The 115343-nt window shown below is 59.4% G+C and carries 107 protein-coding genes and 3 tRNA genes (2 of these 110 cut by a window edge); 73 read left to right on the top strand and 37 right to left on the bottom strand.

All coding sequences use genetic code 11. From position 1 onward, the window contains the following. The 4 genes from RE428_RS15100 to RE428_RS15085 form a co-directional block, all read right to left on the bottom strand. On the bottom strand, positions 1-125 hold the 5' end (the start) of the coding sequence (locus tag RE428_RS15100) for an alpha-L-glutamate ligase-like protein (RefSeq protein WP_004582744.1). It extends 877 nt beyond the left edge of the window; the window shows 125 of its 1002 coding nt (coding positions 1-125); it begins with the start codon at positions 123-125; its stop codon lies beyond the left edge, outside the window. Continuing rightward, positions 122-1633, bottom strand: coding sequence for an inactive transglutaminase family protein (locus tag RE428_RS15095; protein ID WP_004582745.1), 1512 nt, complete (start codon positions 1631-1633; stop codon positions 122-124). The genes RE428_RS15100 and RE428_RS15095 overlap by 4 nt, the downstream gene beginning before the upstream one ends. Next, positions 1630-2445: an ATP-dependent zinc protease family protein gene (locus tag RE428_RS15090; RefSeq protein ID WP_004582746.1), complete on the bottom strand. Its 816-nt coding sequence runs from the start codon at positions 2443-2445 to the stop codon at positions 1630-1632. Before RE428_RS15090 ends, RE428_RS15095 begins: the two co-directional genes overlap by 4 nt. A 139-nt stretch (positions 2446-2584) precedes the next feature. Further along, on the bottom strand, positions 2585-2938 hold the full coding sequence (locus RE428_RS15085) for a hypothetical protein (RefSeq protein WP_004582747.1): 354 nt from the start codon (positions 2936-2938) through the stop codon (positions 2585-2587). 419 nt (positions 2939-3357) lie between these two features. Between RE428_RS15085 and RE428_RS15080 the strand changes: the two genes are divergently transcribed. Then, on the top strand, positions 3358-5022 hold the full coding sequence (locus tag RE428_RS15080; protein ID WP_227500301.1) for a DNA recombination protein RmuC: 1665 nt from the start codon (positions 3358-3360) through the stop codon (positions 5020-5022). Between the two features lie 442 nt (positions 5023-5464). Continuing rightward, complete coding sequence (locus tag RE428_RS15075; protein ID WP_040883690.1) at positions 5465-6298, top strand: tetratricopeptide repeat protein; 834 nt, start codon at positions 5465-5467, stop codon at positions 6296-6298. Here the strand turns inward: RE428_RS15075 and RE428_RS15070 are convergent. After that, on the bottom strand, positions 6283-7317 hold the full coding sequence (locus RE428_RS15070) for an AraC family transcriptional regulator (protein WP_004582750.1): 1035 nt from the start codon (positions 7315-7317) through the stop codon (positions 6283-6285). The two genes, RE428_RS15075 and RE428_RS15070, sit on opposite strands and share 16 nt — an antisense overlap. 274 nt (positions 7318-7591) lie before the next feature. On the opposite strand from RE428_RS15070, the gene RE428_RS15065 reads away from it, so the two are divergent. Next, entirely contained in the window at positions 7592-8734 is a 1143-nt protein-coding gene (locus RE428_RS15065; RefSeq protein ID WP_004582751.1) for a CaiB/BaiF CoA transferase family protein, read from the top strand. On the opposite strand, the gene RE428_RS15060 is transcribed toward RE428_RS15065, so the two are convergent. Continuing rightward, positions 8731-9765, bottom strand: coding sequence for an AraC family transcriptional regulator (locus RE428_RS15060; protein ID WP_004582752.1), 1035 nt, complete (start codon positions 9763-9765; stop codon positions 8731-8733). The two genes, RE428_RS15065 and RE428_RS15060, sit on opposite strands and share 4 nt — an antisense overlap. A gap of 446 nt (positions 9766-10211) precedes the next feature. Beyond that, positions 10212-11183 carry a GGDEF domain-containing response regulator gene (locus tag RE428_RS15055; protein ID WP_004582753.1) on the bottom strand — a complete coding sequence of 324 codons (972 nt, stop codon included), beginning with the start codon at positions 11181-11183 and terminating at the stop codon, positions 10212-10214. A gap of 263 nt (positions 11184-11446) precedes the next feature. Between RE428_RS15055 and RE428_RS15050 the strand changes: the two genes are divergently transcribed. Beyond that, on the top strand, positions 11447-11929 hold the full coding sequence (locus RE428_RS15050; protein WP_004582754.1) for a YajQ family cyclic di-GMP-binding protein: 483 nt from the start codon (positions 11447-11449) through the stop codon (positions 11927-11929). A 13-nt stretch (positions 11930-11942) separates the two neighbouring features. Further along, positions 11943-13346 (top strand): AmpG family muropeptide MFS transporter, encoded by a 1404-nt coding sequence (locus RE428_RS15045; RefSeq protein WP_421930572.1) that lies wholly within the window; start codon positions 11943-11945, stop codon positions 13344-13346. A 27-nt stretch (positions 13347-13373) separates the two neighbouring features. On the opposite strand, the gene RE428_RS15040 is transcribed toward RE428_RS15045, so the two are convergent. Both RE428_RS15040 and RE428_RS15035 read right to left on the bottom strand, forming a co-directional pair. After that, the gene (locus RE428_RS15040; RefSeq protein ID WP_004582756.1) at positions 13374-13715 is read right to left on the bottom strand and encodes an MGMT family protein; all 342 of its coding nucleotides are present in this window, start codon (positions 13713-13715) and stop codon (positions 13374-13376) included. Beyond that, positions 13696-14457, bottom strand: coding sequence for an SDR family oxidoreductase (locus RE428_RS15035; RefSeq protein ID WP_004582757.1), 762 nt, complete (start codon positions 14455-14457; stop codon positions 13696-13698). The genes RE428_RS15040 and RE428_RS15035 overlap by 20 nt, the downstream gene beginning before the upstream one ends. Positions 14458-14596: 139 nt before the next feature. Here RE428_RS15035 and RE428_RS15030 point away from each other — a divergent pair, with 139 nt between their 5' ends. From RE428_RS15030 to gspD, 6 genes are all read left to right on the top strand, one after another. After that, a complete protein-coding gene (locus RE428_RS15030; RefSeq protein ID WP_004582758.1) occupies positions 14597-15103 on the top strand; it encodes an FxsA family protein in 507 nt (168 codons plus the stop codon). Positions 15104-15287: 184 nt separating this feature from the next. Then, the gene (gene groES / locus RE428_RS15025; RefSeq protein WP_004582759.1) at positions 15288-15578 is read left to right on the top strand and encodes a co-chaperone GroES; all 291 of its coding nucleotides are present in this window, start codon (positions 15288-15290) and stop codon (positions 15576-15578) included. 71 nt (positions 15579-15649) lie between these two features. Beyond that, the gene (gene groL, locus RE428_RS15020; RefSeq protein WP_004582760.1) at positions 15650-17299 is read left to right on the top strand and encodes a chaperonin GroEL; all 1650 of its coding nucleotides are present in this window, start codon (positions 15650-15652) and stop codon (positions 17297-17299) included. A 154-nt stretch (positions 17300-17453) separates the two neighbouring features. Further along, positions 17454-18242, top strand: a complete 789-nt coding sequence (gene gspN, locus RE428_RS15015; RefSeq protein ID WP_040883693.1) for a type II secretion system protein N — start codon at positions 17454-17456, stop codon at positions 18240-18242. A 3-nt stretch (positions 18243-18245) separates the two neighbouring features. Continuing rightward, complete coding sequence (locus RE428_RS15010) at positions 18246-19085, top strand: type II secretion system protein N (protein ID WP_004582762.1); 840 nt, start codon at positions 18246-18248, stop codon at positions 19083-19085. A 157-nt stretch (positions 19086-19242) separates the two neighbouring features. Continuing rightward, the gene (gene gspD / locus RE428_RS15005) at positions 19243-21222 is read left to right on the top strand and encodes a type II secretion system secretin GspD (protein WP_004582763.1); all 1980 of its coding nucleotides are present in this window, start codon (positions 19243-19245) and stop codon (positions 21220-21222) included. Positions 21223-21433: 211 nt separating this feature from the next. Here the strand turns inward: gspD and RE428_RS15000 are convergent, their stop codons facing one another. The 6 genes from RE428_RS15000 to purE all read right to left on the bottom strand — a co-directional run bounded on the left by RE428_RS15000 (position 21434) and on the right by purE (position 28996). Further along, entirely contained in the window at positions 21434-23389 is a 1956-nt protein-coding gene (locus RE428_RS15000; RefSeq protein ID WP_004582764.1) for a M48 family metallopeptidase, read from the bottom strand. Between the two features lie 15 nt (positions 23390-23404). Beyond that, entirely contained in the window at positions 23405-23992 is a 588-nt protein-coding gene (locus RE428_RS14995) for a LemA family protein (protein ID WP_004582765.1), read from the bottom strand. Between the two features lie 74 nt (positions 23993-24066). Continuing rightward, positions 24067-26133 carry a putative bifunctional diguanylate cyclase/phosphodiesterase gene (locus RE428_RS14990; protein WP_004582766.1) on the bottom strand — a complete coding sequence of 689 codons (2067 nt, stop codon included), beginning with the start codon at positions 26131-26133 and terminating at the stop codon, positions 24067-24069. Between the two features lie 406 nt (positions 26134-26539). Next, entirely contained in the window at positions 26540-27124 is a 585-nt protein-coding gene (sodB, locus tag RE428_RS14985; RefSeq protein WP_004582767.1) for a superoxide dismutase [Fe], read from the bottom strand. A 224-nt stretch (positions 27125-27348) separates the two neighbouring features. Next, positions 27349-28464 (bottom strand): 5-(carboxyamino)imidazole ribonucleotide synthase, encoded by a 1116-nt coding sequence (locus RE428_RS14980; RefSeq protein ID WP_040883695.1) that lies wholly within the window; start codon positions 28462-28464, stop codon positions 27349-27351. A gap of 40 nt (positions 28465-28504) precedes the next feature. Then, positions 28505-28996: a 5-(carboxyamino)imidazole ribonucleotide mutase gene (purE, locus tag RE428_RS14975; protein WP_004582769.1), complete on the bottom strand. Its 492-nt coding sequence runs from the start codon at positions 28994-28996 to the stop codon at positions 28505-28507. 483 nt (positions 28997-29479) lie between these two features. Between purE and RE428_RS14970 the strand changes: the two genes are divergently transcribed. From RE428_RS14970 to RE428_RS14945, 6 genes are all read left to right on the top strand, one after another. Next, the gene (locus tag RE428_RS14970) at positions 29480-30391 is read left to right on the top strand and encodes a coiled-coil domain-containing protein (RefSeq protein ID WP_040883697.1); all 912 of its coding nucleotides are present in this window, start codon (positions 29480-29482) and stop codon (positions 30389-30391) included. Positions 30392-30614: 223 nt separating this feature from the next. Next, entirely contained in the window at positions 30615-31481 is an 867-nt protein-coding gene (locus RE428_RS14965; protein ID WP_004582771.1) for a DUF2846 domain-containing protein, read from the top strand. Positions 31482-31835: 354 nt separating this feature from the next. Then, a complete protein-coding gene (locus RE428_RS14960) occupies positions 31836-32363 on the top strand; it encodes a hypothetical protein (protein ID WP_004582772.1) in 528 nt (175 codons plus the stop codon). A gap of 178 nt (positions 32364-32541) precedes the next feature. After that, positions 32542-32617 (top strand) — tRNA-Val (locus RE428_RS14955). 42 nt (positions 32618-32659) lie between these two features. Next, a tRNA-Asp gene (locus tag RE428_RS14950) sits at positions 32660-32736 on the top strand. A 15-nt stretch (positions 32737-32751) separates the two neighbouring features. Next, positions 32752-32827, top strand: a tRNA-Val gene (locus RE428_RS14945). A gap of 239 nt (positions 32828-33066) precedes the next feature. On the opposite strand, the gene RE428_RS14940 is transcribed toward RE428_RS14945, so the two are convergent. Further along, positions 33067-34476 (bottom strand): 3-oxoacyl-ACP reductase, encoded by a 1410-nt coding sequence (locus tag RE428_RS14940; RefSeq protein WP_004582773.1) that lies wholly within the window; start codon positions 34474-34476, stop codon positions 33067-33069. A 287-nt stretch (positions 34477-34763) separates the two neighbouring features. On the opposite strand from RE428_RS14940, the gene RE428_RS14935 reads away from it, so the two are divergent. Beyond that, a complete protein-coding gene (locus RE428_RS14935; RefSeq protein ID WP_004582774.1) occupies positions 34764-36086 on the top strand; it encodes an acetyl-CoA C-acetyltransferase in 1323 nt (440 codons plus the stop codon). 52 nt (positions 36087-36138) lie between these two features. Here the strand turns inward: RE428_RS14935 and RE428_RS14930 are convergent, their stop codons facing one another. From RE428_RS14930 to RE428_RS14915, 4 genes are all read right to left on the bottom strand, one after another. Continuing rightward, entirely contained in the window at positions 36139-37614 is a 1476-nt protein-coding gene (locus RE428_RS14930; RefSeq protein WP_004582775.1) for an amidase, read from the bottom strand. A gap of 169 nt (positions 37615-37783) precedes the next feature. Beyond that, complete coding sequence (locus tag RE428_RS14925) at positions 37784-38788, bottom strand: hypothetical protein (RefSeq protein ID WP_004582776.1); 1005 nt, start codon at positions 38786-38788, stop codon at positions 37784-37786. 172 nt (positions 38789-38960) lie between these two features. Next, entirely contained in the window at positions 38961-40172 is a 1212-nt protein-coding gene (locus RE428_RS14920) for an acyl-CoA dehydrogenase family protein (RefSeq protein WP_004582777.1), read from the bottom strand. A 10-nt stretch (positions 40173-40182) separates the two neighbouring features. Further along, a complete protein-coding gene (locus RE428_RS14915; RefSeq protein ID WP_004582778.1) occupies positions 40183-41490 on the bottom strand; it encodes an acyl-CoA dehydrogenase family protein in 1308 nt (435 codons plus the stop codon). 265 nt (positions 41491-41755) lie between these two features. On the opposite strand from RE428_RS14915, the gene trhA reads away from it, so the two are divergent. The 3 genes from trhA to RE428_RS14900 all read left to right on the top strand — a co-directional run bounded on the left by trhA (position 41756) and on the right by RE428_RS14900 (position 48028). Next, positions 41756-42436, top strand: coding sequence for a PAQR family membrane homeostasis protein TrhA (gene trhA, locus RE428_RS14910; RefSeq protein ID WP_004582779.1), 681 nt, complete (start codon positions 41756-41758; stop codon positions 42434-42436). A 178-nt stretch (positions 42437-42614) separates the two neighbouring features. Next, entirely contained in the window at positions 42615-44348 is a 1734-nt protein-coding gene (locus RE428_RS14905) for an autotransporter assembly complex protein TamA (RefSeq protein WP_454544844.1), read from the top strand. Beyond that, positions 44345-48028: a translocation/assembly module TamB domain-containing protein gene (locus tag RE428_RS14900; RefSeq protein WP_004582781.1), complete on the top strand. Its 3684-nt coding sequence runs from the start codon at positions 44345-44347 to the stop codon at positions 48026-48028. The genes RE428_RS14905 and RE428_RS14900 overlap by 4 nt, the downstream gene beginning before the upstream one ends. On the opposite strand, the gene RE428_RS14895 is transcribed toward RE428_RS14900, so the two are convergent. Beyond that, positions 48025-48726 carry an SIMPL domain-containing protein gene (locus RE428_RS14895; protein ID WP_004582782.1) on the bottom strand — a complete coding sequence of 234 codons (702 nt, stop codon included), beginning with the start codon at positions 48724-48726 and terminating at the stop codon, positions 48025-48027. The two genes, RE428_RS14900 and RE428_RS14895, sit on opposite strands and share 4 nt — an antisense overlap. 134 nt (positions 48727-48860) lie before the next feature. On the opposite strand from RE428_RS14895, the gene RE428_RS14890 reads away from it, so the two are divergent. Then, entirely contained in the window at positions 48861-49064 is a 204-nt protein-coding gene (locus RE428_RS14890; RefSeq protein ID WP_004582783.1) for a hypothetical protein, read from the top strand. 83 nt (positions 49065-49147) lie between these two features. On the opposite strand, the gene RE428_RS14885 is transcribed toward RE428_RS14890, so the two are convergent. Beyond that, on the bottom strand, positions 49148-49864 hold the full coding sequence (locus tag RE428_RS14885) for a gamma-glutamyl-gamma-aminobutyrate hydrolase family protein (RefSeq protein WP_004582784.1): 717 nt from the start codon (positions 49862-49864) through the stop codon (positions 49148-49150). Next, positions 49840-50838 carry an amidoligase family protein gene (locus RE428_RS14880; protein ID WP_004582785.1) on the bottom strand — a complete coding sequence of 333 codons (999 nt, stop codon included), beginning with the start codon at positions 50836-50838 and terminating at the stop codon, positions 49840-49842. The genes RE428_RS14885 and RE428_RS14880 overlap by 25 nt, the downstream gene beginning before the upstream one ends. 309 nt (positions 50839-51147) lie before the next feature. On the opposite strand from RE428_RS14880, the gene RE428_RS14875 reads away from it, so the two are divergent. Further along, positions 51148-51609 carry a DUF6231 family protein gene (locus RE428_RS14875; RefSeq protein WP_004582786.1) on the top strand — a complete coding sequence of 154 codons (462 nt, stop codon included), beginning with the start codon at positions 51148-51150 and terminating at the stop codon, positions 51607-51609. Here RE428_RS14875 and RE428_RS14870 read toward each other — a convergent pair whose 3' ends face one another. Next, the gene (locus tag RE428_RS14870) at positions 51610-52329 is read right to left on the bottom strand and encodes a glutamine amidotransferase (protein WP_004582787.1); all 720 of its coding nucleotides are present in this window, start codon (positions 52327-52329) and stop codon (positions 51610-51612) included. Positions 52330-52534: 205 nt separating this feature from the next. Here RE428_RS14870 and RE428_RS14865 point away from each other — a divergent pair, with 205 nt between their 5' ends. The 3 genes from RE428_RS14865 to RE428_RS14855 all read left to right on the top strand — a co-directional run bounded on the left by RE428_RS14865 (position 52535) and on the right by RE428_RS14855 (position 54144). After that, positions 52535-52807, top strand: coding sequence for an acylphosphatase (locus RE428_RS14865; RefSeq protein ID WP_004582788.1), 273 nt, complete (start codon positions 52535-52537; stop codon positions 52805-52807). A gap of 133 nt (positions 52808-52940) precedes the next feature. Continuing rightward, entirely contained in the window at positions 52941-53549 is a 609-nt protein-coding gene (gene lexA, locus RE428_RS14860; protein ID WP_004582789.1) for a transcriptional repressor LexA, read from the top strand. Between the two features lie 40 nt (positions 53550-53589). Beyond that, positions 53590-54144 carry a cell division inhibitor SulA gene (locus tag RE428_RS14855; protein ID WP_004582790.1) on the top strand — a complete coding sequence of 185 codons (555 nt, stop codon included), beginning with the start codon at positions 53590-53592 and terminating at the stop codon, positions 54142-54144. Between the two features lie 283 nt (positions 54145-54427). On the opposite strand, the gene RE428_RS14850 is transcribed toward RE428_RS14855, so the two are convergent. Further along, entirely contained in the window at positions 54428-54688 is a 261-nt protein-coding gene (locus tag RE428_RS14850) for a hypothetical protein (protein ID WP_004582791.1), read from the bottom strand. 115 nt (positions 54689-54803) lie between these two features. Beyond that, positions 54804-55280 carry a DUF6586 family protein gene (locus RE428_RS14845; protein ID WP_004582792.1) on the bottom strand — a complete coding sequence of 159 codons (477 nt, stop codon included), beginning with the start codon at positions 55278-55280 and terminating at the stop codon, positions 54804-54806. A gap of 272 nt (positions 55281-55552) precedes the next feature. Here RE428_RS14845 and RE428_RS14840 point away from each other — a divergent pair, with 272 nt between their 5' ends. The 23 genes from RE428_RS14840 (at position 55553) to flhB (ending at position 78801) form a co-directional block, all read left to right on the top strand. Then, positions 55553-56911, top strand: coding sequence for a DUF1329 domain-containing protein (locus RE428_RS14840; RefSeq protein WP_004582793.1), 1359 nt, complete (start codon positions 55553-55555; stop codon positions 56909-56911). Between the two features lie 237 nt (positions 56912-57148). Next, a complete protein-coding gene (locus tag RE428_RS14835; RefSeq protein WP_004582794.1) occupies positions 57149-57472 on the top strand; it encodes a hypothetical protein in 324 nt (107 codons plus the stop codon). A 464-nt stretch (positions 57473-57936) separates the two neighbouring features. Then, complete coding sequence (locus tag RE428_RS14830; RefSeq protein WP_004582795.1) at positions 57937-59382, top strand: sigma-54 dependent transcriptional regulator; 1446 nt, start codon at positions 57937-57939, stop codon at positions 59380-59382. 257 nt (positions 59383-59639) lie between these two features. Beyond that, positions 59640-60881: a sensor histidine kinase gene (locus RE428_RS14825; RefSeq protein WP_004582796.1), complete on the top strand. Its 1242-nt coding sequence runs from the start codon at positions 59640-59642 to the stop codon at positions 60879-60881. 115 nt (positions 60882-60996) lie between these two features. Then, positions 60997-62442, top strand: a complete 1446-nt coding sequence (locus RE428_RS14820) for a sigma-54-dependent transcriptional regulator (RefSeq protein ID WP_040883727.1) — start codon at positions 60997-60999, stop codon at positions 62440-62442. A 339-nt stretch (positions 62443-62781) separates the two neighbouring features. Next, positions 62782-63150 carry a flagellar hook-basal body complex protein FliE gene (gene fliE / locus RE428_RS14815; protein WP_004582798.1) on the top strand — a complete coding sequence of 123 codons (369 nt, stop codon included), beginning with the start codon at positions 62782-62784 and terminating at the stop codon, positions 63148-63150. A 15-nt stretch (positions 63151-63165) separates the two neighbouring features. Further along, positions 63166-64875: a flagellar basal-body MS-ring/collar protein FliF gene (fliF, locus tag RE428_RS14810; RefSeq protein ID WP_004582799.1), complete on the top strand. Its 1710-nt coding sequence runs from the start codon at positions 63166-63168 to the stop codon at positions 64873-64875. Beyond that, positions 64868-65917 (top strand): flagellar motor switch protein FliG, encoded by a 1050-nt coding sequence (gene fliG, locus RE428_RS14805; protein WP_004582800.1) that lies wholly within the window; start codon positions 64868-64870, stop codon positions 65915-65917. Before fliF ends, fliG begins: the two co-directional genes overlap by 8 nt. Continuing rightward, positions 65917-66873 (top strand): flagellar assembly protein FliH, encoded by a 957-nt coding sequence (locus tag RE428_RS14800; protein ID WP_004582801.1) that lies wholly within the window; start codon positions 65917-65919, stop codon positions 66871-66873. The genes fliG and RE428_RS14800 overlap by 1 nt, the downstream gene beginning before the upstream one ends. Continuing rightward, positions 66809-68215: a flagellar protein export ATPase FliI gene (fliI, locus tag RE428_RS14795; protein WP_205624678.1), complete on the top strand. Its 1407-nt coding sequence runs from the start codon at positions 66809-66811 to the stop codon at positions 68213-68215. Before RE428_RS14800 ends, fliI begins: the two co-directional genes overlap by 65 nt. Then, positions 68212-68661 (top strand): flagellar export protein FliJ, encoded by a 450-nt coding sequence (gene fliJ, locus RE428_RS14790; RefSeq protein ID WP_004582803.1) that lies wholly within the window; start codon positions 68212-68214, stop codon positions 68659-68661. The genes fliI and fliJ overlap by 4 nt, the downstream gene beginning before the upstream one ends. A gap of 212 nt (positions 68662-68873) precedes the next feature. Beyond that, the gene (locus RE428_RS14785; protein ID WP_004582804.1) at positions 68874-69179 is read left to right on the top strand and encodes an STAS domain-containing protein; all 306 of its coding nucleotides are present in this window, start codon (positions 68874-68876) and stop codon (positions 69177-69179) included. A gap of 121 nt (positions 69180-69300) precedes the next feature. Next, entirely contained in the window at positions 69301-71043 is a 1743-nt protein-coding gene (locus RE428_RS14780) for a SpoIIE family protein phosphatase (RefSeq protein ID WP_004582805.1), read from the top strand. A gap of 95 nt (positions 71044-71138) precedes the next feature. Next, positions 71139-71486 (top strand): Hpt domain-containing protein, encoded by a 348-nt coding sequence (locus tag RE428_RS14775; protein ID WP_004582806.1) that lies wholly within the window; start codon positions 71139-71141, stop codon positions 71484-71486. A gap of 127 nt (positions 71487-71613) precedes the next feature. Next, complete coding sequence (locus RE428_RS14770; RefSeq protein WP_081614656.1) at positions 71614-72852, top strand: flagellar hook-length control protein FliK; 1239 nt, start codon at positions 71614-71616, stop codon at positions 72850-72852. A 210-nt stretch (positions 72853-73062) separates the two neighbouring features. Further along, entirely contained in the window at positions 73063-73563 is a 501-nt protein-coding gene (locus RE428_RS14765; protein ID WP_004582808.1) for a flagellar basal body-associated FliL family protein, read from the top strand. 135 nt (positions 73564-73698) lie between these two features. Further along, positions 73699-74697 (top strand): flagellar motor switch protein FliM, encoded by a 999-nt coding sequence (gene fliM / locus RE428_RS14760; protein ID WP_004582809.1) that lies wholly within the window; start codon positions 73699-73701, stop codon positions 74695-74697. Next, complete coding sequence (gene fliN / locus RE428_RS14755) at positions 74690-75190, top strand: flagellar motor switch protein FliN (protein ID WP_004582810.1); 501 nt, start codon at positions 74690-74692, stop codon at positions 75188-75190. Before fliM ends, fliN begins: the two co-directional genes overlap by 8 nt. A 147-nt stretch (positions 75191-75337) precedes the next feature. Beyond that, a complete protein-coding gene (gene fliO / locus RE428_RS14750) occupies positions 75338-75802 on the top strand; it encodes a flagellar biosynthetic protein FliO (protein ID WP_004582811.1) in 465 nt (154 codons plus the stop codon). Next, the gene (gene fliP, locus RE428_RS14745) at positions 75799-76560 is read left to right on the top strand and encodes a flagellar type III secretion system pore protein FliP (RefSeq protein WP_004582812.1); all 762 of its coding nucleotides are present in this window, start codon (positions 75799-75801) and stop codon (positions 76558-76560) included. Before fliO ends, fliP begins: the two co-directional genes overlap by 4 nt. 17 nt (positions 76561-76577) lie before the next feature. Then, on the top strand, positions 76578-76847 hold the full coding sequence (gene fliQ, locus RE428_RS14740) for a flagellar biosynthesis protein FliQ (protein ID WP_004582813.1): 270 nt from the start codon (positions 76578-76580) through the stop codon (positions 76845-76847). 2 nt (positions 76848-76849) lie between these two features. Next, positions 76850-77632 (top strand): flagellar biosynthetic protein FliR, encoded by a 783-nt coding sequence (fliR, locus tag RE428_RS14735; RefSeq protein ID WP_004582814.1) that lies wholly within the window; start codon positions 76850-76852, stop codon positions 77630-77632. Between the two features lie 32 nt (positions 77633-77664). Continuing rightward, positions 77665-78801, top strand: coding sequence for a flagellar biosynthesis protein FlhB (gene flhB / locus RE428_RS14730; RefSeq protein WP_004582815.1), 1137 nt, complete (start codon positions 77665-77667; stop codon positions 78799-78801). Positions 78802-78814: 13 nt separating this feature from the next. Here the strand turns inward: flhB and RE428_RS14725 are convergent, their stop codons facing one another. The 3 genes from RE428_RS14725 to upp all read right to left on the bottom strand — a co-directional run bounded on the left by RE428_RS14725 (position 78815) and on the right by upp (position 81664). Beyond that, the gene (locus RE428_RS14725; protein ID WP_004582816.1) at positions 78815-79666 is read right to left on the bottom strand and encodes a class I SAM-dependent methyltransferase; all 852 of its coding nucleotides are present in this window, start codon (positions 79664-79666) and stop codon (positions 78815-78817) included. An 88-nt stretch (positions 79667-79754) separates the two neighbouring features. Further along, on the bottom strand, positions 79755-81023 hold the full coding sequence (locus RE428_RS14720) for a uracil-xanthine permease family protein (RefSeq protein WP_004582817.1): 1269 nt from the start codon (positions 81021-81023) through the stop codon (positions 79755-79757). A 2-nt stretch (positions 81024-81025) separates the two neighbouring features. Further along, positions 81026-81664 carry a uracil phosphoribosyltransferase gene (gene upp / locus RE428_RS14715; protein WP_004582818.1) on the bottom strand — a complete coding sequence of 213 codons (639 nt, stop codon included), beginning with the start codon at positions 81662-81664 and terminating at the stop codon, positions 81026-81028. 382 nt (positions 81665-82046) lie between these two features. Between upp and flhA the strand changes: the two genes are divergently transcribed. From flhA to RE428_RS14645, 14 genes are all read left to right on the top strand, one after another. Further along, positions 82047-84146: a flagellar biosynthesis protein FlhA gene (gene flhA / locus RE428_RS14710; RefSeq protein WP_406564741.1), complete on the top strand. Its 2100-nt coding sequence runs from the start codon at positions 82047-82049 to the stop codon at positions 84144-84146. 57 nt (positions 84147-84203) lie between these two features. After that, the gene (gene flhF / locus RE428_RS14705) at positions 84204-85469 is read left to right on the top strand and encodes a flagellar biosynthesis GTPase FlhF (protein ID WP_004582820.1); all 1266 of its coding nucleotides are present in this window, start codon (positions 84204-84206) and stop codon (positions 85467-85469) included. 100 nt (positions 85470-85569) lie between these two features. Continuing rightward, entirely contained in the window at positions 85570-86382 is an 813-nt protein-coding gene (locus RE428_RS14700) for a MinD/ParA family protein (protein WP_040883703.1), read from the top strand. A gap of 89 nt (positions 86383-86471) precedes the next feature. Beyond that, positions 86472-87209, top strand: coding sequence for an RNA polymerase sigma factor FliA (locus RE428_RS14695; RefSeq protein ID WP_004582822.1), 738 nt, complete (start codon positions 86472-86474; stop codon positions 87207-87209). A 225-nt stretch (positions 87210-87434) separates the two neighbouring features. Then, entirely contained in the window at positions 87435-87821 is a 387-nt protein-coding gene (cheY, locus tag RE428_RS14690; protein ID WP_004582823.1) for a chemotaxis response regulator CheY, read from the top strand. 16 nt (positions 87822-87837) lie between these two features. Then, complete coding sequence (locus RE428_RS14685; RefSeq protein ID WP_004582824.1) at positions 87838-88623, top strand: protein phosphatase CheZ; 786 nt, start codon at positions 87838-87840, stop codon at positions 88621-88623. A 13-nt stretch (positions 88624-88636) separates the two neighbouring features. Then, positions 88637-90883, top strand: coding sequence for a chemotaxis protein CheA (locus RE428_RS14680; protein ID WP_004582825.1), 2247 nt, complete (start codon positions 88637-88639; stop codon positions 90881-90883). A gap of 42 nt (positions 90884-90925) precedes the next feature. Beyond that, positions 90926-92053, top strand: coding sequence for a protein-glutamate methylesterase/protein-glutamine glutaminase (locus tag RE428_RS14675; protein ID WP_004582826.1), 1128 nt, complete (start codon positions 90926-90928; stop codon positions 92051-92053). Beyond that, complete coding sequence (locus RE428_RS14670; RefSeq protein ID WP_004582827.1) at positions 92053-92793, top strand: flagellar motor protein; 741 nt, start codon at positions 92053-92055, stop codon at positions 92791-92793. Before RE428_RS14675 ends, RE428_RS14670 begins: the two co-directional genes overlap by 1 nt. Positions 92794-92810: 17 nt before the next feature. Further along, positions 92811-93593, top strand: coding sequence for a flagellar motor protein MotD (gene motD, locus RE428_RS14665; RefSeq protein WP_004582828.1), 783 nt, complete (start codon positions 92811-92813; stop codon positions 93591-93593). Between the two features lie 249 nt (positions 93594-93842). Further along, entirely contained in the window at positions 93843-94625 is a 783-nt protein-coding gene (locus RE428_RS14660; RefSeq protein WP_004582829.1) for a ParA family protein, read from the top strand. 49 nt (positions 94626-94674) lie between these two features. Then, positions 94675-95565: a chemotaxis protein CheW gene (locus RE428_RS14655; protein ID WP_004582830.1), complete on the top strand. Its 891-nt coding sequence runs from the start codon at positions 94675-94677 to the stop codon at positions 95563-95565. A 153-nt stretch (positions 95566-95718) separates the two neighbouring features. Further along, entirely contained in the window at positions 95719-96207 is a 489-nt protein-coding gene (locus tag RE428_RS14650) for a chemotaxis protein CheW (RefSeq protein ID WP_004582831.1), read from the top strand. Positions 96208-96284: 77 nt separating this feature from the next. Continuing rightward, entirely contained in the window at positions 96285-96686 is a 402-nt protein-coding gene (locus tag RE428_RS14645) for a DUF2802 domain-containing protein (protein ID WP_004582832.1), read from the top strand. Here the strand turns inward: RE428_RS14645 and RE428_RS14640 are convergent. Both RE428_RS14640 and fliK read right to left on the bottom strand, forming a co-directional pair. Then, positions 96674-97018: an EscU/YscU/HrcU family type III secretion system export apparatus switch protein gene (locus RE428_RS14640; RefSeq protein ID WP_004582833.1), complete on the bottom strand. Its 345-nt coding sequence runs from the start codon at positions 97016-97018 to the stop codon at positions 96674-96676. The two genes, RE428_RS14645 and RE428_RS14640, sit on opposite strands and share 13 nt — an antisense overlap. Further along, positions 97015-98346: a flagellar hook-length control protein FliK gene (gene fliK, locus RE428_RS14635; RefSeq protein WP_004582834.1), complete on the bottom strand. Its 1332-nt coding sequence runs from the start codon at positions 98344-98346 to the stop codon at positions 97015-97017. Before fliK ends, RE428_RS14640 begins: the two co-directional genes overlap by 4 nt. Before the next feature lie 252 nt (positions 98347-98598). Between fliK and ccmA the strand changes: the two genes are divergently transcribed. Genes ccmA through ccmI form a run of 9 tightly spaced genes read left to right on the top strand, consistent with a single transcriptional unit; the run spans position 98599 to position 105840 of the window. Beyond that, on the top strand, positions 98599-99246 hold the full coding sequence (gene ccmA / locus RE428_RS14630; RefSeq protein ID WP_040883705.1) for a cytochrome c biogenesis heme-transporting ATPase CcmA: 648 nt from the start codon (positions 98599-98601) through the stop codon (positions 99244-99246). A 5-nt stretch (positions 99247-99251) separates the two neighbouring features. After that, positions 99252-99971 (top strand): heme exporter protein CcmB, encoded by a 720-nt coding sequence (ccmB, locus tag RE428_RS14625; protein WP_406564742.1) that lies wholly within the window; start codon positions 99252-99254, stop codon positions 99969-99971. 15 nt (positions 99972-99986) lie between these two features. Then, entirely contained in the window at positions 99987-100721 is a 735-nt protein-coding gene (locus tag RE428_RS14620) for a heme ABC transporter permease (RefSeq protein ID WP_004582837.1), read from the top strand. A gap of 31 nt (positions 100722-100752) precedes the next feature. Beyond that, positions 100753-100968, top strand: coding sequence for a heme exporter protein CcmD (ccmD, locus tag RE428_RS14615; RefSeq protein WP_004582838.1), 216 nt, complete (start codon positions 100753-100755; stop codon positions 100966-100968). After that, positions 100968-101462 carry a cytochrome c maturation protein CcmE gene (gene ccmE, locus RE428_RS14610; RefSeq protein ID WP_004582839.1) on the top strand — a complete coding sequence of 165 codons (495 nt, stop codon included), beginning with the start codon at positions 100968-100970 and terminating at the stop codon, positions 101460-101462. The genes ccmD and ccmE overlap by 1 nt, the downstream gene beginning before the upstream one ends. A 20-nt stretch (positions 101463-101482) precedes the next feature. Continuing rightward, positions 101483-103483: a heme lyase CcmF/NrfE family subunit gene (locus tag RE428_RS14605; protein WP_004582840.1), complete on the top strand. Its 2001-nt coding sequence runs from the start codon at positions 101483-101485 to the stop codon at positions 103481-103483. Next, on the top strand, positions 103480-104016 hold the full coding sequence (locus tag RE428_RS14600; RefSeq protein ID WP_004582841.1) for a DsbE family thiol:disulfide interchange protein: 537 nt from the start codon (positions 103480-103482) through the stop codon (positions 104014-104016). The genes RE428_RS14605 and RE428_RS14600 overlap by 4 nt, the downstream gene beginning before the upstream one ends. Next, positions 104017-104514, top strand: coding sequence for a cytochrome c-type biogenesis protein (locus tag RE428_RS14595; protein WP_004582842.1), 498 nt, complete (start codon positions 104017-104019; stop codon positions 104512-104514). A 57-nt stretch (positions 104515-104571) separates the two neighbouring features. Continuing rightward, on the top strand, positions 104572-105840 hold the full coding sequence (gene ccmI, locus RE428_RS14590) for a c-type cytochrome biogenesis protein CcmI (RefSeq protein ID WP_004582843.1): 1269 nt from the start codon (positions 104572-104574) through the stop codon (positions 105838-105840). Between the two features lie 326 nt (positions 105841-106166). On the opposite strand, the gene RE428_RS14585 is transcribed toward ccmI, so the two are convergent. From RE428_RS14585 to RE428_RS14560, 6 genes are read right to left on the bottom strand one after another with little or no spacing between them, the layout of a single operon-like run. Then, a complete protein-coding gene (locus RE428_RS14585; protein ID WP_004582844.1) occupies positions 106167-107930 on the bottom strand; it encodes a BatD family protein in 1764 nt (587 codons plus the stop codon). Further along, positions 107924-109762, bottom strand: a complete 1839-nt coding sequence (locus RE428_RS14580; protein WP_004582845.1) for a VWA domain-containing protein — start codon at positions 109760-109762, stop codon at positions 107924-107926. Before RE428_RS14580 ends, RE428_RS14585 begins: the two co-directional genes overlap by 7 nt. Further along, complete coding sequence (locus RE428_RS14575; RefSeq protein WP_004582846.1) at positions 109755-110762, bottom strand: vWA domain-containing protein; 1008 nt, start codon at positions 110760-110762, stop codon at positions 109755-109757. Before RE428_RS14575 ends, RE428_RS14580 begins: the two co-directional genes overlap by 8 nt. Then, positions 110756-111247, bottom strand: a complete 492-nt coding sequence (locus RE428_RS14570) for a DUF4381 domain-containing protein (protein ID WP_004582847.1) — start codon at positions 111245-111247, stop codon at positions 110756-110758. The genes RE428_RS14575 and RE428_RS14570 overlap by 7 nt, the downstream gene beginning before the upstream one ends. A 47-nt stretch (positions 111248-111294) precedes the next feature. Continuing rightward, the gene (locus tag RE428_RS14565) at positions 111295-112251 is read right to left on the bottom strand and encodes a DUF58 domain-containing protein (protein WP_004582848.1); all 957 of its coding nucleotides are present in this window, start codon (positions 112249-112251) and stop codon (positions 111295-111297) included. A 4-nt stretch (positions 112252-112255) separates the two neighbouring features. Then, the gene (locus RE428_RS14560; protein ID WP_004582849.1) at positions 112256-113218 is read right to left on the bottom strand and encodes an AAA family ATPase; all 963 of its coding nucleotides are present in this window, start codon (positions 113216-113218) and stop codon (positions 112256-112258) included. A gap of 359 nt (positions 113219-113577) precedes the next feature. Between RE428_RS14560 and RE428_RS14555 the strand changes: the two genes are divergently transcribed. After that, positions 113578-115343: the start of an NAD-glutamate dehydrogenase gene (locus RE428_RS14555; RefSeq protein ID WP_004582850.1), read on the top strand. Its footprint extends 3115 nt past the window's final position; 1766 of the gene's 4881 nt are visible here — the first part of the coding sequence; its start codon is at positions 113578-113580; the stop codon falls past the right edge of the window.

Here is a 115343-nt window from a genome sequence, read left to right as displayed (position 1 = left end):
AGTTTGTTGTCTACGAGCGGATAGGCGCTGCGCTCGTTGTAACGCGCGATGTAGCTCACGTTGCGGCGATTCATGTTCAGCATGCCGCGCCGGTTGAGCGCTGCGGGCGAAATCCACCGGATCATTCGTACACCTTCATCGGATAGAACCGGCGCAGCTCGCTGAGTTTATAGCCGGTGTATTGACCCAGCAGCAGGATGATGGCGAGGATCACCAGGTGCAGTTCCGGGAAGTTGAAGGTGAGATGCCGGGCCAGGGGCGCATCCATCAGCAGGTACGCCAGCGTCGCGACCAGCAGACTGCCGGCACCCTGAACCACCACTTCGTGGGGGCCTTCCTCTTCCCACAGGATCGACATGCGCTCAATGGTCCAGGCAAGGATGACCATCGGGAAGAAGGTCACTGTCATGCCGGTGTTGAAGCCCATCTGGTAGCCGACGATGCTGATCGCCGTACTCATGAATATGACCAGTATGATCAGCGTCGATATTCGCGAAACCAACAACAGGTTAAGGCTGGACAGGTAGCCCCGCAGCAGCAGGCCGATGGTTACGACGCTGATAAAAGTGACCAGGCCGGGCAAGAGGGAGGTCTGGAGGAACGCGACGGCGATCAGCACCGGCATGAAGGTGCCCGAGGTGCGGATACCGATGACGATCCGCATGAAGGCCACCACCATCGCCCCCAATGGTAGCAAGAGAAGCATGCGGAACATGCTCTGCTCCTCGATCGGCAACTGGTAGAGGCTGAGGAAACCCAGGCCGCTGTCGATAGCCTCTGCACGGGCCAGCTGTAGGGCTGGCACCGTCTGACGCAACATGGCAAAGCTGACCACCGACTGGTTGCCGCCCATTACGTCCAGCAGTGACGTGGTGTCACGGTTCCACAGCAGTACATTCTCCGGCAGACCCTGTTCGCCGCTTTGGGGGTTGAAGGTTAGCCAGCTGTCCCCGTCATAGATTTGCAGGAACGGCCGCAATGGCTGACGACGGCGGGCGTCCTCGAGCATGATGCCTTCGGAGATGCGGGCGGGGATATCGGCGTGGTTCAGCAGGCGCGAGAGCACATCCACCGGGCGGTTACCCGACAGCAGGAGGGCGGTGTTCTGGTTCGGATCCGTGGAGCGGATCAGTTTGATCAGTTCACGGGTCATGCTCTCTGGCGTACTGGATTTGGCGGCGGCGAGTTCCAGCACTTCATTTGCGGCTGTGGCCTGGGGTTCCTCCCAGTAGATGGTTTCCGGCTGTGGCGGTTTCTTGGGCTGTGGCGGGCGTACATCCGGGTCAGGCACGAACTGGGCCTTGTAGTAGAGGGTCTGGGCGCCGCTGGCCTCTCGGATGGACCACTCGCCGCGACGGTCGCCTTCTTCCTCGATAATGGAAAAACCGTAGCCTGGCGAAGCCGCTTGCTCCGAAAGAACATGGAAGCCGGGCGGGTTGTCCGGCAGGTTGAGGCTCACCAGCACGGGTTCGCCGCTGGCCTGGAAGTCTATCCGCGCCTCCACCAGCCATACTGGACGCTCGTCGCCCGAAAGCCAGGGAATGCCCAGCTCGACATGTCGGAGGGTGGCCAGGCCCAGACCGGCAATAATCAGCAGCGCAACGGCGATATAGAAAGGATAGCGGGACTTCACTGACCGTCTCCTTTACCTGCCTTTGCGGCTGGTTTGCTGGATTTGAGCTTCTCCGGCAGGGAGGTGGCGTACTCCTTGCCGACATCGATCAGCATCACGTCCCGCAGGATGTTGCGGCCGACCAGAACGGTCTGGGAGAGGTTTTCCCGGTTGGACAGGGTGAATTCCGCCTTCTGCACGTGATCGCCGATAGCGAATTGCATCTCCACTACGGCACGACGCTCGCTGTCATCCGCCGACGCCTGGATGATGCGGGCGTTGCGGGAAAGGGGACGCTCCAGTGTCTCCAGTTCGTTCTTGGCGCCGGGGACGGGTACATCGAAGCGGACCCAGTCCTCGCCATTGCGTTCGAAGTAGGTGACATTGCGGGCGTCGAGCGATGAGGTTTCCGCACCGCTGTCGACGCGGGCCTCATAGGTCAGGCCTGGCTCCATAAAATGCACACGTTCCAGTTCGCCGACGATCAACATGCCGTTGAGTCGTTGCGATGGTGCGGACTTGGATGCAGGTTCGCTTACTTCGCGGCAGACCGGTTGCGGCCGTTCCGGACAGGAGGGCGGCGAGATCTGCTGGCGGATCGTTTCGATCAGCGCGCGGGTGTTTTCGTTGCTGTTACGCACCATGCCGCGATGATGGGCTTTCAGGTCCTCGCTCAATTGCTGGATTTCGCGGGTCTGTTCCGACTGGCCCTTTTCGAGGGTTTCGAGATTGTCCTTCTCGACCAGTGCAGAACCGGCACAGCCGGCGAGGGCGAAAGTGGTAACGACGAGCATGAAGAGATGGGGCAGCGTGCAACCTGCGCGCGTGGGCATGAGCGACCTCGGGTTTGTCTTGTGTGTCTATGGCCGGCTCCTGGGAGGGGCCGAAATCTGACGCAGGGGAGTATACATTAATACGACAGCGGTAGGATTTACCGATAGGTAACCCGTCTCCGGCTGCGAGACGTGCACCTCATTCTTCCGGGGGTGATCGCTGGGTTCGGATATAGTGATCGGCATCGATGATGTCGCCAGAGCGCAAGTGGGCCTGGACGGCAGGCGGGCAGTTGAGATAAAGCAACAGCAGTTCGCGCTGGATATCCTGATCCTGGATGCGTGACGCGTAGTGGATCAACTGGCGGATACTGGCATCGGAACGGTCTGGGAAAGTCTGCTCGTAGCGCAGTTCCACCAACGTCTGCAGGCGCTCAAGGTGATACCGGCCCGTGTGCGTCAGGTGTTCGGTGAGGCTCAATTCCCGGTTGCCGCTATCAGCGGGCTCGACGTCACCTTGTCCCGTCGTCCTTCGCCAGAGTGCTCTCAACATGGCTGTGTCTCGAATAATCCTTGCCAGGTCATTGGGACCCTGCATCAGCGCCGGACAATCGCGTCGACCCTCCCGGTCACTGACGTCTTGTTATATTTATCGTTTTTGCGCCCATATGACAGTGGTTAGCATTGGGTGCTCTTTGTCGTTGTAGCGTACTTTACGGACCGGTTCCATGGCTGGATGCGGGCAGGCGGCTTGCAGTTGCCTTTTTTGGGACCTGTGCGTCAGTCGGGCTGCGTGCAGTTTCACCAATCTCCCAGATCTATCAGCATTGCGAAGCGCTGTCATTTGGCCTTTAGTCTTATCCGGCTGGAAGCTGTTCCTTGGCCTCGAACACCGCTTTTCTGGATAATCCCCGGGAATTGCCGTTTACACCGTTGGCATACTTGTACCTTTGGCATAAGCAGGAGTTGAACGTGCCGTTGTCGTTTCCCAGAGAACTGCTTCCCGAATTCGTGACCGTCGGCTTGGTGGCTGCCATTATGACAGCGATCGTCGTGGCCCTGATATATCGTCGCCATACGGCTACACAGGTCGCGCAGGCCCAGGTCCGGTTGGACGAGATGAAGGCACGGGCCGAGGCAGCCGAAGCCCAGGGGCGGGAGGCATCGCAATCCATGGCGTTGCTCGAGCAGCAGCGCGAACAGTCTCGACTGGTGGGAAATCAGCTTCGTCAACAACTCGAAGCAACCGAGACTGCGAGGGAAGATTGGCGGCGCAGGACCGGCGAACTGGAGAACCGCGTCGCTTCGCTGGAGGCCGAGCGCAACGCCGCACAGCGTCACGAGAAAGCCCTGGAAGAGGATCTGGAAAACCTGCGTGGCCAGTACGAATCAGCCCAGCGCTCGCTATCCGAGGCCAGGGTGTCGATCCGGGAATACGAGGTCATCCGGGAGGAGGAGCGTCGCGCCACCCGCGAGAAGCTGGAACTGTTGGAGCGCAACCGGGATGCCCTGAAGCAGGAGTTCGAGAACCTGGCGAATCGCATCTTCGAGCAGAAGAACGAGCGTTTTTCCCAGCAGACCCGCACCAGTCTGGATACCCTGCTCAACCCCTTTCGAGAGCAGCTCACCGATTTCCGCAAGCGGGTGGAGGACGTCTATACCACCGAAACCCGGGACCGCCAGGCGCTGCGTAGCGAAATCGAATCCCTGCAGAAGCTCAACCGCCAGATTACCGAAGAGGCGGCCAACCTGACCAAGGCGCTCAAGGGTGACAAGAAGATTCAGGGTAACTGGGGCGAACTGATCCTCGAGCGGGTGCTGGAAAAATCAGGTCTGCGCAAGGGCGTCGAGTATGATACCCAGGGCAGCTATCGTGACGGCGATGGTCAGCTGTTCCGGCCGGATGTGGTGGTGCACCTGCCGGACGAGCGCAACCTGATCGTCGACTCGAAAGTCTCCTTGCTCGCGTATCAGCAATGGGTGACCGCCGAGGACGACATTGAGCGCCAGGAAGCGCTCAAGGCCCACGTGGACGCTGTACGCCAGCATATCCGCACCTTGAGCGAGAAAGACTACAGTCAGTTGCACGGCCTCCGGTCGCCGGATTTCGTGCTGCTGTTCATGCCTATCGAACCGGCGTTCGTGGCGGCCTTCCAGCAGGACGAGAATCTGTTTGGTGAGGCGTTCGATCGCAAGATTATCGTTGTCACACCGACAACGCTATTGGCCACCCTGCGAACCATCGAGAATATCTGGCGTTATGAGCGCCAGAGTCAGAATGCGCGGCGGATTGCCGACCGTGCCGGGGCGGTCTACGACAAACTCCGGGTCTTCGTGGAGTCCATGGAGCGTCTCGGCAGCCAGCTACAGACGGTTCATGGCACTTACGATTCAGCCATGAATACGCTGACCCGCGGCAAGGGCAACCTGATTTCCCAGGCCAACCGTTTCGTGGAACTGGGTGTGCGCGTCAAGAAGGAGCTGCCCAAGAGCGTGCGCGACCAGGCCGAGGTTGAGAGTATTGCCGCGGAGGAAGGTCTAGCTGCGGACGAAAGTCTGGCGACGGACGAAGACTTGCCTGTGGATCAAAGCCTGGCCAAGGACAAAGGCGATGCAGGTAACGATGCAGGCAGTTAGAAGTAAACCGGGGGACGCCGTCGACTGAAATTTGTCAGGCTCTATCGCGGTGAATGGAATTCAGGTCACAGAGAACGGGGTTCTCGCTGGCCTAGAATGTTCGCAACAATCACGACGTGTCGCGAATCCGGAGCTTCGACCATCCATGAGCTTGCCATCCATCGCCTGCCCTTCGCGCTTAATTCTTCCGTGCACTGTCAGTCCATGTTCGTTCAGGTATAGGTTCGTCGCCTGTGGCGACGGCGGTGATGACGATCAAAGCGACGATACCATCATCGTCGACTGAGACGTCGGCAAGTCCGCGCAGGACGCGTCGACCTGTCAGGTTGAATCCGTGAAGGGAATGGCAGACACTTTGACGAGTGGCATAATCAGAAGTTACTTGAACCGGCCCAGGACTTGTCGGCCATGACCAGTGACGTTCCCTGCGGAGAATAAAGGAATGAAAACCAGATGGATGGGTGTTGTAGTCGGTGGAGTGCTGTTCACCCAATTGGCGTATGGCTTGCCGCCGGAACATGAAACGCGCCGGCTGATGCTTGCGGTGGAAAAGGCAGTGGAGAGCCAGAACTGGGGCGAAGCGGGTGAGTACCTGAACCGCCTGCAGACACTGCAAACGCAGAAACCGGACGACTACGCCTACTATCGTGGCCGGGTCATGTACGAAGCCGGTCACCTCAACGAGGCCATGGCTGCGCTGGAAACCTACGCCACCCAGGCCGGGAGCGAGGGTGAGCACTATACCGATTCCCTTGAACTGATCACCGCCATCGAGCAGATGCGCAAGAAGCAGGGTGCCGTCACCCAGGCCGCAAAGGCGAAGGGCGAACCGGTGGCGACCATAGAGCCGGCCAGTGGCGATTCGATCCAGGAGCTGCAGCAGCTCTATTTGGCCAGCACGCCCCTGGAAGCCCTGGAGCGTCATGCCAATAGCCTGCTATCCCAGAATGCCTGGCGAGCCGGTACCGAAAAGATCGTGCGGGCTGAAGGGGAGCCTGATGTCCTGTATCGGGTGAGCACGGCGGCGGGGCAGTTGCAGCTGCAGGAAACCCGCAAGGTGGCCGACGGACGCTCTCAAGTCGTTTCCAACGGGTTACCGGTTTACGGCGTAAATCCGCTGCTCGACTGGGACTGCCTGCCTGGTGAGCGCACCTGCTTTATATATGACCCTCGGGATGGCTCGCGCTGGATCAAGCTGGGTGGCCAGGAATCCACCACCGAAGAGCTGGCCCGCACCCTGGGCGACTTGATCCGCCGACTTCAGTCGCCGTCCTGAATCCTGGGCGCCTCGCTCTCGCGCCAGGCACCGGGCGTCATGCCGGTCCACTTCTTGAAGGCGCGATGGAATGTAGACGGCTCGGTAAATCCCACCAGATGGGCGATATCGTTTATCGCCCGTTCCTTTTTCCCCAAGTGATAGATCGCCAAGTCCCGGCGTAGCAGGTCCTTGATTTCCTGGAACGACGTGTTTTCCTGCTTCAGGCGACGTCGCAGGGTTTGCGGGCTGACGTGGAGCTCCGATGCGATCCACTCGAAATCCGGCACAGGGCGGGAAAAGTCGCGACCGATCAGCCCGCGGATCCTGCCGGTATAGCTGTGGCCCTCGTCCGGACGGGCTAACAGGTCGGCGGGGGACGTCTTGAGGAACTGCTTCATCTCCGGCCGGTCGCGTATGACCGGCGCCGACAGGAAGCGGGCATCGAAGATCAGCTCGGTACGCTCGGCCTCGAACGTCAGCGGGCAATGGAAGATATGGCGGTACTCGTCACCGTGGGGCGGATAGGGATAGGCGAAGCGAGCCTCGTCCAGGGCAATCGCCTGGCCGATCAGCCAACTGCACAGGCGGTGCCAGATGACCAGGATGCTCTCCCGGAAGAAGTGCTTCGGGTCATGAATCTCGCCGTCGACTTCCAGTACCAGTGCGACCTGTTTCCGGTCCTTACCCCTGGGCTCGTGACGCATGCAGACTGGATGGTCGAACAGGTTGGAGAACTGGTGCGCACGTATCAGGACGCTTTCGAGCGTCGAGCATTCATTCAGCAAGGCGCACATGGTAGCAAAGGTCCCGGGCCTGCAGCGTCTCGGTCCCATGCCCATGAATTCGTCCGCCATATCCTGCCAGATGACCTGCATGAGCCGGCTGAACTGGGCGCTGCTCACCCTGGCGCCGGAGGCGCGAAGTAGTTCCGGTGAAATCGCGGCGCGACGCAGCATGGCCGAGGTGTCCAGCTGTTGTAGCTCGGCACCGCACAGGGCGGCCCTTACAAAGTGTCCGGAAACCGTCAGGTTTGCCATACATGGTCCCGTGTCTTGGAATACTGCGCCGGCGGATGATCCATTTTGTTCAGGACCGGCGGTCCCCTCAGTCCTCGCCTATCATAAGAGGGCGAACCCCGTTTGCAACTTCCGCGATGCGTCTTCGGCTTTCCGCCTCGCAGGCTCCTGGTGGGCATCGTCTGGCAGGGTGGAAGATGTGGCCTATCAGGTTGGCGCTTCAGGCCGTTGGCCTCGGGCCTGAATGCATGCAGGCTGATAGGCCGATCACTTCCAGTTTGAAGGAGGCAGGTTTATGGCAGGTCCGCTGGACGGTCTGCGGGTACTCGATTTCACCACATTACTTCCGGGACCCTACGCCACCATGATGTTAGCCGACATGGGAGCGGAGGTCCTGCGCGTTGAAGCGCCGGATCGTCTGGATCTAACCCGGGTCGTGCCGCCCCACGACGATGGCGTCAGTACGGCGCATGCCTATCTCAATCGTGGTAAGCAATCGCTGGCGCTCGATCTGAAGAAGCCGGAAAGCATCGACACGATCAAGCTCCTGGTGGCGGATTACGACATCGTGATCGAGCAGTTCCGTCCCGGTGTCATGCGGCGGCTCGGCATTGACTACGACGCCTTGAAGGCGGTGAATCCCTCGCTGATCTACTGTGCGATTACCGGCTACGGCCAGACCGGCCCTTACCGGGCTCGGGCGGGGCACGACATCAATTACCTGTCGCTGGCAGGCGTTAGCAGTCATTGTGGTCGCAGGGAGACGGGGCCGCCGCCCATGGGGATACAGGTGGCCGATGTGGCCGGTGGCTCCCATCATGCGGTGATGGGAATCCTGGCGGCAGTAGTTCATCGCCAGCGTACGGGGGAGGGCCAATTCGTGGATGTCAGCATGACCGATGCGGCTTTTGCCCTGAATGCGATGGCCGGTGCAGCCCACCTGGCGGGTGGCGAATTGCCGGGCCCCGAGCAGTCGTTGCTCAACGGCGGCAGCTTCTATGACTACTACGAGACTGCTGACGGGCGCTGGCTCTCGGTCGGCAGTCTGGAGCCCCAGTTCACGACCCGTCTGTGCCAGGTGTTGGGTCTGGAAGACATGACAAGCTTCGGATTGAGCCCGAAGCCGGAGCACCAGAAGCAACTGAAGCAGGCGCTGAAGAAGGCCATTGGTGATCGTTCGTTGGCGCAGTGGCAAACAGTCTTTGCCGAGCAGGATGCCTGCGTCGAACCGGTGCTCACGCTGGAAGAGGCTTCGACGCATCCCCAGATCCAGTCCCGGGAAATGGTGATCGATGTAGCGCGGGAGAACGGCGGGATGCAGCGTCAGATCGGCCATCCCATCAAGTTCAGTCAGACGCCCTGTGCAGCATCGCACACTGGTCGCAGGCTGGGGGCGGACAATGAAGCTGTCTTGGCTCGGTTAAAGGAAGGGCGTTAGGTGGCCTTGTACCGTTCCCGATACTCGCCGGGTGTCATCCCCGCGCGGTTCTTGAATCGACGGTGGAACGATGTGGTTTCGCTGAAACCCAGGCGAAACGCGATTTCCGGAATGGGTAGATCGGTGTTGCCCAAAAAATCCTCGGCCAGCGATTGCCTAACGGTATCCAGTAGCTTCTGGTAGCTGCTGCCTTCCAGGCTCAGTTTTCGCTGAAGGGTGCGGCTGGTCATGCCCAGTTGCTCGGCGACGATGTCCTGCCTGCTCACCCCTTGCAACAGTTGATGCCGGATGACGTTTTGCACCCGGGTGAGGAGGGCGGTATGGCTTTCCATACCCGCCATCTGGGTTTGGGCGTGAGCTTCCAGGGCCCGGCGCAGGTTTGGATCGGGCTGGCGCAGGGGGATATCCAGGAGCGATTTTGCCGCCACCACTCGATTGTCGGTTGCCTCGAAATATACGGGGCAGCCCCAGCGCGCCCGATAGGCCGGTTCATACTCGGTGCCTGGCGACCGGCGTTCGAGGTGGACCGCTAAAGGCGCCGTGTCGGGTTCATCGCCCAACCAACGGGCGTAGCTGATCCAGGAGGCGATAACGTTGTCGATCATCTGGGGCCGCACGACGGGATCGGTGTAGGCGCACTGCCAGACAAGGTGCATTTGGTCGTCCTGAACGAAGAACTGGGTGATGCCCATGTCGCCGACCAGCTTCTCGTAGGGAATGATGTACTGGATGGCTTCGCCCAGTGTGGCGCAGCTCATGGTGATATAGCCCAAGACACTGTAGGTGCCGGGTTGGACATAGTCGCCGGTTTCCAGGCCCAGGATCGGGTTGTGGGTGGCGTCGGCTAGCAGACGGATAAACTGCTGGAAACGTGCGCCTTCAATCCTTGCATCGTCGGCAAGCGCCACTGGATCGAGGCCGGCTTCGCTGAGCAGCGGTCGGGTGTCGATCGCGTTTTGTTCGGCAGCACGCACATACTGGCGCAAGGCAGCGACGGAAGCCGTGCCGAGCGGGGAAGTCGTTGTCGTCATGGGTATCGTTGTTGTTTAGGCTTTGTCGCATTAACGGCGTCATCGTATTAATAAAGATGTGGCGCACCTAAATCAATGCTCGCGAGGCGAATGCGGGCTGGACGGCGGCGACGGATCGGACTTTGACGAAACTGGTAAACAGGGGAATGGCCCGGCACAAAAGAAAAAGGCGGCCTGGATAAACCAGTCCGCCTGAAAAAATAAGGAAAGAACGAAAGTGCCTGAAAAATTCGTTAATCCGTAGGGATGTAAAACCCCCATACTGCGACGGAGGGACTGCTGACTCTCCAGACTGCAATCTTGGAGGACTACTCACTCCTCCGTCATGGGGGGATACTGCTTACATCCACGATTGAAATAGTAAGGTCGGCAGCCCCGGAAGTCTGTTTGTGATGTGTGTCCCAGTGTTACGGATTGTTTGGTGGCTGAGTGTTTCAGAAAAAGGACTACGCCTGCTCCAGCAAATCGGGAGCGGTTTCGGTAAAGAGGCGGGTCTCGTAGGCATCCATCAATCCCTGCACGGCGGCCTTCTCAACGTCCGCAACGGTGGGCGTGCCGGCCTGGACATCGGTACGGCACAGGGTCATGCCGGCTTCGACGGAGATATAGCCTGCTGTGGTCTTAAGAGCCTTGTGATTGATGCCGTCGTAGATGCGACGGAAGGCGCTGACGCTGCAGTTCTCGGGATTCTCGAAATGGGCGACGATAGCGTACTGGTTGTCACCGACCCGGCACAGGGTGTCCATCGGTCGGATCAGGTGGCTCAACCGGCGCCCGATACCGACCGCCAGTTCGCTCATCGTGCCGGTGCTGTGCTGGCGCTTGAGCGCCTGCCAATTGCGGATGCCCACCAACACGTAAGCAGAAGCGCCGCCGCGTGATTCGGCCTGGCGCAGGCTGCGCTCTAACCGTTCACGGGCGTAGGCATTGTTGCAAAGGCCTGTTTCCAGGTCGATGATATTGCGCGACTCCAGCTCACGGTTGTTTTCCATCAGCAGGGCGTTGGCCATCAGCAACGTATTCTGCCGGTCGGCCATGCGGTCTGCGGCAAAGATTCGTGGTAACAATTGCTTGCTCATGTCGGACTTGTAGATGAAGTCGTCCACGCCGCGGTCGAAGGCTTCAGCCAAAGCTTCGACGCTTTCCCGGGCAGTGAGCAGAATAACGTAACTGTAATGGTTGCCTTGTTCGTCCAGCTGGCGCACCCGATCGGTGAGTTCCAGTCCGTCCATTTCCGGCATCAGCCAGTCTGCAATCAGCACGCTGACCGGGCGGTCTTCCATCAGACCTAGCGCATCCGGCGCGTTATGAGCGATACGCACGTCCCGGTAACCGGCCTTCTTGAGGGTGCGGGCGACCACCATGCTGCTGAATTTGGCATCGTCGACAACAAGAATGGGGAGATCCAGGTTGGGCATGCTGATTGGCTACTCTCTGATTGACTGCGCTCAGGATCCGATCCAGGGTGCGGCTGCGGAGCCAACTTGATATTCTAGCGTCCAGCAGCGGGGCGAGTCCTTGCGCGCACTTGGCACCATCCAGTTTTTGGTACCGTCCATTTTATGCGCGGCCATTATAGCGCGAATCGTGCCGCATGCTGTCGTCATTTGTAAAACCTGCGGACCATCCTCGATACACGTCGCCAAGGCGTGATCGTGTCCGCATTTCCGGAGCCCGAGTCATGCCCTCATTCGATATAGTCTCTGAAATTGATATGCACGAAGTCACCAATGCCGTCGACCAGGCCAAGCGGGAGCTGGGTAATCGTTGGGATTTCAAGAACGTAGAGGCTGATATAGAGCAGGACGACAAGGGCATAACGCTGAGTGCCGAACAGGAGTTCCAGCTGGAGCAGTTGCTGGATATGCTGCGCATGGCCTTCGCCAAGCGCAATGTGGATACCCGGGCGCTGGAAGAAAGCGGCGATAGCAAGGCCGGCAAACTGGTCAAGCAGCACTTTACCCTGCGCCAGGGTATCGAAACGCCGGATGCCAAGAAAATTGTCAAACTGCTTAAGGACTCCAAAATGAAGGTCCAGGCCAGCATCCAGGGCGATAAGGTGCGGGTCACCGGCAAGAAGCGTGACGACCTACAGGCCGCCATCGCGCTGATCAAAGAATCGGACCTCGATATGCCGCTGCAATACAACAACTTCCGCGACTGACGGAGCCGCCGTAATCATTTCCCGGACCCGACGCGATCTCCTGCGGGAGACGATCTATACGTTTACCCGGTGGCAGGTTCTTGCCCTGTTGCTGCTTGGCTTTTCTGCTGGCCTGCCTTTCCTGCTCGTATTTTCCACCCTCAACGCTCGCCTGGCGGATGTTGGGGTGGAAACGGCGACGATCGGTTTTTTCAGTTGGCTGGGGATCACCTATTCGATCAAGGTGTTCTGGGCACCGGTGGTGGATCGCCTTCCGTTGCCTGTCCTCGATCGTCTTCTGGGTAAACGGCGCAGTTGGATGCTGTTGGCGCAAATCGGCATCGCCAGCGGACTCCTGTTGATGGCCAGGGTCGACGCTACGGCCGCGCCCACAATGATGGCTTTGTGCGGTTTGCTGGTGGCTTTTTCGTCGGCGACCCAGGATGTCGCGATCGATGCCTACCGTATCGAGATTGCCGAACCGCGCATCCAGGCGGCCTTGGCCGCGGCTTACATTTTTGGTTACAGGGTGGCTTTGCTGGTCGCGGGGGCTGGCGCATTGTATCTGGCAGAGTTCTGGTCCTGGCAGGTGTCCTATGACGTCATGGCTTTGCTGGTTGGCATCGGTATCGTCACCGTGTTGCTGGTGCGTGAGCCGCGAGCCAATCATTATGCAGCCGCCAAGGACCTGGCCGAGGCGGTAGAGCGTGAAACCCTAAAGCATGCACATCTCTCACCGCGCCTGGCGAGAATAGCGGGCTGGACATCAGCAGCGGTAGTGGGTCCCTTCGTCGACTTTTTCGGTCGCTATCGAGACCTTGCAATCGCGATACTGGTTCTGGTCGCGGTCTACCGCATTTGCGATATCGCGCTGGGTGTGATGGCCAATCCCTTCTATCTCAACTTCATGGGATTTTCCAAGACCGACGTCGCGGACGTGACGAAAATTTTCGGGTTCGCCATGACCATCCTGGGATCCGGGCTCGGTGGCGTCCTCGTCGTACGTTATGGCGTCAGGCCAATCCTGTTCCTGGGTGCGCTATTGGGGGCGTTGAGCAATTTGCTGTTCATGCTGATTGCCCAGTACCCACCGGACATCTATACGCTGGCCCTGGTGGTCAGTGCTGACAATCTCAGTGGCGGTATTGCCAATGTGGCGTTGATCGCCTGGCTATCGAGCATGACCAGTGCGGCGTTCACGGCGACCCAGTACGCCTTGTTCAGCTCGCTGATGACGCTACCCGGCAAATTTATCGGCGGGTTCTCGGGCATCGTCGTGGAGTCGTTCGGCTACGACTACTTCTTCCTCATTTCCGCCATTATGGGCATTCCAGCCATTTTGCTTGCCTGGTACATGCTGCGTCATGGCGACCGTCTCGATGCGCTGGCGCCTGCCAACGAAGAGGGCAGCGAGGGAAGTGCACGTCAGTCCTCCTAGCCAACTCCCCGAACGTCAGGCTGAAATTCAGGGTTCCCAACGAAACTGGCTCATCGGAACGCGGCCATTCTTGATGAGGACACCTTCCTCTGTGAGCCGGCGTTTCTGGTGAAGGAAACGATTGGAATCAGGGGGGAATGCAATGCGTCCGTCCTGTTTCAGGACACGATGCCAGGGCACGTCAGAACCTTCGGGAAGTTGGCTCATGGTCCGGCCGACAAACCGGGCCAGGCCCTGCAGTCCCGCCAGGCGGGCGATCTGGCTGTAGCTGGCCACACGCCCGGGCGGGATGGTGCAGACCACCTGCCAGATGATCTGCTCGCGGCTGATACTGCTGTCTTCGTTTTGCTCAGAGGCGGAGGGCACCATCCACCTCGATCATGCGACCGGACAGGTAATCGTTCTCGATAATAAAGGCGGCGGCAGAGGCAATTTCTTCCGGCTTGCCCATTCGTTTGAGCGGAATGCCGGCGGTCATTTTTTCCAGTGCCTCCGGCTTCATGGAGCCGGTCATCTCGGTTTCGATAAAGCCTGGAGCAATACCCATGGCGCGGATGCCATAGCGGGCCAGTTCTTTGGCCCACACGGGGACCAGCGCGGCAACCGCAGCCTTGGCGGACGAGTAGTTGCTCTGTCCCATGTTGCCGGCGCGGGAAATGCTGCTGATATTAATGATCACACCCTGGTTGCCGTGCTTGATCATCTGGGTGGCGGCTTCGCGCCCGCACAGGAAAACGCCGGTCAGGTTGACGTCGATCACCGCCTGCCACTCGGCGAGGCTCATGCGCTTTTCGATCTCACCGTTCTTTGCCTTGATCATCAGGCCGTCCCTCAGGATACCGGCATTGTTGACCAGTCCGTTCAATTGACCGAAATCGTCGTGGATGGCGGCGAAGGTGGACTCGACTTCGTCCTCGCGGGCGACATTGCACGTGTAGGCCTGAGCCTCACCGCCGGCGGCTTTGCAGGCCGCAACGGCTTCATCCAGCTTCTCCGGGACCAGGTCGATCAGAGCCAGCCGCGCGCCGCGAGCGGCCAGGTATTCCGCCATGGCCCGTCCGAGACCCTGACCCCCACCGGTGATCGCAATCACTGAATCTTGAAGTTTCATGTTATGCCCTAATTGTTTGTTGTGGATTGGTTGTAGTGAATTGTTTTTTTGCGCGTTGGAAAAATTTGGCGGGCAAAAGTATACCAGAGCGTCGATGGCCTTCATCGGCTGGAGTTATTTGCAATCGAGGAGCCGGATCATGGCTTACCTTTTTGTTGCCTTCATCGTTCTGCCCATCGTTGAGATGGTCATACTGATCAAGGTAGGTGGAATCATCGGCGCACTGAATACCATCGCCCTGGTATTGTTGACCGCCGTTATTGGTGCGGCGCTACTGCGACAACAGGGGTTGGCTACTTTGTTGCGTGCCAATCAGCGCATCAACAGCGGTGAGCTCCCGGCACGGGAGGTCGCTGAGGGTCTGATTCTCGCGGTGGGGGGCGCGTTGCTGCTCACACCCGGTTTCGTTACCGATACCTTTGGCTTCCTGTGCCTGTTGCCGTTCACGCGCCACTGGCTCGCCAGTCAGGCGCTCAAGCGTATGGTGGTAGCCGGCGCATCGCGCAGCGGTTTCCATTTCAGTTCCGGCGGCCAGAATCCGTTCGGCCAGAGACCCTTCAGCAACGACGATATCATCGAAGGTGAATACCGGCATGAGGAGGACAACAAGGCTTCCCGCGACCGGGATTCGCTGGAAAAAAAATGAAAAATTTTTTGTGCGGGGGTGTTGAAATGGCGAGGCACAACCCCACATAAGGATCACACGTTTGCTGTGGGTCACGAAGATCCTGATAAAACAGGCGCTTACGAACCCCCAGCGTTTTGAGCAAACCTCATTGCCAGAGACAATCTGACTTTTGTCGCAATCTGACTATTGGAGAAATAGAGCAATGAAAATTCGTCCGCTACACGATCGTGTTGTCGTACGCCGTAAGGAAGAGGAAGAGAAGACCGCTGGCGGCATCGTCCTGCCGGGTAACGCCAAGGAGAAGCCGTCCCAGGGCGAGGTTCTCGCTATCGGCAACGGTCGCATTCTCGATAATGGCGAAACCCGTGCGCTGGCGGTAAACGTCGGTGATACGGTGGTGTTTGGTCAGTACGCTGGAAACACTGTGAAGATCGACGGTGAAGACCTGCTTATCCTGAGCGAGAGCGAAATCTACGGTGTGCTGGAAAGCTAAAGCCCAGCCCCACGTTAACTCGCGTCATTCGAATACTGTTGAACGATTAAACGAATACAGGAAAGACTACTATGGCAGCTAAAGACGTTAAATTTGGCGACTCAGCCCGCAAGCGCATGGTTGCAGGCGTCAACATCCTGGCTGACGCCGTCAAGGTGACCCTGGGCCCGAAAGGCCGCAACGTGGTTCTGGACAAGTCCTTCGGCGCACCGACCGTGACCAAGGACGGTGTATCCGTGGCTAAGGAAATCGAACTGAAAGACAAGTTCGAGAACATGGGTGCGCAGATGGTCAAGGAAGTTGCTTCCCAGACCAACGACACCGCCGGTGACGGTACCACGACTGCAACCGTTCTTGCCCAGTCCATCGTCAATGAAGGTCTGAAGGCCGTTGCTGCAGGCATGAACCCGATGGACCTGAAGCGCGGTATCGACAAGGCCACCCAAGTGGCTGTGAAGGCGATCCGTGAAATGGCCAAGCCTTGTGACGACAGCCGCAACATTGCCCAGGTCGGCACCATTTCCGCCAACGGCGACGAGACAATCGGCAAGATCATCGCCGATGCCATGGAGCGCGTAGGTAAGGAAGGTGTCATCACCGTTGAGGAAGGCCGTGGCCTGGAAGACGAGCTGGATGTGGTCGAAGGTATGCAGTTCGACCGCGGTTACCTGTCTCCGTACTTCATCAACAATCAGGACAATATGTCCGCTGAACTTGACGACCCATACATCCTGCTGGTCGACAAGAAGATCTCCAACATCCGCGAACTGCTGCCGGTCCTCGAAAGCGTGGCCAAGGCTGGCAAGCCGCTGATGATCATCGCCGAAGATATCGAAGGCGAAGCGCTGGCGACTCTGGTCGTAAACAACATGCGCGGCATCGTCAAGGTTGCTGCCGTGAAGGCGCCGGGCTTCGGTGATCGTCGTAAGGAAATGCTGCAGGACATCGCTATCCTGTCCGGCGGTACCGTGATCTCCGAAGAAGTTGGCCTGACCCTGGAAAACACCACCCTGGATGACCTGGGTACAGCCAAGCGTGTCAATATCACCAAGGAAAACACCACCATCATCGATGGCGCTGGTGCCCAGGCTGATATCGAAGCGCGCGTCGAGCAGATCCGCAAGCAGATCGAAGACAGCTCCTCCGACTATGACAAGGAAAAGCTGCAAGAGCGCGTGGCCAAGCTGGCTGGCGGTGTTGCCGTCATCAAGGTTGGTGCCGGTTCTGAAGTGGAAATGAAAGAGAAGAAGGCCCGTGTCGAAGATGCGCTGCACTCCACCCGCGCTGCGGTTGAAGAAGGCATCGTCGCTGGCGGTGGCGTTACCCTGATCCGTGCCCTGGCGGCACTGGACAGCGTGGCAGCCGACAACGAAGAACAGAAGGCCGGCGTCAATATCCTGCGTCGTGCGATGGAAGCGCCTCTGCGCCAGATCGTCACCAACGCAGGTGGCGAAGCCTCTGTTGTGGTCGACAAGGTTCGTTCCGGTGACGGTAGCTACGGCTACAACGCCGCGACCGAAGGCTACGGCGACATGCTGGAAATGGGTATCCTGGACCCTGCCAAGGTCACCCGTTCAGCCCTGCAGGCAGCCGCTTCCGTTGCCGGCCTGATGATCACCACCGAAGCGATGGTGACTGATGAGCCGGAAGACGAGAAAGGCGGTGGCATGCCGGATATGGGCGGCATGGGTGGAATGGGTGGTATGGGCGGCATGATGTAAGCCGACCCCACCGGTCCACGACCGTTTTCGGTCAGAAAGGGCCCCACGCTCAGGCGTGGGGCCTTTTTTTTGGACTGCGTCATGCACTTGTAGTGGTGGTTTGTTAGACTCCGGATCACTTGCGTGACGACGCGTCAATCCATGCCTGACCTGTATGACTGAAACACCAGAATCTCCCTTCCTGCGACCCGGTAAAGTGGTGCTACTGACGCTACTCGGGCTCGTCGTCTATGTTGTCGCGCTGGTGTTCTGGATTCCTGCCGGTTGGGTCTGGCACATGGCCCGCGATTCGGTCCCGTTGCCACCAGGCATCGCTGTCGAACAGGTTTCCGGCCAGCTCTGGAATGGCGCCGTGCAGGCCCAGGTGCTCGGACACTCCTTACAGGTTGGCTGGCATATCGAAGGCCTGATGGACGATGGCGCCTATCTGCCTGTCGGCTTGCGACTGCAGACGCCCCAATCGAGTCTGAAGGGGAAGGTTCGCCTAACCGGGATAAACGCCATGGAACTCTCGGCCGATGGCCACATCAACATCTCAGAGTTCAGTCGAGAGATCCAGCGCAGTGGTGGCGCAATGATCGAGGGTGATGTCAATGTGGACGCCCTTTCCCTGGCGATGGCCGACGGCTCTCTGGCACGGTTGAATGGTCGTGCAAGCTGGCCTGGAGGGCGTGTGACCTGGCCGATGGGCGGGTCTACGCAGAGTGCGGTGTTGCCGCCGATGCGGGCGCGCGTCGACGAGAACCAGGGGCGCATCGATTTGGAGATCTCGAGCGCGAACAGTGCGGAGCCGGCGATAAGCGCCAATATCCAGCCGGATGGCATGATGCAGATCCAGCTGTTCAAGCGCATGCTGGATCTGGTTAACCAGCCCTGGTCGGGTAATGCTGCGCCCGGCGATGTGGTTTTCAGTGTTCGTCAGCGTGTCATGCCGGCGGGGTAGTTTATGGCTTCGGTTCGCTATGCAACGCCATTCGGCATGGTGCCGCGCTGGATTGCCAACCTGCTGCTGATCGGGTTGGTGGTTTATTTTGCCTGGCTCATGGGGCGTATCACCTGGATGGTGGTCTGGAACGATCCGGTGATGGTCGGCCCGCAGGCGACAGCCAGAGCGTCCACTGCTGGACAGGGCCAGACGACGCCGTTGGCCGCGTACGACCTGTTTGGTCGACCGGATGCGGGGGCACCGGTTGCCGAGGCGGTACGCCGGTCTGCTCCCGAAACCCATCTGCGTATGCGGCTGGAAGGGGTTTTGGAGGCAACACAGCCGGAGTTGTCCGGTGCTATAGTTTCGGGAACCGATGGATCCACAGCCTATTACCGCGTCGGCGATATCATGCCCGGCAATATTGAGCTGGCGGAAGTTGAATCACAACGCATTTTGATTCGCCGGAACGGCGAAATCGAGTCCCTGGCCTTTGAAGAGGGCGAGGGTGACGGTATGGTGTCGCAAGTCGAGGACGTGGACTACGCCTCTCCAGAAGCCTTTGTCGAGGACGCCCAGGCCGAGTTGGCGGCGCAGGGGGATGCTGCGCTCCAGCAATATGGCTTGCGCCCGGTCGAGCCCGGCTCGTCCCAGGGCTATGTCTACGACGGTTCGAACCCGATGCTGTCGGCCCTGAACCTGCAGGCTGGCGACGTGATTACCGCGATCAACGGCCAGTCGCTGGGCGATATCGAACAGGACCGGGAGTTACTGAACTCCTGGCGCGACCAGCCTCAGATCGAAGTGGAAGTGATGCGTGACGGCGCCAGCTTTACGGTCAACTACGCGCTCCCGCAGTAATGATAGAACAGTGACAACGCAGCGATACAACAGTGATAGAGCGGTAACAGAACCGCAGTAGAACGTCGTGGTAAAGCGGTGATAAAACGTGACATTACAAGAAAGGTGGGCGACAGTAGCCCATCTGCAAGATGCCTGTACAGGAAACCAGCACTGCATGACTAATCTGAAGACGCCATTTGTTCGGGCTCTGGTTCTGGCCTTGCTCCTTCCCTTGAGTATGGTCGTTCACAGTCAGGAAGGAACCTGGAAACTCAATCTCAAGGACGCTGACATTCGCGCGTTTGTAACGCAGATTGCCGATATTACCGGATACAGCTTTGTGGTGGATCCCCGCGTGAAGGGTAAGGTCACCGTGCTGTCGTCAGCCCCCATGAATAAGGACGAGATCTACGATCTTTTCCTGGCCGTGCTGCAGGTCCATGGTTTCACCGCCATACCGGGTGAGGAAGTCATCAAGATCGTGCAGCAGGTGGATGCCAAACAATCCGCTGAGTCCCTGGGTCGTTTTACCACCATTCCTTCCGAACAGCTGATTACCAAGGTTATCCAGGTCAACAACGCCAACGCCCTGGAGCTGGTTCCCATCCTTCGGCCGCTTGTCGCAAAGTATGGCCACCTCGCTGGCGTTGCAGCCGCCAATGCGCTGATCATCAGTGACCACGCCTCCAACATCGACCGCATCGAGGATATCGTTAGCGAGCTGGACAGCCCGTCCAAGTACGAAGTGGAAGTCATCCAGCTGGAAGATGCCTGGGTCGGCGACATGGTGCGTCTGCTACAGGAACTGGCGCCGGCAGAGTTGGGCCAGGGCGCCAATGAGGCCGCCAATAAATACAGCGTCACTGCCGATGAGCGTAGTAACCGCTTGATCCTCCGGGGTGACGAGAACTTCCGTGACAAGATGCGCGAGCTGATCCAGAAGCTCGATCAGCCTTCGGCGTCAGGCGGTACGACCAAGGTCATTCGCCTTAAGCATGCGGATTCCAAGGCGCTGGCTGAGCTATTAAAAGGTGTGATGGGCGAAGTGGCCCGGGAGCAACAGCAGGGCCAGGCCTCTTCTTCCAATCCCTCTGGCGGCAACAGCGGCTTTGCGATCTTTGCCGACGAGGGATTGAATGCGTTGGTTGTACGCGGCGAGCCTTCGTTGATGCAGGAAGTGGACGCTATTGTCGATGCCCTGGACGTGCGCCGGGCTCAGGTTCTGGTCGAGGCCGCAATTGTCGAGATCAGTGACGAGTTGGGCAAGGACCTGGGAGTGCAGTTCGCGGTTGGCGACGAGGGCAGCGGCTCGACGCCCATTGCCGGTACCAACTTCGGGAATGTGGGGCGCAGCCTTGCCGATGTCATAGGCGCCATCGCAACGGACGAATTGATCACGCCAGCCAGCGGTGGGCTTTCCCTGGGACTTGGTGAGCGGGATGAGAATGGTATTACCTGGGGAGTCCTGATTCAGGCGCTCTCGAACTCCACCGCTGCGAACCTGCTGTCTACGCCAAGTATTATTACGCTGGACAATCAGGAATCGGAAATTGTCGTTGGTCAGAACGTGCCGTTTGTCACCGGACAAACCACGAACACCAGCGCCGGTCTTAATAACCCATTCACCACGATTGAACGTCGTGACGTCGGCTTGACCCTGAAGGTCACACCGTCGATCAGCGAAGATGAGCTGGTCAAGTTGACTGTCGAGCAGACCACCGAGTCGATTGCGGACAGCATCGAGGCGGCTTCCGACATCGTGACCAACAAGCGGGAGATCAAGACCACGGTGCTTGCGGATAATGGTGAGACCATCGTCCTGGGTGGCCTGATCCGTGAAGATTACAGTATCCAGAAGAGCAAGGTACCGTTGCTGGGTGACATACCCTACCTGGGCGCACTCTTCCGTTCAGAATCCGAGCGCACGATTAAACGTAACCTGCTGGTCTTCCTGCGCCCGACGATCCTGTTGAGCAAGAGCGACACGGTGGCTATCACCGACGAGAAATATCAGGGTCTCTGGGAAATCAACCTGGGCATCAACCGGAAGCTGGACAAGACTATTCCGGATAACGCCGAGCGACCGCCCATCGAGCAGTTGTTCAACCGCAACAGGATGCAGCCAGAGAATATGAAAAGCGAACGTTCAGAGTAAACGAAAAGGCCGGCGATTCGCCGGCCTTTTGCTATTCGTTACTTCCTGGAGAATGGGCCCCAACTTCGCAGAGTGGAGATGGTCGGCTTGCCCGTAAAGCGTACCTGACCCGGGACTGCACTCCTCACGAGCAATCCTCTTTCAATGCAGCTCGGCTTCGCCTCACCAGCGCGTTACTTGGGTGTATTCAGGTTGCTCCATGCCCGTTTCGCTAACCAAGACTTACCGGCAACGGTGGCATCGGGCAATCAAGCTGGTCCGCTACCAGTCGAAGGATTTCATACTCCCTCACCACAACCTGGTTGTCCCTCAGGATGCAGTGCCCGCAGGCGTCTATCACCGCCGGCTTGAGCATGGGGGAGAGGCCGCGCAGACGGTTCAGGGCTTCGACCAGCGCCTTGGACGAGACTTTTTCTCGCATTGGGCCGAGGTTGACCGTGCGGTCCTCGAAGCCGGCGACGGCCTCTGAATAACACGCCTGTGCTTCGTCGGGAGTATGGGTTGCTGAGCGGGCTGCGAGACTGAGCAGGATGCCCAGGCTATCGGCCACGTCGCCGAAACGGCGATAGCGGACCCGGTCGGCCTGCCTCCCCTCGGGTAGCAGGTGGCGACGGATAAAGCTGAGCAATGCAAATTCGAACAGGGTCACCCGGCCATCCGCACGTACCAGTCCTGTCAGTATCTGTTCCAGTAGCCGTCGTTCGCTCGGGTCCAGCTTGCGCAGGGCCGGCATGGCGAGCTCAAGGGCAGGCAGGCGGATCGATTCGCCCAAGGCGTCCAAAGTTGGATAGAAGCGCTCGATCAGCTCAGGCTGGAAGGCCAGGGTGCCGGTCGCCTCTCCGGCCTGCATGGCCGTATCGCGCTCGGCATCGGTCATGCCATGGAAGATCAGGCTATAGCAGAACTGGGCCGCACCGGTACGGGTGTAGAGCAGGGTGCGGAAATTGTCCGGTAGGCGTTTCAGGAGCTGCTGGGCATATTCCTCGTTGGCGGGCGTCACGGCGCCGGCGCTGTCCGAAAGACGGGTGTTGGGCGCCACTGCTGCTGTGCGCCGACCGACCAAGGATGCCAGCCCGGCCTCCAGGCGGTCCTGGAGTGAGCCGTCCGAGGTCTGTTCCGGGGCCTGTGCAGCGTGTTTAAGGTCGTCGCGACGTCGGTTGCGAAAACGGGCCAGTAATCCGGGGTCGATTGCCCTGATGCGATCGTCGATGGGCGGATGGGACGCCAGCCAACCGGCGAAACGCATGCGTACGGTCTCGCCGAAACACATGTGGTTCATGTCGCTGGCGTGGCTGGTGGACTGGAAATAGCTGCTGGATTCGCCGATCCGGTAGAGTGCGCTGGCGATGCCTTCGGGGTTGCGGGTGAATTGCACCGACGAGGCGTCAGCCAGCATCTCCCGTTGCCTGGAGATTGCGGCCTGGATCAGCCGACCGAAGAACAGACCGATGTAGCCGACCACTGTCAGCGCGAGGCCTACGGCGACCATAACGCCCTGGCCGCGGTTATCGCGGGAATGGTGATAGCGGCTACGGCTGCCACTCCCCAGCAGGAACTGCCCGATCTGGCCAATCATCAGGATGCCCGCCAACAGCGCAATCAGCCGTACGTTGATGCGCATGTCCGTATTCAGGATGTGACTGAACTCATGCCCGACCACCCCCTGTAATTCGTCCCGGTTGAGTTCGGTCAGTGCACCATGGGTGACGACCATGACTGCCTCACCAGGGGAGTAACCGGCCACAAAGGCATTGATGGCGGTCTCGTTGTCCATGACATACAGGTCGGGGACCGGGACACCGCTGGCGATCGCCATTTCCTCGACCACATTGCGTAGCCGGCGTTCGTCCGGATCCTGGCTGGAGGGTTCCAGCAGTCGCGCACCCACCATCCTGGCCACACGCTCGCCGCCGCCGGCCAGGTCGATCCATCGTATGAGCGAGCCGAGACCGATAACGGCGATCACCGTGATCGACGTGAATATGCCCTGACGGGTAGTGAGCCAGGCACCGAAATGTGGACTGGGATCAATGTCGCGGGTGACCAGGTAACCCACCAGGTCGACGACCAGGGTGATCAGTACCACGGCTGCGGTAAACAGCAGAATCAGCAGGGTGGTGTTGCGTCGGGCGCGCTCCTGGCGCTCGAAGAATCCGAGTTTAGCCATACCTTGCCGTGCCGTTTAGAAACTGACTTTCGGTGCGGTGCGGGCTTCCGGATTTTCCAGTTGCAATTGCTCGGTCGCCTTGAAGGCGAACAGGCCTGCAATAATATTGTTGGGGAACTTCTCCCGATAGGTGTTAAAGACCATCACCTCGTCGTTGTACGCCTGGCGGGAAAAGGCCACGCGGTTTTCCGTGCTCGAGAGTTCTTCCATCAATTGCTGGATGGTTTCGTTGGCTTTCAGCTCCGGATAGTTCTCGGCGACGGCATAGAAGTTGGCGAGGGCGCGGGATAGCATGTTTTCCGCCGAAGACAGCTTCTGGATCCTGGCGCCGTCGGCGGGGTCGCTAGCCGCATCCTTCTGGGCGGAAACGGCGTTGTTGCGTGCCTCCATGACTTCGGTGAGGGTGTTACGTTCGTGGGACAGATACGCCTTGGCGGCCTCGACAAGGTTGGGAATCAGGTCATGGCGTCGCTGGAGCTGCACGTCGATCTGGGCGAAGCCATTCTTGAAGCGATTGCGCAGGGAAACCAGGCGGTTGTAGATGGCAATGATGTAGATAACCACAACGGCAATGACCGCCAGGCCGATCAGTGTTGTTGTCATGAAGGTTCCTTTTCCAGGTTAGGTTCAGACTCAGTAAGGATATTCATGCCCTGCGGAAGGATCCTCCGCAGCGCCTAATGTTCGATGGAGTTGGCCGTGATCCTCTGGTGAAAGTCCGCGACGAAAACTGCGAAATCGGCCGGTTTCAGGGGCTTGCTGAAGAAATATCCCTGCGCCAGCTGACAACCCCGATTATGCAGATAGAATTCCTGCTCTTCCGTTTCCACGCCTTCGGCGATGACGTCGAGGTTGAGGCTCTTGCCCAGATCGATAATGGTGTTGGCGATTCGCGTGTCTTCCTCGTTGACCAGCAGGTCGTGGACGAACTGTTTATCGATCTTAAGGTGCTGCAGGGGCAGGCGCTTGATGTAGGTCAGCGACGAATAGCCGGTGCCGAAGTCGTCCACGGCAATGTTGATGCCTTCGCTGCGCAGGCGGGTGAGCTTTTCGATAGCGCTGTCGAGGTTCTCCATGAAGCCGGTTTCGGTGACCTCGAGCTCCAGGCGTCCGGGTGGTATGGCATGCCGTTTCAGCGTGCTGAGTATGGTCTCGACGATGTCAGCCTGCTGCAGCTGAACCGCGGAGAGGTTGACCGCAATGCGGATAGGCATACCGGCGCGTGTCCACTCGGCAGCCTGGGCGCAGGCCTGATCCAGCACCCATAGTCCGATATCGACAATCGAGCCGCTTATTTCCGCCAATGGAATGAACTGGTCTGGCGGCACCAGGCCGTGTTCCGGATGTTCCCAGCGGAGCAGCGCTTCGGCGCCGATGACCCGACGGGTTTCAAGATTGATTTGTGGCTGGTAGACCAAGTGGAATTGGCCGGCGACCAGCGCCATCTGTAGGTCTTTTTCCAGTTTCTTGCGATCCCGGATTTCCTGGTCGACGCTGGCCACATAAAACTGGAACTGGTTGCGTCCGGCCGTCTTGGCCAGCGTCATGGTCTGTTCCGACCGTTGCAGCAACTGCTCGCTGTGGGCTGCATCGTCTGGGAAGAGTGCGATGCCGATGGTTGCGGTTATGGACACATCGCGTCCAGCCAGGCGGATTGGTTGCGCAATTTTCTGCAGCAGCCACTCTGAGGTTGCCGCGCATTGATAGCCGTCGCGCAGATGCTGTTCTACGACGACGAACTGGTCACTGCCCAGGCGTGCCACCATCAGAGGCCCATTGGGACCATCGCAATTGAGACGATCGGCAACGGTCTGCAGAAGCTGGTCGCCCATATGGTAACCATGCTGCTCGTTAACCCCTTTGAAATCGTCGATACCGAAGCAGAAAACAGCGAGTGCCTGGCCATTGCGGCGATGTTCCTCCAGTGAGTTGCCAAGCATCGACAGGAAGAGTTCCCGGTTTGGCAAACCGGTCAGTTTATCGTAGCGGGACAGGCGGTTGACCCGGGCCTCGGCTTCGGCCTGTTTTTCCTGGTTTTCGGTGATCGCCACCAGCAGGTTGTTGGTCGCGTTCACCCACAGGCCGAGTTCGTCGTTGCGATGGCCCCTCGGCAACTCCAGCAGGGTGTCACCGGGGTTGTCGGGGTTAACCCGTGAAAGGGATTCGATGATGCGGAACAGCGGGCGTGTCAACAGGATATGGAACACGCAGAACAGGACCATGGCCAGCACCACCGCACGGGCAATGCCGGAAAGAAAGGTGAGGGTGGCGCGCTCCAGCCAGGAGGCGGCCATGAACGCGGTATCGTAGTTGACCTGAAGGTAGCCGTAGACCACCGGATCATCGCCACCCCGGGCAAGCGGGACGCGGTAGCTGCGTTCGGGGAAAAAGATGGGGTCGGTCAAGGGGCGGTAGTCGGCGGGGAGTAGCGGGCGTGAACGCTGGGCCAAAGCTTCGTCATCCGGGTGGACGATACTCGCCAGGCGGACTGCTTGCTGCTCGAACAGTCCGTCGACCACCTGTTGCGCCAGATCTTCGTCAATGCTGTAGACCGCCTGACTGGCGGCATCGCGCACCAGCGCCAAGGTCTGGTCCGCCTGTTGGTCGAGTTCATCCGACACTCGCCAGGCATCGATAATGATCTGGGTAGTACTGAGCAGAATGCCGCTCATCAATGCAATGAGTAGAACCCAGCGTAAGATCCTGTACCCAAGCCGATGTTCGAACTGAAATTCTTTATTCATTAAGTCAGCGCTTAGGGAACCGCTCAGGCAGAGACAACCTGGATTCCTCTGATTATGGCTTACCGACATCGCCGCCACATCCGGCACCGTGTAAGGTTGCCACGGCGATCTGAAGTCAGGTCCCGTATGACTGGAGTATTCGTTCTTTCCTTGAGCGATGTCGGTGTACGTTATTCTGTTTTTATACTGTTCGGCTGTACGTATGTGGGCGACGGGCGGTTTATTTTGGCCGAGCCATTTTTTGGTGGTGAGATACAGCCGGTCGAGTGCTCCCTAGTAAATAGCCGTGTTAGAAGGGGATGTCCAGTGTTGGCAGGTAAAGCTTTGCAACAAAAAATGCCCGCTCTGTGAGCGGGCATCCATGGAGATCGTTTCGCGACTGCGGAGCAATCGTCGAGAACGGTCCTTAGCCGGCGAGGTTCTCGTTCACGAAGTCCCAGTTCACCAGGTTCCAGAACGCCTCGAGGTAGTTCGGGCGTGAATTGCGGTAGTCGATGTAGTAGGCATGCTCCCATACATCGACAGTCAGGACCGGCTTGTCGGCGGTGGTCAGCGGGGTGCCGGCATCGTCAGTGTTGACGATAGCTACGCTGCCATCAGTCTTCTTGACCAGCCAAGTCCAGCCTGACCCAAAATTGTTGGCCGCCTTGTCGTTGAATTGCTTCTTGAATTCATCGAAAGAGCCAAAGGCCTTGTTGATCGCGTCAGCGGCTTCGCCGGTGGGCTCGCCGCCACCGTTGGGTGCCAGGCAGTTCCAGTAGAACGTGTGGTTCCAGACTTGGGCCGCGTTGTTGAACAACGGACCTGAACCTGCGCTCTTGATGATTTCCTCAAGGGACTTCTCTGCGTCGGCAGTCCCCTCAACCAGGCCATTCAGCTTGGTGACGTAGGTGTTGTGATGCTTGCCGTAATGGTATTCCAGGGTTTCCTGTGAGATGTGCGGTTCAAGTGCGTTCTTTTCATAAGGCAGTGCAGGAAGTTCAAATGCCATTGGAAGGTCTCCCTCTTCGTTCTCTCTCAACAGTATTTACGATTATGTGAACAGCTCAGGAACGTACCTAAAATGCCAAATCGCCATTCCATAACGCGATATTAGGTTCGCAGAGCTTAACACCCTGGATGGGGCGATTCCACGACGTAAGAGCTTGGGGCCTCAGAATTTTTTTCAAGGGCCACGACGTTGCGGCCCTGAAAGGAGAGTTGCCGGGATCAAGTCTAACGACGGGTGAGCGAGCACTCGAGTTCAGGCGCGCCGGGCAGGAAGCAGGCGCAGTTCTTGACCCGCCATACCAGCTCTTCATAGCTGTCGGCAACGATATTGACGTGCCCCAGCTTGCGCCCGGGACGCTCCAGCTTGCCGTAGAGGTGCAGGTGCGCGTAGGGCAGGCGCAGGATATCGTCCGTGGATCCGTGTTCGCCGATGATGTTGACCATGCAACTGACATCACGGGCGCTGACGTTCCCCAAGGGCATGCCGGTCACCGCCCGGATATGGTTCTCGAACTGGCTGGTATGGGCGCCGTCCATCGTCCAGTGACCGGAATTGTGGACCCGCGGAGCCATCTCGTTGGCGACAAGCCCGTCTTCTGTCTCGAACAGTTCCAGGGCAAGCACGCCGACATACTCCAGTTCGTTGAGGAGGGTGCGGATATAGCGTTCTGCACGCTCCTGAATCTCCGGACGCAGGTGGGGAGCTGGCGCAATGGAGTAGCGCAGGATACCCTCGCTGTGAACGTTCTCCGCCATGGGATAGATGGCGACTTCGCCATCCTCGCCGCGCACGGCAACCACGGAGACTTCACGCGTGAAATCGACGAATTTTTCGACCACCAGCTTCTCATGGCCGATAGACGCCCAGGCAGCTGCGGCTTCTTCCGGTGAACGCAGTACCGCCTGCCCCTTGCCGTCATAGCCTTCGGTATTGGACTTGGCGACTACCGGACAGCCCAGCTCTTCGGCGGCTTTCTCCAGCGCTACAGCGCTCTCGGCGACGCGCCACTCCGGTGTCGGAATGCCGAGGCTGCCGAACAGCGTCTTTTCCGACTCGCGGTTCTGGCAGACCTGGAGGGCTCGCGGTGACGGATAGACCGTTTTCTCACGGGCGATGATTTCCGCTACTTCGACCGGCAGATGTTCGAATTCGTAAGTCACCCGGTCAACACGGGCGAGGAAGTCCTTCAGGTATTCGTGGTTGCGGTCGATGATGACTTCTCCCAGGCCCGCACTGGGGCTGCCTGAGAGGTCGTAGAAGACAAATTGGTTGGCCAGGGGGTAGCCGGCGAGTGCGAGCATTCGCCCAAGTTGTCCGGCTCCAAGAACACCAATGCGCATGGTTTACTCCGTTGATGTTCGAATCAATGCAATATTCAAGTCACTCGGCCCGCGGGTCCGGGTTATCGAGTACGGCCTGGGTCTGGTCGTTGCGGAACTGCTCTACCGCTTCGCGGATGCTGGCATTATTAAGGCCAAGGATCTGGCCTGCAAGCAGTCCGGCGTTTGTCGCGCCGGCCTTGCCAATGGCGAGGGTGCCTACGGCAACGCCGCCGGGCATCTGCGCGATAGATAGCAATGAATCGAGACCGTTGAGAGCTTTGGACTGGACCGGTACGCCCAGCACCGGCAAGGCCGTCTGGGAGGCGACCATGCCGGGCAGGTGGGCTGCACCGCCAGCGCCGGCGATAATCACCTGTATTCCGCGTTCGGCCGCAGTGCGGGCATACTCAAACAGCAGGTCCGGCGTGCGGTGTGCCGAAACGACTCGCGTTTCATAGGCGACGCCCAGCTTTTCAAGCATGTTGGCGGCATGCTCCATAGTCGGCCAATCCGACTTGGAGCCCATGATAAGACCAACTTGCGGCTGCATAAGCTGGAACCTCTGATTAAGTCTATCTATTGGCTATTCTCGCTCGTCCGGAAAGCCGCAACGCGGAGTCCGGCTTTCAGCACAAGCCCCTCCGGGTAAGTCTTGAGGGCCCCCCTGGTCTGCATCGCGAATCTTGGCAAGGAGCGCCGCCATTCCCGGCGATTCGCGCCTTGCCGGATAAGGCACTCAAGGCGTGCCGAATCGCCAGTAGACTTGATCAGAGGTTCCCGGGATCCCGGTGTGTTAAAAAGAAAGCCGAGCATTGTAGGCACTGGCTGATGGCCATGCAAATATTGATGCAGGGTTCATATAAATATCACAGAAGGCCGTTTGTCGTGGAATCTTCAGTCATGCGGAATCGAGGCCCCGACCAATCGGCTAGTGGTAGCTCGATGACAAATGCAGATAATTTGGCGCGATCGGCAGCGAATCGATAAGATCACATCCGATCAGATTCCACCATTTCTCGACTTGGGGTAAGCCATGGAACCGATACGTCCTGAACGGGATGAAGTACGGACATCGTCAAAATCCGCGGGAGCGGGTAAGGACAAGCCGCCGGGCACGCCCAGGAAGCAGGAAGTATTGCGTGACCGGGGCTCCAACGGTTCCGGCGCCACTACGGCAATACTGGCTATCCTCCTGATCGTTGCGATCGCGGCTGGCGGCTGGGGCTGGTATGCGCAGGGCCAGCGCATCGACCAGATGTCGGAACGGCTGCAGGAAGCCGATTACTGGGCGCGTCAGAGCAAGCTGGCATTGGCCCGCTTCGAGGGGCAACTTAGCGAAACCGGTGAAACCCTGCAGGAGAAAGGATCAAACCTCTCCGATCAGATTGCATCGCTGGACAAGCGCGCGGAAACGGCGGACAGCGAAATCCGCAAGCTCTGGGCCGTCGCCAACGAGCGGAATAAGGAAGCCATCAGTGCCAACAAGGCTGCACTGGCTTATCTCGAAGAAACCACGAGCAATATGAAGAATCAGTTCAAGGAGACGACGGATAACCTGCGGGCCGATATCAATGCCCTGCAGACGGCCTCCGAGGAGCGGGCGGCGAAGGTGGAACAACTGGCCCAGGCGGTCGAAGGCATAAGGCCGCGTCTGGAGCAGGTTGAGCAAACCGCGCAGCAGATGACCAATACAGTCGAGCAGCGTCTGGATCGCTTTGGCCGCGAGCAGGACCTGGCGCGCCAGGAGTTGGTCGCGCGTCTGGACAGCCTGGAAGACTCCTCAGGCAACCTGCAGGGTTTGCGCAATGATTTGGCTAGCACCCGCGAACGTATCAGTCAGATCGAGGGGGCCATTGATGCTATCGATGCTGCCCGGGCTCAACTCAACTCGCGGCTGATCCGCCTCAACGAAGAAGTGGATGGCTTGCGCGCCCAGGGCGGTTGAGGGCTCCGGGCCTCGGTGATCTGAGGCTTCCTTCGGCGTGCTACAACCTCTATTTACCCAACAGGCCGTCATCATGCAGGCGGGCGCTTGCCCGTCGACCGCCGACGTTCCGGTAGTCGGTGTTGTGTAACAGTTTGTATTCATCCCTTGCGGTAAGTCTCGGTTTCGCCGCCCTGGCTATTGCTATCATCCGGTCAAATCGGGATTTGAGGGATGAATAACCATGCGCAGAGCATCACTTGTCGCGCTCGGCGGGCTGCTTGTTCTAACGGGGCTGCTGGGCGGATGTTCGATTCACCAGTCGATCGGCAAGAGCACTGGCGCTTTTCTCCATCCCGTCTCAGGTCATGATTTCGTCCATATCCCCAACAGTGAGTGGGATCAGCAGAACCATGCGCTTCTTTACTTCTATCGCCCGCACTCCCAATGGGCTGCGGACGAGATCGAGTCCCCGAGTGTCTACGTCGACGGTCGGCACTACTTCAATATTCGCAACGACAGCTACACCTGGCTGGTGGTCGCCCCCGGGTCACGACACATCATCATCCGACGCCCGCTTTTGGGGCTAGAGGGTATCAACGACCTGGACCTGAGCCGGATCGCCGATGCCCAACTGGATGTACAGGCCGGGGAGATCTATTACTTACGTTATAGCGAAATGGAACCGCCGGCCCAGGCTCACCCCGACCTGGAGGCGGAACATCCTCTAACCAGCGGCGACCTGCAGCTCGTGACCCGCGAGTTCGCGATGAATGGGCAGCTGGAATTGACCTCCACCCAGTTCCTCAACAGTGACCTGCTGGCGCCAAACCACGCCGCCACGGCGATTGTCGAAGCGAACCAGGACTACGATTACGAGCGTCGTAAGGAGGAACTGGAAATTGCCCGAGACGAAGAAATCGAGGCCCTGAAAGAAAAGGGGCTGTACGAAGAGGCACCCTGGTACTGGCCATTTGGTGGCGGACCTACGCAGTCTCTAGAGGCGGACCGTCAGATACGTGCCCTCGATTCGTCCTACGCCGCGCTGAAAGCGGAGCGCGAAGCCGCTGAAGAAACTCGGGATGGGGGACGTTGGTGGTGGCCTTTCTAATTGCCTCTTAACGCCAATCCGTCGCCTCTCGACGCGAACCCTCTCCAATCGCGCCGTCGATGCGATCTCCATCAGGTCGCCTGCCTCACATCTTGATTGTCAGTTGGGTCATTGAATTCCCGGGCCTTGCACAAGAAGATCCTATCGACCAAGCGCTGGCTTCGTTGCGCGCCGGAGCAGGCTGTCTAGACTTATAGAGAGTTCGTTTGGTTAGCGAGCTCGTTTGGTTAGAGCGTTCGGCTGGTAGAGCGCTCTGCCGGAAAAGGCGTTCTTCTGGAGTCTGCGGCCGTATGAGCCCGACGCCGTTAGGACTCGCTCCGCTGTTGTCGACACCACAATAACAATGGGATCCCCATGTCACTCATAGATTCAGTTGAAGCATCGGTCGGCCGGGCGCGTCAGCGCCTGGCAAAACTCCGATTGCGCTATATGGACGCTATTCACCAAGCCGAGCGCCATGGCGGCAGTCGGCTCGAGGAAATAAAGCGGCAGTTTGAGCAGCTTGGCCCAGAACTCTGGCAGCGGGTAGATGGGCAGGTTGAGGCGTTGCAGAACAAGCTGGATGAACTCAACCAGCGGCTGGCTGAGGAAGCCGTACCGGAAGAACGCAAGTCGCGGGTGGGGCGTCTCGACCTGGAACGGAAGGCAGCCTCCGCTGCGAAGCTAGCGGGTTCTGTGGTCCGATCCCGCACTCGGGCCAAGGTGTCGGGCGAGTCGGCGCCGAAACCATCCTCATCCAGGACGCCTGAAACGTCGAAGGCTGCAAGCAAAGGTGCCAGCGGTAATGCCGACCAAGCGAGGGTAGCGCATAAATCCCGCCGGGGCCCGACGTCAGGCAAATCCGGGGGCGGGGCGCGGAAAAAGTCACGGAAGTCGTCTTAGCGCCGGCCAGGCAGGCTCGGCGAGCATCATCGATGTGCGTAAATTGACCAATTGAGTTCCGTTCGGAATTTTCCTCGAAAAGTATTTGACAGGCCGACTCAAATGCTTAAAATGCGCGTCTCATCTGGATGACACAGCCAACGCCTAACAGCAAGCGACTGTGTTTTCCGCGCTGATTGGGTGGTTAGCTCAGCTGGGAGAGCATCGCCCTTACAAGGCGAGGGTCACTGGTTCGATCCCAGTACCACCCACCAATTCAGCGGTTGTCGGTACGTCACCGACTTTAGATGATACGCGGAGCGGTAGTTCAGTTGGTTAGAATACCGGCCTGTCACGCCGGGGGTCGCGGGTTCGAGTCCCGTCCGCTCCGCCATTTTCATCTTTTCCCGGGTGGTTAGCTCAGCTGGGAGAGCATCGCCCTTACAAGGCGAGGGTCACTGGTTCGATCCCAGTACCACCCACCATTTCCCCTTTTGTTTCATAGTCGCTCCTGGTCATCCTTCGACTATCTGGTGCGCTGGTCTGTTTCCCCTCCTGAAGTTCTTAATCCTTCAAGTTCAAAACTCTTTAAGTTTGCCGCGAAGTGTCATTCGTGGAGTCGTTTGTGCTATTTGGCCAATGGCTCGTGTCGACCAGACTTCGCTTGGCCCCCGGACAAAAAATCCCCGACCGAAGCCGGGGATCGTTGTTGGTGCCGGGTGAGCTACTTGCCGATCAACGACTGACCGCAAACACGTACTACGTTGCCAGACACACCAGATGATTGCGGATTGCAGTACCAGGCAATGGTTTCCGCCACGTCCACCGGCAGGCCACCCTGTGACAGGCTGTTCATGCGTCGGCCGGCTTCTCGGATGGTCAGCGGCATGGCTGCCGTCATCTGGGTTTCGATAAAGCCGGGGGCGACCGCGTTGATGGTGATGCCGTTTTTCAGCGAGCGAGCCATCGCTTCCACATAGCCAATGACGCCACACTTCGAGGTGGAGTAGTTGGTCTGGCCGAAATTGCCCGCGATCCCACTGATGGAGGATACGCAAACAATACGCCCGTTTTCGCGGATCAGGTTGCGCTTGAGCAGTTCTTCATCGATCAACTCTTCCGCGGTCAGATTCACGGCGATAGCCATGTCCCAGAAGTGCTCAGGCATGTTGCCGAGAGTTTTGTCGCGAGTGACGCCGGCATTGTGAACGATCAGGTCGATGCCGTTGCCCAGGTCTTCAATAAATTCCGCAATCAGCTTGGGGCTGTTCGCCTCGGTGATATCGCAAGCCAGCGGTTTGCCCCCGATGCGCCGGGCGACGGTTTCCAGGTCGGTCATGGCGGCGGGAATATCCAGTGCAATCACGGTAGCGCCATCCCGGGCCAACGTTTCGGCAATCGACTCGCCGATTCCCCGGGAGGCACCGGTCACCAACGCTACCTTTCCGGCCAGCGGCGCGACCGGGTTGGTGGCGCTGTTACCGGTATCCGCCTTGCCGATCTTGACCACCTGACCCGAGACATACGCCGAGCGGGGCGAAAGGAAGAAGCGCACACTGGAATCGATTCGCTCCTCGGCGTTGGGGGCGATCCAGATCAGGTTGGCGGTTGCGCCTTTCTTGCCGATCTCCTTGCCAACGCTGCGCACGAAACCTTCCAGCGCCTGTTGTGAGGCCGCATGGGCCGGTTTGCGACAGGTGTGGGGATCCTGGCCGACGACGAGGACGCGGCTGTTGCGGTCCAGTTTGCGAATCACCGGATGGAAAAAGTCATAGAGTGCCCGCAGCTCGGTCGTGTCTTTAATGCCGCTGGCATCGAATACCAGGGCGGAGAACTTGTGCTCGATCTGGCCGGCTATATCCAGCGGCTTGGCTTTGCTGCCGGCCTTGGCGGAATCCATCAGACGTTCCGCGCCCGACGCATGGAATACCCGTGCCGGGCTGGCGCCGAGTATGCTCCCCAGGGTCTGGATGGCGCGTGCGCCTTCGGCAGCGCCGACCAACACATCGCCCTCGATGAACGGTTGGTCTGTACGCTGCCAGCGCTTGAGTACCACCGGTGCGGGCAGTCCTAGTGTATGGGCGGCGGATTTACCGACGGGTGTATTGACGAGCTTTAGGTATAGGTCTGACATGTTGGGGTCCTTGTGTCTGAAGCGTCTTTATTCGAATGGATGTCTGATTCAGAATGGTTGTCTGAAAATCCAGCAGATAGCCGAAAGCAATGCATCATTTTCCAGGCAAATGTCGTATAGGCCGATCTCGCCTTTCCGCGCATTATTCTGCATTTTACGTATGGTAGGGAAACTAAAACCGTTTGGATTGACTTGGCGCTCTAGGGCAGTTGTCAAGCCTGCCAATGAGCGCTGGACCGGTCACGTTAGACTGCCGGACATTCCATTTAGAATGACAGGGTAACCTCATGGCACAGACAAACAATCCCGGTGTGAAGACGTCCAGTAGCGCAGCATCGCAACAGGTCAAGCGGGTGGCGATCATCGGTGGCAACCGCATTCCCTTTGCCCGCTCCAATACCGCCTACAGCAAACTGAGCAACCAGGAATTGCTGACTGCCGCGTTGCGTGGCTTAGTGGATCGCTTCGGCCTGGAAGGCAAACGCATGGGCGAGGTGGCTGCCGGTGCTGTGATCAAGCATTCCCGCGACTTCAACCTGACCCGGGAGTCCGTCCTCAGTTCCGGTCTGGCGCCGGAAACACCGGCCTATGATGTGCAGCAGGCCTGCGGTACCGGCCTGGAGGCGGCCATATTGGTGGCCAACAAGATCGCCCTCGGGCAGATCGAGTGTGGTATCGCCGGAGGCACGGACACAACGTCAGACGCGCCCATCGGTGTCGGGGAGGGGCTGCGCGACATTCTGCTGGACCTGAATCGCGCCAAGACGAACACCGAGCGCCTGAAGATCCTCGGCCGCTTCCGCCCCAGTCACCTGATACCGGAAGTTCCCGAGAACGGCGAGCCGCGCACTGGCATGTCTATGGGCCAGCACTGTCAGATCACGGCCCATGAGTGGAAAATTCCCCGGGAAGATCAGGACCTGCTGGCCTATGAGAGCCATCAGAAGCTCGCCGCTGCCTACCAGGATGGTTTCTTCGAGGACCTGATGACCCCGTTGGCAGGGCTGGAAAAGGACAACATCCTGCGTCCAGAAACAACCCTCGAAAAATTCGCTTCCCTCAAGCCTGCTTTCGACCGTGAAAACGGCACCATGACCGCCGCAAACAGTACTGCGCTAACCGATGGAGCCTCCTGTGTCCTGTTGGCCAGCGAGGAATGGGCCAAGGCGAACAACCTTGAAGTCCAGGCCTACCTGACGTTTTCCGAAGTGGCAGCGGTGGATTTCGTCGACAAGAAGGAAGGTCTGCTGATGGCGCCAGCCTATGCCGTTCCGCGTCTGCTGGATGGTGCCGGGATTACGCTGCAGGATTTCGATCTCTACGAAATCCATGAGGCCTTCGCGGCGCAGGTCCTCTCTACGCTCAAAGCCTGGGAAGATCCCACTTTCTGCAAGCAGCGCCTGGGGCTGGATAAGCCGCTGGGTAGCATCGATCGTTCTAAGCTGAACCTGAAAGGCTCGAGTCTGGCAACTGGCCATCCTTTTGCCGCGACAGGCGGGCGCATTATCGCCACCCTCGCCAAGCAGCTTGAACAGCGCGGGAGCGGTCGTGGGCTGATTTCGATCTGTGCTGCTGGCGGGCAGGGGGTTACGGCCATTCTCGAACGATAGGGTCATGTCGTTATGTGGGTCGGGTTACGCGAGAGCTAACCCGACCCACATCTCAATACCCTTCTGGCTTCCTGAAGCCTGCCAATCCCGCTTTTTCCATCAACTCCGCAAACCGGATCGTCGTCAGATCCGCGCCCGGTGCTCCGATCACCTGGATATTGAACGGTAGGCCATCGTTGGTCAGGCCGACTGGAACGGAGGTCGCGGGTAAGCCGAGCAGGGTAGCCAGGGCGATCCAGCAGAACTGATCGAGGTAAGGGCGTTGCTGACCATTCACGGTGATGCGGCGGCTAAAGGCCTGGCCCTCGTGATCGTGTTGGATCGCTGTGGTTGGCGTGATTGGGGTGAGCAGGACGTCATACTCCTGAAATAGGGCATCGATCTGCACGCGCATCTTTTCCCGGGTCTCGCGCCAGATGGCCAGCCGATGTGCAGGCTGATTGACGCCACGGCTGTATTCGCCAATGCAGGCGGTCATGGGTGTAAACCGGCGCAACACCGGTTCGAGGCGGGAGACCCAGGCCAGTTGCCGTCGCTGCGGAGGGCGGAGCGATGCGCTGACCAGGGTGCCCATAAGATTGTAGTAGGCCGGCAGGATCTGTTTCAGATCGAGCAGTTTATGCTCTGGCTGAGCAACCAGGGCACCCTCATTCTCAAGGGCTTGTGCAAGATGACGGTAGGCCGTCGTCAGCGTGTTATCCACGGGGCACAAGGTGTCTTCCAGCCAAAGACCTATTCGGGCCTGCTCCAGACTCTCAATGCGCGGTGCTTCAAGATTCAGTGCCCAGTTGCGGGCTTCTATCGGACGAGGGCCGGCAATGACTTTCAGTAACCGCTCAAGATCGCCTGCCGTGCGCGCCATAGGGCCGCCTTCGACCAGATCTGGCTGGCTTTCGGTGCCGGGAGGTCCCGGAATATGGCCTCGCATAGACACCAGGTCTCGGGTGGGTTTGTGACCGAAGATGCCACAGAAATGAGCGGGAGTACGGATTGAGCCGGCCAGGTCGCTGCCCACCTCCAGCGGTGTCAACCCCGCCGCCAGGGCCGCGGCTGCGCCGCCAGACGAACCGCCAGGCGTATGATCGCGATTGTAGGGATTGGAGGTGGTACCAAAAACGCGGTTAAAGCTTTGGATGTCCATGGCATAGAGCGGCGTGTTGGTCTTGCCCAGGACGATTGCGCCGGCGTTGACCAGGCGCTCGACCATATCCGCGTGGCGCTGGGGAATGTAGTCCTTCATCGCCGGAGCGCCGGCTACACAATGCAGGCCGGCGACTTCCCAGGTGTCCTTGAGTGTCATCGGCAGGCCATGCAGTGGGCCCAGTGTCTCGCCCCGATCCCGCCGGGCATCGGCTTCTGCGGCCTGTTTAAGGGCTTCGTTCTCAGCCAGGGTTACCACGGCATTGATGTGTGGATTGAGGGTTTTGATACGGTCGATCAGCGCCTGGGTCAGGGCAACACTGGAGAGCCTGCCGGTTTTCAGCTCGTCAATCAGTTCGCCCGCACTGCGGTAATGGATCTCGGACATCCTGAGCCTCGGGTGTGTCTTGGAATTATCGTTCTTAGGAGCTAGTCGGAGGGTGAGTCTTGTGTCGCTCACCGGTACGGTACCCGCATTAAAGCCCAGGGATGACTATAAAGTAAAGCGCGTGCTTTAGATTGGCGTGAGCGCCGGGATCCTCTGCGCTAGAGCAGGGTCACAGCTCCTGTCGCCAGCGTTTGATCTCAAGCTGCTTCTTGATGGCTTCGATGATTTCGTTAACCACCTGGATAATCTGACGTTCGCTCTCGGTCGTCTCATGTCCTTCTTCGGTCTCCTGGAGGAAGGTGGAGACGATATCGTCGATAAAGCCGTGGTTGCGCGCGGAGGCGAGGTCATCGAGGATCTGGTGGATCACTTGCGCGACGATATCGCCCACCGCCTCTTCGAGGGTTTCGGTGATCTGGGGGCCAAGCATCGGGACCTGGCGCAGTCGGTTGAGTTCGACGTTCTGGTTGAGGGCATCGTCGACACAGTTTTCGAGATAGTGCCGCAGTGCGCCCCTGTTCGGGATGTAGCCCGTCCGCGCCGTTTCAGCCACTTTCTCGGATAGCCATTCGGTGAGCAGGTCTCGCCGTGGCAGCAGTATGTTGTTCTGGATATTGTGGATTAGCGGTGAACCGTGGGTCATTTCTTCCTGCGCCCCTGACAGGACCTTTATCACAATCCGGTCCGACAGTTCCTCGAGGAACGCTTCGTAATAGAACTTCAGGAAGCCATATACCCGGGTCTTGGTGAAGTCGATGACCTGGTACTTGTGCAGGCGATAGATGATCGAGATGACACGCAGCACCCGCAGGAAACGGTAGGAGCCCACCGGGATGCAACCCAACAGGTCGTACCAGTGTATAAACGGGTAGAAATACCAGCGCAGGTAGACTTTCATGCGGATGGCGTAAATCCAGCGCACGACGAACTCCGTCAGGAAGATGCTGACGAAAATCAGATCATAGAAGATGAAGTTGCGGTGGATCGGACGGTAGAACTCTGCAAACGGCTGGGCATAGGTAAACAGCAGGTCCTTAACAGCCTCGATGGCGTAGAGGGCGTCGAAGATAATCCAGGCGATGTTGAGGAACAGCAGCCCCAACATCACGAAGTCGATAATGAACCAGATCAGTTGGTGACTGTTTCGGAGGTTTGCCCGATTGATCGTAAACATGCGCCTCGCCTGGCCGATTCGTAGAGAATGCTGCGAAAACTCCATGAGCGCTGTTGTTCTGCAACACCCTCTTCTATAACGAGTGACTGCGTTACGCTCGTACTTCGGGCAATAAGCCTACCATCCAGCAGCCCCGATTGGGGAATCGGGCTCAGGCGTTATCCACTGACGGTTACTTCAGCTCTGCCGAACTCTTGCCGAGAAGGCGCCGGGCAATAATCAGCAACTGGATCTGTTGGGTACCCTCGAAAATATCGAGGATCTTGGAGTCCCGCGCCCATTTCTCGAGTAGTTCCACTTCACTGTAGCCGAGGCTGGTGCAGAGCTCCACGCAGCGCAGGGTCACCTGGTTGCCCACGCGGCCGGCCTTGGCTTTCGCCATCGAGGCTTCTTTCGAATTAGGCTGGCCGTTGTCGGCCATCCAGGCCGCCTTGAGTGTCAGTAGTCGGGCAGCGTCCCATTCCGCCTCCAACAATTGCAGTTCCCGTTCAACGGCGGTTTGCGTCCAGGTTTGGGCGCGATAGGACATTGTTTGGTGATTTTTCGCCATCAGCGCGTAGGTACGGTCCAGCGCGGCTCGGGCGACGCCGATGGCCATCCCGGCAACCACCGGGCGGGTATTGTCGAACGTCTGCATGGCGCCGGCAAAACCCTTGTCTACGCTGATTTCCGGGTCGCCCAACAGATTGGCGGCGGGCACGCGGCAATTGTCGAAGCGGATTGCTGCTGTATCCGACGCGCGGATGCCCAGCTTCTTTTCCAGGCGTTCAACCGTCATGCCTGGCGTGCCTTTTTCCACCACGAACGACTTGATGGCAGCACGACCTTTGCTGCGATCCAGTGAGGCCCAGACCACTACGGCATCGGCGCGCTCACCGGCGGTGACGTAGATTTTCTCGCCATTGATGATGTAGTCGTCGCCGTCCCGGGACGCAGTGGTGCGGATTGCAGCGCTGTCTGAACCGGCGCCGGGCTCGGTGATGGCCATGGCGGCCCAGGTATTACCCAGGCGTGCCAGTTGTTCCTCGTTCGCCACAGCAGCTATGGCGGAGTTGCCCAGACCCTGACGTGGAATCGACAGTGCCAGGCCCACATCGCCCCAGCACAGCTCAGTCAGCCCGAGAACCGTTTTCATATTGGTGCCGTTACGGTTAGCGCTGCCGTTCGCGTCGTCATCCGCCCGGGCGAGCCGGCCGGCGCCGGCGCCACCGTCGGCAGCGCCGTCATTCATCCCGTCCATGATAGAGGCGAACATATCCAGTTCCTTCGGGTAGCTGTGCTCGGCCCTATCGTACTTACGGGAGATGGGCAGGAAGACCTCCCGGGCGACCTGTTGGGCCTGGTTGATCAGGGGGCCGAATTTACGGGGTATCTCAAGGTTCATACGATCCTCCTCAGGCGTAGGTGCCGCCGAAATGGGTGGCAGTCGAGCGCAGGTCGCGATACCAGCGTTCCACAGGGTGTTCCTTGACGAAACCATGGCCGCCCAGCAATTGGACGCCATGGGTGCCGACCTCCATGGCCTTCTCGTTACACAGCAGCCGCGCGAGGCTGGTCTCCCGGTGGAAATCCTTGCCGGTCTCCGCACGGCTGGCAGCGCGCCAGGTCATCAGGCGCATACTTTCGATTTCGATGGCCATATTGCTGATCATGAAAGCGACCGACTGGCGATGACTGATCGGCTCGCCGAAGGCCTCGCGCTCGTTGACGTAGGGGATTACGTAGTCGAGCACGGCCTGGGCGCAGCCGACAGCCAGCGCGCAACGCAGGAGCGAGCCCCGGTCGATGAATGTGCTGTAGTTGAAGTCGTCGTCACCCAGCACGGCGCCGGTCGGCAAGGTGATGTCATCGAGTTTAAGTTGTACGGTCTGGCCGGCTCTGAGGCCCATGGCCGGTTCATGTTCGTAGCTGAGTCCGTTAGTACCCCGTTCGACCATGAATATGCGTGGTCCTTCGCCCTCCAGTTCGGCTGCGATCAGGAACAAGTCTGCCTCGCTGGCGCCAATAACGCCGCTTTTGAGTCCGCTGAGAGTAAAACCCGTATCAGTACGTCGGGCGCGAGTTTTCAGGGCCATGGGATCGAACAGCGGGCGTGGCTCGTCCACCGCGATGGTCGCCATCGGCGGCTCGTCTTCGCAGAACGCCGGCAGGTAAGTGGCCTGCTGCTCGGCGGTGCCCCACTGGGTGATTGCCTGGGCCGCACTGAATGGCGCCAGTAGTGCCAGGGCCATGCCGAAGTCGCCCCAGGCCAGCTGTTCGGCGATGAGCACACTGGTGACCGGAGACTGGATTTCCGCCACACCGCCGAATTCGACCGGTACCGCGTAGAGCGTAAGACCCAGCCCTTGCGCCTGGGTTTGCAGATCCTGCGGGAGAATGGCTAATTCGTCGCAGCTTGCCGCCTGCTCGCGCATCACATCGTTGGCAAACCGTTTGAGGCTGTCGACAATCATCTGCTGATCGTCGTCCAGGTTCAGGTCGAAGAGGTCGCCGGGGCGGCGGTTGGGCAGGCGCTTCCGTGGCAGCAGGTTACGGGCCCGCCTGAATTCACGGTTGGCAAAAGCCAGGGTCTGGAAGCCAGACCGGGTGCCCTGGTATGCCAGTCGCTCGACCGAGCGGCGCATACCGAAGCGGTCCAGCAGCGGGTGTCCGGCGAGGCGATTCATGGCGGCCAGGGCCAGGCCAATAGGGTCGCGGGTCATGCGTGGTCTCCGGTGTCTTTCGAACGTTCTTGAGGTTTTTCCTTGATACCGTCGATGATGTGGCCGCAGGGGGAAGGCGCCATTGGCGATGACGGCCATGGGTCCGGGCACTGCGGCCAACGCGAGGCAGTCGATTCAGAGTGAGGGCGTAGGTGTTCGCTGGTTTATGGTGGCAATAGTTTCAGGGTGCTTGAATTCGATTTATTTCAACGTACAGTTGTAAGCTGAAATTCAGTACTGGTCGACGTTGTTCCCTGGAGGAAGCTTGAACCGTAAATCGTATCCATCGTCCAACGATGGCGTTGTGCAGGATTATCCGGTCATCGAGGAATGGCTGAACTGGACGACGCATGGCCTGGCTGCGCTCTTCAGCGTTGCCGGAATGGTGGTATTGATCGTCCTGGCCAGCATGGCGGCCGATCCCTGGAAAATCGTCAGCTTCAGCATCTACGGCGCCAGCATGACGTTGCTTTTCCTGGCTTCGACGCTGTATCACAGCGCCAGGCAGCCGCGCCTGCGCCGTATCTTCAAGATGCTGGACCATTGCGCCATCTTCCTGCTGATCGCCGGCACCTATACGCCGTTTCTTTTGGTCAACATGCGGGGGGCAGTGGGGTGGACCCTGTTCGCGGTGATCTGGGGGCTGGCAGCGGCGGGTATCACCCTGAAGCTGGTTTTTGGTCACCGCTTCAAGGCATTGCAGGTCATTATCTACCTGCTCATGGGCTGGTTGATCGTCTTCGCCTCGACAGAGCTGGCGGCCAGCGTAAATAGTCTCGGGTTGTGGCTTGTGGTTGCCGGCGGGGTGACCTACACGCTGGGGGTCGTCTTCTACCTGATCAATCGTATTCCCTACAATCACGCTATCTGGCACCTGTTTGTTGTTGGAGGAGGTGCCTGTCACTTCTTCGCGATCTACTACGGGGTTCTGCACGACAAGCTCTGAGCGTGGACCCAGGGCTTGAATAACGCCGGAACCTCCGGAACAATCCCCTGTCGATTCCGTAGGCCTGCCCATACGATAAAAAGTTCCTGGCCTGGTTTAACCTGGTTATCAGGTAAGGATGCCTGATTTTCTGTAGCATACGCTTGATCGGCGGTCTCGGGACGAAGAGGTTTTGACGATCAGAACAACACGCCTTCTCGCACTTTTCGGCGCCCTCATACTGGTTCTTTGCCCGGTCTGTGCAGCCTATGCGGCAGGGCAGGTTGTCGTCCGCGTTCAGGGCGACTATCCGGCGCTGCAGGAAAATGCCACCAACTTCGTCGGTACCGTAGAGGACCGCTCCACCGCCAGCCTGCGGCGTTACGCCAGTCATGCCGAGGATCAGGTGCGTGAAGCCTTGCGCGCCCTCGGCTACTACTCGCCGTCCATCCGCTGGCGTATCGAGGAAGACGAGGCGCCCACCCTCGTGCTCGAAGTCGAGCCGGGCGAACCGGTAAAGATTGCCGAGCGCGAGGTCCGTGTCGAGGGGCCAGCGTCCGACGATCCTGAATTCAGTCTCGGCAACCTGTCGTCGATCGCCCCCGGCCAGATAGTGAACCACGGCGCCTACAGCGCAGTCCGGTCACGCATCCAGAACCGCGCAAGAACCCTGGGCTATTTCCAGGGTGAGTTTGTCGAGCATGCGCTGCGGGTCGATCCGGATGCCAAGACCGCCGAGGTTCGCCTGGTTTACCGTAGCGGGCCGCGCTACGCCTTCGGCGAAGTCACGTTCGAAAGCGACGGTACCTTCGAAGAACAACTGTTGGAGGGTTTCGTCGAGATCCTGCCCGGTGAACCCTACAGTGCCGACAAGGTGGCTGAGCTGGATCGCAACCTGTCCAACAGTGGCTATTTCTCGAGCGTTATCATTGATGCCCCCCCAGACCAGGCCCAGGATCTCCGGGTTCCCGTAAAGGTTCGCCTGAGGACGCGGGACCCGCGTTCGGTAGCCGCCGGTGTCGGCTTCTCCACAGACGTTGGTCCCCGATTTCGCGGTAGCTGGACCGAGCACTGGATCAATGCCATGGGTCATAGCTGGGGCGCTGAGACGGAACTCTCTCAACCCCGGCAGAACCTGACGGCATACTACGAACTGCCGCTCGATCCACCGATGACCGATGCCATTCGCTTTACCACGGGCTATCAGCGGGAAGATATCGAGGACATCGAGTCGGAGCGCCTGACATTCGGCCAGCAATGGCGTCATCAAATGGACAACGAATGGCTGCGGGTGCTCGGCATCCGGTGGGAAGGGGAGCGCTATACCATCGGCGACGAGGAGAACAACAGCCAACTGCTGCTCCCCAGCATCGGTTTTTCCAAGTTGGTGGCAGATTCGCCCCTGGATCCTTCTCGAGGCTATCGCCTGCAAATGGATGTGACGGGCGCGCACCGCAGCCTGCTTTCGGATGCTGACATTGCCCATGTGCTAGGGGTCGCGCGGGGACTCATTACCGTCGGCGATGGCCACCGTTTCCTCGGGCGTCTACAGGTGGGCGCAGTAGCGACCAACGACTTCGACGATGTGCCACCGTCGCTGCGTTTCTTTGCCGGGGGTGACCAGAGCGTACGCGGCTATGGATATGAAACGCTTGCCCCTGAAGACGAGGACGGCAATACCGTCGGAGGTCAGTATATGTTGGTTGGCAGCGTAGAATATCAGTATCCGCTAACCAACACCTGGCGTCTGGCGGCGTTCTACGATCGCGGCAATGCCATCAACGACCTGAACGACCCGCTCGCCACCGGCGTCGGTATGGGCATCCGCTGGGTAAGTCCGGTGGGACCGCTGCGTCTGGATATCGCCAAGGGGCTGGATGAAGAGTTGGGGGGCGGTTGGCGTATACACTTTTCCATGGGACCGGAACTATGAAGCGTGTCCTGCTATGGACCCTGGGTGGTTTCTTTGCCCTCGTGCTGCTTCTTTTGCTGGCGGTGTACCTGGTATTGCGCTCAGAGACCGGGACGGCCTGGCTGATCGACCAGGTTCCGGGATTGACCGTGACCGGTGACCAGGGGTCGGTCCTCAATCGCTGGCAGGCCCAATCGGTGCGATGGCAGGGGTATGGCGTCACCGCTGAGTTGGATGAGGTCTTCCTGGAATGGAGTCCGTCCTGCCTGCTCAAGGGGCTGCTGTGCATCGACCAGTTACTCGCCGAAGAGATTAATATCGCCCTGGCTCCCGGGGAAGAGCAGCCTGCCGAGAGCGAACCTTTCAAGCTTCCTGAAATCAACCTTCCGGTTGGCCTGTCTGTGGGCGATGTGCGGCTGGGGCCGCTGAACCTGAACAACGGCAACATCTGGCGCTCGTTTACCCTTTCGGTAGAGGCGTCCGGCGCCGCCTGGCAGATCGAGAACCTCAACGTCGTCACCGATACGGTGGAAGCCACGGCTAAGGGGCGTCTGGAAACCCGTGGGGACTGGCCACTGGATGTGGATGTCACACTCGATCTCCCGGCCCCGGAACCGGGGGCAGACTGGACTCTCGCACTGAACCTCGCCGGGAGCGCGCGGGATTTGCGTCTGCAAGGCACAAGCAACGGCTACCTCGATGCGCGGCTCAGCGGTAGCGTGGAGCCGTTCGAAGCGGGTATTCCGGCCTCGGTCAAATTGAACAGCGATCGCTTTGTACCTCTGGCCAGCCTGCCGTCCACCTTGACCTTGAACGAATGGGCCCTGGCTCTGGAAGGCAACTTGGAGAGGGGCTTCAATCTGGACACGCAAGCGAGTCTGCCCGGTACAACAGGCCCCGTGGCGCTGGATCTGCAGGGCAGGGTGTACACCGATAGGGCGCGCAACATTCGCCTGCAACTGACCGGACCGGAGCACGGCGGTGAATCCCCGCAAGTGGTCAAGCTGACCGGCCAGGTCCGGTGGCTCGATACCCTGGCGGCGAGCGGAGATCTGCAACTCGACGGCTTCCCCTGGTATAGCCTGTTGCCCGACATGGCAGCTCCACCGGTGGAGCTGCAAAAACTATCTGCCAATTTCAGCTACGAAGACGAAAGCTATGAGGCCCATCTGGAGGGCAATGCCCAAGGACCAGCCGGACCGACCCGCTTTGCCCTCGATGCTGCCGGCGATATGGCCCGGGTCACGGTTTCAAATCTCGAGGTCGGTACCGGAGCCGGCGGCGTGACGGGGCAGGCGCAGGTGGACTACGCCGATATCCTGGCATGGGATGCCGATCTTCAACTCAACCAGCTCAATCCCGGTTACTGGGTTCCCGCATTGGATGGCAGCCTTAGCGGCAAGATTACCAGCGAGGGCTCGTTGCCCGCGTCGGGACCGGACCTGAATGCGGACTGGTCGTTGACCGGTCAGTGGCAATCGAAGGCGCTGGAAACCGAAGGACAGGTCGAGTCCGCGGATAGTGCCTGGGTATTGGCGCCCTTCAAGCTGCGGGTGGGAGACAACCGCGTCACTGCTTCGGGCCAGTGGGCTGAACAGCTCCAGGCGGAATTCCAGCTGGCCATGCCCCGGCTGGACCAGCTCTGGCCCGGACTGGCCGGGCGTCTCAATGGCAAGGGCAATGTCTCCGGCACGTTGGAGGCCCCGGCCGGCCAGGTACAACTCGACGGTGCTGGCGTGGCGTGGCAGGACTTCGTGATCGATCAGTTGCGGCTCCAGGCTTCAGTCAGGGAGGGCGAGCGGGTCGCGTCGGAACTCAATGCGCAAGGCGTACGGGCGGGCGAGCAACTGATTGGCGATGCCGATGTTACGCTCAACGGCACGCGGGACAGCCACCGGCTGACCCTCGATCTGGACAATCCTGAGGTGGACGTGCAGCTGGCCCTCGAAGGCGGGCTGAACGATATCTGGTCTGGCGCGTTGGTTTCTGGCCGTGTGGCTTCAGCGGACCAGGCCTGGACGCTGGACCAGCCGGCGGCCCTGGCCTATACCGGTGCGGGTCGGCTTACCCTGGGTGCCCATTGCTGGCGCTGGCAGGATAGCAGCCTGTGCGCGGATGATCAGGTGCTGTTACCGAACCAGCAAATTGCCTATCGCCTCGATGATTTTCCGATCTCTGCCCTGGCGGCGTTGCTGCCGGATAACGTCCGTTGGGATGCGAGTGTCGATGGCGAGATCGACCTTACGATCGACCAGGCTGGTCCCCGTGGACGTATCGCGCTGGATGCAGGGCCGGGGCAGCTATCGGTGCGACAGGCCGACGAGTGGCAGTCTATCGCCTATAACGTTTTAACGGCCGAAATCGGGCTTCAACCGAACGAAGCGACCCTGGCGCTGGACTTCAGCGGTGATCAACTCGGCCGGCTTGACGTGGACCTGAGTGTCGATCCGACCGGGGCAACGCGGGAACTGCAGGGCACCTATGCGCTTTCCGGCCTGCAGTTGGCGGTGATCGAGCCCTTCGCCGGTCTGGAATCCATCAGTGGCACCGTTAGCGGTAAGGGCGAGCTCTCCGGCCCGTTGATGAATCCGGAGGTTCACGGCGTGCTCAGCCTCAACAATGGCCAGGTGCTGGATCCCACGATCCCGATGCCGCTGGAAGATATCGATGCGGACATCGAGTTCAACGGACGGCAGGCAAATATTGACGGCACGGTACGCCCCAATGACCGCAGCCAGGCCCTACTCGATGGTCAGGTTGACTGGAGCGGCCAAAAACCCAGCTTCGTGCTTAACCTCAAAGGTGAGCGGCTACCGCTGCTGTACGAGCCCTATGCTCAGCTTGAGATGTCGCCGGACCTGAAAGTCTCTTTCAAGGACCAGGCGCTGTCAGTCACGGGCCGCATCGCCGTACCGCGAGGTCAGATCGAGGTCAGGGAGCTGCCTGCCCAGGCGGTGTCGGTATCGGACGACGAAGTCATCGTCGGTGAGGAAAAGGAGGCCGCCCCCGGCCCATCCCTGTCCATGGACGTGACCGTCGTGGTGGGGGAGGACAAGGTGACCTTCGAAGGTTTCGGTGTCACTGGTAACTTGAAGGGCGAGCTGCGGATCGGCAATAACCTCGATACCCGCGGCACCTTGCAGTTGGTGGATGGCAGCTACGAGGCCTACGGCCAGGAGCTGGAAATACGACGTGCCCGTTTGCTTTTTGTCGGGCCCATCAGTCAACCGTACATTGATATCGAGGCTGTGCGCCGGGTAGATAATGTGGTGGCCGGTATTCGTCTCAGTGGCCCGGCAGAGGAGCCGGAGGCCGAAGTCTTTTCTGAGCCTTCCATGCCCCAACAGGAGGCGCTGTCCTACGTGATTCTCGGACGCCCGCTACGTTCGAGCGGCGATCAGGGGCAGGTCGGCCAAGCAGCGCTTAGTCTCGGTCTGGCACAGACTAACGAGCTGACGCGCGGCATTGGCGAGCAATTCGGCATCAAGGATTTGACGTTGGAAGCGGAGGGGTCGGGCGAGACGGCCAGTGTCGTCGCCAGCGGCTATATTACCGATGATTTGTCGGTCAGGTATGGCGTTGGGGTGTTCGAGCCGATTACGACGGTGGCCCTGCGGTACGACCTTGGCCGCTATTTCTATCTGGAGGCGGCCAGTGGCCTGGCCGCCTCACTGGATCTGTTCTATACCCGGGATTTCTAATCGATCTCGAACGTGGCGCTGACTGTGACGGTGAGCTCCCGGTTGCCGATTGCCGTTACCGGGCCGGACTTACCGCGGGCTTCAGCCATCATCATCGGTACCGGGCGACCGCCGTAACTGGTGGATAGCATCTTCACGTCGCCGCAGGTCTGGTTCAGGCGCATGGCAATGAACTCGCATTGCTCCCTGGCGTCGTCGATCGCTTTACCCAGGGCCTCTCGCTCCAGTTTCTCTTCGCTGGAATGGAAGAAGTTGCCGTCGCTGATATGGTACTCAAGGCCACTTTTCTGGGCAGCTTGCAGTACCGGGTTGAGCGAGTCCAGGGCGGGCAGGGTGAAGCTGACGGACTGCGAGGCGACCGCGCGGGCGCGGGGCTGATCACCCTCCTTGTTGGGAGGAAGTTGCTGGGTATACAGGTTCAGGGTTGCGCTATCGTAGTCCTCGAGCTGGTTGCGATAGGCGCTCACGGCCTCTTCCCATTGTGAAATCTTCTCCCTGACGGCGTCCGTGGCGGCCTGGGGATCCTGGTCTTCCTCCCGTGCAGTGAATTGCAGACGGATACTGTCAGGCGTGAACTCGACCTTGCCTTCACCGGTAACGCTGACTTCTCCCGCCAGTGCAAGGGCCGGAAACAGCCCAAGGGCAAGGATAGCGGCGCGTAAGGCACCGTGCTGACCACGAAGTCGATCGAATGACATAATGCGATTCCTTGTCTGATTGATGTTTTGGGTCTATCTGTCGTTAGGGAGCTCAAAGAAGTTGATTCGTATACCTGTGGTTTAGCGAATCAACCTGCAGAGGTTCCTAGATTGAATTCAACGGAGTTAGTTTCATGCTTGTGCACGGACAACAGGTGCGTCTGACACGCAGGGAGCAGCAGGTGCTGCTGGAGCTGACCGGCAACGACCCAGCCGGCATCCGGACCCGGGAAGATCTTCGCCGCTTTGCGGAAGACAACCTGGTTGCCGCCGATCAGGACGCCGAAACCCTCAAGCAGCTGAAAGGCGTGCTCAACAAATATCTTTCGGCGCTCTGATCTCTCTTCGCGCACCGGGGCCTCGTGCTGCTCTGCAACGTCCCTGAGGACCCGGGGCCTCAATGCGATAGGTAGGTGGCTGCTCAAAGTACCGGACCCTCGATATGCCCCAATCGATGCAATTTGCGGGCACGGACGGCGGCGACGAAATTTTTGAATATCCGCCTGTGCGGAGGGTGGTAAAGCAGGTATTCCGGGTGCCATTGAATACCGAGCAACCAATGGCCTTCCTCGCTTTCGATAGCTTGCACGAAATAGTCGTTATCCAGCGCCACGACCCGCAAGCCGCGCCCCAACCGCTTGATCGACTGGCTGTGAATACGATTGGCGCCGATGGTCGGTCCCTGCATGATATTCCCTACGAGGCTATCGTGGACCAGTCGCACGGTTTGCAGAGGTAGCAGCAGCGGTCGGTGGCGCGTGTTGACCCGCAGGGGCGTGATGTCCTGACATAGGGAGCCACCACGGAAGATGTTGATGAGTTGGGCACCACGGCAAATACCCAGCACTGGCAAGTGCAGGTCTTGCGCTTCGGTGAGTAACCGCCAATCGGTTTCATCCCGGATTCGGTCATAGTGGGCGCGGACCTGCGGTTCCTGACCATAGCGCGAGGGATGGACGTGAGTGCCTCCGGACAGCACCAGGCCATCCAGCATGCTCACGTCCACGTTCGATCCCGGTCGGATAAATAAGGTCCGCGCTCCGTACAGGTGAAGTCCGAAGCGGATCAAGCGGTGGGTCAGGCGCTGGCGCGACGGGCCGCTAACCCCAATAGTCAGCCCAGGTTCTGCTTCAGCCATGCGTCACAGCGATCCTTCCAGCTGGTGGTCAGGTTCTTGAAACTGAGCTTGCGGCTTGCCCGGTACTCGCCCATCAGGTCCGCCAGTTTCCCCGCATCGGCGGCGAGTTCCTCGACGACGACCCAATCGTTCCAGACACTGGAAAAATGCCATTCCGGGTTGTCGATGTCGCAGTCCGGCAGGCGGTAATGCAGGGTTGGGCGGGACTTGACCCGCTCGTCGTCCACGTATTCGCGCAACAGCGTCTCGTTCAGGTGTGCGAACAGCGGGAGCAGGTCCAGGGCCCGGTTGCGGGTTGGATTGTAGTGGAGATAATCCTTCATCAACTGACCCTGGTCCGGCGCGTAGTCCAGCTCCATGATCAGGTCAACATAGTCGCTGTCCCAGGGCTCGATATACGTGGTGAATTTACGACTGATATCGAGTTGGTGACGGGCCTTGAGCCAGTCGTAGAGGCCAGCAAAGGCGCGGAAATAGTTAACCAACGTGGCCGGTTCGAGGTCCGGTAACTCCGGATTGAGCTGCAGGCCAAAGGCATAGATTAGAGCTTCCCGGCTACCCAGCGCACCCGCTTCCCGCAACTTGTCGCAGAGGTACTCGACGGTTTCCAACTCGGATAGGGGGAGCGGCGGCGTAATAATCTCCAGCGGCACGATACGCTCGGCGGCGGCATCGATCACCTCCATCGCGTGTCCGCCCAGTTCCCGGATGGTCTCCGGTAAACGCTCGTCCCGGAGGTCCAGATCCTTGATTGGATCGGAGTCCAGCTCGATGGTGTAGTCGCCTGAGGGCGTTTCGATCCTGGTTACATAGCGGGAATCGAGCCTGGCCTTGCCCTTAAGGAGCTGGGCCGCGAGCGCTACCAGGTTTTCGTAGGTCAGGCCAGAGATCTCCACCTCCACGCCAACCCGGCGCTCCTTGCCTTCCGAGGTATTCCGGATGCTGGGCATCCGGCATGCCTGATCCTGCGTCATTTGAGCTCCTTGCGTTGCCGCCACTGAAGCCCGCGCCATTGGGCTGAACGTCCTGGGCCGATAAGCTCCCGGTCGCTCTCTTTGCGGGCGATGTCACTGCGAATCACTTTAACACACTGTTTTGTCGGGACGATGAACAGTCGTTAAGCCTGACAGGTTTATTGCCAGGACGTCTGGCTCGTTCACTGACCCGTCGAACCGACGGATGTCTGTAGTGGGCTTGCTTCACCTAATTCCTGCTAGACTTGAACCTGCATATCTTGAAACCTGTTCAAGTCGAACGGAGCCAGCCGGGAGCGACTGCCCTCAATGCTCGCCAACACCCTGAAACAGCTACTGGGCGAATACCGCCCCGAACGCCTGCTCGTCGCCGGCGAGGCTGCGCGCGAGGTGGGCTCGGAGTGGGTCGACCATTCCGGTGCCGAGCTTGTGGACCTGACGGAAAATCCGCTGGGCATCATGGAGCAACCGAGGGGTGTGGCGGACCTGGCACTCATCACCGATATACTCTCGCATCTGTCCCACGATGATGCCCGACAGCTATTGGGGTGGCTGCGTAATGCGGGCGCGCGGAGAGTTGCGGTCAGTGTCGCGCCAGGCGATGACTGGTCCTTCAATGACATGATCGCGCTGGCATTCCGCCGTTATTCGGCACTGGACGATGGCACCACCGTTTATGCCTACGATATTGAAACCTATAACCGCCCGCGCGACTGGAACAACCCCAGGTACTGGGCCAATCCCGAGAACTGGGGCAAATATCGCTGGTAGTCAGGGCATTAGATCCCGTTCCACCAGATCGGCAAACCGTCGCAACAGGCCCTGTGCTTCGGGTGTCTGACGCAAACCGGCGCGCAGGTCGACCACTGGCAAGCCTTCGGTCCTGAGGGCGGTGTCCAGCCGGTTGAGATAGGCGGACATGATGGGCGCCGTGAATTCGGGGTGGAACTGTACGCCCCACGCGCGACGGCCAATTCGGAAAGCCTGGTGGGGTTCATGGTTCGAACTGGCCAGTAGCGTCGCGTTTGGCGGCAGGCGAACGGCGGACTGCATATGGGTCAGGTGGGCCGGAAATACGTCCGGTAGTGCGCCCAGCAACCAATCCGTCCTGCCGTCGGCGTTCAATGTAATATCCAATGTGCCGATTTCCCGCCCGTCGGGGTGGTAGTCTGCGGTTCCGCCCATGGCGTGGGCCAACAGCTGATGGCCATAGCAAACGCCCAGAACCGGCAAATCCCCTGCGATACGGCGTGCAAGCCAGGCAGCGGTGCGCTCGCTCCAGTCCGCCCGCTCGCTAACCATGGCCGGGGAGCCGGTGACCAATACGCCATCGGAATGCTCTGGCAGCGGGGCGCCGCTGGCAACATCATGAACCTCAAGCCGAAGGCCAGGCCTGCCTAGCTGGCGAATGAACCAGTCCTCGAAGTCGCCATGCTCGGCCTTGATTTCCGGGTAAGTCGTGCCAGTTTTGATGATACTGAGTGTCTTCATGATTCTCCGATGGTAAATGGCTTGCCGCAAGTGGACATGTTGTTTGCTGTCGACGGAACGGGAGCCAGGGCTGGGCGGCTCTGGGAACGCGATAGTCAACGGGAATAGACAGTACCGGCAATGGAACCATGGCCGCATTTTAAGGGAAAGTCGTTCCCGTTAGGCTGTAAGGTATTCAGGACGAACGTATTTCATGGAGGTCGTAATGGAAGAACAGTGCATTCGAGTCTTCGTTTCCGGTCGGGTCCAGGGTGTTAATTTCCGCGGCAGTACGCAGGAGCAGGCCAAGACCAAGGGCATCTCGGGCTACGCCAAGAATCTGACCGACGGCCGTGTCGAGGTCGTGGCCTGCGGTGACGAATCCGCACTCGAATGGTTGCTTGAGTGGTTGCACAAGGGACCTTCTTCGGCACGTGTCGACGAAGTTAAGGTCGAGTCCATTCCCTATAAGCCCCGCAAGGAATTTTCCGTTAAATAGCATCAGGTTCCAACCTTTAAACGCGGCGGCCGCCCTTGCCGGCGGCCTGGCTGTTTCTCCTGTCTGCAGGGTTTACACTGGATAAGATACTGTATATAGTTCCAGTTACTGTATATAAAGACAGGTAAACGGCATGAAGCTGACACCGCGACAAACCCAGGTACTCGACGTTATCCGGCGCTACGTGGATGAAACGGGCTATCCGCCTACCCGCGCGGAAATTGCCCAAGAGCTGGGCTTCAGGTCTGCCAACGCGGCAGAGGAGCATTTGCGAGCGCTGGCCCGCAAAGGTGCGATAGAAATGGTACCCGGCGCCAGCCGTGGCATTCGCCTACCCGAAGAGGAGGAGGACCCCGGATTGCCGATTGTGGGGCAGGTCGCTGCGGGTAACCCAATCCTCGCCCAGGAACATATTGACGACTACTGCGCTCTACAGCCGACGTTCTTTTCGCCGTCCGCCGATTACCTGCTGCGCGTGCGCGGCATGAGCATGAAAGATATCGGCATTCTCGACGGTGACCTGCTTGCGGTCCACCGGACCCAGGATGTTCACAACGGGCAGGTCGTTGTCGCTCGCGTTGGTGAAGAAGTCACCGTCAAGCGCTTCAAGCGTGAAGGCAGTCATGTTTACCTCCTGCCCGAAAACGAAGAATTCGAACCGATTGATATCGATCTGGCCGAGCAGGAGCTGTTTATCGAAGGTCTCGGTGTTGGTGTGATCCGCCGCTCGGATATGCACTGACCTTTATAGAATCTGGCGTGTGTGAAGTTGGAGGTGTCTCGTGGAGCAGCTCAGTTTTAACCAGAACCTGACATACAATGCGGCGGCTATTGCGTCGCCGACCAAGGCTGTGTCCCGGCAGTCCGCTCGCTATTCGGCGCTGAATGGGGCTCGTACCGGCGCCGTAGCCTTCACGGCGGGGCGCGATGCGCGTCCAGATTACGCGGATGTTGCGAGACCTTCGTCGGTCGAGAAGCCTGAAGGTAATGTTACCGAAATCATCCTGCCGGAAGCGCAAGTGGAAAACATGCAGTTGCTCCTGCCGATGCTGACGCAACTGAACCAGGAGCGTCGCTGGTTGGCGTGGATCGATCCGCCCCAGGCTCTGATGCAGAAGTGGCAGCAGATGCATGGCATTATCGCCAGTGAGCTCCTGGTACTGCGCTCCACGGGTCAGCATGATGCACTTTCCCTTGCCGAACGCGCCCTGGCCGCGGGAACCTGCCACGCGGTGGTGATGTGGACGGCGGACGCCCTGGGGGCTGCGGCGTTCGATCGGCTGCAGACAGCTTCCGCAAAAGGCGATAGCCACGGGGTGGTACTGAGGCAGCGGTGAATTGCTGGGCTGAATGCGTCGTACTGTATGATCGCTCGACACAGATCCGAAGCAACGGCAGTCTGAAAGACTCTCCTTATTCGGAAAGAAATAGGAATGGTTAGAGCGCTTTATGAGGCCCGGTCGCTTAGCTAGCCTGCAAGCGGGTCAGCAGGATACATAAGTGCTGGCCAACAAAAAACGGGCGCTTCGGCGCCCGTTTTTAGTCTGAGGAGCTTGGGATGCGTTTGGAGTTGGGTGTTCCGGGCTGCCCCTATGCACTTGGCACGATAAGGAAAGGAAGTTAGTGCAGGGTCCTGGGGCGAGATGACGGCTGGTGCTCCGGCTCGTCCTCTTCCCAGTCGAGGTCATGGGCTATGTTGCCGACAGCTTCGATACCGGCGGTCATCATCGCCTTGGCGACTGCAAGGTCGCGCTCTTCCATCATGTCTCGTGCTTCCTGCGAGAACGAGATACGTACCAGCGGCGCGGTCTCATCATCAGCGCGACGCAATGCAAAGTCGCCATTTGGAAGTTCGACAATTTCAAGAATTGATGTAGACATAGTTACTGCCTTTTCCTGACGGCCAGGCCGCCTGAATGAGAAGTTTACTACTGTGAGCTTTCCGTTTGCCTGTGAGGTCGCTGTGTTAAAAAGATTAAGCCGTCATCCTCGGGGCTTACCACTCATCGTGACGCTCCAGGATCATTTCGACGTAGTGTTTCAGCGCCTTCGCCGTTTCCAGAAGAGCTGCCACCGACCGGTCGGGCCCTGAGTCTGCAGCAACAGCAATCATGTTCTCCCGTTCCGCAGGTGACTTGCGCTCACTTGGACGCTGCTGCGCTTGAACCATGAACTCGATGTGTTGCCACCAGGAGCCGGGGTCGGCCGCCAGGGAGCGCAACTCATTAAGCTCGGCCTGGTCGCCGGCCAATAGATCGGCCAGTTCGTCCAATCCCCGTGGCGCTGCATTACGCACCTGATAAATATCTGCAACCAGACGAAGCAATGCTGTACGCGCTTCGATTAGTAAAGCTACGGCTCCCTGGGTCGCGGCTTCCCGCTCTGCGGCTTGCGCCTGACGTTCAGCGACCCGAATCAGGGTCGTCGCCAGGAATACTTGCTGCTTGGTGAAAGACGGCCACTGAGACGCCATAGATCAATTCATCGCTCACTTGAACACTATGTCCGTAGTCTAACAGATAGCGGCGGTGGTTTCGCCTTCACATAGGTGGGAAATAGGCAATTTGGTAGCGTTAAGAAACTTGATTTGCGTCATGGGTTTAACAACTTCCTACAAAGTAATTCTTGTCATTTTTGCATCAATCAGGCAAATAGGCGCCCGGATTCGAAATTTTCAGGCATTTTCCGCGACGTTGATGCCCAATGGCTGAATGCTCCGAAATTGCCGTCTGGAGGGGAATCATCATGCGCCATCGCTTTCTTGTGCTGACCGTGTTTTTACCGCTTGCATGGCATGCTGCTGCCAATGCGAAGGTATCTGAGGTCGAAGCAGCACGGCTCGATCAGGACCTGACGCCGATTGGCGCTGAACGGGCAGGTAACCTGGCAGGCACTATTCCGATGTGGACGGGTGGCTCGGCTACGCCGCCGGAAAATTACCGCCAGGGCGAGATTGAGGTGGACCCTTTTCCGGACGATAAACCGTTGTTCGTCATTTCCGCCGAGAATATGGACCTCTATCGGGAGAACCTGACCGCTGGACACCAGCGATTGCTGCGCCAGTACGGCCCGGACTATGTCCTCCCGGTCTACAAGACCCGCCGCACTGCAGCCTATCCCGAGCGTATTTACGAGCGTTCACGGGACAACGCCGTAAGTGCAACACTGCTGGACAATGGGAACGGCGTGCGCGATACCATCGCCACCAGCCCGTTCCCCGTGCCTCAGAACGGCCTTGAGGCTATCTGGAATCACATCCTGCGCTACCGCGGTGAGGAAGTATCCTTTCGCTCCGCATTTGCGACTCCAACTGTGGACGGCTCCTTCAACCCGGTATTGACCGAATATGATTATTTCTTCGCCTACAGCGAGCCGGGTGTCCAACTGCGTGATATCGACAACAAGATCTTCTACCTGAAGACCCGCATCATGGCGCCGTCGAGCCTGGCCGGTACCCTGAACCTGGTGCACGAGACGCTGGATCAGGTGCGTTCTCCCCGTCTGGCCTGGCGCTATGAATCCGGCGAGCGCCGTCTGCGTCGCTCGCCGAACCTGGCGTACACCACCGACCTGCCCAACAGCTCGTCGTTACGCTCGGTAGACCAGAAGGACATGTATAACGGCGCCCCCAACCAGTACGACTGGGAATTGAAGGGCAAGCGCGAAGTCTACGTACCGTACAACGCCTACAAGTTGCATCAACCCGAGGCAACGGCGGATGAAATCATCCAGTCCCGCCACATCAACCAGGCGCTGACCCGCTATGAACTACATCGCGTGTGGGTCGTCGAGGCAACGCTGCGAACCGGTATGGAACATATCTACCACCGCCGCGTGTTCTACCTGGATGAGGACAGCTGGCAGATCCTGGCGACGGAAGAGTATGACGAGGACGGCAAGCTGTGGCGGATTTCCGAGGCCCATAACATCAGCTACTACACCGTTCCGGTGTTCTGGACCACGCTTGAGCTGACCTACGATCTTCGATCCGAACGCTATTACGTGGATGGCCTGGACGACGGTCAGGGACCGTATGACTTCAGTCCCGGCTTCCGCGGCAACGAATTTACCGCATCGGCGGTGCGCCGTTCGGCGCGGCGCTAGGCTGTCGCAAAACCCGGCGTGCTCGTTTTCGGTGGGCTGAATGTTCTGGATGAACTGAAAGCAGTCAGTAGCCCGAAACCGCTCGAAAGCCCGGCCCGTTCTGTGCCGGGCTTTTTGTTATCGGGACGTCCGCGTAATCTGCGGGGCATTGTGGGGAGGGCGCTTTGAGCCGCTATACTGGTGGCCATTAAGTGCCTGCTCATATATGGCAGGCTGGCACGTGAACGGAGAGAAATCATGCCCTCGGCGCTCGAAACCCTGGATACTTTGCTCGATGCCTTTCGCCACGCCCTGTCAACGGAGGATATGGTTGAACTCAACCGGATTACCGAGGCGGTGCGACCGGCCATCCAGGCCGCAATGGCTGACGTGAAAGAGGGCAATACCGATTCCGGTGCCTTGCAGGAACGTTTGCTTGACTTACAGGCCTTGACCGAGCGGGCCTCTCAAGACGCCAGCAAAGCTCGCGAAGAGGCGGCTAAGGGGCTGCGCGAGATCAACCAGAATCGCAATGCGGTGAATGCATACGCCAACGTAAGGAATCGAGGATCCCGTTACTAAAGAGCCTCTGATTCGACACGGAATTCTGATTATTGACAATTTATTGCGTCATAAAATTGACTGTCACCGATCCAGAGTCTTAAATACGCGTCATAATTCAGGCATCATCTGCTGCACAATACGCTCGATTATGAGCTGGTGCATTTTCTGAAGCGTAGTACCTCGCTTTGAATGGTACTGATCGAAAGCCGGCACTTATTTTGAAGCCGGCTCTTATTTTGAAAATCGGTACCGACTGAAGATAAGTACTCACTGACGATTTGTACTCGCTGAAAATGGGTAATCACTAAAATGTGGTGCTTACTGAAGTCTAGTACTTGCTAAGAAAGCTCCGAATCATCCGGTTGGCTGTTTTGCGTCGGCTGCCCCGGTATGACTCCGGTTAGCCCCTTTAACCGGACTTCATACCGGCCGTCAGGACTGCGAGCCCAGGAGCATTTTATCGACCCGGAGATCCAGACTGCATGTCCAGCGACAACAATAAAATACTGGTGTTGATTGGCGATCAGGATGTTTGTCGTGACCTGACGACGATCCTCGAATTCCTCGGTGAGGTGCCGACCGTCGTGTCGCCGGACAAGGTAGGCTCTATGGATGCCGACGCCGTCAAAGACGTCTCCGCTGCCATCCTGGATGGCGGCCAAGCCGATCTCCCCGGTCTGGTGAGAGCCCTGGATAAAGTCGATGCCGGCCTGCCGGTATTGATGATCGGGGACCCGGACCTGGCTGATCTGGAGTCGGAGCTTGCCCAGCGGGTCATCGCCCGAATGGAATGGCCGCTAAATTATACCAAGTTCGTTGATTCCCTTTACCGCGCCCAGGTATTCCGCGACCAGTATGCCCGCTCCCGAGAGCGTGGTCAGCAGCGCAGTATCCAGCTGTTCCGCAGTCTGGTCGGCACGAGCCGAACCGTTCAGCATGTCCGCCAGCTGATGGGGCAGGTGGCGGACAAGGAAGTCAGCGTGCTGATTACCGGCGAGTCCGGCACCGGCAAGGAAGTGGTGGCGCGCAATCTTCACTACCATTCACCGCGACGCCAGAAGCCGTTCGTGCCGGTCAACTGCGGCGCCATTCCTGCCGAGCTATTGGAAAGCGAGCTTTTTGGCCACGAAAAAGGTGCCTTCACGGGTGCGATTACGGCCCGGGTCGGACGTTTCGAGATGGCTGAAGGCGGCACCCTGTTCCTTGATGAAATCGGCGACATGCCGCTGAACATGCAGGTCAAGATCCTGCGGGTGCTGCAGGAGAAAACATTCGAGCGTGTGGGTAGCAACCGCACTCAATCGGCTGATGTTCGGGTCGTTGCCGCGACCCACAAGAATCTCGAGGACATGATCGAGTCCGGAGAATTCCGCGAGGATCTTTACTATCGGCTCAATGTCTTTCCCATCGAAATGCCGGCGCTGCGCGAGCGGGTCGAAGACATCCCGCTGCTGGTGAACGAGCTGATATCGCGTATGGAGAAGGAGAAGCGCGGTTCCCTGCGCCTCAATTCCGCAGCAATCATGAGCCTGTGCCGGCACGACTGGCCTGGCAACGTGCGGGAACTGGCTAATCTGATCGAGCGCCTGGCGATCATGCATCCCTACGGCGTGATCGGGGTTCAGGAACTGCCCAAGAAGTTCCGTTACGTGGACGACTTCGACGAGAATCGCCCGGTCGAGGATGTGGGGATGCCTGCAGGCGTACCCGGTTTGGTTGGGCTGGACGCGCCCGCGTTGCTGCCCGTCAATGGGATCGATCTGAAGGACTACCTGGGCAATCTCGAGAAGCAATTGATTCAGCAGGCATTGGACGAGGCCGGCGGCGTCGTCGCCCGAGCCGCTGAAAAGCTGCGCATCCGGCGTACCACACTGGTCGAGAAGGTGCGGAAGTATGGCCTGCGCGAGGACGAATCCGAGAATATGTAACCGCATGGCCGCCATTCGGCGGCCTGCCTCCCCCTCAAAGCTCAACCCGACGTGCCGCCGTCAAAAACTCGTTTGCCCTCAGTTTGCCAACCCCGGATTCACGACGGTTATCTGTCAGCTGCCTTCGCTTATCATTACTTACTTACTGAAAAGTAAGAATAATCCAAAACTGGCACAGCAATCGCTTATTAGCCTGCAACGTTAATTTACCAGGGGCATCGCAGAGGCATTCTGCGGTCGACTTCCGGAGGTCAGGCATGAGCCAGTTGCAGTATTCCATCCATTCATCCGCGTCGGATCGCGCATCCAACGCTGCTGCTGACGCGAATGAAAAGGTGACGGCCCTGTTCCCACCGTCCAATGAAGAGGCGGCCGTCGATTCGGCACTCGACCTGTTCAACCGGATGTCACGCCAGATTACCGATTCCTATCGCACCCTCGAATCCCGGGTTAACCAGCTTTCCGGTGAGTTATCGGCGGAATCCCGTCAGCGTCAGCAGGAGTTGGAAGAGAAAGAGAGGTTGGCGGATCGTCTGTCAACACTGCTTTCCGTCATGCCGGCCGGGGTGGTGGTTCTGGACAGCAGGGGCGTGGTTAGCCAGTGCAACCCGGCGGCTGTTTCGTTGCTGGGCGAACCGCTCGAAGGAGAAGCCTGGCTGGAGGTTATTCGCCGCTGTTTCGCGCCGCGTCGCGATGACGGCCACGAAGTCTCCCTACGCGACGGCCGTCGGGTCAGTATTGAGATCCGTTCCATGGAGAACGAGCCCGGACAGCTGATCCTGCTGACAGACCTGACTGAAACCCGTCGCCTTCAGGCGCAGCTTTCCCATGCCCAGCGCCTATCGGCTATGGGCAAGATGGTGGCGTCACTGGCGCATCAGATCCGTACGCCGCTATCCGCGGCGATCCTCTACGGCGGTCACCTGTCCCAGCCGGACCTCGATGAGGAACTGCGCCAGCGCTGTGCGAACCGCCTGATGTCGCGTTTGACCCACCTTGAGCAACAGGTTCGCGACATGCTGATCTTTGCCCGCGGCGAAACGCGTCTGGCTGAGCAACTGCCGCTGAAGAGCCTGACCGAAGGTCTCAAATCAGCAGCCGAAGGCCTGTCACTAAAGTCGGGCATCGAATTGGAGTGGGATGTCCAGGCCGAAGACGGGGCGATCCATTGCAACCGCGACGCTCTGGTGGGTGCCTGCATGAACCTGGTCAGTAACAGCCTCGAAGCGGGTGCAACCCGCGTGACTCTGGGGCTGCACGAGGTGGACGGCCAGCTGGAAATTGCTGTCGGAGATAACGGTCCGGGCTTTGAGCCCTCCCATAAAGAGCAGTTGTTGGAAGCGTTCTATACCACCAAGTCGCAGGGTACGGGCTTGGGGCTAGCCGTGGTCCAGGCGGTGGTTAAGGCTCACCGGGGTGAGTTCACCCTGGAATCCAATGGCGCCGACGGCGCATTGGCGAGGCTGCGGCTGCCTCTGGTTGCTGCCCAGCCGAGTTGATTCACGAGAACACACTTTAATCGGTGCCATGAGGTTCGATACCCAGGGCGCTACAGGAACTGAAGCCCGACGATAAATCGTCGGCACAAGAAGACAGAGCATGGCGGAGGCAATCATGGCCAAATCAACCGTTCTTATCGTGGAAGACGACCTCGACCTGCGCGAGGCCCTGGTCACCACACTGGAGCTCGCCAAGTTCCGGGTGCGCGAGGCGGATTCTGCCGAACAGGCCCTGCGGAGCCTGGCTGAGGCGCCAGTGGATATCATTGTCAGCGACGTCAATATGCCGGGCATGTCCGGCCATGAACTACTGGCTGAAGTACAGCGGCTGTACCCGGGCCTGCCAATGATGTTGATTACCGCCTATGGTCAGATCAATCATGCGGTATCCGCCATGCAGGCTGGGGCTATCGATTACCTGGTAAAGCCGTTCGAGCCCCAGGTTCTGGTCGATGCTGTCACCCGGGTTGTCGGCGGCCCCGCCCGCAGCCAGAAGGATGAACCGGTCGCCGAAGACCCGGTCAGCCAGCGCATGTTCCAACTGGCACGCAAAGTGGCGGCCAGCGACTCCACCGTCATGATCTCGGGAGAGAGTGGTACCGGTAAGGAAGTACTGGCTCGCTACATCCACCAGCATTCACCGCGCGCGGACCAGCCGTTCGTGGCGATCAACTGTGCGGCGATTCCCGAGAACATGCTCGAGGCCATTCTGTTTGGCCATGAAAAAGGCTCATTCACCGGCGCCCATGCATCGTCACCGGGTAAGTTCGAGCAAGCAAACGGCGGCACCATCCTGCTGGATGAGATTTCCGAAATGGACCTGGGGCTCCAGTCCAAGCTGCTGCGCGTACTCCAGGAGCGTGAAGTGGAACGTGTGGGTGGTCGCAAGCCTATCCAGTTGGACGTGCGGGTGCTGGCTACGACCAACCGGGACCTGGCGGATTATGTTCGCGAGGGCAAGTTCCGCGAAGACCTGTACTACCGCCTGAGCGTATTCCCCATGCAGTGGCAGCCGTTACGCGAGCGTCCGCGGGACATCATGCCGCTGGCTCGTCACTTGTTGAAACAGCACAGCCGGAAGATGAAGCTGACCGGTATCATGTTCAGCCGCGATGCGGAGCAGGCTCTGCGCCAGCACGCCTGGCCGGGCAACGTGCGGGAACTCGATAACGCCATCCAGCGTGCCTTGGTGCTGTTGCAAGGTCAGGAAATCGTCGCAGACGACCTCTGCCTGGACATGGGTATCACCGGCCTGGCGCCCCGTGCATCGATCGCGTCCATGCCTGCACCGACCCGTTCCGTGCCGGAGGAAGCGGCGGATGTACCGGATATGGATGCGTTTGCAGCCGAGGAGGATTTGTCACAGTCCGATGCCGGCTCGCTGGGGCACGACCTGAAGCAGCGTGAGTTCCGAATCATTATCGATGCGTTGCGCCGCGAGCGTGGCCGCCGCAACCGGGCTGCCGAGCAATTGGGTATCAGCCCTCGCACCCTGCGTTACAAGCTGGCCCAGATGCGGGAATTCGGTATCGACCTCGATGCAGAACTGACACCGGCCTGAGGCCAGGGATTGATCTCGCTTCCGAGTCGGTGTTGGCGCTGACATTGGTCTGCAGATGCGACACCTCTGGAAGCACGCCTTCTTTGTAGAAACTCCTTCGTCGGCACCTTCGGGTGCCGTTTTTTATTTTCCTTCGCGCAGGCTGCTAGAGTCCGGGCTGTCTCCCCCCCACACACAGTCAATTATTTGGCAATGTTCCGGTAAGCATTGTTTGAAATGGCTTTATATCTCTGAAAAATAAGCCTAATTCTAGAATGGCCCGGCTCTTGCTTTAACCGCGCTAACGCGTATTAACAGAGGTTAGCGGGTGGCTCGGATGAGCACCGCTGAGGGGGAAACATGGTTCAACGAGCCGACATCAACAGCGTACTCTCCGATATCCGTTCACTGCGGTCCCAGATGATGCAGAACCAGCGTGTCGAGCAGGAAGGCCAGCTCAACGGCACATTGGATCGCGTCCGCAAGCCGGAAGGTACGCAGGAAACAGCGGGTTTCGGCGATATGCTGAAGCAGGCAGTCAACCAGGTGAACGACCTCCAGCAAACCTCCGGCGACATGCGCACGGCCTACGAGCAGGGCGACCCGAACGTGGATATCACCCGCGTCATGATCGCCTCTCAGAAAGCATCCGTTTCTTTCGAGGCATTGACCCAGGTGCGAAACCGGGTCGTGAAGGCCTACGAAGACATCATGAACATGCCGGTTTAATAGCGGAGCAGAACCATGGCAAGCGTACCCGCTGAAGCAACGAATACGAACGCCCCGGCGACAACCGAGGCCGGCGGCGAGAGCCGCAGCGACCTGCTGTTCGGCTTTAACCGGCTGACCCTGCTGCGCCAGATTGGTTTGATGGTGGGCCTTGCGGCCAGCGTCGCCCTTGGTGTGGCCGTCGTACTCTGGGCCCAGGAGCCGAACTACCAGCCGGTGGTTGGCGACCTGTCTGCGTACAATCCCCAGGAAGTCACCACGATTCTTGAGCAGGCAGGCATCGAATACCGTATGGAACCCCGCTCCGGCGCGCTCCTGGTAGCGGCGGACGATGTCTACAATGCGCGTCTCAAGCTGGCTGCAGCCGGAGTCACCGATGAGAAAACGGTGGGCTACGAACTGCTGGACCAGGAGCGTGGCCTGGGAACTTCACAGTTCATGGAAACACTGAGCTACCGTCGTGGCCTTGAAGGCGAACTGGCGCGCACGATCTCCAGCATGAAGAGTGTCCGCGGTGCTCGCGTTCACCTGGCGATTCCAGAGCGTTCGGTATTCGTACGCGACGCGCGTCATCCCTCGGCCTCGGTTTTCCTGGATGTCTTTGCCGGGCGCCGTCTTGGACCAGAGCAGATTTCCGCCATCGTGAATCTGGTGGCTGGTAGTGTGCCGGAGATGCGCAAGGATGACGTCACTGTCGTCGACCAGGCGGGCAACCTGCTGTCGGACCAAGAGGCCAACCAGGAACGCCAGCAGATGCAGGACCAGTACGAATATGGTGCCCGCATCGAGCAGAAGCTGACCAAGCGGGTGGCGAGTATCGTGTCGCCGATTGTTGGCGACGACCGTTTCCGTGCCGAGGTTTCTGCAGATCTCGATTTCTCCGCGGTGGAGCAGGCGGAAGAGTTGTTCAACCCGGAACAGCGGGCCATCCGTTCCGAGCGTGAACTGAGCGAACAGCGTGTTTCCGGTGCCAACGGCGGTATTCCTGGCGCATTGAGCAACCAGCCCCCTGGCGAAGCCACTGCGCCTGAAGTTGCAGCCAACCAGGAAGGCGAGGGGGGCGAAGCTGCGGCGCCGCCGCCGGTCAACGTACGTAGCGAATCGACCCGCAATTATGAAATGGATCGCACGGTGAGCTACATTCGACAGGAGCAGGGGACGATCGAGCGCCTGACTGTCGCAGTCGCTGTGGACGACCGTCGTACTGTCGATCCGCAAACCGGTGAGGTGAGCTATCAGCCCTGGTCCGAGCAGGAGCTGCAGCGGCTGACCGTATTGATTCGCGATGCCGTTGGCTATTCAGCAGCCCGTGGTGACAGTGTTACGGTTATGAATACGGCCTTTGCGCCTGAGCAGCAGGTCCAGTTCGAGGAGCCGGGTTTCTGGGAACAGCCCTGGTTCTGGGACCTGATGAAGCAGGTGCTGGCGGGTCTGGTGATCCTGATCCTGGTGCTTGGCCTGCTTCGCCCAACACTGAAGAGCCTGTCGGGCGCAGGGCGTCAGGAACGTGAAAGCGAAATGGGTGGCGCCGGCGAATACGACAGCCTGGAGAATCTTGGCGGCGACGATGCCCTGCGCTCAGCAATGGAGCGTAGCGAAGACCTTCTTTTGCCGGGTGCCGGAGATGGCTATGATAGCCAGCTGAACGCGCTGAAAGGCGTTATCGCAGAAGACCCGGCGCGGGTAGCCCAGGTCATGCGCCAGTGGGTGAATGTGGATGACTGACGAGAACGCACAACAGAACCAGGGTGCTAATGCGCCGCAGAAGGTACGGCGCAAGATCCCGCGGGTCGAGCAGGCCGCTATACTGCTGATGACGCTGGGAGAAGCGGACGCCGCCCAGATCCTCAAACACATGGGGCCGAAAGAGGTTCAGCGTGTGGGGGTCGCGATGGCCCAGATGAAGGACGTAAGCCGCGATGACGTCAAATTCGTGCTGGACGAATTCGTGGATGCCGTTGGTGGCCAGACCGGTCTGGGTGTGGGCAACGACGATTATATCCGGGCGATGCTTACCCAGGCGCTCGGCGAGGACAAGGCGTCCAGCCTCATCGACCGTATCCTGATCGGCGGCAACACCACCGGTCTGGATACGCTCAAATGGATGGAGCCCCGTGCCGTAGGCGATATCATTCGCTACGAACACCCCCAGATCCAGGCCATCGTCGTATCTTACCTCGACCCTGATCAGGCGGCAGAAATCCTGGCGACCCTGGACGACAAGGTGCGTCTTGACGTGATGATGCGTGTTGCATCTTTGGAGAGCATCCAGCCCCAGGCGCTGCAGGAATTGAACGACATTCTCGAGAAGCAGTTTTCTGGCGGTTCCGCAACCCAGACCAGCCGTATCGGCGGCGTCAAACGGGCGGCGGACATCATGAACTTTATGGATCGGGGTGTTGAAGGCAGTCTGATGGATTCCATCAAGGATATGGACCCCGACCTGGCATCGACCATCGAAGATCTCATGTTCGTGTTCGACAACCTCAAGGATATCGACGACCGTGGCATTCAGGCGTTGCTGCGTGAAGTCTCCTCCGAAGTGCTGGTGGTCGCGCTCAAGGGTGCCGACGACGAGGTCAAGGACAAGATCTTCAAGAACATGTCCAAGCGTGCAGCCGAATTGCTGGCGGACGATCTTGAGGCCAAGGGCCCGGTCCGTGTCAGCGAGGTGGAATCTGCGCAGAAAGACATTATCACCATTGCCCGTCGAATGGCTGAGGCCGGCGAAATCACGCTCGGCGGTTCCGGCGAAGAAATGATGTAATGAAGAACAAGGGCTATCGCGACCGTATCCCCTCCGAGGAATTGACAGCCTATGAGCGCTGGGAGTTGCCATTGCTGGACGAGCACGGCAATACCGTCGCCCATTCCCGTGAGGAAGAACGCGAAGTCAAACCCCTTACGGCGGCGGACATCGAGGCCATTCGCCAGGAGGCCTGGGAAGACGGCCAGCGTGAGGGTCGTGAAGCCGGACACCAGGAAGGCTTCAACAGTGGCCGTGAGGCGGGACATCAGGAAGGCGTGCAGCAAGGGCTGGACGAGGGCCGCGAACAGGGTCGTCAGGAAGCGTTGGAGCAGACCCGGGAAGACGTTTCCCAAAGGCTTGAGCGGCTTGAGAAGCTGATGGCCGAACTGGTCGATCCCATCCGCCGACACGACGACGAACTGGAAACTGCGCTATTCAACCTCGCCACCGTCCTTGCCCGGGCCGTGGTTTACCGGGAACTGCAACTGGATTCCTCACAGATCCGCAGTGTGGTCCGTGAAGCCGTGGCCAGTCTGCCGTCCACCCAGGACAATATTCGTATCCGGGTCAATCCTGCCGACGTGGATTGGGTGAGGGAAGCGGCCGGCCGGTTCGATGCGGAAGCCAGCGTGATCGATGATGAGACTATCCTTGCAGGCGGCTGCAAGGTGGAAACCCGCCACAGCCTGGTGGATTTCACTGTCGAAAAACGCTTCCAGAAAGCCGTGCAGCGTATGCTCGACCAGCAACTGAACAGCGACGAGCCCGGCGATAGCGTCGAACTGGACGCCATGATGGGCGACCTGACCGATTTCCACCGCGACGTCCTGGAAACCGGCGAAGATGCGTCTACGCTGAGCGAATCTTCCTCGCTAGACGACGAACAACAATCATCGATCCCACCGTCGAATGCGGACACGGGTAGCGATAACCCGGAGGAGCACCGTGACGAGCAGTCTCGCGGAACGGATTAACCGCCTACAGGATTACCTTCCCTCCAAACTGGAACCGGAACTCTCCGGTCGTCTTACTCGCATGGTGGGTCTGACGCTCGAGTGCGTAGGTTGCCCTATGGTGGTAGGCGACCGGTGTGTGATCCACGGTCAGGGGGTGGGCAGTGTCGAGGCCGAAGTCGTCGGTTTCGAGGATGACCGGGTCTACCTGATGCCGCTTACCGCCATCGAAGGCCTTCGTCCCGGCGCTCGGGTAGTGCCGTTGTCTTCTGCCAGTCGCGTGCCTGTGGGGCCGGAGTTGCTCGGCCGGGTTGTCAATGGGTCCGGCGTGCCGCTCGACGGCGGTGGGCCGTTGCGGGCAGAGGTGCAGGTAGGGTTGTCCGGTGCCATCATCAATCCGCTGCACCGTGCGCCCGTACGCCAGTCGCTGGATGTGGGGATCCGCGCCATCAACTCCCTCCTTACGGTCGGCCAGGGGCAGCGCCTGGGCCTGTTTGCCGGGAGCGGTGTGGGCAAGAGTATGCTGCTGGGGATGATGACCCGTTTCACCGATGCCGACATCACGGTCGTCGGCCTCATCGGCGAGCGTGGGCGTGAGGTCAAGGAGTTCATTGAGGACATCCTGGGTGAGGAAGGTCTGGCACGCTCCGTTGTGGTGGCATCTCCCGCCGACGACTCGCCGCTGATGCGACTGCGCGCTGCCATGTTGACCACGCGCATCGCCGAATATTTTCGGGACCAGGGTAAGCGCGTGCTTTTGCTCATGGATTCCCTGACCCGTTATGCCCAGGCCCAGCGGGAAATCGCCCTGGCTGTGGGCGAACCGCCGGCCACCAAAGGTTATCCGCCGTCCGTCTTTGCCAAACTGCCCCAGTTGGTGGAGCGCACCGGCAACGGCAAGCCGGGTGGCGGTTCGATCACCGCATTCTATACCGTCCTGACTGAAGGCGATGATCAACAGGATCCCATCGCCGATGCCGCCCGCGCCATTCTCGACGGTCATATCGTGCTGTCACGTAGTCTCGCGGAGGAGGGGCACTATCCGGCCATCGATGTCGAAGCTTCGGTCAGCCGGGTTATGCCGCAGGTCACCAGTCAGGAGCATTTCCGTAAGGCCCAGGAATTCAAGCAGATCTTTGCCCGCTACCAGCAGGCGCGGGATCTCATCAGCGTAGGTGCTTACGTCAAGGGCTCGGATCCGTTGACGGACTACGCAATCGAACGCATCGACAGTATGCGCGGGTTCCTGCAGCAGGGCTTGAAGGAAAGCGCGCCCTATCAGGATAGCGTCGAGCGATTGAAAGGGGTTCTGCCGGACCGCAAGTCCAGGCCCGACACCGGTGAGCAGAAGGGTGGTGCATGAAGCCGCGGTCCGAACGCCTGAAAGTCGTCCTCGACCTGGAGCAGCGTAAGGAAGATGAGGCGCTGGATGTTATGAACAAGGCCCGTCAGCAGCTGCAACACCACCAACAGCAGTTGGATTCCTTGCGTCAATATCAGGCCGATTACCGCAATCAGATGCGGCAGGGGCAGCAAGGGGTGGTGTCGGTGAGTCGACTGCAGGGCTGGCAGGCGTTCATTGCCCAGCTCGACCAGGCTATCCTGGCGGAGGAGAAGCAGGCGCAGCGCGCCGCTGTCAGCTTCGAGAAGGCTCGGGAGGCCTGGCGTGCGGCCTATGAACGCAAGCAGGGTATGGTCCGACATATCGAGGCCTGCCGCGCTCAGGAGCAACGTGATCAGGACAAGCGTGAGCAAAAGGCCCTGGACGAAGCGGCCAACAGGATACATGCCCGGCGGCGCTTGAATTAATAGCGCTTTGGGCAGTTTGCGAATGCATTTCCCGCAGTTTTAGCTATCCTCAAACCGGGGATAAACAAAAATAACCTTTCCAGGGAGTGGTTGGAAATTTTCTGGCTTACCTGGACGGATCATCCGCCCGACAATTCGGCAAGAACGAACGGATAATCCCAGTTACTCTTTTTTCCAAAACCACAGGCTGAGGCATCGATGGAGGACACCGCATGGCAATCCACACGCGGCGAAGTGAGGACGGACGCACGCTGATTATCAGTATCGAGGGACGATTCGACTTCAGCTCTCACCAGAGTTTCCGCGACGCGTACGAACATGGCGACCAGGAGGTGAGCGACTATGTCATCGATATGTCGGACACCACCTATCTGGACAGTTCAGCCCTGGGCATGCTGCTGTTACTGAGGGACTATGCTGGCGGAGATGCAGGTCGGGTCCGGATTGAGAACTGTAATAATGATGTCCGGCGCATTCTCAGTATTTCAAATTTCGAGCAACTTTTCTCTATCAAGTAGAATTATCTTTCAACCAGAGCTTTTGGGCCAATAGAGCTTTCCAGCCAGCAGTCGCCACGATGAAGAGCGCCAAAGTGGCGACGATAGCGGCATAACACAAGCAGAACGGAGAAGCTTTGTCTTGGACGACGCGGATACGGATGCGCAGCCTCTTCGCATCCTGATTGCCGACGACAGCGAAAGCGATCGCCTGATCCTGAAAACGATGGTCCGCCGTCAGGGCCATGACGTGATGACGGCGGCCGACGGGGTTGAGGCCGTCGAGAGCTTTCGAAGCTTCAAGCCCCAAATTGTCCTGCTGGACGTGATGATGCCTGGCATGGACGGTATGGAGGCTGCGCGCCATATCAAGGCATTGGCTGGTGAAGAGCTGGTGCCGATCATTTTCCTGACCTCTCTCTCCGATGCCGATGCCCTGGCCCGCTGTCTCGAAGCCGGTGGCGATGACTTCCTCTCGAAGCCATACAATCGCGTCATTATCGAAGCCAAGATCAATGCCTTCAATCGTATGCGGTTGATGCACGGCACGCTGAGCCGACAGCGCGACCTAATCCGGGACCGCAACGAACAGCTGGTGAAAGAGCAGACCATTGCCCGCCGGGTTTTTGACAATATCGCCCATACTGGCTGCCTCGATGCGCCCAACATCCGCTATCACGCCTCGCCCCTGTCGGTATTCAACGGTGATGTGCTTTTCGCCTGCCCCCGCCCATCCGGTGGCATGAACATCCTGATCGGCGATTTTACCGGCCACGGTTTGCCCGCCGCTATCGGTGCCATGCCGGTCGCGGAAATCTTCTACGGCATGACCAGCAAGGGTTTCCTGATTGGCGACATCCTTCGGGAGATCAATCAGAAGCTTTGGCGCATCCTACCCACCGATATGTTCTGCTGCGCCGCTTTCCTTGAGCTTGATTTTCACCTGGGCAACCTGACCTTCTGGAACGGCGGCCTGCCGGGCGGTTTCCTGATGCGCCATAACCATGGCCCGCTTCGCATGCCGTCGCGGCACCTGCCGCTGGGCGTCGTGTCCGGCGATCGTTTTTCCGCCGAGGTGGACACGGCAAAGATAGAAGAGGGGGACACGGTGCTGTTCGTCACCGACGGTGTTCCGGAAGCGACCAACGCCATGGGAGAAATGTTCGGCGAGGCGCGGTTGGCTGACGTGCTCGAAACCAGGGCTGAAGACGAGACGCCGCTCGAAGCCGTGCTGGCAGCTATCCGGACATTTACCGGCTCGGAGGAAATCCGGGATGACCTGACCCTGGTCTCGGTGGATGTGGTCGCCTCGAATGTACTGGAAGAATTGCCGCTACGAGTGACCCAGTCGGCGCTCAGTGGTCCGTCCCGCTGGACTTGTGAATATGAGGTATCGGGAGAAACCCTCTCGCATTTCAATCCCCTGCCATTACTGCTGCATATCTGCATGGAAGTCCCTGGCCTGCGCCGTCGCAGTGGCGAGATCTACACTATCCTCTCAGAACTCTATACCAATGCCCTGGAGCACGGGGTGCTTGAGTTGCCCTCGAGTTGGAAGAGCTCTCCGGAAGGCTTCGGCCGCTACTACGCCGAGCGGGAACGGCGATTGCGTAGCGCCGACAGGGAAGATGCGGTACGTTTTCGCCTGGAACACGAGACCGGTGACAAGGGCGGCGTACTCAAAGTGTACTGCAGCGATAGCGGAAGTGGCTTTGACTATACTGACGGAGGATTGTCCTCCTTGAGACAGGACGGTTACGCTGGTCGTGGCCTGGCGTTGCTCCATCAGCTCTGCGAGTCGCTGACTCACCAGGGAAGAGGGAACGAGGTTGAAGTGGTTTACCGTTGGACGATCGATTCCAGGGAACCGCCAAGCCTGGCCTGACGTGAAGTCTATTGAGGTGAGCCTGTAGCAGACATGTGCCGCCTGAGCTGAATGCATATTACGACCCGCGCTAGGCAATCTGTAAGGAGACGATCATGAACGACAAACCACATCTTGATGACGAAGCCCTGGCGGAGCTCCGGGAAGTCATGGAGGATGAGTTTGATGTATTGATCCGGACTTACCTGAGTGACTCCAGCCAGCGGGTCGATACGCTACGTGCCTCGTTGCAGGAGCGGGACGCGGAAAGCTTCACCAAATCTGCCCATAGCTTCAAGGGTAGCTGCATCAACATCGGGGCCCCGCGCCTCGGGGCTTTGTGCGGGGATGCCGAGCTGGCTGGGAAGGAAGAAAGGCTCGATGAGGCCGTGCATATTCTGGACGATATCCAGAGCGAATTCTCCATGGTTCGACAACTGCTCGAGAGAACACTGGTTCGATAGGTTCGCCGCTACGAAGGTCGCAGCTCTTCACCGCGATGCTTCCGCACCCGCTATCCCGCAATTTGGCACCTATATTGCTGTAACCCCGTTAACTGTTTGATCTAAGCCCAAGCGGCAAGGGGTTGCCATGTCTGGAATGGTGCTGACGCCCGTGTCACCCACACCTGAAAAATCGATTGAGCGTCAAGGCTCTACGTCGGAAAGTGAGCGTTCGGCGGAGCGGTTTGACGAGGTATCCGCCCGTGAAAAGGCGCGATTGGAGCGGAAAGAGGCGCGGCAGGATCGCGCCGATCAACGCGCCGAAGACAACCGCGTAGCCAGCCGGCAGGCCGAGCAGGACCGGCTGGAAGAAAGCCGAGCCAAGCAGTCGGAACATGCGGATAAGGCTGAAGAGAGGCCAGAGACTGCAAAGGCAGAGGATAATACGTCTGGCGGCCAGGGCTCCAACCGAGGAAGCGCTGACGACAATGCCTCTGACAACAAGAGTGGTGCAGCAGGAGAGCAGGCCGCCGAGCAGGACAGCGTGACCGGTGATGAAGTACTGCCGATGCTGTTCTCGGTACCTGGCCAGCAGGAAACGGGAGCTCAGGCCGTGAACGGTCTGACTGTCGGCGCCAACGCAAAGGGTACCGGGCTACCGCCCACATCGGGTACGGTGTTGGACAAGTTGATGATGCAGCCTCAGCAACAGGGTGCAGGTGCCGGTAGCGGAGACTCGCTGCTGGGCATGAAGGGCGAACAATTAGGATTGCTGGCGGGGAAGACCGCTTTAGGCGCGGACGGCAAGGCCGTGGATTTTTCGGGCCAGTTGGCCCGTTTCCAGGGTAGTGGCGAGACATCGTCCCAGCAGAACCCTGCAACGGCCTTGCAGCGCGGTTTGGAAGGGCGCGAGTCCATGGCTACGCTGAAGAGCTACTCCACCAGCGTGGAGTTGCCGGTCCAGCACGCGCAGTGGGGCGAAAAGGTCGCCGGTAAGCTCGCCTGGCTGACCAGTCAGCGCATGTCTGCGGCGGAAATCCATATCACGCCGCCGGATCTCGGTCCGCTCGAGGTGCGCGTTCAGGTTCAGCACGACCAGGCGCATGTGACGGTCCACGCTACCCATTCAGCCGTACGTGATCAGCTTGAACTCAACGGCCACCGCCTGCGGGATATGCTTCAGGAGAATGGTCTCAACCTGGAGAAATTCGAGGTTTCCGCCGAATCCTCGGATCAGGGGGCGCAGCAGGATTTGGCTGAAGAAGGAGGCTCCGGCGGTCGTGGTTATGGTCGAGGTGCCGACGCTGAACTTGAGGTCGTGGACGAACCTTTGGCGGGGGGAAGCCTGGACTTGAGCTGGCGTGGCGAGGTGGATCTCTACGCCTGATCAGGCACTGTGAATCGCTGACCCGGCAGACCGTGGTTTATGTCTTTCGGTACAGACGCTAAACTTCTGTTTTATCAACGTGTCTGGAACGATGGGTAGACTGCGGCTCCCGGTGGCCGGAGATACGGGCTGGTCTTTTCAGACTGGCCTGGTTCTTGCTCAAGATCCGGGCGTATTCGTGCGATGACAATAAACTGACTGTTGTGGACTATGGCAGAAAATTCGGAGCAGGCGCCTGCGGGCAAGAAGGGTAAACTCAAACTCATTATTGGCCTGGTCGTCATTATCGTGCTGGCCGTCGCGCTGTCGGTTGCAGGCACCCTCTGGTTCCTGAAATCCGATGACGGTGCAGCGCAAGAAGACGATTCCGAAGCTGCGGCTGAGGAAGCGTTCACGCCCAGTCTCTACTATTCCATCGACAAGCCGTTTATCGTCACCCTATCCACGGACGGGCGACAGCGCTACATGCAGATTTTCGTCGCCCTGCAGAGTCGCAATCAGGCGGCGCTCGACGCCGCGCAGACCCATATGCCCCTGATTCGCAGTCGTCTGCTGACATTGTTCGGCGCGCAGGATTTCCAGGCCATGCAGACCCCCGAGGGCAAGCAGAAGCTGCTCGATGAGGCGCTGGCCACCGTCAACACGGTATTGGAACAGGAAAGCGCCGAACCGATTGACAGTATCCTGTTCGAGAATTTCGTATTGCAGTAGATTTTGCGAGTGTCGTGAAGAGATTGTTTGAGACAATAACGTTTTGAAGAGAACTGCGGCAGGGCCGGGCACATAAACCGGCGATGCCATCCATCCGGTCGTCCACCGGGCAACCATCGAGGTCGGATTACAGGTATGCAGGACTTACTGTCACAAGACGAAATCGACGCGCTGTTGCACGGCGTCGACGACGGTGACATCGACACCTACGACGATGCAGACGAGGCGGGCGTCAAATCGTATGACCTGGCGAGCCAGGACCGCATCGTCCGCGGGCGGATGCCGACCCTCGAGATGATCAACGAGCGTTTCGCCCGCTACACCCGTATCAGTTTGTTCAACCTGCTGCGCCGCAACGCGGACGTCTCCACTGGCGGCGTACAGATCATGAAGTTTGGCGAGTACATCCACACCCTTTATGTGCCTACCAGTCTCAACCTGGTGAAGATGCGTCCCCTGCGGGGCACCGGCCTGTTTATCCTGGACGCCAAGCTGGTGTTCAAGCTGGTTGATAACTTCTTCGGTGGTGAAGGCCGCCACGCCAAGATAGAGGGGCGGGAGTTCACGCCCACCGAAACCCGCATCGTGCAGATGATGCTGAACCAGGTTTTTCAGGATATGCGGGAAGCCTGGAACGCGGTGCTCAAAGTGGAATTCGAGTACATAAACTCTGAAGTGAATCCGGCCATGGCGAATATCGTCAGCCCGAGTGAAGTGGTGGTGATCAGCACCTTCCATATCGAGCTGGACGGAGGCGGCGGCGAGCTGCATATGGCGTTGCCGTATTCCATGATAGAGCCCATACGCGACGTGCTCGACGCAGGTGTGCAGAGCGATATCGACGAAGTGGACGAGCGCTGGGTCAACGCCTTGCAGGAAGACATCAAGGCGGTCAATGTACCCGTCAACGCAACCGTGTGTCGACGCCGGATGTCCCTGCGAGAGGTGGCGAAGCTCAAGGCCGGTGACGTTATTCCGATCGAGCTGGAGGGCGACCTCACCATGACGGCTAACGGCATCCCCATCTACAAGGCCCAACTGGGTACCCGGGACGGCAACCTGGCGCTACGGGTCACCGAGCGTGCTACGCGTCCCAAAGTAAAGAAGCAATTCAAGGTGAACAGGCATGGCTGAAGACCAGAACAAATCAGGCGAAAACGAAATGAGCGAGGACGAGAAACTCGCTGCCGAGTGGGAAGCGGCCATGTCTGAAACCGGTGAGGCTGGAGAAGCCGATGGCGACGACCATGACGATGAGTGGGCTGCGGCTATGGAGGAAGCCGGCGAGGGTGCCGGCAAATCGGTGACGGCTGCGCCGATGGAAGAGTTCGATGAAGACACGCCGCAAACCGGTACCGGCCCGGCACCGGATCTGGATGTCATCCTGGACATTCCGGTTACGATCTCGATGGAAGTGGGCAACACCCAGATTCCCATCCGTAACCTTCTTCAGCTGAACCAGGGCTCGGTCATCGAGCTGGACCGTCTGGCGGGTGAGCCGCTTGACGTATTGGTCAACGGTACGCTTATCGCCCACGGTGAGGTGGTGATGGTCAACGAGAAATTTGGTATTCGCCTGACCGATGTGATCAGTCCGGGCGAACGTATCAAGCGTCTGTCAAAATAGTCTTTGCCGAGCCCGTCTGTCGAATGTACGGATTCTGTAAATAAGAATGTTCGGCAAATAACTGGATTCAACAAATAACTGGATTCAACAAATAACAATGCAAGACCGGAACGGTAACCTGCCGTTTCCCGGCCCGGAGGAATCATCGTGAGACCTGTCCTTGCTTTCGGGCTGCTCCTGGCGAGTATGCCACTGCTGGCGGAGGAGACCGCATCCGGCGGTTCGGTCAGCGGCCAGGGACCAGACAGTCTGGTGTCGCTGCTCAGCCTGGGTGCTGGTCTGGTTGCCGTTATTGCGCTGATCTTCGGTTGCGCCTGGCTGGTCAAGCGTATGAATGGACTCACGGGCATCAATAGCCAGGCGATGCGTATTGTCAGCGTACTGTCGGTCGGCGCCCGCGAGCGAATCGTGTTGGTCGACGTGGGCGGCACACAAATCCTGGTGGGTATTACGCCTTCTGCCATTCGCACGCTCCATGTATTCGACGAGCCGGTGGTTACCGAATCCGGCCGTATCGAAGGGGACTTCGCCAAGCGCCTCCAGGCGATGATCGGACGAAACTGGGGCGACCGCTCGGCGACCAACCGGGGCGATCGCGGAGGTGATGCGTGACCCAGCCGTTTCGCCTCTTGCCGTTGTTGTTGCGATTGGTCCCGCTGTTGTTGCTTACCCTTCCGGCCCAGGCCGATATCCCCGGCATTCCCGCCGTTACCGTAACGCCGGGAGACGCTGAGGAAACCCAGGAATATTCCGTCACCCTGCAGATCCTGGCGCTGATGACGGCGCTGACGTTCCTGCCGGCCATGCTGATGATGATGACCTCCTTTACCCGGATCATCATCGTCTTTGCCATCCTGCGCCAGGCGCTGGGTTTGCAGTCGACACCGTCGAACCAGATCCTGCTGGGTCTGACCCTGTTCCTGACTATTTTTATCATGCGTCCGGTTCTGGAAGAGGTAAACCAAGAGGCATTACAGCCCTACATCGCCGAAGAAATCGCGCCGTTGGAGGCTGTGGAGCGGGCCAGTCAGCCCTTCCGCGAATTCATGCTGGCGCAGACCCGGGAGTCCGACCTGGGACTGTTCATGCGCATTTCCGGGGAGCAGGCGGCGAGTCCTGAGGAGGTTTCCTTCTGGGTGCTGATGCCTGCCTTCGTTACCAGCGAGCTCAAGACCGCATTCCAGATCGGTTTCATCCTGTTTATTCCGTTCCTCATCATCGACATGGTGGTGGCAAGCGTGCTGATGGCCATGGGGATGATGATGCTGTCGCCGATCATCATCTCGCTGCCGTTCAAGATCATGTTGTTCGTACTGGTCGACGGCTGGGCCCTGATCATGGGTACCCTAGCGTCCAGTTACGGCATATAGCCGGGAGGAGAATCCTCATGACACCGGAAACGGTTATCGACATCATGCGCGAAGCGCTGTGGCTGATCGTCCTCCTGTCGGCGATCATCATCGGCCCGGGCTTGGCGATCGGTCTGGTGGTCAGTACCTTCCAGGCAGCGACACAGATCAACGAACAAACCCTGAGTTTCCTGCCGCGCCTGATCGTCACACTGCTCATGATCATCTTCGCCGGGCCCTGGATGCTCACCACGCTGATCGAGCATGCTGAGAACCTGATCATGCGCATTCCCTACCTGATCGGCTGACCATGGGCGCTGAAGCATCGGCGGACATGATCGGACAGTGGGTGGGACAGCACCTGTGGCCGCTGTTCCGCATTGCCAGTTTCATGATGGTGATTCCTTTCGTCGGCGCCGGGCTGGTCCCCGCCCGTATTCGCCTGGGGCTGGCGTTGCTGATGACCGTGCTGGTGGTGCCGATGATTGGTCCGGTCCCTACCGTCGATGCCCTTACCGGCGACGCTGTTGTCATTACGCTGCAGCAGATCATGATCGGTGTCGGGTTGGGCTTCGTGCTCACGGCGCTGTTCCAGCTTTTCGTCATTGCCGGTCAGATGATCGCCATGCAGATGGGCTTGGGGTTTGCCTCGATGGTGGATCCGGCTAATGGCGTCAACGTACCGACGCTGTCCCAGGTCTACACGATCACCGTGACCCTGCTTTTCCTGGCCATGAACGGTCACCTGGTGGCGTTTGAGGTCTTTATCGAGAGTTTCCGCACGATCCCGATTGGTACCACAGGATTGGGCCAGAATGCCTATTGGGACCTGGCGAACCACATCAGCTGGATGTTCGTTTCGGCGATGCTGCTGGCGCTGCCGGCGATAACTGCGGTACTGATTGTCTACATTGCTTTCGGGGTGATGACCCGGGCGGCCCCCCAACTGAATATCTTTGCACTGGGCTTTCCCATCGGCCTGCTTTTCGGCCTGTTTGCCATTTGGGTGCTGCATGCGGACTTCCTGCCGCATTTCGACCAATACTCCAGGGAAACCTTTGATTTCATGCGTTCCCTTCAGGGATTACCCTGAGGGCAGTGTCCTTCGAGTGAAGCTGGACGTTTATGGCTGAAGACGACGATAGCAGTCAGGAGAAAACCGAAGAGGCCACCCCCCGAAGGCTTGAGAAAGCGCGGGAAGAGGGGCAGACCGCCCGTTCACGTGAATTGGCCACGATGGCTGTGCTGATGGCGGGGGCCGCAGGTTTGCTGATTTTTGGCTCCAGCCTTGGCGCATCCCTTGAAGCGATTATGCGTAGTAGCTTCGAGCTCGATCGAATGGCCGCTTTTGACACCAACCAGATGGGATTGCTGCTCGGCGCCGCTGCCGGAGAGGCGGCCTGGGCCCTGGCACCTATCCTGGTGCTGTTATTGATTGCCGCCATCGCCGGTCCGATCGGCGTGGGCGGTCTGCTGTTCAGCGGAAAGGCGGTGGCGCCGAAGTTGAGTCGCATGGACCCGATCAAGGGTCTCAAGCGCATGTTCTCCGTGCGTTCGCTAATAGAGCTGATTAAATCGATCGCCAAGGTCGCGCTGGTGATGCTGATCGCCCTCCTCATTCTCGACGTGCGCACCGAGGACCTGCTCGCCCTTGCCGATGAACCCGCGGTCCCGGCGATGGAGCACGTGGTCTGGACGGTCGCCTGGAGCTTTTTCTTCATGTCCTGTGCCATGATCGCCATCGCGGCCATCGACGTGCCTTTCCAGATCTACGATCACCACAAGAAGCTGCGTATGACCAAGCAGGAGGTCAAGGACGAGTTCAAGGACACGGAAGGTAAGCCGGAGGTCAAGGGCAGGATCCGCCAACTGCAGCGGGAGATGGCCCAGCGCCGGATGATGCAGGATGTTCCCACGGCGGACGTGGTCATTACCAACCCAGAGCATTACGCGGTAGCCCTGAAATACGACCAGAAGGCCATGGCCGCGCCTGTAGTCGTCGCCAAGGGCGCTGACCAGGTGGCATTCAAGATCATGGAAATCGCCCGTGAGCACAAGGTGGATGTATTGCGCACGCCACCCCTGACCCGGGCCGTCTACCACAACACCGAGATTGGCGGTGAGATTCCCCACGGTCTCTACGTGGCTATTGCCCAGGTGTTGGCTTATCTCTACCAGTTGCGTCGCTATCGCAAGGGGCAGGGCGAAAGACCTGGTATGCCGAATTTCCCCATTCCCAGCGATTTGCGTCGCGACGGCTAGTTTGCGATTTCTGCTAGATTCTTGCGTTCAGAATGCGAACGAGGGGATTCCCACGGCTTTGAGGGATCGGCAAGTATCCGTAATAGTCTTGCGGATTCTCCGAATCCACATCCTTGAACCCCATCCTCGCCAAGTATTCGGCCGCCTCTTCCCCGTTGCGAAAGTGAAAGCTCACCTGGGCATGGGTCATGGCGCCAAGTGTCTGACGCAGCATGTTGAGGCCGCCGCCGATAACGCCATTTGGCGGCTGCAGGTAGGTCTCGGAGATGTAGCGTGAACCGGGGCATGGAGAAAGGGTGCTGGCCAGCCGCCGCCAGAAACGGCTGATATCGTCGAGGCTAAAATAACTGGTCAGGCCTTCGGTGATGACCAGCAGTGGGCGCTTGGTGTCGAGTTGCTCATCGATAACCGTTTCCAGGCTTAGCGGCCCCGAGTCGGCAAAGATATCCAGGGGCCGGACCTGGTGGTGCTCCCCCAGAAAACCACGACTGGCCAGGAAGGCCGCCTTGCGCGTCGCCATGGCAGGCAGATCGGCCTCGACTATTCTCAGGTGCGGAAAATGTCGGCGCAGTCGTATACCGCGCGGCGAGAGGCCGCAGGCAATCTCCAATACCTGGTCTACGCCGTCGTTTTGTACCGCGTCTTCGATCAGGTGATCGATGATGAGATGACGCTGGAGCAGGAAGGTGCGCACGCTGCCACCTGCGACGATGCGGCTTATACCTTCAAAAGGGCTTAGCAGGCTGTACAGGGCCTGTCCGGACGCAGGAATCAATCCTTCCTCGGACAGACCATGCCGTTGCCAGACCGCGCCTGTATACAGGGCAGTAAAACTAATGCCGGAGCTGTCGATCGACGAGGCCATAGGAGTCTCCTGGTGGGTTCAGCACAGTGACCATGGGTCCAGAAAATTGACTCCTGGACCTTGGGTTCCTTAGCCTCAGGAGTATTGCCTATTCTGGCGCAGAGGCCTGTTGTTGCGGAATGGTCGGATCGCCCCAGGCGGCCTGGCTGCCGGGCAATATCAGGTTCAGACCAATTGCGACCAAGCCGCAAAGCGCAATCCCTTCCACCTGTCCGATCACCATGCCGCCAATCCCGAACACCAGCGTAACGCCGGCAATCACCAGGTTGCGGGGCTCCGACAGGTCCACATGATGGCGAATCAGCGTGTTCAGGCCGACAACGGCAATGGAGCCGAACAGCAGGCATAGGATGCCACCCATGACCGGCACCGGGATGGTCTGCAAGGCAGCGCCGAATTTCCCGATAAAGGCGAGGGCAATGGCCACGACCGCGGCCCAGATCATGATGCGCGGGTTGAAGTTGCGGGTCAGCATGACCGCGCCGGTCACTTCCGAATAAGTGGTGTTGGGCGGGCCGCCGAGCAACGCAGCAGCACTGGTGGCGACGCCATCCCCCAGCAGGGTGCGGTGCAAACCGGGCTTCTTGAGATAGTCCTTGCGCGTCACGGTGCCGATCGCCAGGATATCGCCGATGTGCTCCACGGCCGGGGCAATGGCGACGGGAATCATGAACAGGATCGCGCCCCAGCCGAATTCCGGCGCGACGAAGTTGGGCAGACCCAGCCATACGGCTTCACGGATCGGTGTGAGGTCGACAATGCCGACAACGGCCGACAGCACGTAGCCGACCAGCACGCCGAACATGATCGGAATGAGCCGGAAGATCCCTGTGGTGAACACCGAAAAGATGATGGTGGTCGCAAGTGAAGCCATGGCGATCCATATGGCGGTCGTGTAGGGCACCAGCTGGGCGCTGCCATCACCGGCTTTACCCATGGCCATATTGACCGCAACCGGCGCCAGGCTCAGGCCAATCACCATAATGACGGGCCCGATGACCACCGGTGGTAGCAATCGATTAAGGAAGCCGGTGCCGCGCCATTTCACCAGCCCGCTGAGAATCATGTAGAGGACGCCGGCGGCGACGAGGCCACCCAGGGTCTGTTCAAGTCCGAATTTGGCCTTGGCGGCGATGATCGGAGCGATGAACGCGAAGGATGAGGCCAGGAATATAGGGATCTGGCCTCCGGTGATGATCTGGAACAGCAATGTGCCGATACCCGCCGTGAACAGGGCCACGTTGGGATCCATCCCCGTAATCAGGGGCATGAGCACCAGGGCGCCGAAGGCGACCAGCAACATCTGGGCGCCGGCCAGGGCCTGGCGCCATACCGGTTCGTTCGGGGTGCTTTGCATATTCAGTGATCCTTTTGCTTGGTGCCGAAAATCTTGTCGCCGGCATCACCGAGGCCGGGCAGGATGTAACCTTTCTCGTTGAGTCGCTCATCGATCGAGGCTGTGTAGATAGAGACGTCCGGGTGTGCTTCCTGGACTTTCTGGATACCTTCCGGTGCGGCCACCAGCACCAGGGCACGGATTTCGGTGCTACCTGCTTTTTTGAGCAAGTCGATGGTGGAAATGAGCGAGCCGCCTGTCGCGAGCATCGGGTCGACGATCATGGCCAGGCGCTGGTCGAGTTCGCCCACCAGTTTTTCCAGGTAGGTGCTGGCTTCCAGGGTTTCTTCGTTCCGTACCTGGCCAACCACGCTCACCCGTGCACCGGGGATCAGGGTCAATACCCCTTCCAGCATCCCCATGCCCGCACGCAGGATGGGTACGATGGTGACCTTCTTGCCACTTAGGCGTTCCACTTCAACCGGCCCGGCCCAGCCTTCTATGGTGTGTTTTTCCAGAACAAAATCCTGGGTGGCTTCATAGGTCAGCAGGGCGGCGACTTCCTGGGCCAGTTCACGAAAATTCTTGGTACTGATATCGGAACGGCGCATCAGGCCGAGTTTATGGCGGATCAGGGGGTGCTTCACCTCATGGACGGGCATGGCTCACCTATATCGTCAGGTTGTTCGATCGTAAGGTTATCCGGTCGTCGGATTATTCGGGGTTGGAGGGCTCGACGTGGTCCAGTCCTGAGGCGAGCGCCACAGGTCTTTACGGGGCCTCCAAAATGCCGACAAGGATACCTTACTTGAGGCGTCCAGTCAGTCAGGGATACCCCGGCAACGCCCTGTTTTTGCAGATTTCACATCATTGGTATGGTTATTGCGCTATCCCACCCAGATACCGTCGTGCCGTCAAAAAAACGACATCACGGCACCAGAGTTAACACGCTCACGTGGAGATCTTCGGGTAGTGGATAGAGCGCTGGTCCTCAACAACGTCAAATCCCTGACAAACGGCAACCTGGGTATTCCGGTCCTGCTGATGGCCTTGCTGGGCATGATGATACTGCCCATGCCGGTCTTCCTGCTGGACGTGTTGTTTACCTTCAACATCACGCTGTCTATCGTCATCCTGCTGGTGTGTGTGTATGCCATGCGGCCGATGGAGTTTGCCGCGTTCCCCACGGTTTTGCTGGTGGCGACGCTGTTGCGCCTTGCCTTGAACGTGGCATCGACCCGGATTGTCCTGCTCAACGGTCACGAAGGCGGTGCCGCCGCCGGTAAGGTGATCGAATCGTTCGGTGAGGTGCTGATCGGCGGTAACTACGCCGTGGGTCTGGTGGTGTTTGCCATCCTGATGATCATCAACTTCATGGTTGTGACCAAAGGTGCCGGCCGTGTTTCCGAAGTCAGCGCCCGCTTTACCCTCGACGCCATGCCAGGCAAGCAGATGGCCATCGATGCCGACCTGAACGCCGGGCTGATCAACCAGGACGAGGCCAAGGCGCGCCGTTCCGAGATTGCCCAGGAGGCGGACTTCTACGGCTCCATGGACGGTGCCAGTAAATTCGTGAAGGGCGACGCGATCGCCGGTCTGCTGATTCTCTTTATCAACATTATCGGTGGTGTGGTCATCGGTATGCTCCAGCACCAGCTGGCCTTCGGCGATGCCATGCGCAGCTATGCGCTGCTGACCATCGGTGACGGCCTGGTGGCGCAGATTCCGTCGCTGCTGCTCTCCACCTCCGCTGCGATCATGGTCACCCGTGTCACCACCAGCCAGGACATGGGGCAGCAGATCCTGTCCCAGATGTTTACCGCGCCGCGTGCGTTGGGCATTGCCGCCGCCATCCTGATCATTCTTGGCCTTATCCCCGGTATGCCGCATGTGGCCTTCCTGGGACTGGGTTCAATTGCCGGCGGTCTGGCGTACTACATCTGGAAGCGTCAGCAGCAAGTGGAAGAGGACGAGAGCGTGTTCCCGGCACGGGGCAGTGGAGCGCCTCGCTCGGCACCGGCAGCGGGTCCGCAGCCGGGTGGCGACACTGGCGGCAAGGCCTTGCCGGGACCGACCGAATCGAAGGAATTGGGCTGGGACGATGTAGCCACGGTGGATATCGTCGGCCTGGAAGTGGGTTACCGCCTGATCCCGCTGGTGGATCGTTCCCAGGGCGGACAGTTGCTGACCCGGATCAAGGGCGTGCGTAAGAAGCTGTCCCAGGATCTCGGCTTTCTCATGCCGTCGGTCCACATCCGCGACAACCTGGACCTGATGCCCAACGTCTATCGCATCACCCTGATGGGCGTGACGATCGCCGAGGCGGAGATCCATCCGGATCGTGAACTGGCCATCGACCCGGGTCAGGTTTTTGGCAAGGTCGAAGGGATCGACGGCAAGGATCCGGCGTTCGGTCTGGAGGCCGTCTGGATCGAGCCGGAAAAGAAGGATCAGGCACAAACCCTGGGCTACACGGTTGTCGACTCCAGCACGGTGGTCGCGACCCATCTCAACCAGATCCTGCAGAAACATGCTCATGAGCTGATCGGCCACGAGGAAGTGCAGAAGTGGCTGGAGCAACTGGAAAAGATGTCCCCCAAGCTGGCGGAGGAGCTGGTGCCGAATACCATTTCCATCAGCCTGTTGCTGAAGGTGCTCCAGAGCCTGCTGAAAGAGGAAGTGCCGGTCCGCGATATGCGTTCCATCGCCGAGGCCATCGTCAACGTCCAGCCCAAGACCCAGGATGCCCGCGCACTGACGACGGCAGCCCGTCAGGCCCTGCGCCGGATGATTGTCCAGAGCATCTGTGGCAACGAAGCCGAGATCCCGGTGATTACCCTGGATCCGGAGTTGGAACAGATGTTGCTAAAGTCCATGCAGCAGAGTCAACAATCCGGCGGTCAGGACGATATCGGCCTGGTGCTGGAGCCGAACATGGTGGAAAGGCTCCAGCGATCCCTGCAGGACGCGGCCCAGCGTCAGGAGATGATGGGCAAGCCGGCGATCCTGTTGGTTTCCGGACCGCTGCGCCACGTCATGGCCCGATTCGTCAGCTATGGGGTGGAACGCCTGCATGTCCTGGCCTACCAGGAAGTGCCGGATAACAAACAGATTACGATTGTAGCGTCGGTCGGTCAGCAATAGGCCGCCGACAGCAGCAACAGGTCCCGATCGAGTCGGCGCCAGTGGAGGTAAGTCATCATGAAGGTAAAACGGTTCTTTGCACCGACCATGTCGCAAGCGCTAAAGATGGTTCGGCTCGAGATGGGCGATGACGCGGTCATCCTGTCCAATCGTCGCGTTGATGACGGTGTCGAAATCGTGACGGCCCTCGACTACGACGAGAATATGGCGCGCCAGCGTTTGGGCAATGCGGCGGTTGAGGCGACCAACGGCGCACGCCTGGCTGAGATGCAGGCTGACCAGCACCGTCGCCTGGAGGAAGAGCTCGGTCGTTCCCGTCAGCGTATTCGTGAGATTCGCGAGCGTCGTTCACCTCAGCCGGCGCCTGAACCCAAGGTGGCGACCGTTGCGGCGGCACCGAGCCAGGACCCGACCCACGCCGCGTTGGAAGCCATGCGTGCCGAGATCCACTCCCTGCGGGATATGGTTAATGGCCGCCAGGGCGATGCTGCGCCTGTTGTGAAGACCTCTGCACCGGAAGTAGACGCAAGCCATCAGCGACTGACGGAACGCCTGGAAGAATTCGGTCTGTCCAGTCAGCTGGCGGGGACCCTGGCCCGAAGTTCCGGCTCGGGTCGTCTCGAAGAAGGCTGGAAAAAGTCACTGCGAACCCTGGCAGCCGGTGTGCGTACCCAGGACCAGGAAATCGTGGAGCAGGGTGGTATCGTAGCCTTGGTGGGTCCGACAGGCTCCGGTAAGACCACAACCATCGGTAAGATGGCCGCGCGTTATGTGTTGCGCCACGGCGCAGATTCCCTGGCGCTGGTGACCACCGACCGCTACCGTGTCGCTGCCCATGAACAACTGTTCGTGTTTGGCCGTATCCTTAACGTGCCGGTACGCGTCGTTGACGAAAGCCACACCCTGGACCAGATCCTTGACGATCTCTCGGACAAGCGTTTGGTTCTGGTCGATACTGCCGGCCTGACCCATTCAGACCGCGGGCACCAGGAGCAGCTTGAGGAACTGGCGTCCAGCTATCATCCGATCAAGCCGTACCTGGTGCTGGCGGCAACCAGCCAGCCGCGCATTATGAAATCCACATGGCATTGCTATAAGATGGCCAAGCCTGCCGGGTGTATCATGACTAAGCTGGATGAGGCATTGACCCTCGGCGAAGTCCTGGGATTTGCCATGGAAACGGGGCTTCGGGTGGCCTACTACACGGATGGCCAGCGCATCCCTGAAGATATTCACCCGGCGCAGTCAGTGCCCCTGGTGCGACTGGGCGTAGAGCGGCTGCGTGAGGCTCGGGAGACGGCTATGGTTGCAGCAGGAGCCTGAATCAGGGAATCTTCGACAGTGTCGTATCGAGACCTTGAAAGGCTGGCTCATGGCCGGCAGTCAACAATCAACAATATCGTCGCGAGAGACCGTATCCGGCATGAGTAAACCACACCCGGTTCAGGTAATTGCCGTATCCGGCGGCAAGGGGGGCGTTGGCAAGAGCAACGTCTCAGTCAACCTGGCAATCGCCCTGGCCCAAATGGGGCGTCGTGTTGTCGTTCTGGACGCCGATCTGGGACTGGCCAACATCGACGTACTGCTGGGCATCACTGCGCATCACAACCTGGCTGACGTGCTGTCGGGCGAATGCGAGCTGCGGGAGGTCCTGGTGGATGGTCCTGGCGGCATCAAAATCGTGCCTGCCTCCTCCGGCACCCAGCGCATGACCCAGCTCACCGCTATGGAGCATGCGGGTCTGATCAATGCCTTCAGCGAGCTTGGCGATCAGATCGACGTACTGATCGTCGACACCGCGGCGGGGATTTCCGAGGGCGTCGTCAGTTTTCTCCGGGCCTCGCAGGAACTGTTGCTGGTAGTCTGCGACGAACCCACATCCATTACCGATTGCTACGCGCTCATCAAGCTGATGAACCGTGATTATGGCGTCAACCGTTTTCGCATCCTGGCCAACCAGGTCCGCAACGAGCAGGAAGGCAAGCATCTTTTCGGGAAGTTAACCCGCGTAACCGAGCGCTTCTTGGATGTTGCGCTACAATATGTGGGCATGGTTCCTTACGACGAAGCCGTCAAGAAAGCGGTACAGCGGCAGCGTGCCGTGCTCGATGCCTATCCGCGGGCCAAAGCGTCGCTAGCGATCAAGGCCTTGGCGCAGAAGGTCGACAACTGGCCGTTGCCGTCATCGCCCCGCGGTCACCTTGAATTCTTCGTCGAGCGTCTGGTGGAAGCCTGAGGCGTAACCGACTGACGGATTTGACGGTCATTTATTCTCTGGAGTCTCCGATAGAACCAAAGGCTCCCTGATTTGGGCAATCCGGATTCATGAAGTTGGCAAAAGGCCTGGGAATCTATCACCAAACCAGCGAACGCAAGGCCCATGACCTTGTCGAGCAGCATGCGCCGCTGGTTAAGAAAATCGCGCTGCATCTCCTGGCGCGTTTACCTGCCTCTGTGCAGCTGGAAGATCTCATGCAGGCCGGCATGATCGGGCTGCTGGAAGCTGCGCAGAAATACGAGGCGTCCAAGGGCGCATCGTTCGAAACCTACGCCGGTATCCGTATTCGGGGCGCCATCTTGGATGAGATCCGCAAGGGCGACTGGGTACCGCGTTCGGTTCACCGTAATTCCCGTCGTATCGCCCAGGCCATCAAGGCTGTAGAAGACCGGACCGGGCGCGAGGCCATCGACGCCGAGGTGGCTGACGAGCTAGACATGTCCCTTTCCGAATACCACGCCTGCCTGGCAGATTCTAACGGTGGCCGACTTTTTAGTCTCGATGAGCTAAATGAATCCGGCGAGGTGCCGATAAACGAAGAAGACGCTGTTCCTGATGCACCGTTCGAAGCGCTTTCGTCTGAAGGTTTCCGGCGCAGCCTGGCGGACGCGATCACCAGTTTGCCGGAGCGCGAGAAGCTGGTACTGAGTCTCTACTACCAGGAAGAGCTCAACCTGAAAGAGATCGGTGCAGTGATCGGCGTGAGCGAGAGTCGGGTCAGCCAGATCCATAGCCAGGCGGCGTTGCGCCTGAAAGCGCGGCTGAGCGGATGGCAGGCCGCCTGAGTAACCGGATCGCACACGCGTAACGTGCTCATACGTAAAGTGTAGTTTTTGGTAACGGGCGCTTTACAGATCGCGCCCAGCGGACAGAATAGGCAATGCTTCGAAAGTGCCAGGCTGGTGAAGTGCATCCGTGAGGTGGGAGGTGCCAGCTCCCATAGACGCACTACGCGGGTGGCCAGGGCCAAGAGTCGTTGCTATTCCCGGCATTAATGAGTGGAGGTCCAATTGGACAAGAACATGAAAATCCTGATCGTGGACGACTTTTCCACGATGCGGCGGATCATCAAGAATCTGCTTCGCGACCTGGGCTTTACCAATACCGACGAAGCGGATGATGGCAACACGGCGTTGCCGATGCTGAAAAGCGGCAAGTACGATTTCCTGGTGACCGACTGGAACATGCCCGGTATGTCCGGATTCGAGCTGTTACAGGCCGTTCGCGCCGACGACAGTCTTAAGAATCTACCGGTGCTTATGGTGACTGCGGAAGCCAAGCGCGACCAGATCGTTGCCGCGGCCCAGGCCGGGGTGAACGGTTACGTGGTTAAGCCGTTCACGGCGGCTGTCCTGAAGGAAAAGATCGAAAAAATCTTCGAACGTATCCAGTCCTGAGTATCAGAGCGCCATCATGGGCAATCCAAAGAACAACACCGGTAAGCTCGACCCTGAAGTCGTCGAGAAACTCCAGCTTCAGGCTGGGGAACTCAAGAATATGGTGGATGCCGGCGACTACGCGTCGGCGATGCGCCTGATCAATGATCTCAACGAGGTTCGCGACCAGAGCCTTTACCGGGAAGTGGGTCGTTTGACCCGAAGCCTCCACGAAGCGATCCGTAATTTCCAGATCGATCCGCAGAACGCAGAGCAGCAGGAAGCCCTGTCTAAGATGTCCGACGCCTCGGACCGCCTGACCTATGTCGTGCAGATGACCGGTAATGCGGCCAATCGCACCATGGACCTGGTGGAAGAGGCGATGCCCAAGGCCAACGCCATGCGCGAGCAGGCCCAGGCAATACGGGAGGAATGGCACAAGCTGCGCCGCCGCGAAATCGGACCGAGCGAGTTCCGGGAACTCTACCAGCGGATCGATAACTTTTTCGAACATACCGCCAACGATGCGGAGCTGCTCTATGGGCACCTCTCTGAAATCCTGCTGGCACAGGATTTCCAGGACCTGACAGGTCAGGTTATCCAGAAGGTGACCACGTTGGTCAAGGAAGTTGAAGAACACCTGCTGAGCCTTGTGGTCATGGCCAGCCATGTCGATCAGATCACCGGAACGGTCCACGAACTGGGCGAGATCAAGGAGAGTATCGAGAAAGGTGAAGGGCCCCAGATGCGCGCTCAAGAGCGCGAAGATGTCGTCTCAGGCCAGGATGATGTTGATGATCTCCTGTCTAGCCTTGGTTTTTGATTGAGGACACCGTATGGCGTTTGATGCTGACGAAGAGATTCTCCAGGATTTTCTGGTAGAGGCCGGTGAAATACTGGAAAAGTTGTCCGAGCAGTTGGTCGATCTCGAGCAGAACCCGGACGACAGCAATCTCCTGAATGCCATCTTCCGGGGTTTCCACACAGTTAAGGGCGGTGCGGGCTTCCTGCAACTTGAAGCCCTGGTCAACTGTTGTCACTCGGCGGAAAACGTCTTCGATACCCTGCGCAATCATAAGCGCCGGGTGGATTCGGAGCTGATGGACGTGGTTCTGGAAGCGTTGGACAACGTTAACTCGATGTTCGACCAGGTCCGTAACCGTGAAGAGCCGACGCCGGCCGATCCGGCCCTGATTGCGGCCCTTGACAAGCTCGCGCTGCCTCAGGGCGCGGATGAGCCTGTCGAAGAGGCGCCCGTCGAATCAGTGGAAGAGGCCCCTGAAACTGTCGAACGCCCGAAGGCTGATGACGGCGATATCACCGATGACGAGTTCGAGAAGCTCCTCGATGCCCTTGAAGGCGAAGATGATGGAAAGTCGGGCACGGCTGAGTCGTCTTCGGGTGATGATGAAATTTCCGACGACGAATTCGAGCAGTTGCTGGACAACCTCCATGGCAAGGGCCAGCACGGCGGTGCGCCACAGGCTGCTGCCGATGACAGCAGTGTTGGTGCCGCGAGCGGCGGCGACGACATCAGCGACGACGAATTTGAATCCCTGCTGGACGAGTTGCACGGCAAGGGTCAGTTCAAGGGTGCTGCTCCCGGCGCCGCTGACGAGAAATCGCCGGCACAAGGCAAGGGTGACAGTGCGCCGGCGGGTGGTGGCGACCTGATTTCGGACGATGAGTTCGAGTCCCTGCTCGATGAATTGCATGGTAAGGGCAAGGGCCCTGGCGAAGTTGACGGTGAGGTCAAGGCCGAAAAGCCCAAAGTCGAGCCAGTAAAGGCTGAACCCAAGCCTGAATCCGCGAAAGCGGAGAAGCCGGCAGCAAAGGCGCCCGCCGGGGCCAAGGACAGTAAGAAGGCCGAAGCGCCGGCTGCCGCGGCAGCTCCAGCCGTTCCGCCGCGGGATTCGACGCCGGCCGCGGAAACAACTGTTCGCGTCGACACCAAGCGCCTTGACGACATCATGAACATGGTAGGCGAGCTGGTACTGGTACGTAACCGGCTGGAACGTCTGGGTGCGTCTAGCGAAGACGAGCAATTGCAGAAAGCCGTGTCCAACCTGGATGTGGTGACCACCGACCTCCAGTCCGCCGTCATGCAGACCCGCATGCAGCCGATCAAGAAGGTATTCGGTCGTTTCCCACGGGTTGTCCGCGACCTCGCGCGTAGCCTGAAGAAAGAGATCAACCTGGTGATGCACGGCGAGGAAACGGACCTCGACAAGAACCTGGTCGAAGCCCTGTCCGATCCGTTGGTCCACCTGGTGCGTAACTCCGTCGACCACGGTATCGAAGCGCCGGACGTGCGCGAGAAGGCAGGTAAGCCCCGCGTGGGCAAGGTGACCCTTTCGGCGGAGCAGGAAGGCGATCATATCCTGCTGGTGATCGAGGATGACGGCGCCGGTATGGATCCGGACAAGCTGCGCCAAAAGGCCGTGGAGAAGGGGCTATACGATCAGGATGCGGCGGACCGGCTGACCAATACCGAGTGCTATAACCTGATCTTCGCCCCCGGCTTTTCCACCAAGGACCAGATTTCCGACGTGTCCGGTCGTGGCGTGGGCATGGATGTGGTCAAGACCAAGATCAGCCAGCTCAACGGCACGCTCCATGTGGAGTCTGAAAAGGGCAAGGGCTCGCGGATTATCATCAAGGTGCCACTGACCCTGGCCATTATGCCGACGCTGATGATCATGCTGGGTGATCAGTCCTTTGCACTGCCCCTGGTCAACGTGGTGGAAATCTTCCACCTGGACCTGACCAAGAAGAACATCGTCGATGGCCGCGAGTGCATCGTGGTGCGTGACAAGGTCTTCCCGCTGTTCCATATCAAGAACTGGCTCGTGCGGGGCGCCGGGGATCCTGAGCCGGAAAATGCTCATGTGGTCATCGTGGCGATGGGGACCAAGCGTGTCGGGTTCATCGTCGACCAGTTGGTCGGACAGGAAGAAGTCGTCATCAAGCCTTTGGGTCGGATGCTCCACGGTACGCCCGGGGTAGCTGGTGCAACGATTACTGGGGATGGTCGGATCGCGTTGATCATCGATGTCCCCAGTCTGTTGCAGCACTACGGATAACAAGAACACACGCAGACTTTACGAACGGATGGAGGCACATGCATGACGGTTTCAGTCCTGGTCGTTGATGACTCCGGTTTTTTTCGCAAGCGACTGACCGAAATCCTGAATGCCTCCGGAAACATAAAGGTCGTGGGCGCGGCGACCAATGGTCGCGAAGCGGTAGACATGGCGGACAAGTTGCGCCCGGACGTGATCACCATGGACTACGAGATGCCGATCATGGACGGCATCTCGGCAGTCAAGGAGATCATGAATCGCCGCCCGACGCCGGTGCTGATGTTCTCGTCGCTCACCTACGAAGGCGCCCGCGTTACCCTTGATGCGTTGGAAGCTGGCGCCGTCGACTTCCTGCCCAAGAACTTCGAGGAAATCGCACGGGACAACAGCCAGCTCCAGCGTATCCTGCGCGAGCGAATCCTGGACGTGGCTCGTAGCCGGCCCGGTGCGAGGCCCGCACCTGCGGTACCTTCCACTCCACCTCCAGCCCAGCCGGCGCGTCCGCAAACCCGCCCTGCGCCGCCGCAGCCAACGCCAGCAGAACGTCGCGCCGGAGCAGAGGTTGAGCCGCAGCGACCGTCCCGCAAGGCGCCCGCGCGCAATTTTGCCGTGGTCGGCATTGGTACATCCACTGGCGGTCCGATTGCGTTGCAGCGTGTATTGACACGATTACCGGGACGGTTTCCGGCGCCGATCGTGCTGGTGCAGCATATGCCGGCCAGTTTTACCCCGGCTTTCGCCGACCGCCTAAACAAACTATGCCAGATCGAAGTTCGCCAGGCTGAGGATGGCGACATGCTCAAGCCCGGACTGGCGCTGCTGGCGCCCGGCGGCAAGCAGATGATGATCGAGAACAAGGGGCCTCACGGCCGTGTACGTATCCTGCCCGGGGACGAGCGTCTGACCTACAAGCCCTGCGTGGACGTCACCTTTGGTTCGCTGGCGCGCAGCTTCCCGGGTAAGACTCTGGGCATCATCCTCACTGGCATGGGGGCGGACGGCAAAGAGGGTTGCCGTATGATGAAGCAGTCTGGCAGCGTGGTCTGGTCCCAAGACGAGAAATCCTCAGTGATCTACGGCATGCCCATGGCCGTGGCCAAGGCCGGTCTGAGCGACGAGATCCTGACACTGGAGGACATTGGTCCAAGGATGGTTGAGGGCGTCTGTTAATGGATATCCTCAGCTTATTGGGCATTATCCTGGCGTTCGCCGCCATCCTGGGCGGCAACGTCATGGAAGGCGGGGCGCTGGGGTCGTTATTCAATGGCCCCGCCGGCATCATCGTCGTCGGTGGTACCCTCGCCGCAACTATCCTCCAAACGTCCTGGCCCGTTATCAAGCGGGCCTTGCGCCAGTCCCGCTGGGTATTCATTCCGCCATACATCGGTCTGGAAGACGGCATCGACAAGGTCATCAACTGGAGCGTACGTGCACGTAAACAGGGGTTGCTCGGGCTGGAAGGGCTGGCTGAGCGCGAACCGGAACGTTTCGCACGCAAGGGGTTGCAACTGCTCGTGGACGGCGCTGAAACCGAGACCATCCGCAGTATCCTCGAGGTTGAGCTGGATTCCCGCGAACAAAGCGACCTGGAAGCCGCCCGGGTATTCGAGGCCATGGGTGGGTACGCGCCCACCATCGGTATTATCGGTGCGGTGATGGGCCTGATCCAGGTGATGACCAACCTGGAAGACCCGAGCACGCTGGGTGCCGGCATCGCGACAGCTTTCGTGGCCACCATTTACGGTGTAGCCCTGGCCAACCTGCTGTTCTTCCCCATGGCTAACAAGCTGCGCGGAATCGTGCGTCAGCGTTCCCGCTATGAGGATATGATGATCGACGGCATCATCGCCATTGCCGAAGGCGAAAACCCCCGTTCCATCGAGCTCCGCCTTCGGGGCTTCATTCAGTAGCAATCCGGGTACTGGCCATGCGACATCGGCGTCGAACGGAAGACGAGCTGCACAATCGCGAGCGCTGGCTGATCTCCTATGCGGATTTCATTACCCTGCTGTTCGGCTTTTTTGTCGTTATGTATTCCGTCTCTTCGGTCAACGAAGGGAAGTACAAGGTTCTTTCCGAAACCCTGACCGGTGTATTCAATGCCCCCCAGCGTTCTGTCGAACCGATTACCGTTGGCGATCGACTTTCCCGTCCGGATACGCCTGAAGACAGCCAGGTCATTGCGCCGCCGGTGGCCCAGGCTCCCGCCAATGATGTGGATGCGGAGCAGGGGCGCAGTCAGGCGCTGGAAACCATTGCCAACCAGTTCCAGGACAAGTTCGAGACCCTGATCAACCAGGGGCTGATTACTGTCGAAACCAACAATGAGTGGATCGAACTGAGTCTGCAGAACAGCCTGCTGTTCGGTTCAGGTAATGCCGAACCCCATTACGATGCCTTCCCGGTGGTAGAGTCCATCGCCGATATCCTGTCAGGCTACGACAACGCCATCCGCGTGGAGGGATTTACCGATAACCAGCCGATTCGTACAAGTGCCTATCCCTCCAACTGGGAGCTCTCTGCCGCCCGGGCGGCAGCCGTTGTCCGCCTGCTGGTCCAGAACGATGTCGAACCCCGACGCATGGCCGCTATCGGCTATGGTGAATACCAGCCGGTAGCCCGCAACGATACTTCCGAAGGCCGTAGCCGTAACCGTCGGGTGGTACTGCTAATTTCCCGTGAAGCGAGTATCCGCGGCGCTGTCCGCTAGCGCAGGCCCACGCCAACCCTTTGATATTGGCACAATATCTGTATCACTCCCTTAGGCGTCGGACTCAAGGCAAAATCTTGCCACTTTGGGACCGTCTTGAGCGACAGCTCGCGCCATCAAAATCCTGTTACCGAGCTCAAGTTTTCCGGCTAACTGTCGATACAAAAATAAATGTCATGGCAAACGCCGGTGCGGTCTAATCGGAGTCCGCAAAGCGTTTGCGATGTTTGTGAGTGGGAGAATCTCTGCGTGCGAGTTTGGGCGGTTGCCAACCAGAAAGGTGGTGTTGGAAAGACGACGTCAGTCGTTGCTTTGGGCGGGTTGCTGGCTGAATCCGGCAAACGTGTGCTGGTTGCCGACCTCGACCCCCACGGCTCGTTGACCAGTTGGTTCGGCTACGATCCGGATCGACTGGAGCACAGTGCCTTCGATCTCTTCCAGCACAAGGGCAAAGTGCCTGAAGGTCTGCCGGCGCAACTGTTGGTGGAAACCTCCTGCAAGGGAATGTCATTGCTGCCGGCGAGTACCGCATTGGCTACCCTCGAGCGCAAGATGGTGGGCGTCGAGGGCATGGGGTTGATTATCTCCAGGACGCTGGCACAGCTCTGGGATGACTTCGATTACGTGTTGCTGGATAACACGCCATCCCTTGGCGTACTCATGGTGAATGCGTTGGCCGCGTCGCAACGATTGGTGTTGCCGGTACAGACCGAGTTCCTGGCGATGAAGGGGCTTGAGCGTATGCTCAACACCCTGCAGATGATCATGCGGTCGCGTAACAATCCGCTGCCGTACACCATCGTGCCGACCCTTTTTGATCGCCGGACCCAGGCCTCGACGCAGAGCCTGAATGCCCTGCGCAAGACATACGGCGACGATGTCTGGCGCTTTGCGATCCCAGTGGATACCAAGTTCCGGGATGCCAGCGAAGCAGGGCTCGTGCCTTCGATGCACAGCCCCGACACCCATGGGGTTCGCGCCTATCGCCGCCTGCTGGACGATCTCCTGATCCAGACCGGCGGGCGGGAATGAATGGTTGCTTACTATACCGGCGCCGATTTGTTGACGCCTTGGTGATTTGATGGAAAGACACAGTCAAAAAACCGCATATGCGGATCCGACCTCGGCGCTCACCGACTATCTGGATGATTTGCTCCACGTAGCGACGACCACCGTGAGCGAGGAACCGAAGCCTGCCGTGGCTCAAGAGCCGGCGCCACCTGCGGCGGCGCCTGAAAACAAGGTGGATCTCGCAGAGAAGCAGGCCGAGCGGGAAGCCCGCAGGGCGCGTGTTCGTGCCGTGGCGGAGCGTGCGCGGGCACGTCGTGTAGAAAAAACGTCAGTGGCCGAGCAGCCGCAGGTACAGACCCGGGGCGCCGAAGCGCCGCTTACGCCGGCGCTGAGAGAAGAGTCGAAGGAGGCGCCGGAAGCGGCCATTACGCCGATAATAGAAACGACCCCTCAACCGGTCGCGACGCCGGAACCGGAACCACAGGCCCAAGGCCTCCCGGACTGGGCCGGTCATGCCTTCGAATGCCTGATCTTCAAGGTCGCGGGTCTCCAGTTGGCCGTACCGTTGGTGTTATTGGGTGCTATCCACCGGGTGGAGTCGGAGCTCCATGAAATCCCGGGGCGTCCGCCGTGGTTTATGGGCATGCTGTCATCCAGCGAGCGCAACCTGCGCGTGGTCGATACCGCAGAGTGGGTGATGGCCGGGCGCGTGCCGCAGGGCGCCCGCGAAGGATACAAGTTTGTGATCCGGCTGGACCAGAGTGACTGGGGGCTGGCCTGCGATGAGGTAGCCCAGTCCTTCACTCTCAGCCCGGACGACGTCAGATGGCGCTCCGAGCGTAGCCGTCGCCCATGGTTGGCGGGTACGGTGGTAGGGCACATGTGTGCGCTGCTGGATGTCAGCGCCATGACGCGGTTGCTTTCTCGCGCCGAGAAAGAACATAGGCTCGATCTTAGCTAGTCGGTCGAGCGTTGGAAAAATATTGAAAAATGATTGGTTGCCTAGGATGGCACGCTTTGTGCCCTGTTCTATAGTAAGGGGCAATCGTGTTGGAATTTTGACAGTGTCAATGCGGTGTCCCTGAAGGGGCGCCAGTACCAGAGAGAGGACATTATGGCTTCCCCAAGCGGACAACAGAGTCAGGGGCAGGAAGATAAGGTACTGCAGTACGTTACCTTCAGGCTTGATGACGAAACCTACGGCATCGACGTGATGCAGATTCAGGAAGTGCTGCGTTACACCGAGATCGCCCCGGTTCCCGGCGCACCGGATTACGTGCTGGGTATCATCAACCTGCGCGGCAATGTCGTAACGGTGATCGATACCCGCCGCCGGTTTGGCCTGGTGGATGCGGAAGTGACCGACGCGACCCGGATCGTGGTCATGGAGTCCTCACAGCAGGTGATGGGCATCCTGGTGGATTCGGTGGCCGAAGTGGTTTATCTGAAGTCCAGCGAAATCGAAACTGCACCCAACGTGGGGAACGAGGAAAGTGCCAAGTTCATTCACGGGGTGTGTAACAAGAATGGCGAACTCATCATCCTGGTTGAGTTCGACAAGATGCTGGCAGATCACGAGTGGGCGGAAATCGCCGCACTGTAGAGCCTGGACGCGGCCCCTCTAGCGAGGCAATGCCGCAACGCCCAGGGTGTGATGCTGCCGGCTCCGGAGACTGGAACATGGCAGACTGGCAAACGATTGCACCTTCAATGGCACCCTGGGCCCTTACTGTAGGCGTACTGATCCTTCTTGGCGTTCAGGCGGTACTGAGCCGACGCCGCATCCAGAAACTCGAGGCCCGCTTCCGCGACCGTTTGGAGATTATCGGGCGTGAACTGCACGCCACCAGCAGCGGTAGTATGGGGGTGGGGCAGAGGCTGATTGCCTGCGAGCGAAGCCTGCATGAACTGCGTACGTCGGTCGATGAGATGCGTCAGAACGATCCGCTGCGTATTTCCTACGATGAAGCCTCGCGTCTGGTGGATCTTGGCGCCGATATCGATGATCTGATGAACACCTGCGGTATTTCCCGCCCCGAGGCAGAACTGGTGTCGGCCCTGCGTCGTCGTCAGGTGGCTTGATCGTTCCCATCACCATTAGGATGCAGGGTGTCCGCTGGACGCCCGGCATCCTCCGGTGTCCTCCCTTGCAGATGGAAGGCGAATGAAAGGATCTCGGCAATGATCCGGTACAGGGTTTCCGGAATCTCTTCGTCCAGGTCGAGGCGCGCCAGGATGCCTGCCAGTTCGGCGTTCTCATATAGGGGAACGCCATTCTCCTTTGCAATGCGGATGATTTCACGGGCCAGTTCGTCCGTGCCGGTAGCGGCGACGGTCGGCGCCCGGCTACCGTCGTACTTCAATGCGACGGCGGCATCCCGGTTAAACGGTGGTTGCTGTTCGCTGCTATTCATGCCCTGATATCCACAAGTCGGTGATCCAGTTGGGTTTTTGCGCCCTGGGGCTGGCCGCGCCGACATTCCAGTTCCACCACGTCCAGCCCCAGCTCGCCCAGACGCTGCCGGAAGCCGGGCAAGGCCTCGTTAGCCTGGCGCAGGGTGGCACTCTTCTCTGCCCAGATGCGGGCTGACACCTGCTGCTTTTGCAGACCCATTTCAAAGGTGACGGCTCCGGCCGCGTCGAGGTCCATCGACAGGGTCAGCCGCCACTCGGCAACGTGACGCCGTCGGCGGTTATCCGCATTGTCCTCTCCGCCATGGCGTTCGATGCGCATCTGCGCTGTGCGCGGTTGGTTATGCGCATCCAGCCAGGGTAGTTCCAGCAACCACGTCGGCGTGGCCATTGGCGCATCCGCGGTGGTGCGGGTCGTCAGGGTCTGGCTGTGCAGCTGGTTGACGGTTATACGGTTCAGCATGCCTGCCAGCAGCCTCAACATCTGTCCGGTACCCATAGTCTCCTGGGGCGTTGTCGGCGCTTGCGTCGATGGCGGTTGCGGAAACTGCAGGGGAGACTGCACCAGGTCCTGACTGGTTAAGGGGGTGAGTCGGTTGAAAGCCTCGGGTTGATTGCCTTGGGCAGTCAGCAGCGAAGCGATGATGCGATTCAAGGCCAGTTTGAGGTCGGTCTGTGCGGCCTGCGGTGCCTGCGCCAGTCGGGCCTCGGCAAACAATCCGCTATCGCGGACCCAGGTCCGGAGCCCCTCGGCGGGGCTGCTATCCCCCGAGGAGTTCGCGAGCTTGCTTGCGGTGGGCAGTTGCTGGACCAACTGCTGTATGGCCTGCCGGACTGGCTCCGCTATCGGCGCTTTCGACGGTTGTTGCGGCGCTGTGCCGGAGGGTGCGTTCTGCAGGAGCCTGGCCAGTTGGGCCAGACCCTGGTCGAGTCGATGTTGCCAGGGCATGTGCTGCGCCAACTGTTGCGCAATCTGCGCCTGGGGTGTCGCCGGGGATTGGATCTGGCCCAGCAAGCGCAGCTCGTTGCCTGCCCGCATGATTTTCACCAGGTCGCCTGGCTGCAGGCGAGTATCGCTGTTCACCACGAGTGACTTGCCGCGCACTTCCAGCAACAGTTGCTCTGGTGCGGTCGCCGTCTTCTGCAGCACCTGGGCGACCCGCGCGAGCGTTTCCTGGTTTTGTCGCAGTTGCAACTGATCGAGGAGTTGGCGCGGGTTGAGTGCGGGCTGGGTGGTCGGCTTTGCATTCGTAGCCGACTGGCCGCTTGCCTTGCCAGCCTGGCCCTTATCCGATGTGGGGATGGATTGTCCGGGTACCGGTATCTTCATGACTTGCCCGTTCGTAGGCCTTTTATACATCCATGGGGCAGTGTACCCCCCGGCTCCCTCCAAGGTTACGCTATTCGAGGCATGGTTGTGTAATCGCAGGGTATGAGCGGCGGCTGTAGCCCATGCGATCTCGCCGTTCATGGTGGTTGTTAAAAGGGGAAATGGTCATAAAAATCCGGTATAATTTCGGCGCTTTCGAGCAGGGCGCTCGTTGCCCGGCAGACCGACCATGACAGTAATCCTGGGTTCCTGATGTCAGTTCCACTCCTACAAGCTAGCGGCCTGGCGTGCGAGCGTGATGAGCGTGTGTTGTTCGCCAGCCTGGACCTGGCCGTGACCCCGGGCTCGCTGTTGCGGATAGAGGGCCCCAACGGCGCGGGCAAGACCACACTGTTGCGAATACTGGCCGGGCTTCACGCTGGGTTCGACGGCGAGATCGCCTGGTGCGGTGAGCCCATGCGCAAGGTGCGGGAGCATTTTCGGCGGAATCTTCTTTACATCGGCCATCGTCCCGGCATCAAACCATTGTTGACTCCCATGGAAAACCTGCGGGGGATGCTGGCGCGCAATGCCTCGGTATCCGAGCACCAATTGGAGCAGGCACTGGACGCCGTCGCGCTGTTTCCCTTCAGCCATGTGCCCTGCCATCACCTTTCCGCCGGACAGCAACGGCGTGTGGCCCTGGCCCGGCTGTATGTCTCCGACGAACCCCTGTGGATCCTCGACGAAGCCTTCACTGCCATCGACCGCGACGGCGTGCAGGGGCTTGAGCGTCTGTTGACCAAGCGAATGGCTGCCGGGGGGACGATCATTCTCACAACCCATCATGCGCTGTCGATTCCCGGCGCCCATTCCCTGAACCTCCAAGAATACCAGGTGGAAGGGGTGCCGCTGTCATGACGGCCATGCTGAAGTTGCCGCGTTTGACCCCCCGGCAGGAGGCCTTGCCGATCCTGCCGGCCTGTTGGGCCGTGTTGCGCCGGGATCTGCTATCGAGCATCCGGCGCCGGCAGGAACTCTTCAATCCACTGATTTTCTTTGTCATGGTGGTCGCGCTGTTTCCTTTGGGTGTGAGTCCAGAAGCCGAATTCCTGCGGGATGCCGGCGCCGGCATCCTCTGGGTCGCGGCGCTGCTGTCCACCTTGCTCTCGCTCGACCACCTGTTCCGCCATGATTTCGAAGAAGGGGTGCTGGAGCAGTTGTTGCTGCAGCCGCAGCCGCTATACCTGCTGGTGCTGACCAAGGTATTGGGCCACTGGTTGGTCACGGGCTTACCTCTGATTATCATGGCGCCGTTACTGGGGGTGATGGTGCATCTCGATGGGAACTCCATTGCGTATCTCTGTCTAACGCTGCTGCTCGGAACGCCCGTGCTCAGCTTTATCGGGGCAATAGGTGCCGCCCTGACGCTTGGATTGAGATCCGCCGGTATACTCCTGTCCCTGCTGATCATTCCGCTCTACATTCCCGTCCTCATCTTTGGAACCGGCACCGTCATGGCTGCCGATGAGGGATTGGCGATAGGGAGCTACCTGGCACTGTTGGGGGCCTTGCTGGTGCTGGCCCTGACCTGCGCACCGTTCGCCACGGCGGCGGCGCTGCGCATCAGCGTTTCGAATAGTTGATCGGAGACAAGGCCAATGTGGGCGTTTTTTCATAAGCTGGGTTCGCCGAAATGGTTTTACGGCATCGCCGGTCGGTTTATGCCCTGGTTGCTGGTCTCCGGACTGCTGTTACTTGGCGTGGGCGTTGTCTGGGGACTGGCCTTCGCTCCGCAGGATTACCTGCAGGGCAATAGCTACCGGATTATTTTCATTCACGTGCCGACCGCATTCCTCGCCCAGTCTGTCTACGTCATGATGGCCGCGGCGGGGGTGATCACATTGGTCTGGCGCATGAAACTGGCCGATGTGTTCGTCAAGGCGGTGGCACCGGTGGGGGCGGTCCTGACCTTTCTGGCTCTCTTTACCGGAGCGGTGTGGGGTAAGCCGACTTGGGGGACCTGGTGGATATGGGATGCCCGTTTGACCTCTATGCTGATCCTGCTTTTCCTGTACTTCGGGGTCATCGCGTTGGGCAACGCCATCGCGGACGAAAAATCGGCGGCCCGGGCGGTTGCCGTGCTGACGCTGGTGGGTGTGGTGAACATCCCCATCATCAAGTATTCGGTAGAGTGGTGGAACACGCTGCACCAGCCGGCCACTTTCAAGTTAACGGAAAAGCCCAGCATGCCTGCCGAGATGTGGGTACCGTTATTGCTGTCGGTGCTGGGGCTTTATCTCATCTTCGGCTGGTTGGCCTGCCTGCGCATGCAGACGGAGATCCTGCACCGGGAGCGACGGGCGCGCTGGGTCAGGGAACTGGTAAACGTATAACCGGTAAACGCACGGTTGAGGCGACGCGTTGATGGCTTTCGATTCACTGCAGTCTTTCTGGGTCATGGATGGCCATGGTCCGTACGTCTGGACCTGTTACATCGTATTTTTTGCCGCCTTGATCGGGTTGGCCGTCTGGTCACTCGGTCAGCGTCGACAGGTTATCGCCCGTCAACGCTGGCAACATCGCCTGGCCCAGCGGCAGACCCATACCACCGATCCTGATTCGAAGAAGAGCACTGCCTGATGCACCCCGTTCGAAAGAAAAGACTCACTATCGTCCTTTTCCTGCTTGTCGGCCTCGGCATCGCTGTTGGCCTCGTGACCTATGCCTTTCGCCAGAACATCAACCTGTTCTATGACCCCAGCCAGATTGCGGGCGGCGAGGCGCCAATCGATGTGCGGATCCGGGCCGGAGGAATGGTTGAAGACGGTAGCGTTAATCGAGATGGAGAAACTCTGCTGGTGCGCTTCAAGGTGACTGACTTCAGTTCTTCGGTGCCAGTGGAATACGAAGGCATTCTGCCGGACCTTTTTGCCGAGGGGCAGGGCGTCGTGGCGATGGGACGTATGCGTGAAGATGGCGTTTTCGTTGCCGACCAGGTTCTGGCCAAGCACGACGAAAATTATATGCCGCCCGAGGTAGCCAAGGCCATGAAAGACTCTGGTGCGCCAGGCATGTCCGGCAAGGGCGGTGCTGAACAGGCGGGGCCGAGCCGCACCGCGAACGAAGTCAATTGATTGTTTAATGGGAGACGCCGATGGTTCCTGAGTTCGGCCACTTTGCGCTAATCCTTGCCATGCTGCTGGCAGCACTGCTGGCAGTGGTGCCCCTGACCGGCTCGCTGACGGGGCGCTCGTCATTGCAGGCATTTGCACGGCCACTTGCAAGCGGGCAGTTCGTTTTCGTGGCGATTGCTTTCGCCGCCCTGACCCAGGCCTTCGTGACCGACGATTTTTCTGTCGCCTATGTGGCCAACAACAGTAACAGCATGCTGCCCTGGTACTACAAGTTCAGTGCTGTGTGGGGTGGTCACGAAGGCTCGCTGCTGCTGTGGATCCTTATCCTGACAGGCTGGACACTGGCGGTCGGCATCTTCAGCCGACGCCTGCCGACGGATCTGGTCGCCCAGGTATTGTCTGTAATGGGCATCGTCAGTTTGGCCTTCCTGCTTTTTATCCTGCTTACCTCCAACCCCTTCGAGCGGCTGCTGCCGAACGTACCGGCTGACGGCGCGGATCTGAATCCGCTGCTGCAGGATTTTGGCCTGGTGGTGCATCCGCCCATGCTCTACATGGGCTATGTTGGCTTTTCCGTGGCGTTTGCTTTCGCCATCGCAGCCCTGATCAACGGACGAATGGACGCCGCCTGGGCCCGGTGGACCCGGCCCTGGACCACCGTCGCCTGGTGTTTCCTGTCGCTTGGCATCGCCCTGGGCAGTTGGTGGGCCTACTACGAACTCGGCTGGGGTGGCTGGTGGTTCTGGGATCCGGTGGAAAACGCCTCGCTGATGCCGTGGCTGGCGGGCACCGCGCTGATGCATTCCCTGGCGGTGACCGAGAAACGGGGCGTGTTCAAGAGCTGGACCCTGCTGCTCGCCATCATTACCTTCGCCCTGAGTCTGCTGGGAGCATTCCTGGTTCGTTCGGGGGTTCTCACCTCGGTGCATGCCTTCGCCTCCGACCCGACGCGAGGCACTTTCCTGATCGGCCTGCTGGCCGTGACAGTGATCGGCTCGCTTGCACTTTACGCGTTTCGAGCACCGGTGGTGCACACCCGGGTGCGTTACGGTTCGCTATCGCGGGAAATCTTCCTGCTGCTGAACAACGTGCTGCTGCTCGCCGCCCTGCTGTTGGTGCTGGTCGGCACGCTGTACCCGCTGGTGCTGGATTATATGGGCGCCGGCACCATGTCCGTGGGCGAACCGTTCTTCAACCTTACTTTCAGCCCCGTAGCCATTGCCGTGGCGCTGTTGCTGGGCGCAGGTATCTTCTCCCGGTGGAAACGTACCGACGGCGGCTGGTTGGGGCGGCAGTTGCTCTGGCCCGCGGCGATTAGTCTTGTCCTCGCGGTTCTCGTGCCGCTGTGGCTCGGTGAATTGAAGCCCTGGGCTTTTGCCGGCTGCTTCGGTGCCGCCTGGGTGACTGTAGCGACGTTCCAGGATATATGGTCCCGATCGTCGTCCCGGCAGGGGCGATGGTACGGTCTCAAACGTCTCACTCGCAGTTACTATGGCATGGTTCTCGGCCACCTGGGGATGGCCATTACCATCGCCGGAGCCACCGTGGTCTCCAACTATGGCGTGGAGCGGGATGTCCGTATGGAGCCGGGTGAAGTCGCGCAAATGGGTGACCTGTCGTTCGCCTTCACCTCGCTGCGGCATCGGGAAGGCCCGAACTACGCGGCTGAACAGGGCGTCTTTGAAATCAGTCGGGACGGCGAACTGATTACGACCCTGTATCCGGAGAAGCGTATGTACCGCGTGCAGCGGAACGTGATGACCGAGGCCGGTATCGATGCCGGGCTGTTCCGGGATTTGTTTGTGGCGCTGGGTGAACCGGTAGGCGGCGATGCCTGGGCGGTGCGGATCCAGTTCAAGCCCCTGGTGCGCTGGGTCTGGCTCGGTTCATTGTTCATGGCAGCGGGCGGTGTGCTGGCTATAGCCGACCGTCGTTACCGTATCAAGGTCAAGGGCGGCGCGGCCGAAAAGTCTGCAGCGGGGGTGCAGGAACCAGGCGCCGTGGCAGGTAAAGCGACATGAGACGTTTCCTGCTGTTTATCCCGCTATTATTGGCCGTTGCATTGGGTGTCGTCTTATTCGCCGGTATCGGCAAGGATACGTCAGCCCTGGAATCGGCTTTGATCGATGACCCGGTACCGGCCTTCGAACTGGCGTCCCTGGAGGACCCGCACAAGATCTACCGTGCTGATGTATTCCAGGATAAGGTGGTGCTGCTCAACGTCTGGGGGACCTGGTGTCCGTCCTGCCGGGTAGAGCATTCCGAACTGGTGCGGTTAGCGACCGAGGAAGGCGTTCCCATCTACGGATTGAACTACAAGGACAATCGCGATGCTGCGCTTGAGTGGCTCAATAACCTGGGTAACCCCTACGAACTCAGTCTGTTTGACCCGCAGGGCACGCTGGGGTTCGACCTCGGTGTCTATGGTGCGCCCGAGACCTACATCATCGATGGCGAGGGCATTGTGCGTTATCGCCATGTGGGCGTAGTAGACCGCAAGGTCTGGACTGAGGAGCTCGAACCGCGGATCAGGCAGTATCGGGAGGAGAGCTGAGTGCGCGAATTTTTACTGATATCGCTTCTTTTATTGGGCGGACTGGCGCACGCCGCCTCAGAGAGCTATCCGCTGGATAGCGAGGCCGAGCGCGAGCGCTTCAACACCCTGACCAGCGAACTGCGCTGCCCCAAGTGCCAGAACCAGAGCATCGCCGATTCCAATGCCCCCATAGCCAGCGATATGCGCGCCGAGGTGCACCGGCTTGTCCAACAGGGTGAAAGTAACGAGGCGATCATGGAAGCCATGACCTCGCGCTTTGGTGAGTTTGTCCGTTACAAGCCGGAGCTCGACCAGCGCACCTTCCTGCTGTGGTTCACCCCGCTGATCGTCGTGGTGATTGGTGTGGCCGCGGTTGCCCTGGTGGTTGTCCGCTCCCGTCGCGCAAGCTCGGAAAACGAGCCGGTCCTCAGTGAGACCGACCGGCGCAAGGTGGATGGATGGCTCAGCGAAAATGCCAGCCCATCCGATAACGACGAGGCTCAGGGACGGAGTTGACCTTTCCCACCGCCAGAATCTTTCTGTCTATCTGATTTCGAATAGGGTCAAGTATTTATGACACTGGCTTTTTGGCTGACGCTCGCCGCCCTGATTGGCCTCGCCCTGGTTTTCGTACTGTATCCCCTTGTCTTTCATCGTCCAGAAAGGTCGGCCGTTAACGACATCCGCCACCAGAACCTGCTGGCCTACCGTTCCCGCCTGGCAGAGCTTGAGACAGAGCGTGACGCAGGCTCCCTCGACGAAGCGACCTATCAGCAGATGAAAGAGGAATTGGCCGGTAGCCTGCTGGACGACGTCGGTCAGTCCGAACAGGAGGCGCAGCGGGTATCCCGGCGCGTCCCCGGCCGGCGGCCGGCGATGGCAATCGTGGCGGCCAGTGTCGTGCTGGTGCCGGCGGCATCGTTGTGGCTATACAACGATTGGGGCGGCGTCGACCAGCTTGAGCAATACCAGACCATGCTGGAGATGCGTCAGACCGATCAGGCCCAGGGTCAGCAGATGGCCCAACTGGCGGAACAGCTACGCCAGCGTCTGCTGGACAATCCGGAAAACCTGGAAGGCTGGGCGATGCTGGGTCGCACTTACATGAACCTGGAAAATTACGCGCAAGCTGCCTGGGCCTATGAGCAGTTGGCCGGGCAACTGGATGATGTGCCTGCAGAGGCGGCGACTGCCTGGGGGCTGGCTGCCCAGGCTCGTTTCTTCGAGAGCCGTGGTGCCATGAACGACAAGGTCATGGGTGCCATTTCCGAGGCGCGTGAGCGCAATCCGGACGAAGTCAATGTATTGGGACTGTTGGGTATCAACGCATTCGAACGCCAGGCGTACCAGGAAGCCATAGATTACTGGGAGCGGATCATTGAGGTGGCGCCGGACCATCCGCAACTACCTTCCATCCGCCAGGGCGTCGCGGAGGCGTATCGCCGCCTCGGGCAGCCGGTGCCTGATAGCCTGGCTCAGCCTGCCGGCGCCTCGGTCACGGTGCGTGTCGAGCTGGCGGATGCGTTCAAGGATCAGATTCCGCCGGACACGGCTCTGTTCATTTTTGCCCGCGCCGCGGAAGGTGGCGGTATGCCTTTGGCGGTGGCAAGACTGACGGCAGCCCAATTGCCCACGACCGTGACTCTGGACGACAGCATGGCCATGGCGCCGGGCGCTAAACTGTCCGGTGCCCAGCGTGTGACATTGGCGGCGCGACTATCACCGTCCGGCAACGCGATCCCGCAAAGTGGTGACTGGCAGGGTGAGGGTGCTGCGCCGGTCGATCTGGGTGACTACGAGGGTGAGCCTGTCGAGGTGGTGATTGATCGGCGGGTGCCTTGAAGGCGGTGTATAAGGCAGGAAGCCCCGAATGGAGGCCTTTCCCAGGTCTGGCGGAATTCGCAGCTGTGACCATTTCTGCCGAAAAAGGCAGCCCTGCAGGCTGCTCCGAAGCTGAAGCGTCGGCTACATGCTCGAGTTATCGGACACGTGCTCGAGTTATCGGACACGTGCTCGAGTTATCGGACACGTGCTCGAGTTTGCGGCGAAATGTAGCCGACGCTTTAGCTTCGGAGGCGCCGAAGGTGCCCATTGCTCTGGTGCCCTGAGCGGCGTCCTATCCGGGCCTTTCTAAATCCTCCCATCACTCTCTATGACGGATTTGATGCCTACACCCTGGCATCCCTGGACCGCAAGCCATTAGGGTAGAGCGGTGCTAGGTTCGACCGACGTAACGTCTCCTTTCGTTCCCGCAATGCCTGCAAGCGCTCGATCAATTTATCCGGCGACCAGTTCTGGTCGTTACCATGCTCCCCATAAAGCCTCGCCTGCAACCCGTTGAGCTCCTCTTCCAGTTCACCATCGTCGCTGAAACGAATGACATCCGCCACACTGCGCAGGTGTTGGTTGTTGAAGCGCCGACGGGCCCAGCGCGGCAGCAGGCTAAGTGTCTGGGCCGAACGGGCGCGGATAGTGGATTCCAGGTCGGCGAAGAGGACGGCTTCGGTCGGGTCCAAGGCTCCTGCGGACTCTTCGGGATCTCGCGCCCGTCTGCGATTCAGCCACCAGAACAGGACGGTGAGGGCCCATCCGGTACCGAGGGCGACCGCAAGCCAGAGCCAGGTTCTATCCATGGGTGCGGCGGTCTCTGGACGCTTGGCAGGTGATCCGGAGCTAGTCTCCGATGTTGTGACCTGCGGCTGTTCAGGCTGGTGGGACTGCGTTTGCGCGGGCGGTGTTGCAGCCGCTGCATTGCTGTCCGTAATGTTCAGCGTGCGCGCCGGAAGCGTTGCAACGCGTTGGCGGTCATTGACGGTATCCCACCACGGTACGCGGATTTCGGGCAGGGTAATCTCGCCGGGTTGGACGGCGACCAGCGCTGTGCTCTCGGTGCGTGAAGAAGTGACCGTGCGCCGGTCTACGCTGGATTCCATTTCCGGCTTATCCGGATAGCTTCGCACGGCGTCGGGGTAATCCACGTCCAGTGGCGGCAGGGCAGAGCCTAGCAGGCCCAGGGCATTGAGCTGGAGCGTGCGGGTAATGCTCTTGCCGGCCTGCAGGTCGGTACTGCGGTCGCTCCAGGCTTCGCTGAGCTCCAGGCTGGCGGCGGGCAGCCAGGTCTTACCGGTGAAGCCGTCCGGAACATCCTTCACCGGTACGCTGACGGGGTCCGCCTGATCCCGCAGGAAGTTGAGCTGGCCGTCGTCAGTGCGCGCCTGGCCGTTGAAGGTAATACTGTCGATCTCTAGGGTGCCGGGATTTTGCGGATAGATGACGTAGCGCCGTTCCACTACCCGGTAGCGGGTGTTGTTCCGTACCCGTACGTACTCCTGCTGTTCGCCCATGGATTCGACAATGGCATCCGGGTGGCTGGGCTGGCTCAGGTCGCCGCGGATCAGGTTACCGCGGTAGAACAGACGCACCATCAGCACAAGCTGTTCCTGTACGTAGACTTCGGGTTTGTCCGTTTCGACTTCAACCAGGGCCATGGGGGCGCCACCGTCGGCAGCCGGCGCCTGGCCAGCGAGGACTTCGACGGTGACAGGTTCGGATTGGGCATCGCGGAATGTTAGCGGAGGAATTTCCAGGGTGCCGGTTTTCTTCGGGGCCAACTCATAGATCCACGTGATGATGGCCCGGGCGTCACCATTGACCGAGCGCAGGCTGTACTTCTGGTGCTTACCCAAGACTTCGAAATTCTCCTCCAGCGCCGACTCCTCCGGCGAAGGCAGTTCCATCTCCCCCAAGTTGAATAGCATGTCGAGATCCATGGAGAAGGGCATTTCGCCGGTGACGGTCATGGTCAACGTTTGGTTCTCGTGCAGTTGCGTCCGGTCCACGTGAACCTCCAACCTGTCTTCAGCGGTCGCGACCGAGACTGTAAACAGTAGTGTAAGAAGCAGCAGGGTAAGCTGCCGGACGTGGATCACCATGGTGTATCGCCTTCCATTTGTTGTTCGCTGCCGCGTTCGCGGTACTGGTAAAGGAATTTGCGCCGCATCAGGCCGGAGGGGTCGTCCGGAATGCGTCGGAGCCACTGTTCCTGGCTCTGGCTCAGCTGCTCGCGGTCGATCGGTTCTGGCGCCTGAGCCTGGGCTTCGCCCTCCTGCTCCCCGTGGTTTTGGTCCTGCTGCTGCCCCATGGCCTGGCGCTGCTGTTCTTGCTCCAACTGTTGCTGCTGATCCGCTGTCTCGTCCTCGGACCGTTCCTGGCGACCTTGCTGGTCACCCGGCTGGCCGGACGACTGTTGGCCCTGCTGACCTTCGTTGCCTTGCTGGCTTTGACTCTGGCTTTGCTCTTGCTGGCCCTGGGATGAAGAATCCTGCTGCTGTTGCTGATTCTGGCCGGACTGGCCCTGCTGCTGGTCCTGTGAATGCTGGTTACCCTGTTGCTCCTGTTTCTGCTGCTGTTCCAGCAACTGCTTTACCAGATCGCGATTGAACTGGGTGTCGGCGTCATCCGGGTCCCGTGCCAACGCTTTGTCATAGGCATCGAGTGCGGCCTCTAGTTCGCCCTTGCGGGCCAGGGCATTCCCCCGGTTGTAATGGGCGCTCGCGGTGTCCGACTGGCCAAACTGTTTGGCCGCGCTGGCATAGTCCTGCGCACGATAGAGGGCGGAGCCTTTCCAGTCCGGGTCATCCAGTTTCTTTGCGGCCGCCACCGGGTCCTGCTGGATCATGGCTTCGGCCCGTTGATCCGGCCGGCTCCACAGACTTTCCCAGTCCATAGCCTGAGCCGGTTGCGGAACCAGGGGTAAAAGTGCCAGCGGCAGGGCCAGCAACGCACCCCTTCGCCAGGCCAGCAGCGCAATCGGCAGAACCAGCCAGAGTAACCAGTAGCCGTCGTCCTGCCAGCGTTGGACCGTCAACTCCCGTTCGCTCTGCTGCCAGTCGTCGCTGTCGGCCGTGCGCAGTTCAAGCGAGCGGATGTCGCTGTCATCCAGGGTAACCTGGGTGCTAAGCCCGCCTGTGGAGTGGGCGAGGTCGGCGAGGCGATCCGGTTCGGCGTGGGCGATAACGACATCGTCACCGTCGCGGATAAAACCACGCTTCGGCAGCGGGATTGGGCCACCTTCGCGCGTGCCGACCACTAACGTGCTCAGGGTATAGGGGGAGGACTGCAGCGTTTCACGTATCGATTGGATATCTGACGGGCGTACGGCGTCGGTCACCAGTAAAATGCGGCCCGGCCCTGGGGCGCCTTGCTCCAGAAGCTGTTCCGCCTCGTCGATGGCGCGATCGGCGCGATTGCCGCTGGCGGGCATCATGAAGGGATCGAGCACGCTGAGCAGGCTTTCGATAGTCCGGCCATCGTCGGTGAGGGGCGTAACGACGTGCGCGTCGCCGGAATAGACGACCAATGCGGTAAAGCTGCCCTTGCGCTGCTCGATCACGTCGCGGATCTTGCGCTTGGCCTGGGTCAGGCGATTGGGGTCGACGTCCTCGGCTAGCATGGAGAGAGACAGATCCAGCGCAATGACCAGGCTATCGTTCTGCTGCATTAGGGGCGTGGGCGCCTCGCGCCAACTGGGGCCGGCAAGTGCGATTGAGCTGATGATCACTAGCAAGCCAAGCAAAAGCCCGGGTCGTTTTCGACGGGTTTCCTGTTCGGTCGCCTCGCCCAGCAGCGGACGCAGCAGTGGCTCTGGAATCACCCGGGCCCACCCGCTCTGGCCTTGTCCTTGATAGCGCAGGATTAGCGGTATCAACGGCAGCAGGATCATTAGCAACAGCCACAAGGGGCGTACGAAATGGAAGTTATCCATAGCTCGCCTCCGGCATCCGCCGCTTGATGTGGCTCAGGAGCATGCCGACCAGCATCAGAAGCACGGCTATTCCGGCGGGCCAGTAGAAGAGATCCGTGGTCGGACGGTACTGTTTGCCTTCGAGTTCGATCGGTTCCAGCTGATTGATGGTTTCGTAGATCATTTCCAGTTCAGGCGTGCTGCGGGCCCGGAAATAGCGGCCGCCGGTCTCGTCGGCAATGCTTTGCAGGAGTTCTTCGTCCAGGTCCCGGGACGGGTTGACCTTGCGGCTGCCGAGAAAACCACGCTGGACCATCGATTCCGCACCCATGCCGATGGTGTAGATGCGAACGCCAGCGGCTGCGGCGATTTCGGCGGCTTTCTCCGGCGTAACCTCGCCGGCGGTATTGGCGCCGTCTGTCAGCAGGACCAGCACACGTTGCTCCTGGGGCCGGTCCCGCAGGCGCTTGACGGCCAGACCTATGGCGTCACCGATTGCCGTCGCACGCCCGGCCATTCCCAGCTGGGCTTCCTGCAGCAAGGTGCGGATGGTTTCGTGGTCGAACGACAGGGGCGCCTGGATATACGGCTGGGTGCCGAACAGCAGCAAACCCAGGCGATCACCTTCGCGCTGGGCGATAAAGTCGTTGAGCACATCCTTTACCGCGGTCAGTCGATTCACCCGGCGCTGGCCGAGGATCATGTCTTCTTCTTCCATACTCGGTGAAATATCCACGGCGAGCAGCAGGTCGCGGCCGGTGACGGGCAACTGGACGCTCTCGCCCACGTATTGCGGTCGAGCCAGGGCAACGACCAGGAGTAACCAGGCCAGCAATAGCAGGAGCTTCTGCCAGATGCTGCGCGCGTTGCCGCTGCGGCTGACACCGGGCAGGTCACTCAGCCAGTGCCCGACGGGCAGGGTGGGGGCGGCGACCTGGCCGGCCTCCTTGCGCTGCCGACGCCACCACAGCAGCGGTAGTATTGCCAATGGCAGCATCCAGGGATAGGCGAGCTCTAGCACCGCTGACCTCCCAGCCACTGGTCGGCGACCCTGCAGGCGGTCTCTGGCGGCAGTTGCGGCTTGGGCGACCAGGCGGCGTTGACCATGGACTCCACCTCTTGCTTATCCAGCGTGGGGCGTGTGCGCAGGATGAAGTCTGCCCACTGCTGCCCGGTCAGTGTGTGTGGATGCTGGTCCGGGTAACGCTCTCGGGCGCACCGCTTCAGCAGGGCATTGAGTTCGGTGTACCAGGTGTTGTCGGCTGTGGCGGAGGCCTTCAGGCCATCGAGTTCGCGGCGGGCGTCTCGGATCCAGCGGTTACGCCGGTAGCGCCGCCAAAGCACCCAGCCTAACCATGCCACCAAGAACAGGATCAGGACGGCTAGGACCCACCAACCCGGCGCCGGCGGCCAGAAACCGCCGGGGTCGGGCATGTGGATGTCCCTCAACTGCGCCAGCGGATCGCCTTGGGTCGGGGCGCCCTGGGGAGTGGCGCCTTGAGTCATGGATCGTGGTGCTACTGCCTCTGTCATCGTCGTCACAGGTGTTGATGTCAGCCCAGGCGGCCGCGAGGACCGAGGATGGTCTTCAACGCCTGGGCCGGTTGTTGTCCGGTATAGATCGAGCTTACCCCAACGCCGGCTTTACTGAAGCAGCGTTCGACCTGGTATTCATGTTCGGCGACCTTGGCTTCGAAAGCCTTCCTGAAGTTCGCGTTGCCGGCATCGAACCACAGCGGCCCTTCTGGCCCGGCGATCGCGAACCGACCGCGATCCGGTAGGTGCTGTTCCAGGGGGTCGACGATTCGCAGCGCGCTGAGCGTATTGTGACGGGCCAGCTGCGCGATCAGGCCCGGCGTCTCCGGCGTCAGGTTGATAAAGTCACTGATGATGAAAACACGGCTGCCGGTATGGGCGATACGGCGGGCTTCACGAAGCGCTTCATCCAGTCCCGCACCGCGTCGGCTTGCGTCTACTGTCGCATCGCCCCGGTGATCGTCCTGACGTCGTACGAGACTGTCGAGCAGGCGAACGACGGCCTTGCGTCGACGTGCGGGCCGCAGGACCTCGTATGCATGGTCGGAGAATACGATGCCACCTACCTGGTCGCCAGCAAACAGACCGAGCCATGCGATCAGGCCGGCGGTCTGGGCGGCGCGGACTCGCTTATAGGCGCCCTGGCTGCCGAAATACAGTGAGTCGCCAAGGTCGCAGATCAACAGCAGCGGTCGTTCCCGTTCTTCCTCGTACAGTTTGGTATGGGGTGTCTGACGCCGGGCGGTTACCCGCCAGTCTATGCTGCGGATATCGTCCCCCGGGTGGTACTGGCGCACCTCGGCAAACGCCATGCCGCGGCCTTTCTGGGTGGAACGCGCCGCACCCGCCTTGCGCACCGCCACCGGCCGGCTGCCGGGCAGCCGAAGGGCTCGCGCGTCGGCCTGCAGCCGTATCAAGGCAGGCAGGTCTATGCGGATCAGTGGTGCGGTATCGTTCGAAGGCGTAACGTTCATGGTCTCAGGCGGCAACGGGCACCCGATCGATCAGTCGCTGGATAACGTCGTCCGGTGTAATCCCATCCGCTTCCGCCTCGAAGGTCAACAGGATGCGGTGACGCAGGACATCGAAGGCGATGGCGCGCACGTCATCCGGGCTGACGAAGTCCCGTCCGTCGAGCCAGGCCTTTGCGCGCGCGCAACGGTCCAGGGCGATAGTGCCGCGGGGACTGGCGCCGAACGCAATCCAGCGGGCCAGTTCGCTATCGAGGTCCGCCGGCTGGCGACTGGCCAGAACCAGGGCAACCAAATAGTCCTCGACGGCTTCGGCCATGAACAGCTCGCTGGCATCCAGCCGCGCCTGGAATATATCGTCGGCACGAAGCCTGAGTTCGGTCGGCGCAGGTCCCTGCTGGTAGTCCTTGCGCGCCAGGTGCAGGATGTCCCGCTCGGCACCGGCGTCAGGGTAGTCGATGAGCACGTGCATCAGGAAACGGTCGAGCTGGGCTTCGGGCAGGGGATAGGTGCCTTCCTGCTCGATGGGGTTCTGGGTCGCCATGACCAGGAACAGGCGATCCAGCGCGAAACTCTTCATGCCGACACTGACCTGGCGTTCGCCCATGGCTTCGAGCAGGGCGGATTGAACCTTGGCCGGCGCCCGGTTGATTTCGTCGGCCAGCACTAGGTTATGGAAAATGGGGCCTTTCTGGAACTCGAACAGGCCGGTCTCGGCGCGATAGATCTCGCTGCCGGTTACATCGGAAGGCAGGAGGTCGGGGGTGAACTGGATGCGGTGAAAGTCGCCTTCGATATGTTCGGACAGTGTTTTGATGGCGGTGGTCTTGGCCAGCCCGGGTGCACCCTCGACCAAAAGGTGTCCGTCCGCGAGTAGGGCGATCAACAACCGGTCGACCAGTTTTTCCTGGCCTATGATCCTTTTAGCTAATTGGGATCTGAGATCCCCGAATATACGCTGTAGAGACATTTCACCTTCCGTTATTTTTCGTTGGCCGAGTGCAGTAGGCGAGCAACCTTGATCCGTATTCACCACAATCGTCGCGGGCATCCAGTGTTTGTAACCTACCAGCAAAAATCAAGGGTTTGACTATGCTATTGGTCAGAGCCTCGACGTCGTGTTAAGACAGAAGCTCAATGTTTTCAGGACTCAGCGTTTTCAGGACAAAGTCTAATGTGATTGCCTGCGTTGGTAGAACAGCGTCCTGTATTGAACCGGTCGGTATTTGAATCGGACGGACTTAAATAGCACGCTGGCTGAAACCCAGTCTGTGACAGGTCTCCGCCAAATTTGTTTATTAACATTCATTCAGAAAGTTGGGGTTGCACATGAACGCGCTGACGGTTACCAGCAAGGACCAGTTTCATGACCTGCTGGCCGAAGCCTTTGCCGAGAAGATAAACAAGACAGAAGCGAAGAAGATCAGTGATTTTGCAGTCCAGCACCTGGCCCACCTTCCCCTCGATGAATTGATTTCCCGCCGTTTCGCAGACATCTATGGTTCCGTCCTCGCGGCCTGGCAGTTCGTCCAGAAGCGAGAGGCCGCGCAGACGCCGGTAGCTGTCTTCAACCCGGATCTTGAGAGCGATGGCTGGCAGTCGACCCATTCGGTCATATTCATCCTGCATCCGAATATCCCTTTCCTGATCGATTCCATCCGCATTGCCATCAACCAGCGTGAGATCGGCACGCATACCCTGTACCACTCGATTCTTCAGGTGGAGCGGGATCGCAGCGGCAAACTGAAGAAAGTGCACGACCGGGACCGCAAGAAATCCTCTAAAACCGAGTTTGAGGCGATGATCGTGCTTGAGATCGATCGCCACAGCGATCCGGAAGAATTGCGCGGTCTTGAGGAGGAACTGCAGGCGGTACTCGAGGAAGTGCGCATCGCGGTTGATGACTTCCCAGGAATGAAGGAAAAGGCCTCCGAGATCCTGAAGGAACTCGACAACTGCAAGGCCAAGATCGATGCGGACGACCTGGCGGAAGCCCATAAGTTCCTCGAGTGGCTGGTGAACGACCACTTCACGTTCCTCGGCTACGACGAGTACGACTTCATCAAGGAAAAGGGCGGCATGCTGGTCAAACAGGTGCCGGATTCGGAGATGGGCATTCTGCGGGTGCATAACGAGCGCCCGGTGAAGGTCCGGTTGGAAGAGTTGCCCCAGCGCACCCGTACCGAGATGACCCGTACCGACGATATTTTTATCTTCGCCAAGTCGGCCCAGCGTTCTCGTGTGCACCGTCCGGCGTATCCGGACTACATCGCGGTCAAGAAATTCAATGCCAAGGGCGAGGTGATCGGCGAGCGACGGTTCCTTGGTCTATACACCTCCCATGTATACCAGGAGCGGCCGGATCAGATTCCGCTACTGCGTCGAAAGGTGAGTGAAGTCATCCAGCGCTCCGGCTTCCTGCGTGATGATTACGCGGGTAAGGAGCTGGACCAAATCCTGACAGTCTATCCTCGCGACGAGCTGTTCCAGATCGAGTCGGACGAACTCTATCGGGTCGCCCTGGATATCCTTTACATCCAGGAACGGCGCATGATCAAGATCTTCATGCGCGAGGACGTATACGGCCAGTTTGTAACCTGCCTGGCATTCTTCCCGCGGGACATCTACAACACCGAGCTGCGGCTGAGGGTCGAGAAGGTCCTGAGGGAGCGACTCGGTGCCGAGGACATCGAATTCGTCACCCATTTCTCCGAGTCCGTGTTGGCCAGGGTGCAGTTCACCATTCGCGTGCCCCAGGTGGAAAACCGTCAGCTGCCCGTGCACGATATCCAGGAACAAGTCATTGCGCTGGCCCAGTCCTGGCGTGACGGTTTGTCCGACGCCCTGCACGAGACCCACGGCGAAGAGCGCGGTAACGAGCTCATCCGTCTCTACCACAATGCTTTCCCCGGCAGCTACCGCGACATGTTCTCACCGCGCCGGGCGGCCATCGACCTTGAGCATATCATCGAGTCGACGGATACCGATCGCATCGGTATGAGCTTCTATCGGGCGCTCGAGGAAGAAGAGAGCACGGTCCACTTCAAGCTGTTTTCACCCAATGCACAATTGCCGTTATCCGACGTGATGCCGAT

The sequence above is a fragment of the Marinobacter nanhaiticus D15-8W genome, assembly GCF_036511935.1.
In the GTDB taxonomy this organism is placed as follows: domain Bacteria; phylum Pseudomonadota; class Gammaproteobacteria; order Pseudomonadales; family Oleiphilaceae; genus Marinobacter_A; species Marinobacter_A nanhaiticus.
The sequence above is the reverse complement of the archived record's forward strand: the minus strand, read 5'-3'. Positions and strand labels throughout refer to the sequence as shown.

Excerpts from the sequence above, each read along its gene's own strand:
- RE428_RS14900 (WP_004582781.1), top strand. The coding sequence starts at position 44,345 with ATGAAGCGTGTCCTGCTATGGACCCTGGGTGGTTTCTTTGCCCTCGTG.
- RE428_RS14970 (WP_040883697.1), top strand. The coding sequence starts at position 29,480 with ATGGAACCGATACGTCCTGAACGGGATGAAGTACGGACATCGTCAAAA.
- ccmB (WP_406564742.1), top strand. The coding sequence starts at position 99,252 with ATGCTGAAGTTGCCGCGTTTGACCCCCCGGCAGGAGGCCTTGCCGATC.
- RE428_RS15035 (WP_004582757.1), bottom strand. The coding sequence starts at position 14,457 with ATGAAACTTCAAGATTCAGTGATTGCGATCACCGGTGGGGGTCAGGGT.
- RE428_RS14915 (WP_004582778.1), bottom strand. The coding sequence starts at position 41,490 with ATGACCCGCGACCCTATTGGCCTGGCCCTGGCCGCCATGAATCGCCTC.
- fliJ (WP_004582803.1), top strand. The coding sequence starts at position 68,212 with ATGAAGCCGCGGTCCGAACGCCTGAAAGTCGTCCTCGACCTGGAGCAG.
- RE428_RS14685 (WP_004582824.1), top strand. The coding sequence starts at position 87,838 with ATGGGCAATCCAAAGAACAACACCGGTAAGCTCGACCCTGAAGTCGTC.
- RE428_RS15085 (WP_004582747.1), bottom strand. The coding sequence starts at position 2,938 with ATGTTGAGAGCACTCTGGCGAAGGACGACGGGACAAGGTGACGTCGAG.
- RE428_RS14895 (WP_004582782.1), bottom strand. The coding sequence starts at position 48,726 with ATGTCATTCGATCGACTTCGTGGTCAGCACGGTGCCTTACGCGCCGCT.
- RE428_RS14865 (WP_004582788.1), top strand. The coding sequence starts at position 52,535 with ATGGAAGAACAGTGCATTCGAGTCTTCGTTTCCGGTCGGGTCCAGGGT.
- RE428_RS15040 (WP_004582756.1), bottom strand. The coding sequence starts at position 13,715 with ATGGTGCCCTCCGCCTCTGAGCAAAACGAAGACAGCAGTATCAGCCGC.
- ccmE (WP_004582839.1), top strand. The coding sequence starts at position 100,968 with ATGCACCCCGTTCGAAAGAAAAGACTCACTATCGTCCTTTTCCTGCTT.
- upp (WP_004582818.1), bottom strand. The coding sequence starts at position 81,664 with ATGCCCGTCCATGAGGTGAAGCACCCCCTGATCCGCCATAAACTCGGC.
- RE428_RS15065 (WP_004582751.1), top strand. The coding sequence starts at position 7,592 with ATGGCAGGTCCGCTGGACGGTCTGCGGGTACTCGATTTCACCACATTA.
- RE428_RS15070 (WP_004582750.1), bottom strand. The coding sequence starts at position 7,317 with ATGGCAAACCTGACGGTTTCCGGACACTTTGTAAGGGCCGCCCTGTGC.
- RE428_RS15055 (WP_004582753.1), bottom strand. The coding sequence starts at position 11,183 with ATGCCCAACCTGGATCTCCCCATTCTTGTTGTCGACGATGCCAAATTC.
- RE428_RS14885 (WP_004582784.1), bottom strand. The coding sequence starts at position 49,864 with ATGGCTGAAGCAGAACCTGGGCTGACTATTGGGGTTAGCGGCCCGTCG.
- RE428_RS14585 (WP_004582844.1), bottom strand. The coding sequence starts at position 107,930 with ATGGTGATCCACGTCCGGCAGCTTACCCTGCTGCTTCTTACACTACTG.
- RE428_RS14620 (WP_004582837.1), top strand. The coding sequence starts at position 99,987 with ATGTGGGCGTTTTTTCATAAGCTGGGTTCGCCGAAATGGTTTTACGGC.
- RE428_RS14580 (WP_004582845.1), bottom strand. The coding sequence starts at position 109,762 with ATGGATAACTTCCATTTCGTACGCCCCTTGTGGCTGTTGCTAATGATC.
- ccmA (WP_040883705.1), top strand. The coding sequence starts at position 98,599 with ATGTCAGTTCCACTCCTACAAGCTAGCGGCCTGGCGTGCGAGCGTGAT.
- RE428_RS14925 (WP_004582776.1), bottom strand. The coding sequence starts at position 38,788 with ATGTTTACGATCAATCGGGCAAACCTCCGAAACAGTCACCAACTGATC.
- RE428_RS14980 (WP_040883695.1), bottom strand. The coding sequence starts at position 28,464 with ATGCGCATTGGTGTTCTTGGAGCCGGACAACTTGGGCGAATGCTCGCA.
- RE428_RS14720 (WP_004582817.1), bottom strand. The coding sequence starts at position 81,023 with ATGCAAAGCACCCCGAACGAACCGGTATGGCGCCAGGCCCTGGCCGGC.
- fliM (WP_004582809.1), top strand. The coding sequence starts at position 73,699 with ATGCAGGACTTACTGTCACAAGACGAAATCGACGCGCTGTTGCACGGC.
- RE428_RS15030 (WP_004582758.1), top strand. The coding sequence starts at position 14,597 with ATGGCTTACCTTTTTGTTGCCTTCATCGTTCTGCCCATCGTTGAGATG.
- RE428_RS14830 (WP_004582795.1), top strand. The coding sequence starts at position 57,937 with ATGTCCAGCGACAACAATAAAATACTGGTGTTGATTGGCGATCAGGAT.
- fliI (WP_205624678.1), top strand. The coding sequence starts at position 66,809 with ATGCGGACACGGGTAGCGATAACCCGGAGGAGCACCGTGACGAGCAGT.
- ccmD (WP_004582838.1), top strand. The coding sequence starts at position 100,753 with ATGGCTTTCGATTCACTGCAGTCTTTCTGGGTCATGGATGGCCATGGT.
- RE428_RS15050 (WP_004582754.1), top strand. The coding sequence starts at position 11,447 with ATGCCCTCATTCGATATAGTCTCTGAAATTGATATGCACGAAGTCACC.
- RE428_RS14850 (WP_004582791.1), bottom strand. The coding sequence starts at position 54,688 with ATGTCTACATCAATTCTTGAAATTGTCGAACTTCCAAATGGCGACTTT.
- gspN (WP_040883693.1), top strand. The coding sequence starts at position 17,454 with ATGACTGAAACACCAGAATCTCCCTTCCTGCGACCCGGTAAAGTGGTG.
- RE428_RS14800 (WP_004582801.1), top strand. The coding sequence starts at position 65,917 with ATGAAGAACAAGGGCTATCGCGACCGTATCCCCTCCGAGGAATTGACA.
- RE428_RS14770 (WP_081614656.1), top strand. The coding sequence starts at position 71,614 with ATGTCTGGAATGGTGCTGACGCCCGTGTCACCCACACCTGAAAAATCG.
- RE428_RS14870 (WP_004582787.1), bottom strand. The coding sequence starts at position 52,329 with ATGAAGACACTCAGTATCATCAAAACTGGCACGACTTACCCGGAAATC.
- RE428_RS14765 (WP_004582808.1), top strand. The coding sequence starts at position 73,063 with ATGGCAGAAAATTCGGAGCAGGCGCCTGCGGGCAAGAAGGGTAAACTC.
- RE428_RS14995 (WP_004582765.1), bottom strand. The coding sequence starts at position 23,992 with ATGACAACAACACTGATCGGCCTGGCGGTCATTGCCGTTGTGGTTATC.
- fliK (WP_004582834.1), bottom strand. The coding sequence starts at position 98,346 with ATGAAGATACCGGTACCCGGACAATCCATCCCCACATCGGATAAGGGC.
- gspD (WP_004582763.1), top strand. The coding sequence starts at position 19,243 with ATGACTAATCTGAAGACGCCATTTGTTCGGGCTCTGGTTCTGGCCTTG.
- RE428_RS14650 (WP_004582831.1), top strand. The coding sequence starts at position 95,719 with ATGGCTTCCCCAAGCGGACAACAGAGTCAGGGGCAGGAAGATAAGGTA.
- RE428_RS14875 (WP_004582786.1), top strand. The coding sequence starts at position 51,148 with ATGCTCGCCAACACCCTGAAACAGCTACTGGGCGAATACCGCCCCGAA.
- RE428_RS14965 (WP_004582771.1), top strand. The coding sequence starts at position 30,615 with ATGCGCAGAGCATCACTTGTCGCGCTCGGCGGGCTGCTTGTTCTAACG.
- RE428_RS14695 (WP_004582822.1), top strand. The coding sequence starts at position 86,472 with ATGAAGTTGGCAAAAGGCCTGGGAATCTATCACCAAACCAGCGAACGC.
- RE428_RS14655 (WP_004582830.1), top strand. The coding sequence starts at position 94,675 with ATGGAAAGACACAGTCAAAAAACCGCATATGCGGATCCGACCTCGGCG.
- purE (WP_004582769.1), bottom strand. The coding sequence starts at position 28,996 with ATGCAGCCGCAAGTTGGTCTTATCATGGGCTCCAAGTCGGATTGGCCG.
- RE428_RS14820 (WP_040883727.1), top strand. The coding sequence starts at position 60,997 with ATGGCCAAATCAACCGTTCTTATCGTGGAAGACGACCTCGACCTGCGC.
- sodB (WP_004582767.1), bottom strand. The coding sequence starts at position 27,124 with ATGGCATTTGAACTTCCTGCACTGCCTTATGAAAAGAACGCACTTGAA.
- RE428_RS14990 (WP_004582766.1), bottom strand. The coding sequence starts at position 26,133 with ATGAATAAAGAATTTCAGTTCGAACATCGGCTTGGGTACAGGATCTTA.
- RE428_RS14920 (WP_004582777.1), bottom strand. The coding sequence starts at position 40,172 with ATGAACCTTGAGATACCCCGTAAATTCGGCCCCCTGATCAACCAGGCC.
- RE428_RS15000 (WP_004582764.1), bottom strand. The coding sequence starts at position 23,389 with ATGGCTAAACTCGGATTCTTCGAGCGCCAGGAGCGCGCCCGACGCAAC.
- RE428_RS14880 (WP_004582785.1), bottom strand. The coding sequence starts at position 50,838 with ATGACGCAGGATCAGGCATGCCGGATGCCCAGCATCCGGAATACCTCG.
- RE428_RS14825 (WP_004582796.1), top strand. The coding sequence starts at position 59,640 with ATGAGCCAGTTGCAGTATTCCATCCATTCATCCGCGTCGGATCGCGCA.
- motD (WP_004582828.1), top strand. The coding sequence starts at position 92,811 with ATGCGACATCGGCGTCGAACGGAAGACGAGCTGCACAATCGCGAGCGC.
- RE428_RS14725 (WP_004582816.1), bottom strand. The coding sequence starts at position 79,666 with ATGGCCTCGTCGATCGACAGCTCCGGCATTAGTTTTACTGCCCTGTAT.
- RE428_RS14785 (WP_004582804.1), top strand. The coding sequence starts at position 68,874 with ATGGCAATCCACACGCGGCGAAGTGAGGACGGACGCACGCTGATTATC.
- RE428_RS14840 (WP_004582793.1), top strand. The coding sequence starts at position 55,553 with ATGCGCCATCGCTTTCTTGTGCTGACCGTGTTTTTACCGCTTGCATGG.
- RE428_RS15060 (WP_004582752.1), bottom strand. The coding sequence starts at position 9,765 with ATGACGACAACGACTTCCCCGCTCGGCACGGCTTCCGTCGCTGCCTTG.
- RE428_RS14570 (WP_004582847.1), bottom strand. The coding sequence starts at position 111,247 with ATGACTCAAGGCGCCACTCCCCAGGGCGCCCCGACCCAAGGCGATCCG.
- RE428_RS14935 (WP_004582774.1), top strand. The coding sequence starts at position 34,764 with ATGGCACAGACAAACAATCCCGGTGTGAAGACGTCCAGTAGCGCAGCA.
- RE428_RS14640 (WP_004582833.1), bottom strand. The coding sequence starts at position 97,018 with ATGAATAGCAGCGAACAGCAACCACCGTTTAACCGGGATGCCGCCGTC.
- RE428_RS14930 (WP_004582775.1), bottom strand. The coding sequence starts at position 37,614 with ATGTCCGAGATCCATTACCGCAGTGCGGGCGAACTGATTGACGAGCTG.
- flhF (WP_004582820.1), top strand. The coding sequence starts at position 84,204 with ATGAAGGTAAAACGGTTCTTTGCACCGACCATGTCGCAAGCGCTAAAG.
- RE428_RS14775 (WP_004582806.1), top strand. The coding sequence starts at position 71,139 with ATGAACGACAAACCACATCTTGATGACGAAGCCCTGGCGGAGCTCCGG.
- groL (WP_004582760.1), top strand. The coding sequence starts at position 15,650 with ATGGCAGCTAAAGACGTTAAATTTGGCGACTCAGCCCGCAAGCGCATG.
- fliN (WP_004582810.1), top strand. The coding sequence starts at position 74,690 with ATGGCTGAAGACCAGAACAAATCAGGCGAAAACGAAATGAGCGAGGAC.
- RE428_RS15090 (WP_004582746.1), bottom strand. The coding sequence starts at position 2,445 with ATGCCCACGCGCGCAGGTTGCACGCTGCCCCATCTCTTCATGCTCGTC.
- groES (WP_004582759.1), top strand. The coding sequence starts at position 15,288 with ATGAAAATTCGTCCGCTACACGATCGTGTTGTCGTACGCCGTAAGGAA.
- fliF (WP_004582799.1), top strand. The coding sequence starts at position 63,166 with ATGGCAAGCGTACCCGCTGAAGCAACGAATACGAACGCCCCGGCGACA.
- flhB (WP_004582815.1), top strand. The coding sequence starts at position 77,665 with ATGGCTGAAGACGACGATAGCAGTCAGGAGAAAACCGAAGAGGCCACC.
- RE428_RS14845 (WP_004582792.1), bottom strand. The coding sequence starts at position 55,280 with ATGGCGTCTCAGTGGCCGTCTTTCACCAAGCAGCAAGTATTCCTGGCG.
- RE428_RS14670 (WP_004582827.1), top strand. The coding sequence starts at position 92,053 with ATGGATATCCTCAGCTTATTGGGCATTATCCTGGCGTTCGCCGCCATC.
- RE428_RS14600 (WP_004582841.1), top strand. The coding sequence starts at position 103,480 with ATGAGACGTTTCCTGCTGTTTATCCCGCTATTATTGGCCGTTGCATTG.
- RE428_RS14560 (WP_004582849.1), bottom strand. The coding sequence starts at position 113,218 with ATGTCTCTACAGCGTATATTCGGGGATCTCAGATCCCAATTAGCTAAA.
- lexA (WP_004582789.1), top strand. The coding sequence starts at position 52,941 with ATGAAGCTGACACCGCGACAAACCCAGGTACTCGACGTTATCCGGCGC.
- fliG (WP_004582800.1), top strand. The coding sequence starts at position 64,868 with ATGACTGACGAGAACGCACAACAGAACCAGGGTGCTAATGCGCCGCAG.
- RE428_RS14565 (WP_004582848.1), bottom strand. The coding sequence starts at position 112,251 with ATGAACGTTACGCCTTCGAACGATACCGCACCACTGATCCGCATAGAC.
- flhA (WP_406564741.1), top strand. The coding sequence starts at position 82,047 with ATGGCCTTGCTGGGCATGATGATACTGCCCATGCCGGTCTTCCTGCTG.
- RE428_RS14890 (WP_004582783.1), top strand. The coding sequence starts at position 48,861 with ATGCTTGTGCACGGACAACAGGTGCGTCTGACACGCAGGGAGCAGCAG.
- RE428_RS14960 (WP_004582772.1), top strand. The coding sequence starts at position 31,836 with ATGTCACTCATAGATTCAGTTGAAGCATCGGTCGGCCGGGCGCGTCAG.
- fliR (WP_004582814.1), top strand. The coding sequence starts at position 76,850 with ATGGGCGCTGAAGCATCGGCGGACATGATCGGACAGTGGGTGGGACAG.
- RE428_RS14835 (WP_004582794.1), top strand. The coding sequence starts at position 57,149 with ATGCCCTCGGCGCTCGAAACCCTGGATACTTTGCTCGATGCCTTTCGC.
- RE428_RS14645 (WP_004582832.1), top strand. The coding sequence starts at position 96,285 with ATGGCAGACTGGCAAACGATTGCACCTTCAATGGCACCCTGGGCCCTT.
- fliQ (WP_004582813.1), top strand. The coding sequence starts at position 76,578 with ATGACACCGGAAACGGTTATCGACATCATGCGCGAAGCGCTGTGGCTG.
- RE428_RS15010 (WP_004582762.1), top strand. The coding sequence starts at position 18,246 with ATGGCTTCGGTTCGCTATGCAACGCCATTCGGCATGGTGCCGCGCTGG.
- RE428_RS14680 (WP_004582825.1), top strand. The coding sequence starts at position 88,637 with ATGGCGTTTGATGCTGACGAAGAGATTCTCCAGGATTTTCTGGTAGAG.
- ccmI (WP_004582843.1), top strand. The coding sequence starts at position 104,572 with ATGACACTGGCTTTTTGGCTGACGCTCGCCGCCCTGATTGGCCTCGCC.
- RE428_RS14605 (WP_004582840.1), top strand. The coding sequence starts at position 101,483 with ATGGTTCCTGAGTTCGGCCACTTTGCGCTAATCCTTGCCATGCTGCTG.
- RE428_RS14675 (WP_004582826.1), top strand. The coding sequence starts at position 90,926 with ATGACGGTTTCAGTCCTGGTCGTTGATGACTCCGGTTTTTTTCGCAAG.
- RE428_RS15075 (WP_040883690.1), top strand. The coding sequence starts at position 5,465 with ATGAAAACCAGATGGATGGGTGTTGTAGTCGGTGGAGTGCTGTTCACC.
- fliE (WP_004582798.1), top strand. The coding sequence starts at position 62,782 with ATGGTTCAACGAGCCGACATCAACAGCGTACTCTCCGATATCCGTTCA.
- RE428_RS14940 (WP_004582773.1), bottom strand. The coding sequence starts at position 34,476 with ATGTCAGACCTATACCTAAAGCTCGTCAATACACCCGTCGGTAAATCC.
- RE428_RS14700 (WP_040883703.1), top strand. The coding sequence starts at position 85,570 with ATGAGTAAACCACACCCGGTTCAGGTAATTGCCGTATCCGGCGGCAAG.